Annotated in this window: 104 protein-coding genes, 1 tRNA gene and 2 pseudogenes (1 of these 107 only partly in view); 52 read left to right on the top strand and 55 right to left on the bottom strand. The window is 72.0% G+C overall.

The features are described 5' to 3' along the window. A protein-coding gene (locus ACZ67Q_RS23030; RefSeq protein ID WP_471185104.1) for an isopenicillin N synthase family dioxygenase crosses the window boundary here: on the bottom strand, window positions 1–437 show its beginning. The gene continues 571 nt to the left of window position 1, outside the view; 437 of the gene's 1,008 nt are visible here — the first part of the coding sequence; it begins with the start codon at window positions 435–437; the stop codon falls past the left edge of the window. A gap of 962 nt (window positions 438–1,399) precedes the next feature. On the opposite strand from ACZ67Q_RS23030, the gene ACZ67Q_RS23025 reads away from it, so the two are divergent. Then, the gene (locus ACZ67Q_RS23025; RefSeq protein WP_471185102.1) at window positions 1,400–2,152 is read left to right on the top strand and encodes an SIS domain-containing protein; all 753 of its coding nucleotides are present in this window, start codon (window positions 1,400–1,402) and stop codon (window positions 2,150–2,152) included. Window positions 2,153–2,157: 5 nt separating this feature from the next. Here ACZ67Q_RS23025 and ACZ67Q_RS23020 read toward each other — a convergent pair whose 3' ends face one another. Together ACZ67Q_RS23020 and ACZ67Q_RS23015 are read right to left on the bottom strand one after the other, a co-directional pair. After that, window positions 2,158–3,555 carry a PAS domain-containing protein gene (locus tag ACZ67Q_RS23020; RefSeq protein ID WP_471185099.1) on the bottom strand — a complete coding sequence of 466 codons (1,398 nt, stop codon included), beginning with the start codon at window positions 3,553–3,555 and terminating at the stop codon, window positions 2,158–2,160. Window positions 3,556–3,735: 180 nt separating this feature from the next. Continuing rightward, entirely contained in the window at window positions 3,736–4,197 is a 462-nt protein-coding gene (locus ACZ67Q_RS23015; RefSeq protein WP_471185097.1) for a GNAT family N-acetyltransferase, read from the bottom strand. Between the two features lie 176 nt (window positions 4,198–4,373). Between ACZ67Q_RS23015 and ACZ67Q_RS23010 the strand changes: the two genes are divergently transcribed. Together ACZ67Q_RS23010 and ACZ67Q_RS23005 are read left to right on the top strand one after the other, a co-directional pair. Continuing rightward, on the top strand, window positions 4,374–5,066 hold the full coding sequence (locus tag ACZ67Q_RS23010; RefSeq protein ID WP_103786168.1) for a metal-dependent transcriptional regulator: 693 nt from the start codon (window positions 4,374–4,376) through the stop codon (window positions 5,064–5,066). A gap of 538 nt (window positions 5,067–5,604) precedes the next feature. After that, the gene (locus ACZ67Q_RS23005) at window positions 5,605–6,546 is read left to right on the top strand and encodes an alpha/beta fold hydrolase (RefSeq protein WP_471185503.1); all 942 of its coding nucleotides are present in this window, start codon (window positions 5,605–5,607) and stop codon (window positions 6,544–6,546) included. Between the two features lie 44 nt (window positions 6,547–6,590). Here the strand turns inward: ACZ67Q_RS23005 and ACZ67Q_RS23000 are convergent, their stop codons facing one another. From ACZ67Q_RS23000 to ACZ67Q_RS22990, 3 genes are read right to left on the bottom strand one after another with little or no spacing between them, the layout of a single operon-like run. Beyond that, entirely contained in the window at window positions 6,591–8,180 is a 1,590-nt protein-coding gene (locus ACZ67Q_RS23000; RefSeq protein WP_471185095.1) for a transporter, read from the bottom strand. Next, on the bottom strand, window positions 8,177–8,971 hold the full coding sequence (locus ACZ67Q_RS22995) for an ABC transporter ATP-binding protein (RefSeq protein WP_471185093.1): 795 nt from the start codon (window positions 8,969–8,971) through the stop codon (window positions 8,177–8,179). The genes ACZ67Q_RS23000 and ACZ67Q_RS22995 overlap by 4 nt, the downstream gene beginning before the upstream one ends. A gap of 27 nt (window positions 8,972–8,998) precedes the next feature. Next, window positions 8,999–9,652, bottom strand: coding sequence for a bifunctional DNA primase/polymerase (locus ACZ67Q_RS22990; RefSeq protein WP_471185091.1), 654 nt, complete (start codon window positions 9,650–9,652; stop codon window positions 8,999–9,001). Window positions 9,653–9,980: 328 nt separating this feature from the next. Here ACZ67Q_RS22990 and ACZ67Q_RS22985 point away from each other — a divergent pair, with 328 nt between their 5' ends. Further along, complete coding sequence (locus ACZ67Q_RS22985; RefSeq protein WP_471185089.1) at window positions 9,981–11,366, top strand: transcriptional regulator; 1,386 nt, start codon at window positions 9,981–9,983, stop codon at window positions 11,364–11,366. A gap of 169 nt (window positions 11,367–11,535) precedes the next feature. Next, window positions 11,536–13,443: a hypothetical protein gene (locus tag ACZ67Q_RS22980; RefSeq protein ID WP_471185087.1), complete on the top strand. Its 1,908-nt coding sequence runs from the start codon at window positions 11,536–11,538 to the stop codon at window positions 13,441–13,443. A gap of 61 nt (window positions 13,444–13,504) precedes the next feature. Here the strand turns inward: ACZ67Q_RS22980 and ACZ67Q_RS22975 are convergent, their stop codons facing one another. Further along, window positions 13,505–14,812, bottom strand: a complete 1,308-nt coding sequence (locus ACZ67Q_RS22975) for an ABC transporter substrate-binding protein (protein ID WP_471185084.1) — start codon at window positions 14,810–14,812, stop codon at window positions 13,505–13,507. Window positions 14,813–14,930: 118 nt separating this feature from the next. On the opposite strand from ACZ67Q_RS22975, the gene ACZ67Q_RS22970 reads away from it, so the two are divergent. Both ACZ67Q_RS22970 and purU read left to right on the top strand, forming a co-directional pair. Next, window positions 14,931–15,431 carry an SCO4402 family protein gene (locus ACZ67Q_RS22970; protein ID WP_471185082.1) on the top strand — a complete coding sequence of 167 codons (501 nt, stop codon included), beginning with the start codon at window positions 14,931–14,933 and terminating at the stop codon, window positions 15,429–15,431. Between the two features lie 47 nt (window positions 15,432–15,478). Next, window positions 15,479–16,360, top strand: a complete 882-nt coding sequence (gene purU, locus ACZ67Q_RS22965; RefSeq protein WP_471185079.1) for a formyltetrahydrofolate deformylase — start codon at window positions 15,479–15,481, stop codon at window positions 16,358–16,360. A gap of 180 nt (window positions 16,361–16,540) precedes the next feature. On the opposite strand, the gene ACZ67Q_RS22960 is transcribed toward purU, so the two are convergent. Together ACZ67Q_RS22960 and ACZ67Q_RS22955 are read right to left on the bottom strand one after the other, a co-directional pair. Beyond that, complete coding sequence (locus ACZ67Q_RS22960) at window positions 16,541–17,932, bottom strand: maleylpyruvate isomerase N-terminal domain-containing protein (RefSeq protein ID WP_471185500.1); 1,392 nt, start codon at window positions 17,930–17,932, stop codon at window positions 16,541–16,543. Window positions 17,933–18,171: 239 nt separating this feature from the next. Then, window positions 18,172–18,753: a sigma-70 family RNA polymerase sigma factor gene (locus tag ACZ67Q_RS22955; RefSeq protein WP_471185076.1), complete on the bottom strand. Its 582-nt coding sequence runs from the start codon at window positions 18,751–18,753 to the stop codon at window positions 18,172–18,174. A gap of 324 nt (window positions 18,754–19,077) precedes the next feature. On the opposite strand from ACZ67Q_RS22955, the gene ACZ67Q_RS22950 reads away from it, so the two are divergent. The 3 genes from ACZ67Q_RS22950 to ACZ67Q_RS22940 all read left to right on the top strand — a co-directional run bounded on the left by ACZ67Q_RS22950 (window position 19,078) and on the right by ACZ67Q_RS22940 (window position 21,057). After that, window positions 19,078–19,452 (top strand): STAS domain-containing protein, encoded by a 375-nt coding sequence (locus ACZ67Q_RS22950; protein WP_471185073.1) that lies wholly within the window; start codon window positions 19,078–19,080, stop codon window positions 19,450–19,452. Between the two features lie 156 nt (window positions 19,453–19,608). Next, complete coding sequence (locus tag ACZ67Q_RS22945; RefSeq protein WP_471185070.1) at window positions 19,609–20,121, top strand: EF-hand domain-containing protein; 513 nt, start codon at window positions 19,609–19,611, stop codon at window positions 20,119–20,121. A 474-nt stretch (window positions 20,122–20,595) separates the two neighbouring features. Then, a complete protein-coding gene (locus ACZ67Q_RS22940) occupies window positions 20,596–21,057 on the top strand; it encodes an ATP-binding protein (RefSeq protein ID WP_471185498.1) in 462 nt (153 codons plus the stop codon). A gap of 512 nt (window positions 21,058–21,569) precedes the next feature. Here the strand turns inward: ACZ67Q_RS22940 and ACZ67Q_RS22935 are convergent. After that, window positions 21,570–22,604 (bottom strand): GlxA family transcriptional regulator, encoded by a 1,035-nt coding sequence (locus ACZ67Q_RS22935; RefSeq protein WP_471185067.1) that lies wholly within the window; start codon window positions 22,602–22,604, stop codon window positions 21,570–21,572. Window positions 22,605–22,674: 70 nt separating this feature from the next. Here ACZ67Q_RS22935 and ACZ67Q_RS22930 point away from each other — a divergent pair, with 70 nt between their 5' ends. Beyond that, window positions 22,675–23,973, top strand: a complete 1,299-nt coding sequence (locus ACZ67Q_RS22930; RefSeq protein ID WP_471185064.1) for an MFS transporter — start codon at window positions 22,675–22,677, stop codon at window positions 23,971–23,973. Between the two features lie 185 nt (window positions 23,974–24,158). Here ACZ67Q_RS22930 and ACZ67Q_RS22925 read toward each other — a convergent pair whose 3' ends face one another. Continuing rightward, window positions 24,159–25,373 (bottom strand): flavin-containing monooxygenase, encoded by a 1,215-nt coding sequence (locus ACZ67Q_RS22925; protein ID WP_471185061.1) that lies wholly within the window; start codon window positions 25,371–25,373, stop codon window positions 24,159–24,161. A 303-nt stretch (window positions 25,374–25,676) separates the two neighbouring features. On the opposite strand from ACZ67Q_RS22925, the gene ACZ67Q_RS22920 reads away from it, so the two are divergent. Both ACZ67Q_RS22920 and ACZ67Q_RS22915 read left to right on the top strand, forming a co-directional pair. After that, complete coding sequence (locus tag ACZ67Q_RS22920) at window positions 25,677–26,288, top strand: GNAT family N-acetyltransferase (protein ID WP_471185058.1); 612 nt, start codon at window positions 25,677–25,679, stop codon at window positions 26,286–26,288. Next, the gene (locus ACZ67Q_RS22915) at window positions 26,285–27,205 is read left to right on the top strand and encodes a GNAT family N-acetyltransferase (protein ID WP_471185055.1); all 921 of its coding nucleotides are present in this window, start codon (window positions 26,285–26,287) and stop codon (window positions 27,203–27,205) included. Before ACZ67Q_RS22920 ends, ACZ67Q_RS22915 begins: the two co-directional genes overlap by 4 nt. On the opposite strand, the gene ACZ67Q_RS22910 is transcribed toward ACZ67Q_RS22915, so the two are convergent. Further along, a complete protein-coding gene (locus tag ACZ67Q_RS22910) occupies window positions 27,183–27,851 on the bottom strand; it encodes a pyridoxine/pyridoxamine 5'-phosphate oxidase (RefSeq protein WP_471185052.1) in 669 nt (222 codons plus the stop codon). The genes ACZ67Q_RS22915 and ACZ67Q_RS22910 overlap by 23 nt on opposite strands. A 52-nt stretch (window positions 27,852–27,903) precedes the next feature. Here ACZ67Q_RS22910 and ACZ67Q_RS22905 point away from each other — a divergent pair, with 52 nt between their 5' ends. Next, on the top strand, window positions 27,904–29,481 hold the full coding sequence (locus ACZ67Q_RS22905) for a hypothetical protein (protein WP_471185049.1): 1,578 nt from the start codon (window positions 27,904–27,906) through the stop codon (window positions 29,479–29,481). Between the two features lie 22 nt (window positions 29,482–29,503). Here ACZ67Q_RS22905 and ACZ67Q_RS22900 read toward each other — a convergent pair whose 3' ends face one another. Beyond that, complete coding sequence (locus ACZ67Q_RS22900; RefSeq protein WP_471185046.1) at window positions 29,504–30,127, bottom strand: LysE family translocator; 624 nt, start codon at window positions 30,125–30,127, stop codon at window positions 29,504–29,506. Between the two features lie 82 nt (window positions 30,128–30,209). On the opposite strand from ACZ67Q_RS22900, the gene ACZ67Q_RS22895 reads away from it, so the two are divergent. Next, entirely contained in the window at window positions 30,210–30,659 is a 450-nt protein-coding gene (locus ACZ67Q_RS22895; RefSeq protein WP_471185043.1) for an Lrp/AsnC family transcriptional regulator, read from the top strand. A gap of 285 nt (window positions 30,660–30,944) precedes the next feature. Here ACZ67Q_RS22895 and ACZ67Q_RS22890 read toward each other — a convergent pair whose 3' ends face one another. Continuing rightward, a complete protein-coding gene (locus ACZ67Q_RS22890) occupies window positions 30,945–31,580 on the bottom strand; it encodes a TetR family transcriptional regulator (protein ID WP_471185495.1) in 636 nt (211 codons plus the stop codon). Between the two features lie 134 nt (window positions 31,581–31,714). Here ACZ67Q_RS22890 and kbpA point away from each other — a divergent pair, with 134 nt between their 5' ends. The 3 genes from kbpA to ACZ67Q_RS22875 all read left to right on the top strand — a co-directional run bounded on the left by kbpA (window position 31,715) and on the right by ACZ67Q_RS22875 (window position 35,782). Continuing rightward, window positions 31,715–32,470, top strand: a complete 756-nt coding sequence (gene kbpA / locus ACZ67Q_RS22885) for an AfsK-binding protein KbpA (RefSeq protein WP_471185041.1) — start codon at window positions 31,715–31,717, stop codon at window positions 32,468–32,470. Between the two features lie 190 nt (window positions 32,471–32,660). After that, window positions 32,661–35,027, top strand: coding sequence for a protein serine/threonine kinase AfsK (afsK, locus tag ACZ67Q_RS22880; protein ID WP_471185038.1), 2,367 nt, complete (start codon window positions 32,661–32,663; stop codon window positions 35,025–35,027). A 176-nt stretch (window positions 35,028–35,203) separates the two neighbouring features. Beyond that, the gene (locus ACZ67Q_RS22875; protein WP_471185036.1) at window positions 35,204–35,782 is read left to right on the top strand and encodes a hypothetical protein; all 579 of its coding nucleotides are present in this window, start codon (window positions 35,204–35,206) and stop codon (window positions 35,780–35,782) included. Between the two features lie 90 nt (window positions 35,783–35,872). Here ACZ67Q_RS22875 and ACZ67Q_RS22870 read toward each other — a convergent pair whose 3' ends face one another. The 4 genes from ACZ67Q_RS22870 to ACZ67Q_RS22855 all read right to left on the bottom strand — a co-directional run bounded on the left by ACZ67Q_RS22870 (window position 35,873) and on the right by ACZ67Q_RS22855 (window position 41,274). After that, entirely contained in the window at window positions 35,873–36,043 is a 171-nt protein-coding gene (locus tag ACZ67Q_RS22870; RefSeq protein ID WP_471185033.1) for a hypothetical protein, read from the bottom strand. A gap of 191 nt (window positions 36,044–36,234) precedes the next feature. Continuing rightward, window positions 36,235–39,180 (bottom strand): SARP-family global regulator AfsR, encoded by a 2,946-nt coding sequence (gene afsR, locus ACZ67Q_RS22865; RefSeq protein WP_471185031.1) that lies wholly within the window; start codon window positions 39,178–39,180, stop codon window positions 36,235–36,237. Between the two features lie 162 nt (window positions 39,181–39,342). Next, on the bottom strand, window positions 39,343–39,732 hold the full coding sequence (locus ACZ67Q_RS22860; RefSeq protein WP_471185029.1) for a nitroreductase/quinone reductase family protein: 390 nt from the start codon (window positions 39,730–39,732) through the stop codon (window positions 39,343–39,345). An 18-nt stretch (window positions 39,733–39,750) separates the two neighbouring features. Beyond that, a complete protein-coding gene (locus tag ACZ67Q_RS22855) occupies window positions 39,751–41,274 on the bottom strand; it encodes a CehA/McbA family metallohydrolase (protein WP_471185027.1) in 1,524 nt (507 codons plus the stop codon). A 144-nt stretch (window positions 41,275–41,418) separates the two neighbouring features. On the opposite strand from ACZ67Q_RS22855, the gene ACZ67Q_RS22850 reads away from it, so the two are divergent. The 3 genes from ACZ67Q_RS22850 to ACZ67Q_RS22840 all read left to right on the top strand — a co-directional run bounded on the left by ACZ67Q_RS22850 (window position 41,419) and on the right by ACZ67Q_RS22840 (window position 45,512). Then, window positions 41,419–42,267: a TIGR03619 family F420-dependent LLM class oxidoreductase gene (locus tag ACZ67Q_RS22850; RefSeq protein ID WP_471185024.1), complete on the top strand. Its 849-nt coding sequence runs from the start codon at window positions 41,419–41,421 to the stop codon at window positions 42,265–42,267. 21 nt (window positions 42,268–42,288) lie between these two features. Beyond that, window positions 42,289–44,874 (top strand): bifunctional FO biosynthesis protein CofGH, encoded by a 2,586-nt coding sequence (locus ACZ67Q_RS22845; RefSeq protein WP_471185022.1) that lies wholly within the window; start codon window positions 42,289–42,291, stop codon window positions 44,872–44,874. Window positions 44,875–44,954: 80 nt separating this feature from the next. Then, on the top strand, window positions 44,955–45,512 hold the full coding sequence (locus ACZ67Q_RS22840; RefSeq protein ID WP_471185021.1) for a hypothetical protein: 558 nt from the start codon (window positions 44,955–44,957) through the stop codon (window positions 45,510–45,512). On the opposite strand, the gene ACZ67Q_RS22835 is transcribed toward ACZ67Q_RS22840, so the two are convergent. After that, complete coding sequence (locus tag ACZ67Q_RS22835; RefSeq protein WP_471185019.1) at window positions 45,505–46,041, bottom strand: DUF2165 domain-containing protein; 537 nt, start codon at window positions 46,039–46,041, stop codon at window positions 45,505–45,507. The two genes, ACZ67Q_RS22840 and ACZ67Q_RS22835, sit on opposite strands and share 8 nt — an antisense overlap. Window positions 46,042–46,224: 183 nt before the next feature. Between ACZ67Q_RS22835 and ACZ67Q_RS22830 the strand changes: the two genes are divergently transcribed. Continuing rightward, window positions 46,225–47,340: an ADP-ribosylglycohydrolase family protein gene (locus ACZ67Q_RS22830; protein ID WP_471185016.1), complete on the top strand. Its 1,116-nt coding sequence runs from the start codon at window positions 46,225–46,227 to the stop codon at window positions 47,338–47,340. Here ACZ67Q_RS22830 and ACZ67Q_RS22825 read toward each other — a convergent pair. The 3 genes from ACZ67Q_RS22825 to ACZ67Q_RS22815 all read right to left on the bottom strand — a co-directional run bounded on the left by ACZ67Q_RS22825 (window position 47,325) and on the right by ACZ67Q_RS22815 (window position 53,819). Continuing rightward, a complete protein-coding gene (locus ACZ67Q_RS22825) occupies window positions 47,325–48,893 on the bottom strand; it encodes a sodium:solute symporter family protein (RefSeq protein WP_471185013.1) in 1,569 nt (522 codons plus the stop codon). The genes ACZ67Q_RS22830 and ACZ67Q_RS22825 overlap by 16 nt on opposite strands. A 172-nt stretch (window positions 48,894–49,065) precedes the next feature. After that, window positions 49,066–50,928, bottom strand: a complete 1,863-nt coding sequence (locus ACZ67Q_RS22820) for an MFS transporter (RefSeq protein ID WP_471185011.1) — start codon at window positions 50,926–50,928, stop codon at window positions 49,066–49,068. 281 nt (window positions 50,929–51,209) lie between these two features. Then, window positions 51,210–53,819 carry a D-alanyl-D-alanine carboxypeptidase gene (locus tag ACZ67Q_RS22815; RefSeq protein WP_471185008.1) on the bottom strand — a complete coding sequence of 870 codons (2,610 nt, stop codon included), beginning with the start codon at window positions 53,817–53,819 and terminating at the stop codon, window positions 51,210–51,212. Window positions 53,820–54,059: 240 nt separating this feature from the next. Between ACZ67Q_RS22815 and ACZ67Q_RS22810 the strand changes: the two genes are divergently transcribed. The 3 genes from ACZ67Q_RS22810 (at window position 54,060) to ACZ67Q_RS22800 (ending at window position 56,507) form a co-directional block, all read left to right on the top strand. After that, window positions 54,060–54,809 (top strand): GOLPH3/VPS74 family protein, encoded by a 750-nt coding sequence (locus ACZ67Q_RS22810; protein ID WP_471185005.1) that lies wholly within the window; start codon window positions 54,060–54,062, stop codon window positions 54,807–54,809. Window positions 54,810–55,252: 443 nt separating this feature from the next. After that, window positions 55,253–56,110, top strand: coding sequence for a helix-turn-helix domain-containing protein (locus ACZ67Q_RS22805; protein WP_361628108.1), 858 nt, complete (start codon window positions 55,253–55,255; stop codon window positions 56,108–56,110). Between the two features lie 205 nt (window positions 56,111–56,315). Then, entirely contained in the window at window positions 56,316–56,507 is a 192-nt protein-coding gene (locus tag ACZ67Q_RS22800; RefSeq protein ID WP_469812263.1) for a DUF397 domain-containing protein, read from the top strand. 111 nt (window positions 56,508–56,618) lie between these two features. Here ACZ67Q_RS22800 and ACZ67Q_RS22795 read toward each other — a convergent pair whose 3' ends face one another. The 3 genes from ACZ67Q_RS22795 to ACZ67Q_RS22785 all read right to left on the bottom strand — a co-directional run bounded on the left by ACZ67Q_RS22795 (window position 56,619) and on the right by ACZ67Q_RS22785 (window position 59,291). Beyond that, window positions 56,619–57,494, bottom strand: coding sequence for a MerR family transcriptional regulator (locus ACZ67Q_RS22795; protein WP_471185002.1), 876 nt, complete (start codon window positions 57,492–57,494; stop codon window positions 56,619–56,621). A 67-nt stretch (window positions 57,495–57,561) separates the two neighbouring features. Beyond that, on the bottom strand, window positions 57,562–58,062 hold the full coding sequence (locus tag ACZ67Q_RS22790) for a glutathione peroxidase (RefSeq protein ID WP_471184999.1): 501 nt from the start codon (window positions 58,060–58,062) through the stop codon (window positions 57,562–57,564). 173 nt (window positions 58,063–58,235) lie between these two features. Continuing rightward, on the bottom strand, window positions 58,236–59,291 hold the full coding sequence (locus ACZ67Q_RS22785) for an ArsR/SmtB family transcription factor (RefSeq protein WP_471184997.1): 1,056 nt from the start codon (window positions 59,289–59,291) through the stop codon (window positions 58,236–58,238). Between the two features lie 70 nt (window positions 59,292–59,361). Here ACZ67Q_RS22785 and ACZ67Q_RS22780 point away from each other — a divergent pair, with 70 nt between their 5' ends. Further along, complete coding sequence (locus ACZ67Q_RS22780) at window positions 59,362–60,576, top strand: MFS transporter (protein ID WP_471184993.1); 1,215 nt, start codon at window positions 59,362–59,364, stop codon at window positions 60,574–60,576. 101 nt (window positions 60,577–60,677) lie between these two features. On the opposite strand, the gene ACZ67Q_RS22775 is transcribed toward ACZ67Q_RS22780, so the two are convergent. Next, window positions 60,678–61,559, bottom strand: a complete 882-nt coding sequence (locus ACZ67Q_RS22775; protein ID WP_471184990.1) for a prohibitin family protein — start codon at window positions 61,557–61,559, stop codon at window positions 60,678–60,680. Window positions 61,560–61,777: 218 nt separating this feature from the next. Here ACZ67Q_RS22775 and ACZ67Q_RS22770 point away from each other — a divergent pair, with 218 nt between their 5' ends. Continuing rightward, window positions 61,778–62,965, top strand: coding sequence for a serine hydrolase domain-containing protein (locus ACZ67Q_RS22770; RefSeq protein ID WP_471184988.1), 1,188 nt, complete (start codon window positions 61,778–61,780; stop codon window positions 62,963–62,965). A 9-nt stretch (window positions 62,966–62,974) separates the two neighbouring features. On the opposite strand, the gene ACZ67Q_RS22765 is transcribed toward ACZ67Q_RS22770, so the two are convergent. The 3 genes and pseudogenes from ACZ67Q_RS22765 to ACZ67Q_RS22755 all read right to left on the bottom strand — a co-directional run. Continuing rightward, window positions 62,975–64,621, bottom strand: coding sequence for a serine hydrolase (locus tag ACZ67Q_RS22765; protein ID WP_471184985.1), 1,647 nt, complete (start codon window positions 64,619–64,621; stop codon window positions 62,975–62,977). 128 nt (window positions 64,622–64,749) lie between these two features. Then, on the bottom strand, window positions 64,750–65,175 hold the full coding sequence (locus tag ACZ67Q_RS22760) for an ASCH domain-containing protein (protein ID WP_471185493.1): 426 nt from the start codon (window positions 65,173–65,175) through the stop codon (window positions 64,750–64,752). Further along, a pseudogene (locus ACZ67Q_RS22755) lies at window positions 65,161–65,565 on the bottom strand (cytidine deaminase family protein); the annotation flags it as partial. The gene ACZ67Q_RS22760 and the pseudogene ACZ67Q_RS22755, both read right to left, overlap by 15 nt. An 88-nt stretch (window positions 65,566–65,653) precedes the next feature. Between ACZ67Q_RS22755 and ACZ67Q_RS22750 the strand changes: the two are divergent. The 3 genes from ACZ67Q_RS22750 (at window position 65,654) to ACZ67Q_RS22740 (ending at window position 68,269) form a co-directional block, all read left to right on the top strand. Further along, complete coding sequence (locus ACZ67Q_RS22750; RefSeq protein ID WP_471184982.1) at window positions 65,654–66,580, top strand: hypothetical protein; 927 nt, start codon at window positions 65,654–65,656, stop codon at window positions 66,578–66,580. Between the two features lie 120 nt (window positions 66,581–66,700). Beyond that, on the top strand, window positions 66,701–67,456 hold the full coding sequence (locus ACZ67Q_RS22745) for a hypothetical protein (RefSeq protein ID WP_471184980.1): 756 nt from the start codon (window positions 66,701–66,703) through the stop codon (window positions 67,454–67,456). A gap of 336 nt (window positions 67,457–67,792) precedes the next feature. Continuing rightward, the gene (locus ACZ67Q_RS22740) at window positions 67,793–68,269 is read left to right on the top strand and encodes a DUF5994 family protein (RefSeq protein ID WP_471184978.1); all 477 of its coding nucleotides are present in this window, start codon (window positions 67,793–67,795) and stop codon (window positions 68,267–68,269) included. Between the two features lie 114 nt (window positions 68,270–68,383). Here the strand turns inward: ACZ67Q_RS22740 and ACZ67Q_RS22735 are convergent, their stop codons facing one another. Then, complete coding sequence (locus ACZ67Q_RS22735) at window positions 68,384–69,475, bottom strand: fatty acid desaturase family protein (protein WP_471184975.1); 1,092 nt, start codon at window positions 69,473–69,475, stop codon at window positions 68,384–68,386. Window positions 69,476–69,791: 316 nt separating this feature from the next. After that, window positions 69,792–70,565, bottom strand: coding sequence for a hypothetical protein (locus tag ACZ67Q_RS22730; RefSeq protein WP_471184972.1), 774 nt, complete (start codon window positions 70,563–70,565; stop codon window positions 69,792–69,794). 133 nt (window positions 70,566–70,698) lie between these two features. Between ACZ67Q_RS22730 and ACZ67Q_RS22725 the strand changes: the two genes are divergently transcribed. From ACZ67Q_RS22725 to ACZ67Q_RS22700, 6 genes are all read left to right on the top strand, one after another. Next, on the top strand, window positions 70,699–71,130 hold the full coding sequence (locus ACZ67Q_RS22725) for an Asp23/Gls24 family envelope stress response protein (RefSeq protein WP_471184970.1): 432 nt from the start codon (window positions 70,699–70,701) through the stop codon (window positions 71,128–71,130). 38 nt (window positions 71,131–71,168) lie between these two features. Further along, window positions 71,169–71,396 (top strand): hypothetical protein, encoded by a 228-nt coding sequence (locus ACZ67Q_RS22720; RefSeq protein WP_471184967.1) that lies wholly within the window; start codon window positions 71,169–71,171, stop codon window positions 71,394–71,396. Further along, the gene (locus tag ACZ67Q_RS22715; RefSeq protein WP_471184965.1) at window positions 71,393–71,839 is read left to right on the top strand and encodes an Asp23/Gls24 family envelope stress response protein; all 447 of its coding nucleotides are present in this window, start codon (window positions 71,393–71,395) and stop codon (window positions 71,837–71,839) included. Before ACZ67Q_RS22720 ends, ACZ67Q_RS22715 begins: the two co-directional genes overlap by 4 nt. Further along, window positions 71,836–72,528 (top strand): DUF6286 domain-containing protein, encoded by a 693-nt coding sequence (locus ACZ67Q_RS22710; protein WP_471184963.1) that lies wholly within the window; start codon window positions 71,836–71,838, stop codon window positions 72,526–72,528. Before ACZ67Q_RS22715 ends, ACZ67Q_RS22710 begins: the two co-directional genes overlap by 4 nt. A gap of 10 nt (window positions 72,529–72,538) precedes the next feature. Continuing rightward, on the top strand, window positions 72,539–73,132 hold the full coding sequence (amaP, locus tag ACZ67Q_RS22705; protein ID WP_471185491.1) for an alkaline shock response membrane anchor protein AmaP: 594 nt from the start codon (window positions 72,539–72,541) through the stop codon (window positions 73,130–73,132). Between the two features lie 184 nt (window positions 73,133–73,316). Beyond that, window positions 73,317–73,487, top strand: coding sequence for a hypothetical protein (locus ACZ67Q_RS22700; protein WP_471184962.1), 171 nt, complete (start codon window positions 73,317–73,319; stop codon window positions 73,485–73,487). On the opposite strand, the gene ACZ67Q_RS22695 is transcribed toward ACZ67Q_RS22700, so the two are convergent. From ACZ67Q_RS22695 to ACZ67Q_RS22670, 6 genes are all read right to left on the bottom strand, one after another. Beyond that, the gene (locus ACZ67Q_RS22695; RefSeq protein ID WP_471184959.1) at window positions 73,436–73,822 is read right to left on the bottom strand and encodes an STAS domain-containing protein; all 387 of its coding nucleotides are present in this window, start codon (window positions 73,820–73,822) and stop codon (window positions 73,436–73,438) included. The two genes, ACZ67Q_RS22700 and ACZ67Q_RS22695, sit on opposite strands and share 52 nt — an antisense overlap. Further along, window positions 73,819–74,154, bottom strand: coding sequence for a hypothetical protein (locus tag ACZ67Q_RS22690; protein ID WP_471184956.1), 336 nt, complete (start codon window positions 74,152–74,154; stop codon window positions 73,819–73,821). Before ACZ67Q_RS22690 ends, ACZ67Q_RS22695 begins: the two co-directional genes overlap by 4 nt. Window positions 74,155–74,164: 10 nt before the next feature. Then, entirely contained in the window at window positions 74,165–74,869 is a 705-nt protein-coding gene (locus tag ACZ67Q_RS22685; RefSeq protein WP_471185488.1) for a DUF5994 family protein, read from the bottom strand. A gap of 169 nt (window positions 74,870–75,038) precedes the next feature. Beyond that, a complete protein-coding gene (locus ACZ67Q_RS22680; RefSeq protein ID WP_471184954.1) occupies window positions 75,039–76,295 on the bottom strand; it encodes an HTTM domain-containing protein in 1,257 nt (418 codons plus the stop codon). Further along, window positions 76,285–76,839, bottom strand: a complete 555-nt coding sequence (locus ACZ67Q_RS22675; protein ID WP_471184952.1) for a DUF5819 family protein — start codon at window positions 76,837–76,839, stop codon at window positions 76,285–76,287. Before ACZ67Q_RS22675 ends, ACZ67Q_RS22680 begins: the two co-directional genes overlap by 11 nt. 298 nt (window positions 76,840–77,137) lie before the next feature. After that, a complete protein-coding gene (locus ACZ67Q_RS22670) occupies window positions 77,138–78,499 on the bottom strand; it encodes an ice-binding family protein (protein WP_471184949.1) in 1,362 nt (453 codons plus the stop codon). Window positions 78,500–78,888: 389 nt separating this feature from the next. On the opposite strand from ACZ67Q_RS22670, the gene ACZ67Q_RS22665 reads away from it, so the two are divergent. Continuing rightward, window positions 78,889–79,761: a helix-turn-helix domain-containing protein gene (locus ACZ67Q_RS22665; protein WP_471184947.1), complete on the top strand. Its 873-nt coding sequence runs from the start codon at window positions 78,889–78,891 to the stop codon at window positions 79,759–79,761. A 174-nt stretch (window positions 79,762–79,935) separates the two neighbouring features. Here ACZ67Q_RS22665 and ACZ67Q_RS22660 read toward each other — a convergent pair. Then, a pseudogene (locus ACZ67Q_RS22660) lies at window positions 79,936–80,028 on the bottom strand (protein-tyrosine phosphatase family protein); the annotation flags it as partial. 264 nt (window positions 80,029–80,292) lie between these two features. Between ACZ67Q_RS22660 and ACZ67Q_RS22655 the strand changes: the two are divergent. Both ACZ67Q_RS22655 and ACZ67Q_RS22650 read left to right on the top strand, forming a co-directional pair. Then, window positions 80,293–81,267, top strand: a complete 975-nt coding sequence (locus ACZ67Q_RS22655) for a magnesium transporter CorA family protein (RefSeq protein WP_471184944.1) — start codon at window positions 80,293–80,295, stop codon at window positions 81,265–81,267. A gap of 492 nt (window positions 81,268–81,759) precedes the next feature. Further along, entirely contained in the window at window positions 81,760–82,242 is a 483-nt protein-coding gene (locus tag ACZ67Q_RS22650; protein WP_471184942.1) for a DUF5994 family protein, read from the top strand. 93 nt (window positions 82,243–82,335) lie between these two features. On the opposite strand, the gene ACZ67Q_RS22645 is transcribed toward ACZ67Q_RS22650, so the two are convergent. The 10 genes from ACZ67Q_RS22645 to ACZ67Q_RS22600 form a co-directional block, all read right to left on the bottom strand. Beyond that, window positions 82,336–82,683: an STAS domain-containing protein gene (locus ACZ67Q_RS22645; protein ID WP_471184940.1), complete on the bottom strand. Its 348-nt coding sequence runs from the start codon at window positions 82,681–82,683 to the stop codon at window positions 82,336–82,338. An 11-nt stretch (window positions 82,684–82,694) separates the two neighbouring features. Next, complete coding sequence (locus tag ACZ67Q_RS22640) at window positions 82,695–82,970, bottom strand: hypothetical protein (RefSeq protein WP_471184937.1); 276 nt, start codon at window positions 82,968–82,970, stop codon at window positions 82,695–82,697. Between the two features lie 10 nt (window positions 82,971–82,980). After that, window positions 82,981–83,685, bottom strand: a complete 705-nt coding sequence (locus ACZ67Q_RS22635) for a DUF5994 family protein (protein ID WP_471184935.1) — start codon at window positions 83,683–83,685, stop codon at window positions 82,981–82,983. Window positions 83,686–83,779: 94 nt separating this feature from the next. After that, window positions 83,780–84,973, bottom strand: coding sequence for a PP2C family protein-serine/threonine phosphatase (locus ACZ67Q_RS22630; RefSeq protein ID WP_471184933.1), 1,194 nt, complete (start codon window positions 84,971–84,973; stop codon window positions 83,780–83,782). Between the two features lie 76 nt (window positions 84,974–85,049). Next, the gene (locus ACZ67Q_RS22625; RefSeq protein ID WP_471185486.1) at window positions 85,050–85,553 is read right to left on the bottom strand and encodes a DUF5994 family protein; all 504 of its coding nucleotides are present in this window, start codon (window positions 85,551–85,553) and stop codon (window positions 85,050–85,052) included. 219 nt (window positions 85,554–85,772) lie between these two features. Further along, the gene (locus tag ACZ67Q_RS22620; RefSeq protein ID WP_471184930.1) at window positions 85,773–86,219 is read right to left on the bottom strand and encodes a hypothetical protein; all 447 of its coding nucleotides are present in this window, start codon (window positions 86,217–86,219) and stop codon (window positions 85,773–85,775) included. A gap of 46 nt (window positions 86,220–86,265) precedes the next feature. Further along, on the bottom strand, window positions 86,266–86,616 hold the full coding sequence (locus tag ACZ67Q_RS22615) for a hypothetical protein (protein ID WP_471184928.1): 351 nt from the start codon (window positions 86,614–86,616) through the stop codon (window positions 86,266–86,268). A gap of 106 nt (window positions 86,617–86,722) precedes the next feature. Next, window positions 86,723–86,795: transfer RNA gene (locus ACZ67Q_RS22610), tRNA-Arg, on the bottom strand. Window positions 86,796–86,867: 72 nt separating this feature from the next. Then, complete coding sequence (locus ACZ67Q_RS22605) at window positions 86,868–87,125, bottom strand: GntR family transcriptional regulator (RefSeq protein ID WP_471184925.1); 258 nt, start codon at window positions 87,123–87,125, stop codon at window positions 86,868–86,870. Then, complete coding sequence (locus ACZ67Q_RS22600) at window positions 87,122–87,370, bottom strand: GntR family transcriptional regulator (protein WP_471184923.1); 249 nt, start codon at window positions 87,368–87,370, stop codon at window positions 87,122–87,124. The genes ACZ67Q_RS22605 and ACZ67Q_RS22600 overlap by 4 nt, the downstream gene beginning before the upstream one ends. A 147-nt stretch (window positions 87,371–87,517) precedes the next feature. On the opposite strand from ACZ67Q_RS22600, the gene ACZ67Q_RS22595 reads away from it, so the two are divergent. Both ACZ67Q_RS22595 and ACZ67Q_RS22590 read left to right on the top strand, forming a co-directional pair. Further along, window positions 87,518–87,805 carry a hypothetical protein gene (locus ACZ67Q_RS22595; protein WP_471184920.1) on the top strand — a complete coding sequence of 96 codons (288 nt, stop codon included), beginning with the start codon at window positions 87,518–87,520 and terminating at the stop codon, window positions 87,803–87,805. Then, a complete protein-coding gene (locus ACZ67Q_RS22590) occupies window positions 87,802–88,065 on the top strand; it encodes a hypothetical protein (protein WP_471184918.1) in 264 nt (87 codons plus the stop codon). Before ACZ67Q_RS22595 ends, ACZ67Q_RS22590 begins: the two co-directional genes overlap by 4 nt. A gap of 7 nt (window positions 88,066–88,072) precedes the next feature. Here the strand turns inward: ACZ67Q_RS22590 and ACZ67Q_RS22585 are convergent, their stop codons facing one another. Continuing rightward, window positions 88,073–89,659 carry an IclR family transcriptional regulator domain-containing protein gene (locus ACZ67Q_RS22585; RefSeq protein ID WP_471184916.1) on the bottom strand — a complete coding sequence of 529 codons (1,587 nt, stop codon included), beginning with the start codon at window positions 89,657–89,659 and terminating at the stop codon, window positions 88,073–88,075. Between the two features lie 110 nt (window positions 89,660–89,769). Then, window positions 89,770–91,203, bottom strand: coding sequence for a cellulose binding domain-containing protein (locus ACZ67Q_RS22580; protein ID WP_471184914.1), 1,434 nt, complete (start codon window positions 91,201–91,203; stop codon window positions 89,770–89,772). Window positions 91,204–91,573: 370 nt separating this feature from the next. Between ACZ67Q_RS22580 and ACZ67Q_RS22575 the strand changes: the two genes are divergently transcribed. Next, window positions 91,574–92,734, top strand: coding sequence for a glycosyltransferase family 2 protein (locus tag ACZ67Q_RS22575; protein WP_471184912.1), 1,161 nt, complete (start codon window positions 91,574–91,576; stop codon window positions 92,732–92,734). A gap of 33 nt (window positions 92,735–92,767) precedes the next feature. Further along, the gene (locus ACZ67Q_RS22570) at window positions 92,768–92,977 is read left to right on the top strand and encodes a hypothetical protein (protein ID WP_471184909.1); all 210 of its coding nucleotides are present in this window, start codon (window positions 92,768–92,770) and stop codon (window positions 92,975–92,977) included. Between the two features lie 98 nt (window positions 92,978–93,075). Here ACZ67Q_RS22570 and ACZ67Q_RS22565 read toward each other — a convergent pair whose 3' ends face one another. Beyond that, entirely contained in the window at window positions 93,076–94,389 is a 1,314-nt protein-coding gene (locus tag ACZ67Q_RS22565) for a M6 family metalloprotease domain-containing protein (protein WP_471184907.1), read from the bottom strand. Window positions 94,390–94,690: 301 nt separating this feature from the next. Here ACZ67Q_RS22565 and ACZ67Q_RS22560 point away from each other — a divergent pair, with 301 nt between their 5' ends. Next, on the top strand, window positions 94,691–95,335 hold the full coding sequence (locus ACZ67Q_RS22560; protein WP_471184905.1) for a TetR/AcrR family transcriptional regulator: 645 nt from the start codon (window positions 94,691–94,693) through the stop codon (window positions 95,333–95,335). Between the two features lie 171 nt (window positions 95,336–95,506). Further along, window positions 95,507–97,051 (top strand): MFS transporter, encoded by a 1,545-nt coding sequence (locus tag ACZ67Q_RS22555; protein ID WP_471184902.1) that lies wholly within the window; start codon window positions 95,507–95,509, stop codon window positions 97,049–97,051. Window positions 97,052–97,064: 13 nt separating this feature from the next. Here the strand turns inward: ACZ67Q_RS22555 and ACZ67Q_RS22550 are convergent, their stop codons facing one another. Then, window positions 97,065–97,592 carry a MarR family winged helix-turn-helix transcriptional regulator gene (locus ACZ67Q_RS22550; RefSeq protein WP_471184900.1) on the bottom strand — a complete coding sequence of 176 codons (528 nt, stop codon included), beginning with the start codon at window positions 97,590–97,592 and terminating at the stop codon, window positions 97,065–97,067. Between the two features lie 152 nt (window positions 97,593–97,744). Here ACZ67Q_RS22550 and ACZ67Q_RS22545 point away from each other — a divergent pair, with 152 nt between their 5' ends. Together ACZ67Q_RS22545 and ACZ67Q_RS22540 are read left to right on the top strand one after the other, a co-directional pair. After that, on the top strand, window positions 97,745–98,533 hold the full coding sequence (locus ACZ67Q_RS22545; protein ID WP_471184898.1) for a dioxygenase family protein: 789 nt from the start codon (window positions 97,745–97,747) through the stop codon (window positions 98,531–98,533). A 975-nt stretch (window positions 98,534–99,508) separates the two neighbouring features. Beyond that, window positions 99,509–100,504 carry a sigma-70 family RNA polymerase sigma factor gene (locus tag ACZ67Q_RS22540; RefSeq protein ID WP_471184895.1) on the top strand — a complete coding sequence of 332 codons (996 nt, stop codon included), beginning with the start codon at window positions 99,509–99,511 and terminating at the stop codon, window positions 100,502–100,504. A 546-nt stretch (window positions 100,505–101,050) separates the two neighbouring features. On the opposite strand, the gene ACZ67Q_RS22535 is transcribed toward ACZ67Q_RS22540, so the two are convergent. Further along, window positions 101,051–102,019 (bottom strand): helix-turn-helix transcriptional regulator, encoded by a 969-nt coding sequence (locus ACZ67Q_RS22535; protein ID WP_471184892.1) that lies wholly within the window; start codon window positions 102,017–102,019, stop codon window positions 101,051–101,053. 62 nt (window positions 102,020–102,081) lie between these two features. On the opposite strand from ACZ67Q_RS22535, the gene ACZ67Q_RS22530 reads away from it, so the two are divergent. From ACZ67Q_RS22530 to ACZ67Q_RS22510, 5 genes are all read left to right on the top strand, one after another. Beyond that, the gene (locus tag ACZ67Q_RS22530) at window positions 102,082–103,605 is read left to right on the top strand and encodes an MFS transporter (protein ID WP_471184890.1); all 1,524 of its coding nucleotides are present in this window, start codon (window positions 102,082–102,084) and stop codon (window positions 103,603–103,605) included. Between the two features lie 306 nt (window positions 103,606–103,911). Beyond that, window positions 103,912–104,673 carry a DeoR/GlpR family DNA-binding transcription regulator gene (locus ACZ67Q_RS22525; protein WP_361628191.1) on the top strand — a complete coding sequence of 254 codons (762 nt, stop codon included), beginning with the start codon at window positions 103,912–103,914 and terminating at the stop codon, window positions 104,671–104,673. Beyond that, window positions 104,670–105,617 carry a 1-phosphofructokinase gene (gene pfkB, locus ACZ67Q_RS22520; RefSeq protein ID WP_471184887.1) on the top strand — a complete coding sequence of 316 codons (948 nt, stop codon included), beginning with the start codon at window positions 104,670–104,672 and terminating at the stop codon, window positions 105,615–105,617. Before ACZ67Q_RS22525 ends, pfkB begins: the two co-directional genes overlap by 4 nt. Window positions 105,618–105,764: 147 nt before the next feature. Then, window positions 105,765–107,816 carry a PTS fructose transporter subunit IIABC gene (locus tag ACZ67Q_RS22515; protein ID WP_471184885.1) on the top strand — a complete coding sequence of 684 codons (2,052 nt, stop codon included), beginning with the start codon at window positions 105,765–105,767 and terminating at the stop codon, window positions 107,814–107,816. A gap of 130 nt (window positions 107,817–107,946) precedes the next feature. Beyond that, window positions 107,947–108,207 carry a hypothetical protein gene (locus ACZ67Q_RS22510; protein ID WP_471184882.1) on the top strand — a complete coding sequence of 87 codons (261 nt, stop codon included), beginning with the start codon at window positions 107,947–107,949 and terminating at the stop codon, window positions 108,205–108,207. Window positions 108,208–108,218: 11 nt separating this feature from the next. Here the strand turns inward: ACZ67Q_RS22510 and ACZ67Q_RS22505 are convergent, their stop codons facing one another. Both ACZ67Q_RS22505 and ACZ67Q_RS22500 read right to left on the bottom strand, forming a co-directional pair. After that, complete coding sequence (locus ACZ67Q_RS22505) at window positions 108,219–108,959, bottom strand: DUF6227 family protein (RefSeq protein WP_471184880.1); 741 nt, start codon at window positions 108,957–108,959, stop codon at window positions 108,219–108,221. A 177-nt stretch (window positions 108,960–109,136) separates the two neighbouring features. Then, window positions 109,137–110,360 carry a L,D-transpeptidase gene (locus tag ACZ67Q_RS22500; protein WP_471184877.1) on the bottom strand — a complete coding sequence of 408 codons (1,224 nt, stop codon included), beginning with the start codon at window positions 110,358–110,360 and terminating at the stop codon, window positions 109,137–109,139. Window positions 110,361–110,673: the final 313 nt, after the last annotated feature.

Here is a 110,673-nt window from a genome sequence, read left to right as displayed (position 1 = left end):
CTGAGCCGCTCGATCCACGCCAGCGCCGCCTCCCGCAGCTCCGGCAACCCCGCCGGCCACTGATTGGGCCCCTGCAGCCACCAGTACGGCGGCTCACCCGGCCCCGGCACCCGCGCCGGCCGCTCCGCCCCGATGTCCAGCTGGTCCCGCCAGTCCTGCCGCCCACCGGTCAGCTCGTCCCCGGTGCGCGTGTAACCGCGGAAGTGCGGCGACTTCACGTTGTCGATGGCCAGCCGCTCGGCCTCCGGCAGGGCGAAGAACCGCCGCATGGCCCCCACCAGCCGATCCGTCTCCTCTTGCGTCACCCCATGCCCCACCAGCTGGAAGAACCCCACATCATGGGCGGCACTGTGCAGCTGTGCGTGCAGCAGCGCCCGCGCCTGGGGCCCGCGGTCGGCGGCGGAGAGATCGATGATCGGCAGTTGCTGGTACGTCATTTGACACGTCCGTGGGTGTACGGAGCCCGCGCGAACCGCTGAGGGTGGGCGAAGACGCACGGGTGCCTGGGCGAAGAGAGGAAACGCAGAAAGCGGAAGAAACGCGGCTGGACGACTCAGAGGGAGCGTCGACAGCCCATGCTCGTGACGCGGACGTAGTCCACGTGGCGGCGTCGAACGAGCGAAAGCATGCGCCCAGAGTACTGCGAGGTGAAAAAACCCACGGCAAAGCCGCCGTAAAACGCAGACGACCCGCGAGTCTGGTTCCTCCAAGGAGGAGCCGGCCGGACGTACCGGCGACTCGCGGGTCGGGTGACTGCTCGGGATTGGGCCGGCTGCACGCATCTGTCACGTGCCGGCCAGGCACCGCACTGAATGTGGTGACGGGCCGCTAGCCCGCAGCCACCTCACGCGTCCGGGATTCACACATGTACCGGATCACCTCCTTTCGGTGTGCGCACCACCCTAGGAAGCCCTGTCCGGCACATCAACTGTTTTTTCGCGACGTTCATCGCGACGCTTCCAGGCGTGTGCTGTCTGCGTAGCCGTCGCCGCGCTGGAGAAGCCTCAGATGCAAGTGAGAGACGTTGATCCGGCCCTCCGGCGTCATGAGCCTGTGCTGCCCCCCGGCGCGGGCCGAGATCCTTCCGGTCCACGTGCCGGCCCACTTGCCGGTCGGCATGACTTTCGGTCGGAGAGCGAGTGACCTCCCTTCATGTGTATGCGGGGCGCGCTGGTGGCGCGGATTGCTTGTGTGTGCCGAACGCCCGGGGACCCGTCATTTCGTGAGAACTGTCGCCATCTTTCGAACGACTGGCCGATCGAGCTGCTAGGTCGTGCCGGCAAGGCGATGGCACGGAGTCATCGGCCGAGCGATCGCGAGTCGGCCGTATTGACACCGCACTGGTCCAGACCGCACCGTGATCCGCGGTAGGGGTCGTGGATGCGAAGGAGCCGCGCGGATGAGCGACAAACTGGCCGGTCAGTTCTTCGACGCCGCGATCGGGCTGCTGCAGCGTGTCCGTGACGAGGAGGCGGAGGGGATCCGGGCGGCCGGCGTGCTGCTGGCGGACACCGTGGCCGCCGGGGGGAACCTGTTCGCGTTCGGAGCGGGGCATTCCTCGCTGGCCGCGCAGGACGTCGTCTACCGGGCCGGTGGGCTGGCGCTGATGAATCTGCTGGCGGTGCCCGGTGTGGTCGGCGTCGACGTCATGCCGGCGACGCTCGGTTCGGCGCTGGAGCGGGTGGACGGGCTGGCGAGCGCGGTGCTGGACAGTTCGCCGGTCCGGGCGGGCGACGCGCTGGTGATCATCTCGCTGTCCGGGCGCAACGCGCTGCCCGTGGAGATGGCGATGAACGCCCGCGCGCTCGGTGTGAAGGTCATCGGTGTCACGTCGGTGGCGTACGCGGCGCAGACCAGGTCACGGCACGTGTCGGGGACGTATCTGAAGGACCACTGCGACATCGTGCTGGACTCGAAGATCGCGGTCGGGGACGCGGAGTTGTCCGTGGAGACGATCCCGGCGCCGTTCGCGCCCGCCTCCACGGTCGTCACGAGCGCGCTGGTGCAGGCCGTGATGGCGACGGCGGCGGGTGCGCTCGCCGACCGCGGTGTCGAGCCGCCGCTGCTGCGCTCGGGCAACGTCGACGGCGGCCACGAGTGGAACGGGCGGATCCTCGACGAGTACCGGGACCGGATCTTCTACCGGCGCTGAGCGGCTCAGCCGTTCTTCGTGACCTCCGCCAGGTCCAGGGCCATCGCGATGTGCGCGGCCACGTCCTCGGCGAAGGCGATGTCGAAGCGTTCGAAGGCGGTGCGGCCGCTGCCGCGCAGGAACGTCACCACGCCGAGCGTGCGGCCCCGGCTGCGCAGGACGGTGCACAGGGCGTGGACGGTGTCCGCCGGCCACTGCCGTTCCTGCGCCCACGCGGCCGCTTTCTCGGCTGCCACGGCGCCGGCGGCGGCCCGCACCGAGCCGGCGCGGTCCACGCTCTGCAGGGCCGGGTGGCCTTCGCCGTAGCGCACGGGCAGGCCGGCCGGTGTGTCGAGCCGGCTGGGGCCGGGCGCGCCGGAGGGGGTGGCGGCGACGCGGATGAGCCGGACGGGTGCGGCGGCCTCGGCGTCGGCGACGGGGCCGCCGGCGAGGCGGTCGATGAGGGCGTGGTCGGCGAAGCCGGCGAGGGCGAAGTCGAGGTGGACGGTGGCGGCCTCGGCGGGGTCCTCGCACTCGGCGGCGGCGCGGGCGGCGCGGTGCAGCTGGTTGGTGCGGAAGCGCAGCAGTGACGCTTCCTGTTCGGTCTGTCTGGCCTCGGTGACGTCCTGGAAGAGCCAGCCGACTCCGAGCGGTACGGGTTCTTCCGCGAGGGGGCTGGCGAGCCGGACGAAGCCGCTGCGCCAGCAGCGTCGCCGGTCGCCCTCGGGGGTGCGCACACCGACCCAGATCTCGGCGGGGGCGGGTGGGGTGCCTTCGGCCAGGACGTGGGTGAGCGCGCTCTCGAGTTCTTCCACACCCTGGGAGAGCAGGTCGCCGAGGGGCCGGCCGAGCACGGAGGTGCGGCCGGTGCCGAGGGCCCGCGCGGCGTGCGCGTTGACGACGGCGGGCCGCAGGTCGGCGTCGACGAGGACGACGCCCCAGGAGGCGTCCTCGAACAGGGCCTCGCTGAGCGCGATGGAGCGCTCCAGGTCGATCTGGGCGTGCACCTCGCTGAAGGCGCAGTACACGCCGGCGGGTTTGCCGTCGGGGCCGCGCACGGCCGCGGACTGGGTGCGGACGAGGACGCGTCCGCCGTCCTTGGTCAGCAGCGCGAACTCGTGTACCTGCCGCCCCGGCGCGTTCATCGCCGACAGCAGGCGCGTCTCGACCTCTTCCGCGTCGGCGCTGCGCACCGCCCAGCCGGCGAAGCCCTGCCGGCCGACGGCTTCGGCGGCGCTCCAGCCGAGGATGCGCTCGGCCTCGCGGTTCCAGTGCGTGACGACGCCGTGCGCGTCGAAGGCGCACAGGGCGGCGTCCATGCCGTCGAGCAGCGCGGCGAGCAGATCCGCGCCGTCGCGCTCGGGCGGCTCGGGCTCGCCGGGCCCGAGTTCGTCGGTGGCCCCACTACGCCGGGAAGCACTCACCTGGACCCCCTGCTGCAGGCTGCGTCCGCACGTACCGAGCGACGGTTCGCTCAGTGCAATCATTCAACTTGAACGTGACGCAGCACACACCGGGTTCCCACAAGATTGAAGGAATCGTTGTACGGCGGAAAACCGACGGCGAACGGCTGCTGAGCGGAGTCCGCGGCGGAGGGGCGGAGCCTAGGCGCGCGTGGCGAGCCGCAGGTCGATCCAGAGGTCGCTCTCGCCGTCCAGGGTGTAGCGGTCGGTCTCGACGAAACCGCGGGCCCGCGCGAACCGCAGTCCGTCGGTGTTGGCGGCGAGCACGCACGTCTCGACGGTCCGGGCGCCCCGCATGCGCGCGTGCCGGAGTGCGTCCTCGTACAGCGCGGTGCCGATGCCCTGTCCGCGGTGCGGGGGCAGCACGCGCGCGATGACCGTCGCCGCCCCGTCCTGCGGCGGCCGTACGGTGGAGCAGCCGACGAGGACGCCGTCGAGGTAGGCGTTCGCGAGCCGGTGGCGTTCCAGCCGGTCGCGGGCCTCGTCGGGGGTCATCGCGGCGGGCGGGACGATCACGTTGTGCACGTGGCGCCACTCGTGAAGCATGTCGCCGTCGGTCACCGTCTCGATCCGCAGTCCGGTGTGCCCCGTGTCCCTGGTCATGGCGGCAAACGCTAGGCGACGGGCATGGACACGTCCATCGGATACCGGCATCGGAGGCGGGGCCGTCCCGGCGACGCGGCACGGTTGTCAGTGGGATCCGGCAGAATTGACACCAGGGCCAGCGCACGCGCCGAAAGTGCCGTCGAGCCTTCGGCAGATCTCATCGAGGGGCACGTATGTCCGGACTGATCGACACCACGGAGATGTATCTCCGCACCATCCTCGAGCTGGAGGAGGAAGGTGTGGTCCCCATGCGCGCCCGGATCGCCGAGCGGCTCGACCAGAGCGGGCCGACGGTCAGCCAGACGGTGGCCCGGATGGAGCGGGACGGCCTGGTGTCCGTCGCCAGCGACCGGCATCTGGAGCTCACCGACGAGGGTCGCCGGCTGGCCACGCGCGTGATGCGCAAGCACCGCCTCGCCGAGTGTCTGCTCGTCGACGTGATCGGCCTGGAGTGGGAGCAGGTCCACGCCGAGGCGTGCCGCTGGGAGCACGTGATGAGCGAGGCCGTGGAGCGCCGGGTGCTGGAGCTGCTGCGGCACCCGACCGAGTCGCCGTACGGCAACCCGATTCCGGGCCTGGAGGAGCTGGGCGAGAAGGACGGCGCCGACCCGTTCCTGGACGAGGGCATGGTGTCCCTGGCCGACCTGGACCCGGGGACGGAGGGCAAGACGGTCGTCGTGCGCCGTATCGGCGAGCCGATCCAGACGGACGCGCAGCTGATGTACACGCTGCGCCGGGCGGGCGTGCAGCCCGGTTCGGTCGTGAGCGTGACGGAGTCGGCGGGCGGGGTGCTGGTGGGCAGCGGCGGCGAGGCGGCCGAGCTGGCGGCCGACGTGGCCTCGCACGTCTTCGTCGCCAAGCGCTGACTCCGGCGGCGCCGGGCGCCGGCCGGCAGCGCCGGGGCTGAGCTCCTCGGGCGCGCGTGGGACCGAGCCCCGTTAGCTCCAGGAGTGCCGGTGGCGCCGAGCGTCGAGTGCTGTGCTGAGATTCGCCAATCGCAGCGCGGCGCCGCCCTCGCGTGCGAGGCTGTCGCGGGGAGGTCCGCAGCCGAGGGGGCGGGAAGATGCGCCGCATTCATGGGGAGGGCCCCGGCGCCCATGGGCGCCGGGGCCTGTCCTCCCCTGTTCTGACCCGGAGCCCCGAGCTCTCAGGGTCATTCCCCTCGGACCGGTTTCCCCGAGCGGTCCGCCTCCCGTTGAAGATCTCCCCTTGGCAGCGCCGATCATTCCTTGAGCGAGGTCACTCGAAGGAGGGGTGTTGCCCGCGGAGAAGCCTATTTTCGAATACCCATTCGATAGTCTGCGGATGAACGGGTGACGGAGGCCGAACCGGGGCTGACGGGGCAGCGACACGGTGCGGCGGCAACGGCAGCGACAGCGCGGAGCGTGGGGGGTGCCAGATCCAATGGTGCGGCGTATCGACGTGACCGGCGCGGGCGGCGTACGCCTCGCGGCCTGGGAGTTCGGCGATCCTCCCAAGGGTGATTCCCCCAAGGGTGATCCCCCGAAGGCCGACCCGCCCCAGGGTGATGCTCCCAAGGGCGACCCGCCCCGCCAGGAGCCGAGCGGGCCGGCCTCCGCGCCCGGCGTGCTGTTACTGCACGGCCTGATGGGCCGTGCCGCGCACTGGGCGTCCACCGCCCGCTGGCTCTCCGAGCGGCACCGCGCCGTCGCCCTCGACCAGCGCGGGCACGGCCGGAGCGAGAAGCCCCCGCAGGCCGCCTTCACCCGCGAGGCGTACGTCGAGGACGCCGAGGCGGCACTGGAGCAGTTGGGCCTCGGGCCCGCCGTCATCGTCGGCCACGCCATGGGCGCGCTGACCGGCTGGCAGCTCGCCGCCAAGCGCCCCGACCTGGTGAGCGGCCTCGTCATCTGCGACATGCGGGCCTCCGCGCTGGGCGCGGCCTCGCAGCGCGAGTGGGGCGACTGGTTCCGCTCCTGGCCCCTGCCCTTCGCCACGCTCGCCGACGTCCGCAAGTGGTTCGGCGAGGACGATCCCTGGGTGGAGCGCCCCAACCCGGCGCGCGGCGCGTTCTACGCCGAGGTCATGCAGGAGACCCCCGACGGCTGGCGCCCCGTCTTCGACCCGGAGCAGATGCTCAAGTCCCGCGAGACCTGGGTGTACGACGCGCACTGGGAGGAGCTCACTCAGGTGCGGTGCCCCACGCTCGTCGTGCGCGGGCTGGACGGTGAACTGGGGCGGGCCGAGGCGCAGGAGATGGTGCGGGTCCTGCCGCGCGGCGAGTACGCGGAGGTGGCCGACGCCGGCCACCTCGTCCACTACGACCAGCCGCAGGCCTGGCGCTCGGCGATCGAGCCGTTCCTCGAATCGGTGCTCGGCGTGTAGGCCCGCCGGCGGAGAAGGCGGTGCGTCCCCCCCCCCCCCCGGGGCTACCCCTTGCTCACCGCCGTCAGGATCTCCGGCAGGCGCGCCGCCGTGCGCGGCGCCGCCAGCCGCAGGCCCAGCCAGGTGATCAGCGCGCCGTACACCGCGCCCAGCGGCAGCAGCAGCCAGCCGGCGTCGCCCGCCTCGCCGGTGACGTTCAGCCAGATCGTGGCCGCGATGACGGGCGCGCACAGCAGGGCCGCCGCCACCATGCCGCCGAAGATCGCGATCCAGGCCAGGCCGGTCTGCCCCGGGACCACGTTCTTGTGGCCCTCCTGCGGAATGGAGTAGGGGAAGCGGGCCGACGTCCACGCGCCCGTGGCCAGCATTGCGCCGAGCAGCGCCAGCGACAGCCCCAGCGCCTCGGGCAGCCGGCCCCAGTCGCCGAGCAGGGCCGTCGTCACCACGGTCACCAGCGTCGCGTACGGCAGGGTCACCGTCAGCAGTGCCAGCGCCCGCCCGCGCAGCTCGACATAGGCGTCGCGCGGGGAGGAGATGGTCATGGCGACCATCCAGAAGGCGGAGGTGTCCTGCCCGAACTGGTTGTACATCTGGATGCCGAGCATGCCGGCCGCGAAGCACGCGAAGTAGATCGAGCCGGTGCCCTGCACCGCGTTGAACACCGGCACGATCAGCCCGATCGCCAGCGAGGTCACCCAGGCCGCCTTGGTCTTCGGATCGCGCCAGATGTAGCGCAGGCTGCGTCCCATGACCGTCCCGGTGCGCCCGGCGGGCAGCAGCCGCGCGAGCCCCCGCGAGGAGCCGCGCTCCCGCCCGGCGGGCTCGCCGGCCTGCAGGGTGGACGCGTCGGGTGCGGTCATCAGCTTGGTCAGGGTGCGCGCCCACACCGCGACCAGCGCCGCCAGCCCGCCCGCGCTGACCAGCAGCTGCCCGGCCGCGACGCCGTACGCGCCGGTGCCGGCGGAGTGCACCGCGCCGAGCGCCGACGCCCCGGGCAGCCAGCGCACCACGGCCGCCGCCGGGTCCAGCTGCCCCAGCCCGGCCCTGCCCAGCCGCTGCGCGCCGAAGTTGACCACCTGCGCCCCGACGGCGATCACCAGGCCGCTCAGTACCGCGAGATCGCGGCCCTTGCGGCTGGTCAGCAGCCGGACGTTGGCGGCCGCGACCGCCCGCGCCAGCGCCACGCACACCAGCAGCGCGAGCGGTACGGCGACGACGGCGACGGCGTACGCGGCCGCCCCGTGCGCCACCGCGATCGCCGACCCGACGAGCAGCAGCAGCGTGAACAGCGGCCCGATGCCCACCAGTGAGGCCGCGAGCAGCGCCCGCACCAGCGGCCGCGGCCGCAGCGGCAGCATCACCAGCCGGGTCGGGTCCAGCGTCTCGTCCCCGCTGGGGAAGAACAGGGGCATCACCGCCCACCCCAGGGTCAGCACCGCGACCAGCAGCACCACCAGGGAGACGGCGTGGGCGTGGCCGCGCAGCATGATCAGGCCGAGCAGTTGCAGCGTGGCGAACAGCAGGGCGAGAACGGCCGAGGCGATGTACGCGGCCCGCCGCCCCCCGGACTGCCGCAGCCCGTTGCGCAGCAGCGACAGCTTCAGCCGTACGACGGTGGCGGTCACGTTCGTCATCGTCCGCCGCCGCCCAGCCAGTCGAGGTCGCTCCCGGTGTCCCGGCCGCTCGCGCCGACCAGTTCCAGGAACGCCTTCTGCAGGGTGGGCGCCGCGCCGCGCACCTCGGCGAGCGGGCCCTGCGCCCGGATCCGGCCGGCGGCCATCACGGCCACCCAGTCGCACAGCGACTCCACCAGTTCCATGACGTGGGAGGAGAAGACGACGGTCGCGCCGGAGGCGGTGTAGCGCTCCAGGACGCCCCGGATGGTCTGCGCGGACACCGGGTCGACGCCCTCGAACGGCTCGTCCAGGAAGAGGACTTCGGGATTGTGCAGCAGTGCCGCCGCGAGTCCGATCTTCTTGCGCATACCGGTCGAGTAGTCGACGACCAGCTTGTGCCGGCTGCCCGCCAGATCGAGTACGTCGAGCAGTTGCCCCGCCCGTTTGTCGACCTCGGCGCCGGGCAGTCCGCGCAGCCTGCCCGTGTACGCCAGCAACTCCTGCCCCGACAGCCGCTCGAAGAGCCTCAAGCCCTCCGGCAGCACCCCGATCCGCGCCTTCACCTGCACGGGGTCGCGCCACACGTCGTGTCCGACGACCTCGACGGTTCCCTGATCCGGCCGCAGCAGCCCGGTGACCATGGACAGCGTGGTGGTCTTCCCCGCCCCGTTCGGCCCGACGAGCCCGATGAACCGCCCCGCGGGCAGCTCCAGATCGATGCCGCCGACGGCGACCTGCTGCCCGAACCGCTTCCAGAGCCCCTGCACGCGAACAGCGGCCGGCCGGTCCCCTTCTGTTCCCTCCGTCATGAGAGAACCGTAAGGGGAGGGGTGGGATCAGCGGTCCCGCCCGCACGCATACGCAAGCGGTGACACCAGTTCCTCCACATCCGGCAGCCACCGATTGGCCGGGGTGGGCCGCCGGGCCCACTGAACGGCACCCCGCGTGCCGTGGCGCGTGGGCGGCGCGGCGACCCAGGAGCCCTCACCGAGCGCCACCAGGTCCAGCGAGGACACCGACCAGCCCAGCTTCCGCACCAGCTCCGGAAGCTTCGCCACCGCGCCCGGCAGCACGAAGAAGTGCATCCGCCGGTCCGGGGTCAGCGTCACCGGGCCGAGCGTCAGCTCCATCCGCTCCATCCGCGCCAGCGCCAGGAACCCGGCCGTCTCCGGGACGGACAGCGCGTCGAACGTGCGTCCCGTCGGCAGCAGAATGGACGCGGCCGGCTGCTTCTGCCACATCCGGCGCGCGACCGTCGCGCTGCCCGTCGCCTGCGTCGCCCAGTCCTCGCGCGCCGGGTGTGCGCCGGGTGCGGCGCACACCGGGTCGCCGCAGGAGCAGACCTGCACCCCGTCGGCGGCCTCCAGCCAGGCGCCGGGGAACACGTCCCAGTGGCGCTCCTCGGCGTAGCGAACTGCGGCTTCCAGCAGGGTTTCCCCGCGCTGCTCGGGGATCTGCGCGGCTTCGGTGCCCGGGATCGTCTCTTCCACGTGGAACTCAACTCCCGCACCCATCTCCGGTTACGGGATGCATCGCGCGCGGGGGAGGAGCATCGATTCGGCGTCCGGGGCGCATGGGTGCACAGGCGGGGGCGCGCGGAAGGTTCGACGTGGTGAGCGGGTAACCACGTGGGGGCGGCATCCGCCGTTACCCCGGCAATCCGCCCATGCCTCGCATTTTCGGTATGTCCGCTGGGCATTGATCTTCACGGCCGGATCTTCACGCCGCCCGGCGACTCGCTCGACGAGTGGAGAAGGCCATGGAAGACACGTCAACTCGGTGCACGGGCAGGCACCGCAGCCACAGGGGGTAGTGCCAATGGCCGCAAGGCCTCTCGTCGCGCGGCAGCCGAACGAACGGCTGCAGGCGCTCATCCAGGAAGCGGGCTGCTCGAACGCCGGGCTCGCCCGCCGGGTCAACATGTGCGGCGCCGAGCACGGACTCGATCTGCGGTACGACAAGACGTCGGTGGCGCGCTGGCTGCGCGGACAGCAGCCCCGGGGACGGGCGCCGGCGATCATCGCGGAGGCGCTGGGGCGCAAACTCGGCCGTACGGTCACGATCGACGAGATCGGCATGGCCAACGGCAAGAACCTCGCCTCGGGCGTCGGCCTCCAGTTCTCGCCGACGGTCCTCGGAGCCATCGAGCAGGTCTGCGAGTTGTGGCGCAGCGACGTGGGGCGGCGCGACTTCCTCTCGGGCTCGTCCGTCGCCGCCTCGGCGCTGGTCGAGCCGAGCCGCGACTGGCTGATCTCGGCGCCCGACGCCCAGGTGGCACGGCAGGCCGGCCCGCGGGTGGGCCTGTCCGACGTGGACGCGGTGCGCGCGATGACGCAGGCGCTGGTGGAGCTGGATCACCAGTACGGCAGCGGGCATGTGCGGCCGGTCGTCGTGCACTACCTCAACAGTGTCGTCTCCGGGCTGCTGGCGGGGTCGTACCGCGAGGCGGTCGGCCGTGAACTCTTCGCCGCGGTGGCCCGCTTGACGGAACTCGCCGGGTACATGGCCGTCGACACCGGTCAACCCGGGCTCGCCCAGCGGTACTACATCCAGGCGCTGCGCCTCGCGCAGGCGGCGGGCGATCGCGGTTACGGCGGATACGTGCTGGCCGCCTCCATGAGCCACCTGGCCGCACAGCTCGGAAACCCGCGGGAGATCGCGCAGTTGGCGCGGGCAGCGCAGGAGGGGGCGCGCGGTCGCGTCACCCCGCGCGCGGAGGCGATGTTCTTCGCGGCGGAGGCGCGCGGGCACGCCCTGCTGGGCGATGTGCGTGCCGCGCACGCGGCGAGCGGTCGCGCGGTGAGCGCCATGGAGGCGGCCGACCCGGCCTCCGGTGACGATCCGGCGTGGATCGCGCACTTCGACGAGGCCTATCTCGCCGACGAGTTGGCGCACTGTCACCGTGATCTGGGCCAGCCGGAGGCGGCCGCGCGGTACGCGGAGCAGTCGCTGGCCGGGCATCCCGTCAGCAGGGCACGGCGCCGGGCCATCGGATACGTCCTGCTGGCCACGGCACAGGTGCAGCAGCGGGAGATCGAACAGGCCTGCGCGACCGGGCTGAAGGCCGTCGAACTGCTGGAGTCGCTGAGATCCAACCGGGGCGCGGAGTACCTGGAGGACTTCTCGCAACGGCTGGAGCCGTTCCGGGAGGAGTCGGTGGTAAGGGAGTTCGGCGCCCGGCTGGACCTGCAGACGGCGGCGTGAACGGGCCGCGCGGGCGCGTGGCGGACCTTGTACAGCGTGCGGGAGCGCGGGTTTGTTACGGGAATCACAGGGAAGGAGGTGCCTCCCTCAGACTGCGTGGCATGGGCATCCGGGGACCCGGTAGCGTGAGCCGACGATTGACCAAGGTCCCCCATTCGTAGGAGTCCCGGTGACGCAGAGTGGACAGGGCGAGGAGCCCTCGGCGCAGCCCGCGCGCGAAGGCATCGTGCTGCCCTCCGACGGCGGCGAGCCCGTGCTGCCGGGCATGAGCGGCCCGGCGCAGGGCCCTTACGCCGGGAATCCCGCCGGGGGACCGTACGCGGGAGGTCCCTACGGCGGCGGCCCGTACGCCGGCGGGCAGCAGGGCGCGGGTGCGCAGCCGGGGCCGTATCAGGGTGCCCCGCAGCCCGGCGCCGCACCCGGCGCGCAGTACGGCGGCCAGGGCGCGGCGGCACCTGCGGGCGGGCAGGCCTGGGGTGGCCCGTGGGGCCCCGAGCAGCAGCCCGGCCCCGCCCCGCAGCAGCCCGGCCCTGCCCCGGCGCCGGACCAGGGATGGTCCGGCGCTCAGCAGTGGCCCCCGGCCGGTCAGAGCGGCGCGGGCCCGCTGCCCGCCGAGGGCACCCCGGCGCCGTACACCCCGGCGCCGTACACCCCGGCGCCCGCCCCGCACGACGCCTACGGCACCCCGCAGACCCACGCCGGCGGCTACGCCCCCGGGACGCCCGGGCAGCAGGCCGGCCCAGGCATGGGCGGCCAGCCGGCGGGGCCCGGGACGACCGGGCAGCTCCCCTCGGGCGGAGCGGCGGTCTCCGCTCATGGTCAGGGCGCGCCGCTGCCTCCTGCCGGGGCTCCCGCTGAGGGTTACGGCGACACCCTCCCGCCCGCGCACAACGCCCCTCTGCCTCCCGCCGCGGGCCCCCTCCCGCCAGCCGACGACGGCGCGACCCAGTACCTGCCGCCGGTGGCCGCTGGTGGCGGCGACGCGGCGACGCAGTACATCCCGCCCGTCGCCGCCCGGTCCGGGGACGACGCGGCGACCCGCCACATCCCTCCCGTCGGCCCCGGCGCGCTGCCGCCCGAGACGTCGGCGGAGGCCACCCGGTTCCTCGGCCGCGCCCCGCAGCACGCGGGCCCGCAGCCCGGCTCCGGCCCGCTGCCGCCCGCCGCCGACCCCGACGCGCAGGCCACCCAGTACATCCCGCCGGTCACGGCGCAGCCCGGCGCGCGACCCGGATACGGCGACCGGCAGCCGCCGGCCGAGTTCGCGGGGCTGTTCCGCGACGAGCCCGCCGTCGCCCCCGCGGCGGCCACCCAGCAGCTGCCCCAGGTGGGCAACCGGCCGGGCGCGCCCCAGCCCGGGTACGTCCCGCCGGCCGGCGGGCGGCGCGGTGCGCGGGACGACGACGGCGGCGCCGGCCGCGGCGGCGGGCGCGGTACCGGTTCGCGGGTGCCGCTGTTCGCCGCGATCGGCGTCGGCATAGCCGTCGTCGGCATCGGCGCGGGCGCGCTGCTCGGTGCGGGCGGCGGCTCCGACGACGCCAAGGACGACGCCCCGGCGAACGTCTCCGCGACGGCCCCCACGAGCGCCGCCCCCTCCTCCGCCGCGCCGGCCGCCGACCCGGCGAAGGAGCAGGCGGTGGCCCTGGACAAGCTGCTCGCCGACAGCGGCAGCAGCCGTGCCGCGGTGATCGCGGCGGTCGCCGACGTCAAGAGCTGCCGCAACCTGGGCCCGGCGGCGAAGAACCTGCGTGACGCCGCCCAGCAGCGCACCGGCCTGGTGACCCGGCTGGCGGCGGTGCCGGTGGACAAGCTGCCGAACAACGCCGCCCTGACCGGCGCCCTGAAGAGCGCCTGGCAGGCGTCGGCGTCGGCCGACACCCACTACGCGGCGTGGGCCGACCAGGTCGCCGGCAACAAGAAGCTGTGTCACAAGGGCAAGGCCGCCGGCACCCCCCAGACCCAGGCCGGCAACCGGGCCAGCGGCACCGCCAGCGTGCAGAAGCAGAAGGCCGCCCAGCTGTGGAACGCGATCGCGCAGCAGTACGGGCTGACCCAGCGGCAGGCCGGCCAGCTGTGAGCCGTCGGCTGTGAGCGGGCAGCGGTGAACCGTCCCGGGGCCGTGGCCGCCGCGGGACGGTTCAGTTCAGGTGCGCGTTCTTCAGGGTGTCCGTCACGTCGACGAAGCCCTGGCGGGCCGCGACGAGCCGGCCGTCCCGGGCGACCTGCAGGGTGACGTCGGTGTTGACCAGGCGCGGGAAGCCGACGGGGGCGAGCTTGCCCGCGAAGGGCCAGCTCAGGGCCGGCGTCAGCCCGCCCGTCGTGACCGACACACCGTCGTCCAGGGCGTGCCGGACGGTGTCGGCGGTCACCTCGCCGCCGCCCAGCGACTCCACGACCTTGCGGAACGCCGTGTAGGCGATGTACGTCGTCTGCACCCCGGCGTCGGCCGGATCGATGCGGTTGTCGGTGAACGCCTGCTCGCTGATCACCTGCTTCATCCCGTCCCAGCGCGGATCGGTGGACACCGGGTACCAGCCGGTGATGTACGACCCCTCGTACGGCCCCGACTTCCCGCCGGAGGCGTCGACGGCGGTCTGGTCGACGCTGCCCATCACCGTGGCCGCGCCCACCTCGGGGTACTGCGCCCGGGTCCGGCGGAAGGAGTCCATGAAGGTGCCCGTGCGGTCACCGAGCGCGGGCACCACGCACCCCTTCTTCCCGGAGTGCCGGGCGGCGTTTTCCAGGGCCTGCTCGGACTGCGCCTCGTACTCGGTGGCGTCCTCGTCGGCCACCAGGTCCCCGGCGTCCGCGTGGCCGCCCGCCTTCAGCCCGGCGTCGAGCAGCGAGGGCAGTTCGTCGCCCGCGATGGTGTCGGGGCGCACCAGCGCCACGCGGCCGCAGCGGGCGGCGAGTTCCCGGCCGAGGCCGGCGAGCAGCACGGGCTGGCCCCCGTTGACCGGGTACGACAGGGGGCTGGTGAACTCGGCGGTGGTGACGCCGTAGCCCCCGATGTAGGGGATGCCGGCGCTCTCCAGCGGCGGGAAGTAGGAGTCGGAGTACTGGCTGTAGGATCCGACGACCGCGACGGCGTGTTCGTTGACCGCGCGCCGGGCGCACTTGGCGGCGGCCACGGTGTCGTTGTGCTCGTTGCAGGTCAGCACCTTGAGCTTGCGGCCGTTGATGCCGCCGTGGGCGTTGACCCAGCGTGCGTAGGCCTCGGCGAAGGCGGGCATACCGGGCTTGTTGGTCGCGGTGGTCTCCATCGGCGCCCAGGTCATGACGGTGACGGGATCGCCCCCGGAGCCCCCCGTGGCACCGGGGATGATCCCGCAACCGGCGGTCAGCGACGCGCACGCCACCGTGGCCGCCGCCGCTGTGGCGGCTCTGGTCAGAGGCCGGGTGGTGAAGGGGAGGACGGTGCTTCGCGTGCGTCGCCTGCCGGTCATGCACACGCACGATTCCGCCACATCACCAACCGGGGAGTGACTCATGGTCAACGGGGGGTGACGGGCAGGTGAATTACGGGGGGCCGGAAGGGCGGCCCGGAAAGGGAACGTACGATCGATGACCGTGCAAGGTTCGGAGAAGTCTTCCCGTCGCGGCCGTCGCTCCAGCACCATGGGCGGCATGCCACACAACGACATGCCGTGGTGGCGCTGGCGCAGCAATGTGCGCTCCGCGCTGCACATGCTCTCCGACCCCGCCTTCCAGCGCGACGTCTGGCTGGCCGGCGTGGACGGCTACGGCGACGTCACGGACGCCGTGTACCGCCTGGTCGAGGACACCTGGCTGGACCACTGGTCCGCCGAGAAGTACGTCGGGACGATCTTCCGTGACTCGCAGGAGGCAGCCCTCGTCGACACCGCTGTGCTGCGCGTGCTGCGGATCATGCACCAGGTCGGCCCGGACGCCCCGGTCGCGACCTACATGCAGCACCCGGAGTGGCCCGAGGCGGTGCGTGCGGCACGGGACGCGCATGTGCGGATGGCGACGAGCGACGGCGACGAACCCGACGCGCCGCCCCGCACCCTGGAGGTGCTGCACCTTCTGACCCGGTCCGCGTGACGGACAGCCCCGCCGCGCGCGGGGCCGGGCATGAGATCCTGTGGTGCATGACCGATCAGTCCGTGCCCGCCGCCGCCGAGGCCGACCAGTACGTCCTCACCCTCTCCTCCCCGGACAAGAAGGGCATCGTGCACGCGGTGTCCAGCTACCTGTTCATGACCGGGTGCAACATCGAGGACAGCCAGCAGTTCGGCGACCACGACACGGGTCTGTTCTTCATGCGTGTCCACTTCTCGGCGGAGGCGCCGGTGACGGTGGACAAGCTGCGGGCCAGCTTCGCGGCGATCGGTGACTCCTTCCACATGGACTGGCAGATCAACCGGGCCGACGAGAAGATGCGCATCGTCCTCATGGTCAGCAAGTTCGGCCACTGTCTGAACGACCTGCTCTTCCGCGCCCGGATCGGGGCGCTGCCGGTGGACATCGTGGCGGTGGTCTCCAACCACACCGACTTCGCCGAGCTGGTGGGCTCCTACAACATCCCCTTCCACCACATCCCGGTGACGAAGGACACCAAGGCGGAGGCCGAGGCCAGGCTGCTGGAGATCGTTCGCGAGCAGAAGGTGGAGCTGGTCGTCCTCGCCCGCTACATGCAGGTGCTCTCCGACGACCTGTGCAAGCAGCTCTCCGGGCGGATCATCAACATCCACCACTCCTTCCTGCCGAGCTTCAAGGGCGCCAAGCCGTACCACCAGGCGCACGCCCGCGGCGTGAAGCTCATCGGCGCGACCGCGCACTACGTCACGGCGGACCTCGACGAGGGTCCGATCATCGAGCAGGAAGTCGAGCGCGTCGGCCACGGCGTCACGCCGGACCAGCTGGTGGCGATCGGCCGGGACGTGGAATGCCAGGCGCTGGCGCGCGCCGTGAAGTGGCATGCGGAACGCAGGATCCTGCTCAACGGTCGACGGACGGTCGTTTTCGCCTAGGCAGGCGGGGCTGCCGCGCCTGCGGGCAGCGGTGGGCCGGCCACGCAGTTCCCCGCGCCCCTGAGGCCTAACGCAGCCCGGCCGGCCGAGGGGGCGCGGGGCTGTGTCGATATGCGGCTCCGCCGCGTGGGCGCGACAGCCCCCGCGATCCGCAGCCGCCGACGAATCCGCACCCACCCCCTACATCCGGCTCAGCCCCGCGACGGCGAGCAGCACATCTCTGATCGCCTCGCGGTCACCCACCTGTCCCGCCGCAGCCTCCGCAGGAGAAACGTGGCCCGCCGCCAACTGGCAGAACTCCACGTCGTCCAGGGCGACATGGGCCACCTCGTGCTCCGCGGAGGCGACCGCCGCCGGTGAGTCCAGCGGGATCAGCCACTCACCCCCGCCCGAGCCCTCGATCTCCAGCCGCAGGCTCCGGCCCGGCCGCCCCGCGGGCACGAGGTGGCGGGTCGCGCCGGACGTGGTCAGCCCCGCCTGCCGCCGCGCCGCCAGCGCCTTCGGCAGCATCCGCGCCGCCAGGTCGATCATGCCGTTCAAGTGCCGGGGTGCGGGCGGGTCGTAGGGGTAGTCCACCGCGTCGGCGATGTCACCGGCGTGCACCCAGCACTCGAAGGCGCGGTCCAGCATCGCGTCCCGCAGCGGCAGTTCGCCCACCCCGTACGGCACTTGGAGCAGGCCGGCGGTGCTGCCGGTGAACGACACGGTGCGCACCAGTTCATGGCTCTGCTCCCGCCAGGGTCCGCGCACCGAGCGGGTGGGCGGGAAGCGCGAGGCGCGCCAGTACGCCTCGGTCCGCTCCGCGGGCGTCGGAGCCTGCGGGGACACGTCCGCGAGCGGGTCGTCGAGGCCGAGCGCCACCGCGACCAGTCCGTCGACGGCCAGCAGATGCGCGATCACCCCGGCGACGGTGGTACGGCGAGTGGTGGTCGCGTCGGCCTCGAACCAGCGCAACCGCACGGGCGCGTGCCACTCGGCGTCCCCGAAGTCCTGCAGCAGCGCGTCCAGCCGCGCCGTCTCGGCGTCGTACGCCCTCGCCCACTCCGGTACCGGGATGCGCGGCGGGCGCCGGTCGAGGCAGCCCTGGAGCACCCGGGTGCGCAGGCCGGGGTCGAGGTCGAGGCTCTCGGGGCGCTGGAGCAGGCCGACGGCCTCGCGCAGCCGGCGTGCCTCGACGGCGCAGGTGCCGCAGCTGCCGAGGTGGTCCTCGACGGCCGCGGTCTCCTCCGGGGAGCAGGCGGCCAGCGCCCACGCCCCGAGCAGCGACTTCAGTACCGGGTGCGGCAGGGCGGGCGGCTGAGCTGCCGGCGGCGGGTCGGGCAGCGGCTGACCGCTGTCCTCGACGGCCGCCCGGGGCAGGGGTATCCGCGGCGGCTGCCCGGGACCGGGCACCCCGAAGCCGCCGTCCCCGCCCCCCGGCCGACCGGGACCCCCGGGGCCGCCGTGGCCGCCAAGACCCCCGGAGTCATCCTTGCCGCCGCCACCGGACCCGCACGCTTCCCCGGAATCCCCTTGCCGGGACTCCCCGGAACCCGTGGGCTCCCAGGGCTGCCCGGCCTCCCCGGCCTCCATGGATTCCCCGGCCTCCATGGATTCCCCTGTCTCCATGGATCCCCCGGACCCCATGAACTCCCCACCGCTTCCGCCTTGCACCGGAATGTCCCCCCAGGCGTCCGTGCCACGCAGCTCCGGTCCGATCCGGGCGCCGGTCATCGCGCCCGTGCCGTGTGCCGTGACCCGGCCCTCCTCGTCGTCGGCGGTGCCGGGCGGGTCCCGGTCGTCGTCGCAGAACGCGAAGCCCTCCGCGTCGCTCACGCGGCACCCCCGTACTCCGGTGGTGCGCCGGGCGTGCCGGCGTCGTGGGCCGTGGACAGCAGTTGCAGGCCGAGGCGGAGCCGGCGGCGGGCCTCGTCCTCGGTGACGCCGAGGTCGGCCGCGGTCTGGCGGTAGTCGCGGCGCTGGAAGTAGGCCAGTTCCAGGGCGGCGCGCAGCGGGGCCGGCATGGCCTGAACGATGTAGTCGGCGCGGGCGGCCACCGAGGCGTGTCGCACCTTGCGCTCCAGCTCGTCGGGGGAGCCGGGCGCCCCTTGGGCGAGCGCCGCGGTCTCGGTGGCCCGCAGCCGCTGCACGGCCATCCGGCGGGTGAGGTCGGCCACCCAGGTGCGCAGCGGGCCGCGCTTCGGGTCGTAACTGTCCGGGTGTTCCCAGACGTGCGCGAAGACCTCGCGGGTGACGCCGTCGGCGGCCCCCTCGTCGCCCAGTACGCGGTGCGCGAGCCCGTGCACGAGGGAGGCGAAGCGGTCGTAGAGCTCGCCGAGGGCTGCCGCCTCGCCGCGTGCCAGCCGCTGCTGCATCTTGCGGTCCCAGCGGGGCGGTGCGTCCTTCTTCGCCATACGGCCCCCTCACCCTGCCCGTGCCCGTCCTCAGCGTGCGCCCACCGACTCCTCGAATGTAGTCGGCACGTCTGACAACGCACGCCCCTTTGTGCCAATGTGCGCCCCCCTCGGGGTCGTGCGTGCTAGGGGCGCCTACCCGGGGGAGCACCCGCGGAACACTGCCGGGCGCGATCGAACAGTATCGAAATGAGATTGAATCCGACTGAAACAAGCCGATATTGATCGGAGCCCGTTTTCAAGGGGGAGTTTCAGGGAAACGCCCGCTGGGCAGCCGCGCTGCGAGGAAGCGTAAGAATTCCTTCCGTTTGGCGAGCGAGGGGCGTGGTGGTGACGTTCAAAGTGACCGACTCGGAGCAAGGGGCGTGGGCCGTGCTCCAGGTGTCGGGCGAGCTGGACCTGATGACGTCGCCGGTGCTGCGCCAGCGGGTGCACGACGTGGTGGCCGAGGGCCGGCACAGCCTCGTCCTCGACCTGTCCCGGGTGCACTTCTGCGACTCCAGTGGCGTGGGTGTCCTCATCGCCGCCCGCCGCCTCCTGCGCTCGTGTCAGGGCCGGCTGCGGCTGGTGCTGCCCGCGCAGGGTGCCGTGGACGGCTCCCACGTCAACCGGGTCCTCGGCGCGCTCGGCGTGCGGCGTCTGTTCGACGTGCGCGCCGACCTCGAGGACGCCGTCGGAGAGGAGCCGCTGTCGGCCTGAGTTGTGAGTCGTTTCACGCCGATTGCCACAGTGTTGTCCCGGTTCTCCGCCGGTCTCGGCACAACCGCCGCCGCCTCCCCGCCGCGCTCGTTCGTGCGTCGTACGCTCGCATGCCGGATGCACCACCCACCCCGACGTAAGGCGGCCGAAGAAGAGATGGTCAGCAGCGAGTACGAGCGTGAGATCGCCGCCCGGTTCGCCACCTTCGACCAGGACGGCAACGGCTGGATCGACCGCGAGGACTTCAGTGTCGCCGCGAAGGCGCTGCTCGCGGAGTTCGGCGTCGCGGCCCGCTCCGACCAGGGGCAGACGCTGTACGCCGGCGCCGAGGCGTTCTGGCAGGGCATGGCCGGGATGGCCGACCGGGACGGCGACCAGCGCATCACCCGCGAGGAGTTCGTCACCTGCGCGGTCAAGCGGCTGCGCGACAACCCGGAGCGGTTCGCCGAGATCGCCCGCCCCTTCCTGCACGCGGCCCTCGCCGTGGCCGACACCGACGGCGACGGCTTCGCCACCGTCGCCGACGCCGCGCGCGTGCTGCGTGCCCTGGGTGTCGCGCCGGAGCGGGCCGAGGTTGCGGCCGCCGCGCTGGACGCGGATGGCGACGGCAAGGTCGGCGAGGCGGAGAGCGTGCCCGCGTTCGCCCGCTGGTTCACGGTGCCGGAATAGCACCGGCGTTCCGGCACAGGGGAGTTGTGTGGCCGGGAAGGCGCCGAGCCATGGCCAAAGATGTCGCGGATCGTGGCAATCCGGTGTCACTGAGCGTCGATACCGGGTTGTGTCCTCGGAGGGGGTCGTCACGGCCCGGAGTCGGCGGTCTGCTCCGGTACCTTGTGTGAGATGCGAGTGGTTCCCGGTACGAGCCATGCCGGTGGTGCCTGTTCGACTCCCCCTGGCGAGCGTCGCACAGTATGCCGCACGGGTACTCCTTCGCGCTGGAATATGCCCGAAGCGCTTGTTGGGGTGACGGTACGTCAACCAAGCTGTGGCATAAGGGTTTCACGTTCCGTGATCCAGGCTCCGGCCATTGTCCTGGCCATGCAGAAAATGGCTACGATCGTGGCTCTCGTCGTCGTGGTGCTCATGTGGCGCGCGGCCATGTGTCCGCCGGTTCGGATGGTGTGAGCGGTGCAGGTGCTTCAAGTGCAGCTGGAGATCCGGCCCGACCCGGCGGAGGTCGGGCGGGCCAGGCGGTGGGCCCGCTCCCGGCTTGCCGGTTCGGGGATAGCGGCCGACGAACCCCTCGCCGAGACGCTGATCCTGCTCGTGTCGGAACTGGTCACCAACGCCGTGGTGCACACCGGCCATCCGGCCGTACTGCGGCTGTCCCTGCCGGGTGTCGCGGCCGAGTCGGCCACGGTGCGTCTCGAGGTGGCCGACTCCAGTGAGCGCGCACCCGTGCCGCGCTGTGTGGACGGCGACGCCACCGGCGGCCGGGGTCTCGCCCTCGTCGACGGACTCGCCGACCGGTGGGGCTGGAGCCGTGAGGGCGCGGGCAAGCGCATCTGGTGCGAACTGGACCGGTGCAGCGCGACACGGGACTCCAGGAGCGTCTGCGGGGGACTTGCGGCGCCGTACGAGGGGCTGGCCTTCGAGGCGGTGTGACCGGCGGGCCCGTGCATCGTGAGCCGCGCGCCGTGATGCCACCCCGCCCCGCCGTGTGATCCCGGGGGAGTTGCTGTGCGCCCGGGACGTGCTTCCGTGTGCGCCCGTGACAAAAAGGGCGTAAGTAATATTTCTCCCTCGTGGTGTTGACGCCGGGTGTCCGTTTGATCACGCTTGTGGGCAGCGATCCGCCGCGAGGGGACGGCGAGGGCGCCGGTGACGGGCGTCCTCGGCGAGTGCGGGTCGTCCGGTTCGGCGGCGGTTCCCCCGAGGGACTCAGGGCGAGGGGGCCGGGGCGGGTACGCCGGAGCCGGCCGACGGCGCGCGGTGCCGTGCTCGGGGCGGGCAGCCGCGCGCCGTCGGCCGTACGAAGCGGCCACTTCTGTCCACAGGCTGTGGACAACTTTTCGGATTCCCGTCCCCGCGCTGACGCGCGACGTCGGCGCGGGCCGTCACCGCGCCGGGCTTGCGCAGGCCCGCCGAACCCATGACGCGCCGTCAGTGCTGACCGGTCAGCGCAGGGCGCCGACCTCGCCCCCGTCGACGCGGGCGCCCGCGGTGCGGAACGTGCGGCGATAGGCGGTGGGGGTGACGCCGACCGCCGCCTGCAGGTGCTGCCGCATCGACTGGGCGGTGCCGAAGCCGGCGTCCCGGGCGACCTGGTCGACGGACAGATCGGTGGACTCCAGCAGGTGCCGGGCCCGTTCCACGCGCTGCTGGGTCAGCCACTGGCCGGGGCTGACACCGGTCTCCTCGCGGAAGCGGCGGGTGAAGGTGCGTACCGACATCGCCTGCTGCGCGGCCATGTCCCGCAGCTGGATCGGCTCGTGCAGCCGCCCCAGCGCCCAGGCCCGCGCCGCGGTCGTGGTCGCCTGCTGCGGATCGGGCACCGGCCGGTCGATGTACTGCGCCTGCCCGCCGTCGCGGTGCGGCGGTACGACCGTGCGGCGGGCCACCTCGTTGGCGACGGCCGTGCCGTGGTCGCGGCGCACCATGTGCAGGCACAGATCGATCCCGGCGGCCACCCCGGCCGAGGTGAGCACGTCACCGTCGTCGATGAACAGCACGTCCGCGTCCACCTCGATCTGCGGGAACAGCCGCTGCAAGCGCTCGGCATCGGCCCAGTGCGTGGTCGCCGGGCGGCCGTCCAGGTAGCCAGCGGCGGCCAGGACGTACACGCCGGTGCAGATGGAGGCGAGCCGGGTGCCGGGGCGGATCAGCGCGAGCGCGGTGGCCAGCTCGTCGGTGAGCACGCCCTCGTCGTACAGCGGGCCCAGTTCGTACGACGCCGGGACGATCACCGTGTCGGCCAGCGCCAGAGCCTCGGGGCCGTGGGGGACGTGCACGCTGAAGTCGGCGTCCGTCTGCACCGGGCCCGGCGGGCGCACCGAGCACGTCACCACCTCGTACAGGGGCCGGCCCAGGGCGTCCTTGGGGCGGCCGAAGATACGGTGCGGGATGCCGAGTTCGAAGGGGAGCAGGCCGTCCAGAGCGAGGACGACGATGCGGTGGGGGTGGAACCCGTCGGCGGAGTCGGCTGAATCCATGGCCCGATCCTAGCGAATGCTGTCCTTCGGGCCACTCGTTCGGTGGTCGCGCACCCAGGAAGCTCTAGACGTGACGCAGACGACCGAAGCACTCACCGCCCAGCAGGAGCCCGTACGGCGGCCACGCATCCACCGCGCGTGGTTCGTCGCCGCGGTCACCTTCGTGACGATCGTCGGAGCGGCCGCGTTCCGCTCCCTGCCCGGCCTGCTGATCGACCCGCTGCACGCGGAGTTCGGCTGGTCGCGCGGCACGATCGGCGCCGCCGTCTCCCTCAACCTCGCCCTGTACGGCCTCACCGCGCCGTTCGCCGCCGCGCTGATGGACCGTTTCGGCATCCGCCGCGTGGTCGCCGCCGCGCTGACCGTGATCGCGATCGGCTCGGGCCTGACCGTGTGGATGACGGCGGCCTGGCAGCTGTGGCTGTGCTGGGGCCTGCTCGTCGGCCTCGGCTCCGGCTCGATGGCGCTTGCGTTCGCCGCGACCGTCACCAACCGCTGGTTCACCGAGCGGCGTGGCCTGGTCAGCGGCATCCTCACGGCCGGGTCCGCCTCCGGACAGCTGATCTTCCTGCCGCTGCTGTCCTGGATGCTGGAGCGCGACCACGACTGGCGGCCCGCCGCCGTCACGGTCTCCCTCGCCGCGCTCGCCGTCGTCCCGCTCGTCTGGCTGCTGCTGCGCGACCACCCGGCCGACGTGGGCGCGAAGCCGTACGGCGCGTCCGCGTTCGTGCCCAAGCCCGCACCCGTGACGGGGGCGGCGCGGCGGGCACTGACCGTGCTGTTCTCGGCGGTGCGCACCGGGCCGTTCTGGCTGCTGGCCGGGACGTTCGCGATCTGCGGCGCGTCCACGAACGGGCTCGTCCAGACCCACTTCGTGCCTGCGGCGCACGACCATGGGATGCCGGTGACGGCTGCGGCGTCGTTGCTGGCGGTGATCGGGGTGTTCGACGTCGTCGGCACGATTGCCTCCGGCTGGTTCACGGATCGGTTCTCGCCGCGGAGGCTGCTGGCCGTCTATTACGCGCTGCGGGGGGTTTCGCTGCTGTTCCTGCCGATGCTGCTGGCGCCGAGTGTGCACCCGCCGATGATCTTTTTCATCGTCTTCTACGGGCTGGACTGGGTGGCCACGGTGCCGCCGACTCTGGCGCTGTGCCGGGAGCAGTACGGGGAGGACAGCGCGATCGTCTTCGGGTGGGTGCTCGCGTCCCACCAGGTGGGGGCCGCGGTGGTCGCCGGGCTGGGGGGAGTTGCCCGGGATGTCTTCGGCAGCTACGACATGGTCTGGTATGCGTCGGGCGCGTTGTGTGCGGTGGCGGCGTTGATGGCGTTGGTGATTCGTCGCGGTGGGGCGGCGCCGGTTGCCGTGTGACGGTTGCCTGCGGCGCCTGGTCGTGTTCCGGCTGCGGGCCGGTGGGGGCTGGTCGCGCCGTTCCCCGCGCCCCTTTTTTGCCTGCGGCGGCCCGTTGCGGTCGCGTCGTGGCGTGCCTGGCGCGCCTACGGCCGGTTTCCACCCCGGCCTCTTCCCGCCGTACGCGGGTGCGGGTCGCCATCGGCTCAGGTGCGGGGTGCCGCGCCGGGGTCGGAGGGGAGACGGGAGACGGTGGTGCCGTCGGCCCGCACGATGGCCTTGGCTATCTTCTCGGCGTCCAGGGACAGTTCGCGGAGCATGCCGCTGATGGGGTTCGTGAAGCCCGTGAAGTACAGGCCCGGGGCGTTGTGCGGGGTGCCGGCGCCGTGGGTGGTCGGGCGGCCGTGGTCGTTCAGTACGCCGAGGTGGCCGACGAGTCCCTCCAGACCGCGGGTGTAGCCGGTGGCGGCGACCACGGTGTCCGGTTCGATCCGGGTGCCGTCGGCGAGCAGGACCTTGCCGTCCTCGAAGCCTTCTACGGCCGCGACGACCTCCACCCTCTTGGTGCGTACGGCGTCGATGAGGCCGACGTCCTGGACCGGGATGGCGCCCTCGGTGACCCTGCTGTACAGGCCGGTGCCGGGGCGGGGCAGGCCGTGGGCGGACAGGTCCGGCACGCTGAGCCGGGCCAGGGGACGGGCGAGCGCGTCCACCAGCGGCACCGGCAGACGCCGTACCAGGACGCCGGTGTACTGGGCGGCCCAGCCGGCCGTCGAGCGGCGCACGATGTGCGGGACGGTGCGCACCGCGAGCCGTACCCGCGCGGCGCCGCCCTCCACCAGGTCGACGGCGATCTCCGCACCGGTGTTGCCGGCGCCGACGACCAGGACGTCGCGGCCGGCGTACGGTTCGGCGTTGCGGTAGCCGGAGGCGTGCAGGAACTCGCCGGTGTAGGTGGCGCGTCCGGGCCAGTCGGGGACGTACGGCGTGTGGTTGAAGCCGGTGGCGACGACCACGGCGGCGCCGGTCAGTTCCCGGCCGCCGGTGGCGTGCAGCAGCCAGCCGTCGGACGTGCGGTCGATGCGCGACACCTCGACGCCGGTGACGATCTCCAACTCGTGGTGCTCGGCGTACTTCTCCAGGTACCGCACCACGTCGTCCCGGGCCACCCAGCGCCCGAACCGGCGGGGTATCGGCAGCCCCGGCAGGGCGGACAGACGGCGGGTGGTGTGCAGGTGCAGCCGGTCGTAGTGGCCGCGCCAGGACGCGCCGACCTGGTCAGTCCTCTCCAGCACGACCGCCCGCACGCCCCGGGCCCGCAGCGCGTACGCGACGGACAGGCCACCGGGGCCACCGCCGATGACGTAGACGGGGTGATCCGCCGGGGATGCGGGGCGCGGGGACGTGGGGGAGTCGGCCATGAGCGCGAGCGTAATCACGCCCGCGTTTGATGGGTCTCGGTCAAGAGGGGAATTGGTTGCGGATTGATCACGCCTGTGAAGATCCGCCCCCCGGGTGTGGTGGCGCCCACCCCGGCCCCGACTCACAGTCGGCCGCAGGCGAGGCCGCAACCGGCCACCGGACGGAAACGGGCCGCCGCAGGCACAAAGAGGGGCGCAGGGAACTGCGCGAGCAACCACAACGAAACCCGTACGGGCCGCCGCAGGCGAACGACCCCCGAAAATCCCAACCCCCCACCCCGCCCCCTCCTGTTCAATGACCGGATGACCCCCGCTCCAGCCCTCCGCACGCACGACCTCCGCCTCCGACGCTGGAACCCCGCCTCGGACGCCGACGTCGAGACATTCCTGCGCGGCTGCTCCGACCCGGAGTTCCAGCGCTGGAACACCCCCCTGCGCCCCATCGCCACCCTCGCCGACGCCCGTGCCACCCTCCGTGCGAAGGCCGACGCGGCCGACGCCGGCACCGGCGTGGCGTTCTGCGTGGAGGACGCCGACAGCGCCACCCCGCTCGGTCACATCGGCGTGAGCCGGATCGACCGCGCCATGCGCTCCGCCACCGTCGGCTACTGGGTCCTCCCCGAGGCCCGCGGCCACGGCATCGCCACCCGCGCCCTGGCCGTCGCCACCCGCTGGGCGTTCACCGACCTCGCCCTGCACCGCCTCGAACTCGACCACGCCGTAGGCCACGACGTCTCCTGCAGGGTCGCCGAACGCTGTGGTTTCCGTTACGAGGGAACGCTGCGCGGCGCGATGTGGGAGGCGGGCCGCCGCGACGCCTTCCGCGACTGCCACCTGCACGCGCGCCTCGCCACCGACCCCGAGCCGCACGCCACCCCCAAGGCCGACCCCGACCCCCGGAAGGAACCCGCATGAGCGACTGGTGGAGCACCCCCGACCTCGACGCCTTCCTCGCCCGCGCCGGCGCCTTCCTGCACTCCCGTCCCGCCGCCCACACCCTCCCCCTCTCCGTGACCGACGCGCTGCGCCATCGCGGCCTGCATGCGTTCGGTGACGGCGAGCCCGTCTTCGGCGCCCTGGAGCGCGCCGGCACCGTCGAGGCGGTCTACGTCCGCACACCCCCGTGGCCCCTGAACGTGACCGCTCTCCCCGAGCCCGACACGGACGCCGACGCACTCGCCGCGCACTTGGCCGTCGAGGGCCTCGACCCGTCCGGCGTCATCGCCGACCAGGCCACGGCGGCGGCGTTCGCCAAGGCATGGCAGCACCACACCGGCGCGACGGGCAAGGTCGACAAGCGGCAACGTCTGTACCGCCTGGCCGAGTTGGCGGCACCCGACCCGGCACCGGCAGGAGGCCCCCGCGTCGCCACCGCCGGCGACCGCGCCCTGCTGGCCCGCTGGTTCACCGAGTTCGCGGAGGCCGTCGGAGAGTCCGTGCCGACCGATGCCGGGGCCTGGGCCGACGCACGGATCGCCTACGGCGGCGTCACCCTCTGGGAGACCCCGGACGGCACTCCGGTCGCCATGGCCGGCGTGACCCGTCTGGTCGCCGGACAGGTCCGGGTGGCCCCGGTCTACACCCCGGCCGACCTGCGCGGCCGCGGCTACGGGGGCGCCGCCACCGCCGAGGTCAGCCGTGCCGCGCTCGCCGCCGGCGCCGACGAGGTGCTCCTGTTCACCGACCTGGCCAATCCCACCAGCAACGCCCTCTACCAGCGGATCGGCTACCGCCCGGTGGCCGACTTCACGGTGTGGGAGTTCGCAACGGCGGCCGATGCCGCGGCCGAAGACGCCGCCGCCGGTGCAGTCACGGCCACAGCAACCCCCTGACCCACTCGCCCCCGCCCTCCCGCCGGTACACCACGCGCACGTGCCGCCGAGCCTCGTCCCCCTGGAAGAACTCCACTTCCTCGGGCCGCAGCCGGTACAGCGTCCACGTCGGAGCCTGGGCGTCCGGCTCCCGCCGGGCCCGGTCCCACGCGGCCTGCGAAACGCGCCGCAGTTCCTCGACGGACTCCAGCGGCGCGCTCTGCCGCCCGGTGAGCGCGGCCGCCAGCGCGCCGGTGGAGCGGGCGTGCAGGTCCGCCTGCGCCTGCGCCGGCGGTGCCACGGTCACCGGTCCACGCACCCGCACCTGCCGGCCCAGCACCGGCCAGTAGAAACAGAGGGCGGCATACGGCCGTACGGCGAGCTGGCGGCCCTTGCGGCTGACGGCGTGGGAGGCGAAGGCCCAGCCGTCGGCGTCGGCGCCGTGCAGCATGACGATCCGTACGTCCGGGCGGCCCTCCGCGTCCGCGGTGGCCAGCGACATGGTGTGCGGCTCCGGCTGCCCGGCCGCCACCGCGTCCGCGAACCACTCCTCGAAGAGGGCGAGCGGCTCGGCGGGGGCGATGTCCGGGTCGAGGTGCGGCAGCCGCGTCACCTCCGGGTCCCATACCCGAAGTGACCTCAGCAGCTCGTGCAGGTGGGTTGCCATGAGCGGAAGTATCGCCGGGGCGCGAAGATCACCGGACGGTAACCTCGGCCCGGTGCGCCTGATACCCGACGACCCGTTCCCCGAGATCGGTCACCCCTTCACCACCGCCGTCAGCGCCGACGGCCGCTGGCTGGCGGTCAGTTGCCTGGTGTTCGATCGCGCCGACCGCGCCGGGCACGGCCGTGTCGCGGTGTACCGGACCGCCGATCTGGCCCTGTGGGACCAGCTCCGGGTGGACGGAGGCATCGAGACGCTCGCCTTCCATCCGCGGCTGCCCGTCCTCGCCGTCGGCACGGAGTACGGGGACGAGTTCGAGCGCCGGGGCGCGCTGTATGTGTACGAGGCCGACTCGCGCCGCCGGACCGGCATGGCCGTCGCCGGTGCCGGGGTCGTCCATGTGCGCTGGCGGGACGCCCGGCGGCTGGAGGTGACGTTCGCCGAACCCGTCGTCGACTTCGAGGACCCCGGCCGGGACACCCACACCCGCTCCACCGTCGTACGCGAGGACTGGTCCGGCGTGCGTGCCGAGGACCTCGCCGCGCCGCTCGGCCGGCCGCGTACGCAGGCCGTGATCGACTGGAGCCGGATGAAGGGCCCCGAGATCAGGCATCCGCAGCAGTACCTCGCCTCGCTCGCCGCCGAGCACGAACGGGCCTGGAGCCACCGCTCCGGCGTGACCGTCGTGGAGTCGCTGCGCGACGGCCGGGTGCTCGCCGCCCTGAGCAGCGGGACCCTGCTGGAGTGCTGGTCGCCGGAGGGCACCCTGCTGTGGTCGGTGCCGGAGCCGGAGGAGTCCTTCCACCGCAACGGAGGCCACCTCTACGTCTCCCCGGATCAGGAGAGCGCCTGGGTGACCGTCCGCTACGGCGACAGCGCCAACCCGACCACCTTCCTGCGCCGCCTCGCGCTCACCGACGGCAGCCGGCTGGCCGAGCACAAGCTCGACTTCCCCGTCGCCCTCGCATGGCGAGCCGACGGCGCCTGGGTCGCCCGCGACTCCCGCGACATCTTCCCCGGCCCGCGCTGGCCGCCGTACGACAGCGTCGTGTACACCCCGAGCGGGCGGCGCCTGGCGGAGCTGCCGCTGGGGGAGAGCGACGGTTCGTTCGACCTGCGGGTGCGCCGCTCGCCGCACCTGCTGGTCCTGCGGGGTCACGGCGCGGCGGGAACCCGCACGGAACACCTGGACAAGTGGGTCGTCCGCCTCTCCCCGGCCGGCGCCGAGCGGCTCTTCCCGTTGTCCTGGGACGGCACGCTCGGCCCGTACCTGCGCGCGGGGGCCGCCGTGTACGTCGACGACGCGGCCGGACCGGGGCTCGTGCACGCCTGTACGGTCCGCGACCACGGACACCTCGTGCGCCGCGCCTTCCCGGGAGGCGACCTGCTGTGGGCGCACCGCTTCGACGCCCGGGTCACCGGCGTCGACGTGCACGACGGCCACCTGTACGTGGTCACGGGCGCCTGTGAGCTGCTCACCCTGCGCGCCGTGGACGGCACCGTCGTACGGCGTACGCCCCTCACCCTCGGCGGGCACACCTACGCCCCGACCTGCCTGACCGCCGCCGGGAACGGTCTGCTGGTGATCGGGACGGTGGAGGGCCGGCTGCTGACGGTGCCTGGCCGGCCCTGACGGCGGCCCGACGGGGCCGTCCTCACAGCGTGGCCAGGCGCTCCACCAGCAGGAACGCGCCGATGCCCAGCATCGCCGCGCCCGACGTCCGGGTGACCGCGCGGGCGGCGGCGGGCCGGGCGCCCAGCACGGCACGGGCCAGCACGCCGACCGCCAGGTAGACGGCGGCGCAGCACGCCATGTGCAGCACGCCCAGGACCGCGGTCTGCGCCGGTACGGGCAGGCGGGCGCCGTGGACGGTGAGGAACTGGGGCAGGACGGAGAGGTAGAGCAGCAGTCCCTTGGGGTTCAGGCCGCTGATCGCGGCGCCTCGGCCGAAGACCCGCAGGCCGCCCTGCGCGTCCACCGACTCCCCGGCGTCCGGTGTCGCGGGCCGCCGCAGCACGTTCCAGCCCAGCCACACCAGGTACCCCGCGCCCACCACGGTCAGCGCGGTCAGCAGCGCCGGAGACCCCGCGACGAGCACCGCGAGCCCCGCCGCCGCCAGCGCCGTGTGCAGCGCGTACCCCGCCACCAGACCGGCCACGGCGAGCGTCACCTTGCGGCCGCCGAGGCCCGCGGCGATCGCGTACGCCCAGTCGGCGCCCGGTACGCAGACCAGCAGGAAGTCCAGGGCGAGAAAGGAGAGGAGGGTTGCGGAGTCCATACCGGGGACATTAGGCGCGATCCGCCCGAAGGTGTTCCCGAAATTTGCCCACCCTCTCGTACGTCAGGGGAAGATTTCCCTCATGGACGACGTGGACCGGAAAATCCTTGCAGAGCTCCAGCAGGACGGGCGGCTGACCGTGACCGAGCTGGCCGCGCGGGTGCGGCTGAGCGTCTCGCCCTGCCATCGGCGGCTGCGCGAGCTGGAGCGGTCGGGGGCGATCAGCGGGTACCGGGCGATGGTGGACCCGGCGGCGGTGGGGCTGACCTTCGAGGCGCTGGTCTTCGTCTCGATGCGGCAGGAGGACCGGGAGACGGTCGCCGGCTTCGAGCGGGCCCTCCAGGAGGTGCCGGAGGTGGTGGAGGCGCAGCGGCTGTTCGGCGAACCGGACTACCTGCTCCGTGTGGTCGCCGCGGACCTCGCGGCCTACCAGCGCCTCTACGACGACCGCCTGGCCACCCTCCCGGGCGTCCAGCGCCTGACGTCCACGCTGGTGATGAAACACGTGGTCAAGGACCGTCCCCTGCCGTGACGCTGCGCTGGCTTTGGCGGGGCGGCGCTGCCCGCCCCGGGTTGCACCGCCCCCCCGTGCCGGGTGCGGTGTCGGACGTGGTGTGATGCGCCGTGTTCCGTCCGCGGCGCCGTCGTGGCTGGTCGTGCCCGCGCGGCGGAGCCTGGACCGCCCGCTGTCAGCGGCCCGGGACAGGGCAGACCCCGGGGCGCCGCGGGGGCGGATACGCGGCAGGCGGTGGTCCACCTGGGTGGACCACCGCCTGGCAGACAGGACTTGGGGGGTGAGGGAAGGGGCCGGGCGGGGCTACCGGGTCGGCTTCTTGCCGGTGACGCCCAGGTGTACCAACAGTGCGAGGTTCGGCCTCAGTTCGGCCTGCTTCACACCCCACGCGGTGAAACCCTTCTGGTGGGAGGCGACCGCCGCGAGCATCGCGACGAGCGCGCCGGCGATCGCCGCGGGGTTCACGTCCTTGTCGATCCTGCCCTTGGCCTGCAGCTCGGAGATCGACTCCGCGAGGGAGCCGTTCACCGCGGTGAGGATCTTCGTGCGGATCTTGTTGAACCGCTTGTCGCCCTCGGCGGCGCCGAGATCGATCACGCGCAGGATCGCGTCGTTCTGGCGCCAGAACTCGAGGAAGCCGTCGACGAGTTCCTGCGCGCTCTGCCAGCCGGCCTTGCCGGCCCAGGACCGGCCCTTCACCAGCTCGGCCAAGACGGCGCCCTCGGCGGTCATTTGGTCGGCGAGCTCCAGGACGGCGCCTTCGACGTCCGGGAAGTACTGGTAGAACGTCGCGGGCGAAGTGCCCGCCTTCCGGGCCACGTCGATGACCTTGACGTCCCGGTACGGAGAGGAGCTGAGCATCTCGCTGAGGCAGTCGAGCAGCTTCTGGCGGGTCGCCTGCCCTCGCCGGCCGGCCACACGGCCGTCGACGGTACGCACTTGTCCTGTCATGCCGTCAGCTTACCGAGGGGGTGTCGGAGCGCGATTTGGCCGACTGCAAATGGGGTGCACGGGGGTGCGGAGGCTGGTGTGCCTGGTCTGCGCGGTGCGCGCGGTCCCGTTACTTTGGCGGCATGGCCGAAAACAGCGCATCCGCGTACCCCGAGGGCGCCCCTTGCTGGGTGGACGCCCAGCTGCCGGACGTGGAGGCGGGCAAGCGGTTCTACGGTGAGCTTTTCGGGTGGACCTTCGAGTCCGCCCACGGCGACTCGGTGTGGGCCCGGCTGGACGGGGAACCGGTTGCCGCGCTGGCCCGCAAGACCGACGGGCGGCTGCCCACCGTGTGGACCGTCCACTTCGCCACCCCCGACGCCGGGGCGCTCTGCCGCCGTATCCGGGAGGCCGGCGGGCAGGTGGTCACCGCGCCCATGGAGGTCGGCGAGCTGGGCGTCGCGGCCCTGGCGGTCGATCCCGAGGGTGCCGTCTTCGGTCTGTGGCAGCCGGGCAGCCACTCCGGCTTCGGTGGCGGCCGGGCCGAGGCCGAGGGCAGCTTCGCCTGGGTGGAGCTGTACGCCCGGGACACCGCCGCAGCCAACGCCTTCTACGGCGACCTCTTCCACGACGCCCTGTTCGGACCCGGCGCCGAGCCCCGCTTCGGCCGCGCCCCGGTCTCCGACGTCTTCCCCGCCGAGATGCCGCCGCACTTCCTGGTCCACTTCCGCGTGCAGGACTGCGCGGAGGCGCTCGGCCGGGTGCAGCGGCTCGGCGGCCGGGTGCAGGCGGATCCGTTCACGACGTCCTACGGCACGGTGGCGGTGGTCATCGACGACCAGGGAGCGTCGTTCGCGCTGCTGGAGCGGCCGCGAAGCGATGCCGGGCAGCGGCCGTGAGCACGTCCGGAGTGCCGATTTAGTCCTGAAATGATACGAGACACCCCTCCTGTCACCTGGTTCGCAACCGGTGCCCGGGCCAGGAAGAATCGGGGTGCGTGCCGCCACGGCGGTGCGGTGGTGAGACGCTGCACTTCGGCCGTGTCCACAAGCAGGTGGTACGCGGCTCGTACGGGGAGGTGGCAGGCAAGTGGTGGATCAGCTGACGCAGCACGATCCGCGGCGGATCGGGCCGTTCGAGGTGCTGGGACGGCTGGGTGCCGGCGGCATGGGGCTGGTCTATCTGGCACGCTCGGCGTCCGGCCGGCGCGTGGCGATCAAGACGGTACGCACCGAACTGGCCGAGGACCAGCTGTTCCGGGTCCGCTTCACGCGCGAGGTGGAGGCGGCCCGCGCGGTCTCCGGCTTCTACACGGCGGCCGTCGTCGACGCCGACCCGCGCGCCGCGGTGCCGTGGCTGGCCACCGCGTACGTGCCCGCGCCCTCCCTCGAGGAGATAGTGAACGAGTGCGGGCCGCTGCCGGCCCAGGCGGTGCGCTGGCTGGCGGCCGGTGTCGCCGAGGCGCTGCAGTCCATCCACGGGGCGGGCCTGGTCCACCGCGACCTGAAGCCCTCCAACGTCCTCGTCGTCGAGGACGGCCCCCGGGTGATCGACTTCGGCATCGCCTCCGGTGTGTCGAACACCCGTTTGACGATGACGAACGTCGCCGTCGGCACCCCCGCCTACATGTCCCCCGAGCAGGCCAAGGACTCCCGCAGCGTCACCGGCGCCAGCGACGTGTTCTCCCTCGGCTCCACCCTGGTCTTCGCCGCCACCGGTCACCCGCCCTTCCACGGCGCCAACCCGGTCGAGACCGTCTTCATGCTGCTGCGCGAAGGCCCCGACCTGGAGGGCCTCCCCGACGAGCTGCGTCCGCTGATCGAGTCCTGCATGCAGATGGAGGCCACGGCCCGCCCCACCCCGGCCGATCTCCAGGCCCAGCTCGCCCCGCACCTGTTCGGCTCCGGCTCCGACGACAGCGGTACGGCCTCGGCGTGGCTGCCCGAGAAGGCCGTCGCCCTGATCGAGACCCGCCGCGGCGGCCGCCCCGCCGCCAAGCCGGCCCCGGCCGGCCCGCGCAGCGGCGGCCGGGGCGGCTCCGCCGGCGGCCAGGGCGCGGCCGCCATCCCGCCGCCGCCTCCGCACGCCCCCGTCGTCCCCGCACCGCCGGTCTCCGTGGGCGCGCCCGACACCGGCCCGGTCCGGCTGGCCGGCGCCGCCGTGCCGATCGGCCCGGGTCCCCGCGTCGCCGACCTGCGTGCCGCCGCGGTCAAGGCGCCGGCGCCCGAGGCCGCCCTCGCCGCCTCCTGGTCCAGGCCGCGCCCCGGCGTGGGCGGTGCCGACCCGGCCGTACCGAATCCGCCGCCGGCGCCGCCGGAGCCGCAGACGGGCTGGCGGCCGTGGCGTTTCCGCATGTCGAACGACGTCTGGGGCACCCCGGCCGTCGCCGACGACCTGGTCTACGTCACCTCCTTCGAGGTGCACGCCCTCGACGTGGCCACCGGCCGGCGCCGCTTCAAGACCCGCGACGTCGCCTGGTCCATGGCGGTGGCCGACGGCCGGGTCCACGCCTCCGACGGCCCCACCCTCTTCGCCCTCGACGCCCGCACGGGCAGCGACCTGTGGCGGTTGCAGACCGACGCGTGGGTGTACTCCCTCAAGGCCGGGCGCGGCACGGTCGTCACCGGCACCCGAGGCGGCGGTGTCCAGGCCTGGGAGGCGTCGAGCGGGCAGAAGCTGTGGGAGGTCACCGGCGTCCAGACCGACTTCGAGTCGCCCGAGGCCGGCCCCGCCCTGCACGAGGGCACCGTCTACGTCTGGCAGGACGCCCGCCTGCGCGCTCTCGACGCCCGCACCGGCGACGAGCGCTGGTCGTACCCCATCGGTGACGCGGCCTCCTGCGGCGGCGTCCCGCTGCGCCTCACCCAGGCCCCCGACGGTTACGTCTACGTCAGCGCCGGCACCCGCGTGGTCGCCGTGGACGTGGCGAGCGGCATGGTGCGCTGGCACTTCGAGGCGCCCGCGGTGTTCCTCTCCCCGCCGGCCTTCGTACCGGGCCCGGCGGTGACCGGCGGCGGGGTGTACCTGGCGGACTACCTCGGCACGGTGTACGCCCTCGACGCCACCGACGGCCGCGACCGCTGGCGCATCGCGACCGAGTCCCGTGCCTCCGTCGAACCGGTCCTGGTCGTCGCCGGTCACGTCCACGTCGGCAGCGGCAAGGGGCTGTACACGCTGGACGCGGTGACCGGTACGCCCAAGTGGCGCTTCCAGGCGGGCGGCGACATCGTGGGCGCGCCCGCGGTGGCCGAGGGCCGCATCCACTTCGGCTCCACGGACCACTTGCTGTACACGCTGAAGGCCGACGACGGCCGGCTGCGCTGGAAGCTCGCCACGGGCGGGGAGATCACCGGCTCGCCCCTGGTGCGGGACGGCGTGGTGTACGCGTGCAGCAAGGACCGCTGCGTGTACGCGCTGGACGCGGAGAAGGGAACGGGGACGGCGCGGACGGCGTGAGGCACGCCCCGTGACCGGGGACGGCCGTCGTGCGGGCGCACGGAAGGGGTTCCGGACGGCGGCCGTCGCATCGGGGAGCAGCCCTGTTCACCGCTCTCACGGCAGACGCTACGCCGGGTGCGGGACGGTCGCCACGCGGTGACATGTCCGTGACCAGCTGCCCCTAGGGTGACCCCATGAGCAGATGGGGTCGCGAGTTCAGGTTCCTGACCGTGTCGGCGCTGATGGTCCTGTCGCTGACCGGCTTCTCCACGGGCAGCCACAGCAGCAGCGGCGGCAGCAGTGGTGGCAGCAAGGTCAGCAAGTCCAAGTCCGGCTCCAGCAGGAGCGGCAAGAGCGGGAGCGGCAGGCACAGTTCGGGCGGTGGCGGCTGCAGCAGCTCGCACCAGGACCACGACGCCTACGACGACGAAGACGACACGTCGGGCGACGACACGTACGACGACACCACGGACGCGACCGAAGCCACCACGATGCCTCCGCAGGGCGCGATCGTGAGGCTGGTGAGCTGCGCGACGAGGAAACAGCCGTACGCCATGGTGGAGTTGCGCAACCCCAACGCCCAGGACGGCACCTTCGAGCTGCGGATCAGCTTCCTGGACGCCAAGGGCAAGCTGGTCGACTCCGAACTGGACCACGTCGAGGTTCCCGCCAACGGAACGGTCGCCACGAAGGAGTACGTCGTCGGCAACGTCTCGGCGGTCCGCCGCTGCCAGGTCCCCGACCTGGCGGACCCGGTGACGTCGACTCCGTGAACCCGGAGAGCCGACGTCGCCGGACATGCCTCGGCCGCGGCGGCTCCCCCTCCGTGCCGCCGCGGCCGTACCCCCGCGGGTGGTGGTCTGTCAGGCCTCTTCGCTCGTGATGTGAGTGTCGAGCGGCTTGATGACCGTGCCGCCGTCGGCCTTCGCGTCCGTGATGTGCGTGTCGAGCGGCTTGACGGTGCCCGCGTCGGCGTCGGTGATGTGGGTGTCGAGCGGCGTGACGGTGCCGTCGGTCTTCTTGTCTGCGGCCATGTTCAACTCCTGTGGCTGGGGACGAGACCCGCCCGGCGACTCCCCCGAGGACGCCGGGCGGGCAGGTCAGGGCCGTTCACCCTAGCGGTGGGCCCTCGGCGGCGATCCGTCTGCCCCCCGACGCGACGCATCGACCACCATCAGGGTGCAGGGCGGCGATAAACGAACGATGAACGCCGGCGGTTGCGGCCCTAGGCGGCGGCCACCGGGGCGAGGAGGCCTCGTACCTCGGCCAGCTCCGGCGAGTCCAGGGTCTCGTAGATGGCCAGCGCCTCGCGCCAGCAGGCCTGGGCGCGGTCGATCTGGCCGACCCCGTGCAGGGCCCGGCCCAGGACGGTGAGGACGTTCCCGCGACGCCATTCCCCTCCGATGCCGCGCAGGACGGCGAGAGACTGTTCCGCGAGGGCGGCGGCTTGCGCCGGCTTTTGTTCGCTGAGGCGTACTTCGGCGATCCGGAAGATGCTCATGCCCTCCCAGAGGCGCTGACGGCTGTCCCGGAAGACCTCGAGAGCCTCGCTCAGCTGCTCTGCCGCGTCGGCCAGTTCACCGGCCTGGGCGAGCGCCAGTCCCAGGGCGTACCGGCCGTTGGCGCCGCGCAGGGTGTGCCCGAGGTGGTCGTAGATCTCGACGCCCTGGCGCGCGAGTTCGATCGCGCTCTGGGTCTGGCCCATGGCGAGGTGGGAACGGGAGAGGTTGCACAGGGCGCTGGCCTGGCCGGCCAGGTTGCCGTCCGACCGGAAGTTGGTGATGGCCTCCTGCAGATAGGTGGCCCCTTCGGCGTGCTGGCCACGGTAGACCGCGATGACGCCCCGGTGGTTCGGCACCCAGCTGTTCAGGGCCGGATCGGTCACCGTGCGGGCCAGCGCCGCCGCTCGGCTCACTTCCTCGTCGGCCTGGGCGAACCGTCCTGCCGCCAGGTGGGACTCGGTCAGGGTGGTCCGCGCCCGTCCTTCGGCCTGGGCGTCGCCCGCCGCCCGGGCGGCGTCGCGCGCGGCCGTGGCGACCACCTCGTAGCCACGGGAGTTGGCCCCGGACTCCGCCAGGTCCTTCACCGCCCACAGCAGATCCACCGCCCGCCGCAGCATCGGCCCCCGCGCGCACTGCTGCACCAGCGCCAGCACGGTGTGTGCCTCCGCGTACAGCCAGTCCTGTGCCGCGTGCCGGTCCTCGAAGGTCAGGCCCGGGTACTCCGTGCCCGCCAAGTGGTCCACCAGCCGGTCGCCGGGCCGTTCGATCGCGTACACGCCTGCCGCCGTGGACAGGTAGAAGTCCAGGAGGCGGGAGACGGCCGCCTCCCGTTCCCGTGGCGGCCACTCGTCGCGTTCCGCGCAGGCGCGGGCGTAGAGGCGGACCAGGTCGTGGAAGCGGTAGCGGCCGGGGGCCGCGGATTCCAGCAGGGACGTGTCGACCAGGGACTCCAGGAGGTCTTCCGTCTCCTCGACCGGCAGGTCCAGGACCGCCGCGGCCGCCGCGAGCGAGATGTCGGGGCCGTCGGCCAGGCCCAGCAGGCGGAAGGCGCGGGCCTGGGCCGGTTCCAGCTGGCCGTAGCCCAGTTCGAACGTCGCCTTCACCGCCAGGTCTCCGGCCTGGAGCTCGTCCAGGCGCCGGCGTTCGTCGGCGAGCTTGGCCGCCAGGACCGAGACGGTCCAGGTGCGGCGGGCCGCCAGACGGGACGCCGCGATGCGGATCGCCAGCGGCAGGAAGCCGCACGCCGCGACCACGTCCAGCGCCGCATCGCGCTCCGACCCCACCCGCTCCTCGCCCACGATCCTCGTGAACAGGGCCAGCGCCTCGTCGGGCGCCATCACGTCGAGGTCGACCAGGTGCGCCCCGGCCAGGTCCAGCATGCGCACCCGGGAGGTCACCAGCGCCGCGCACCCCTCGGTGCCCGGCAGCAGCGGACGCACCTGGGCCGCGTCGCGGGCGTTGTCCAGCAGGACCAGGACACGGCGGCCGTCGAGCACCGAGCGGTACAGCGCCGCCCGTTCCTCCAGGGAGTCCGGGATCGCGGAGTCCGCCGTGCCGAGGGCGCGCAGGAAGGAGCCGAGGACCGTCTCGGGTTCGGCGGCCCGCGGACCGGCGCCCTGCAGGTCGACGTACAACTGGCCGTCGGGGAAGGCCGCGCGGGCCTGGTGGGCGACGTGCACCGCCAGCGTCGTCTTGCCGACGCCGCCGATGCCGGCCAGCGCCGACACGGCCATCACCCGGCCCTCGGCGGACGCGAGGATCTCGCCCAGTTCGCGCACGAAGGCGCTGCGGCCCGTGAAGTCCGGGACGGTGGCAGGCAGTTGGGCGGGCCTGGGCCGCGGCGTCACCGGCTCGGTGGGGGCCGAGGCAGGCTCCGCCAGCGCCGGGTCGGCGCGCAGGATCCGCTGCTGCAGCTCCCGCAGGCCGGGGCGCGGGTCCACGCCCAGCTCCTCGGCGAGCAGCCGGCGGGTGTCTGCGTACACCGCGAGGGCCTCCGCCTGACGGCCGCTGCGGTAGAGGGCCAGCATCAGCAGTTCGCGCAGCCGCTCGCGCAGGGGGTGGGCGGCCGTGAGAGCCGTCAGCTCCGAAACCGCCTCGGCGTGGCAGCCCTGCTCCAGATCCATGTCCAGCCGGGATTCGAGCAGTTGCAGCCGCCACTCCTCCAGGCGGACCCGCTGCGCCTCCGCGTACGGGCCCGGTACTCCCGCCAGCGCCTCCCCGTCCCACAGAGCGAGCGCCCGGCGCAGTACCTCACGGGCGTGGCGCAGGTCCCCGGCCGCCCGGGCCTTGTCCGCCTCGGCCGTCAGGTCCCGCGCGACCGCCAGGTCGAGCGTGCGCGGGCCGCGGATGGCGTAGCCGCCGGACTCGCTGACCAGCACGCCCGCGTCCAGGACCTTGCGCAGCCGGGAGGCGTAGGTGCGCAGCGCCGCCAGCGCCTGCGAGGGCGGCTCCTCGCCCCACACGGCGTCGATCAGCTCGGCGGCCGTGGCGGTGCGGCCCTCGCGCAGCAGCAGCGCGGCGAGCAGGGCGCGCTGCTGGGGGGAACCGGTCGCCAGCGGGTCCTCGCCGCGCCAGGCCCGCACCGGGCCGAGCACGCCGAAACGCAAGGCCGCCGACTCCGCCGCGGAGTCAGGGCGCCTCTGCTCCGGCACCCGCGGAACACCGTCCATCGCCGTCCCCCCTGGAGATCCCGAGCAACCCCGTCAGTTTGCCTTGTTCATGGCGGATGCGTCAGCCGTGGGAGACGCCGATCACAGGGCGCCGGGCGGGCGGTCACAGGACCCACACAAACGGCCCCGCACGAGCAGCGGCCCCAAACGGCCCGGGAGCGGTCAGTCCAGGTCGACCCGGACCGTGAGCAGATCGGTCCCGAAGACCCGCACCCCGACGCTGTTGACGCGCGGCAGGCCGCGCAGCCGGGCGAGGGGGTCGTCGTCGGGCATGAGGTGGGCGGTGCCGGTGTACCAGCGGCCGCGCAGGCGGACCCGTACCCGCGGGTCCGCCTGGATGTTGCGCACGTACTGGGAGCGCGTGCCGAACTCGGACACCAGCCAGAAGGAGTCGCCGGTCCGCCGCCCGCCCACCGGCGTCTGCCGGGGCAGCCCGGAGACCCGCCCCCTCGTCTCCAGCACCGTCTGCGTGGGCAGCCGGCGCAGCACCGGGTTGAGGCGGCGCTGGAACGCCGTGGTGTACCGGTGGCGGAGATCGGCGAGGCGGGACACGGACACTCCAGTCGCAGGTCAGCGGTGGCCGAGGAAGACGGGGTTGGTGAACGCGGCGAGCGCGCCGGGCAGCGGACCCGCGGCCGTCTCGTGCCGCACCTCGGCGCGGACGTAGGCAGCGTACGACGGGGTGGTCCGCCACTCCACGGTGCCCGCGCCCGACAGCGGCAGCGGGGCGCTGGTGAACAGCACGCCCTGGTCGGTGACGAACCGGACGGTACAGCGCGGGGCGCCCGAGACCTCCAGGCGCACGGTCACCGGGGTGTCCCGGTCCACTTCCAGCCGTTCACCGATGCCGGCGTGCTTCCCGCGTCCGCCGCTCGCCCCGAAGGACAGCGTGACCTGCGCGGACTCGGCGACGTAGGAGCGGCCGGCGCGGATGCCCGCCTGGATCGCCTCCCGGGTCAGGTCGTCGGCGAGGACGACGGTCTGCGGCATGCCCACGGGGTCCGGGTCGCGGTGGGCGTCGCTGTTGCCCATCGCCGGGATCCACTCGCGTCCCTCGCGCACGGAGGCGACGAGCATGCTGTCCCAGTCGGCGAGTGCCACCTCGTCGTCCGGGGTGTACGCCCCGTTCCACACCTCGATCGCGTCGGCGTCACCGAAGCCGAACTTCCAGTTGCAGCCGACGCAGGTGGCGTGCGGATGCGCGGGGACGACGAGACCGCCGGCCTGGCGGACGCGGCGGGCGAACCTCCCGAACCGGTTGTCGCGGGCCCGGTAGCGCCAGTCGACGAAGGTGCCCGGGTCGGTGCCGAGGGCCACGACGTGACCGTTGCGGGTGGTGATCTCCTCGCCGAGCATCACCAGCAGGTCGTCGCCGGCCACGTCCGCCCAGTGCGGGTGGGAGGAGTTCGTGTTGTGGTCGGAGGTGTTGATGAAGTCCAGGCCGGCGGCCCGGGCGAGGGCGCCGATCTCGGCGGGGGTGCGGCGGCCGTCGGAGTGCCAGGAGTGCAGGTGGCAGTCGCCGCGGTACCAGGCCCGGCCCCGCCCCTTGGCGCGCTCGGGCGGGTGGACGGGCTCCGGCGTCTCGCCGGGCTCGCCGTAGGTGAGCGTGATGGTCAGCTCGTATGTCAGACCCTGCGGGGCCACCGTGTAGGGGCCGAGCGCGACGTGCCAGGTGCCCGCGCGCACCGGGCCGGGCAGGTAGCCGGGGGTGGCGTCGTCGGCGCGCACGAAGAACTCCGTGCGGGCGCCGCCCGACCAGCCGCGGAAGCCCTTGCCGCCGAGGTCGGTGCCGCGTTCGTCGAAGACACCGATGTCGAGCGCGTTGCCCGCCGTGCCGGCCGGCACCGCGGGCTTGTCGTAGGTGTAGGAGACCCTGATCTCCCGTACGCCGGGCGGCACTTCGACCGGGACGTACACGAAGTCGGGGGCGCCCGGGGGCAGCGTGCCGCGCACGGTCCGCGTCACCTGGCCGCCCGGGCCTCCGTCGGCCGCTGAAGCGAAGGTCACGCTTCCCAACGTAAGCGCGGCGGCCGCTCCCGTCACGAACAGGGCGCGTCTGCCGAAGGCGTTTCCGTCTGCTCTGTCGTCACACATGGCCGCCACTGTGCCGGGCGGGCGTGAACTCCGGTAGACCGCAAGGGAATCGGGGGACGGCGGCCCCTGTGCGTGATCACCGTACGGACCTGGACCGACCGGACGGTATGGACTACCGCCGACCGGCACGGTACAGATGCCGTCATGCGCATCTCCGTCACGGTCTTCCTCACCGACGAGACCATCACGCCCACCCGCCTCGCCCGCGAGCTGGAGCAGCGCGGCTTCGCCGGGCTCTACCTGCCCGAGCACACCCACATCCCCGTCGAACGCACCACCCCCTACCCGGCCGGCGGCGACCTGCCGCGCGAGTACGGCCGTACCCTCGACCCCTTCGTGGCCCTCGCACAGGCCGCCGCCGTCACCGCACGGCTGGGCCTGGGCACCGGCATCACGCTCGTCGCCCAGCACGACCCGATCGACCTGGCCAAGCAGATCGCGACCCTCGACCACCTCTCCGACGGCCGTGTCACGCTCGGCGTCGGCTTCGGCTGGAACGTCGAGGAGGCCGCCGACCACGGAGTGCAGTGGCGCACCCGGCGGGCCCTCGTCCGGGACCGGATGGCGCTGATGCGGGCCCTGTGGGCGCCGGAACCGACCGGCCACGACGGCGAGTTCGCCGGCGTACGCCCGAGCCTCGCCCACCCCAAGCCCGTGCAGAAGCCGCGCGGCCCGGTCCTCGGCCCGCGCACCCTCGTCGGCGGGGCGGCCGGCCCGAAGCTGTTCGCGGACATCTGCGCGTACGCCGACGGCTGGCTCCCGATCGGCGGCCGGGGCCTGACGGAGTCGCTGCCGCTGCTGCGCACGGCCTGGACGGACGCGGGCCGGGACCCCTCCGCGCTCCAGGTCGTCCCGTACGCGGTGCACCCGACCCCGGGCAAGCTCGCCCACTACGCCGACCTCGGCATCGAGGAGGTGGTACTGCAACTGCCTCCGGCCGGGGAGAGCGAGGTGCTGCGGGCGCTGGACGCATACGCCCCGTACCTTTCCTGATCACGCTCGTATCCTCGAAGGATGACGACCTCCGCGACCCCCGGACCCGGCCCCACCGAGAACTCCATGCGTCGCGCGCTCAAACGCGCCCGGGACGGTGTCGCCCTCGACGTCGCCGAGGCGGCGGTGCTGCTCCAGGCCCGCGGCGGGGACCTGACCGGCCTCGCCGCCTGCGCCGCCCGGGTCCGCGACGCGGGCCTGGAACAGGCGGGCCGCGCCGGCGTCATCACGTACTCCAAGAGCGTCTTCATCCCGCTCACCCGGCTGTGCCGGGACAAGTGCCACTACTGCACCTTCGTCACCGTGCCCGGCAAGCTGCGGCGCGCCGGGCACGGGATGTTCATGTCGCCCGACGAGGTCCTCGACATCGCGCGCAAGGGCGCTGCCCTCGGCTGCAAGGAAGCCCTCATCACGCTCGGTGACAAGCCGGAGGACCGCTGGCCCGAGGCGCGCGAGTGGCTCGACGCGCACGGCTACGACGACACCATCGCCTACGTCCGGGCCGTCTCGATCCGCATCCTGGAGGAGACGGGCCTGCTCCCGCACCTCAACCCGGGCGTCATGACGTGGACGGACTTCCAGCGGCTGAAGCCGGTCGCCCCCTCGATGGGCATGATGCTGGAGACGACGGCGACCCGGCTGTGGTCGGAACCGGGCGGCCCGCACCACGGCTCCCCGGACAAGGAACCGGCCGTGCGGCTGCGGGTGCTCGAGGACGCGGGCCGTTCCTCCGTGCCCTTCACCTCCGGCCTGCTGATCGGCATCGGCGAGACGTACGAGGAGCGCGCGGAGTCCCTGTTCGCACTGCGCAAGGTCTCCCGCGCCTACCACGGCATCCAGGAACTGATCATCCAGAACTTCCGCGCCAAGCCGGACACCGCGATGCGCGGCATGCCGGATGCCGAACTGGACGATCTGGTCGCCACGGTGGCCGTGGCCCGGCTCATCATGGGCCCGAGCGCCTGCCTCCAGGCACCGCCGAACCTCGTCGACGCCGAGTACGAGCGTCTCATCGGCGCCGGCATCGACGACTGGGGCGGGGTGTCCCCGCTGACCATCGACCACGTCAACCCCGAACGCCCCTGGCCGCAGATCGAGGAACTGGCCGAGAAGTCCCGCGCGGCCGGTTTCGAGCTGCGCGAACGGCTCTGCGTGTACCCGGAGTTCGTGCGGCGCGGTGAGCCCTGGCTCGACCCGCGGCTGCTGCCGCACGTGCGCGCGCTCGCCGACCCGGAGACGGGTCTCGCACTGCCCGGCGCCCTGCCGAAGGGACTCCCGTGGCAGGAACCGGAGGAGGTCTTCACCGCCTCCGGCCGCACCGACCTGCACGCCTCGATCGACACCGAGGGCCGCACGTCCGACCGCCGCGACGACTTCGACGAGGTGTACGGCGACTGGGCCGCCCTGCGCGAGGCGGCCGCCCCCGGCATGGTCCCCGAGCGGATCGACACCGACGTCCGCCAGGCCCTGCGCACCGCCGCCGACGACCCGACGAGGCTCACGGACGCCGAGGCGCTTGCGCTGCTGCACGCGGACGGCGCGGCGCTGGACGCCCTGTGCAAGGTGGCCGACGACGTGCGCCGGTCGGCGGTCGGCGACGACGTGACGTACATCGTCACCCGGAACATCAACTTCACCAACGTCTGCTACACCGGCTGCCGCTTCTGCGCCTTCGCCCAGCGCCGCACGGACGCCGACGCCTACACGCTCTCCCTTGACCAGGTCGCCGACCGGGCGCAGCAGGCGTGGGACGTCGGCGCGGTCGAGGTGTGCATGCAGGGCGGCATCCACCCGGACCTGCCCGGCACGGCGTACTTCGACATCGCGAAGGCGGTGAAGGAGCGCGTCCCCGGCATGCATGTGCACGCCTTCTCGCCGATGGAGGTCGTCAACGGCGCGACCCGCACCGGGATGTCGATCCGGGAGTGGCTGACGGCGGCCAAGGAGGCCGGCCTGGACACGATCCCGGGCACGGCCGCGGAGATCCTGGACGACGAGGTCCGCTGGGTGCTGACCAAGGGCAAGCTGCCCGCGGCCACCTGGATCGAGGTGATCACGACGGCCCACGAGCTGGGCATCCGCTCGTCCTCGACGATGATGTACGGCCACGTCGACCAGCCCCGCCACTGGCTGGGCCACCTGCGCACGCTCGCCGGGATCCAGCAGCGCACCGGCGGCTTCACGGAGTTCGTGACCCTGCCCTTCGTCCACACCAACGCACCCGTCTACCTCGCGGGCATCGCCCGCCCGGGCCCGACGATGCGCGACAACCGCGCGGTCACCGCGATGGCCCGGCTGCTGCTGCACCCGTACATCCCGAACATCCAGACCAGCTGGGTCAAGCTCGGCGCCGAGGGCGCCGCCGAGATGCTCCGCTCGGGCGCCAACGACCTGGGCGGCACCCTGATGGAGGAGACGATCTCCCGCATGGCGGGCTCCTCCTACGGCTCCTACAAGTCGGTCAAGGACCTGATCGCCGTCGCACAGGCGGCGGGCCGCCCGGCCAGGGCCCGCACGACGCTCTACGGCGAGGTCCCGCAGGAGCGGCAGCGGGCGGCCGAGGCCTCCGACGGCCACCTGCCGGACCTGCTGCCGGTGCTGGACTGACCGGCCGGAGCCCCGCCGCAGCGCAGTACGATGATCCGGCCCCCGGGCTGCCGGGGGCCGGAGACTGAGGAGATGCGCAGGTGCCTGCCCGACGGCTGCCCTCGTGGGCCTGGACCACCGCGCTGACCGTGGGCGCGGTCGCCGCGGTCGCGGCGCTGACGGTGCAGGCCGACCAGGGGGCGAAGCCCACGGCGTCGGCGGCCCGGCCGGGCGCGTCGGCGTCGGCGCACCCGCACCCGGCGCCCGCGGTGCCGCCCGCGGTGCCGGACGGCTCGGGCACCGGGCGCCGGATCGTGTACTCGATCGGTCGGCACCGGCTGTGGCTGGTGGACGCGAGCGACTCCCCGCGCCGCACGTTCGCGGTGTGGGCGGGCACGGTCAGCCCCGATCCGGGGACGTACAAGGTGTCGACGCGGCGCGAGACCACGACCGGCTCCGACGGCGTGCAGATCGAGCACATCGTCTACTTCGCGGCGAAGTCGGGGGTGTCGATCGCGTTCTCCAACGCGGTCGACGGCTCCTCCCCGCCGCCGCCCGCCGCGGGAAGCCGTACGGGAGGCATCCGGATGCGGGCGGCCGACGGGGCGGCACTGTGGACGTTCGCGACGTCGGGGACGACGGTCGCGGTGGTCAGCTAGCGGTCTCGGTCTTCTCCGCCACCGGCGCCCGGGCGGGCTTCGTGTCCCCGGCCGCCAGGTGGTTGACGATCAGCACGATGCCGCTGATCAGGAAGATGCGGGTCGCGGCGTCGAGGCCGTTCCAGTTCTTCGACTGCCACATGGCGAACCACTCGCCGCCGATCGCGATGAACCCGGCGCCGAACAGCAGCATGAGCATCAGCAGGCCGTAGGTGGACAGCTGGCGGGCGAGGACGTGGTCGCGGCGCGCCCAGCAGACGGTCCCGGCGGTCAGCACCAGCGCGGCGAGGGTCTCCCAGACGATGATCGCGACGTAGGCGGCGTTCTGCAGGCCCTTGCCGGTGATGGCCCGCCACATCAGTTCGTCGTCCTTGAACGTGGTGTCCATGGCCAGGACGTGCTGGACGAACGCCTGGTTCGTCCCGAAATCGGTGATGTTCCCGAAGGCGACGAGAGCTATGTAGAGCGCGAGCACACCGGTGAGCAGCCCGGCGGCGAGCGGAAGCACGCGTGAGGTGGGGGTGGTCATGCCGATCATTCTGCACATCCGTCCCTTCCGGCGGTGCAGTGCTCAACTTCCCACCCGCGCACGGCAGCTGACCGGTCCGGTCCGGCCGCGCACATTTCCCCCTCTTTTCCACCCCTGAACCAGCCGTCCCCGTTCGATTACAGTGCTCGCGTCGTACGTACGGACGGTCCCGGGGAGGTCTGGGTGGGCGCGACGTCCGGTGCCGTCTGGGGACGAGCCGAGCAGCAGGACTTCCGCAGCCGGGTGCGCGGCACGCTCCTCGGGGCGGCCGTCGGCGACGCCCTCGGCTCGCCCGTGGACGGGCTGGACCTGGCCGCGATCCGGGAGGCGTACGGCCCGGAGGGCATCGCCGACCTGGCGCCCGCCCACGGCCGGCGCGGCGCCGTCAGCCACCGCACGCAGCTCACCCTGTTCACCGTGGACGGTCTGATCCGCGCCCAGGTGCGCCGCGACACCGGCGCCTGGCATCCGCCGACCGATCTGCACCGGGCGTACCGGCGCTGGCTGGCCACCCAGCGGGACTGGGGGCCCGACGAGCGCCGCAAGGACGACGGCTGGCTGGCCCGCGAGGAGTGGCTGTACGCCCGCCGCGAGCCGCCCCGCGCACTGCTGCTCGGGCTCGGCGACGAGACGATGGGCACCCTGGAGGTGCCCAGGAACCCCGGCGAGGACGGTCCCGAGGCCGCCGCCCGCTCCGCCCCCTTCGGGCTGCTCGTCGGCTGGGAGCCGCAACTGGTCGTCCAGCTGGCCGTGGAGTGCGCCGCGCAGACCCACGGACACCCGGTCGCGGGCCTGGCGGCGGGGGCGTACGCGGCGATCGTGCACGGTCTCGCCCGCGGTCAGAGCCTGGACGGCGCGGTACAGCAGGCGCTCGCGCTGCTCTCCGCCCGCCCCGGCCACCAGCCGGTCTCCGACGCCCTCCAGCACGCCCTCGGCGCGGTGCGGCAGGGGCTGCCGACCCCGGCCCGTGTCACCGAGCTGCTCGGGGACGGCACCGCGGCCGGCGTGCTCGGCGCCGCCGTCTACTGCGCCCTGGTCGGCGAGGACGTCCGCCACGGCCTGCGCCTGGCCGTGAACCACGACGGCCCCTCCGGCCCGGCGGGCGCCCTCACCGGCGGCCTCCTCGGCGCCCTGCACGGCGAGACGGCCCTCCCCCCGGCCTGGCTGGCCGAACTGGAAGGCCGCCCCACCCTCCTGGAACTGTCCGACGACTTCGCGATGGAAATGACCCAGGGCCCGTCGCTGCACGGCCCCGCGGGCGCGTCCCCGGCGTGGCTGGCGCGCTATCCGCGGGCCTGACCGGCGCCCAGCGTGTCGTCCGCCCCGTCCGCCGGGGACGGGATCGCCACCGCGTCGTCGTCGCCGTTGACGCGGGCGATGATCGCCAGACGATCCGGGGTGTCCTCCGGCTTCACCCAGCCGATGGCGATGTACAGGACCAGGGACACCGCCAGCGGGATCGACACCTGGTACTGCAACGGCACGCCGCCCTCGATCTGCCAGCTGATCGGGTAGTTGACCAGCCAGAAGGCCAGCAGGCCCAGCGCCCAGCTGGTCAGCGCCGCGGTGGGGCCGGAGCGGCGGAAGGGGCGCAGCAGGCCCAGCATCATCGGGATGGCGATCGGACCCATCAGACCCGCCACCCACTTGATGACGACGGTGATGATGTCCTTGAACGCGGGGGAGTTGACCTGCGTCGCCACCGCCATGGACAGGCCCAGGAAGACCACGGTGGTCACCCGCGCGGCGACCAGACCCGAGCGCTGCCCCCACTCCCGCGCCCGCCGCGACAGCACCGGCGCCACGTCCCGCGTGAACACCGCGGCGATCGCGTTCGCGTCGGAGGAGCACATGGCCATGGTGTGCGAGAAGAAGCCGACGATCACCAGGCCCAGCACACCGTGCGGCAGCAGCTGTTCGGTCATCAGGGCGTAGGAGTCCGAGCCGTCCGGCTTCTGCGCGTGGACCAGGAGCGGGGCCATCCACATCGGGAAGAACAGCACCACCGGCCAGACCAGCCACAGCACCGCCGACAGCCGTGCCGAGCGCTCCGCCGCGTGCGCGCTGCCCGTGGCCATGTAGCGCTGGGCCTGGTTGAGCATGCCGCCGTTGTACTCGAACAGCTTGATGAACAGGAACGCGAGCAGGAACACCGTGCCGTAGGGGCCGACGAGCGGCTTGCCGTGCCCGTGCAGGGCGGGTTCGTCCCAGGCGCCGAGGAAGCCGATGCCCTTGTCGTTCAGCTTCAGCACCACCGCCACGAACATGGCGACCCCGGCCAGCAACTGGATGACGAACTGCCCGAGTTCGGTCAGCGCGTCCGCCCACAGCCCGCCGATCGTGCAGTAGACGGCCGTGATCGCGCCCGTGACGATGATGCCCTGGTTGAGCGAGATCCCGGTGAACACCGACAGCAGGGTCGCGATGGCAGCCCACTTCGCGCCCACGTCGACGATCTTCAGCAGCATCCCGGACCAGGCCAGCGCCTGCTGGGTGGGCAGGTTGTAGCGGTTCTTCAGATACTCCAGCGGGGAGGCCACGTGGAGCCGGGAGCGCAGCCGGTTGATGCGGGGCGCGAACAGCTTCGAGCCGATGGCGATGCCGAGGGCGATCGGGAAGGACCAGGTGATGAACGAGGTGACGCCGTAGGTGTAGGCGATGCCCGCGTACCCGGTGAACATCACCGCGCTGTAGCCCGACATGTGGTGCGAGATGCCGGACAGCCACCAGGGCATCTTCCCGCCGGCAGTGAAGAAGTCGCTGACGTCGTCCACCCGCTTGTGCGACCAGACGCCGATCGCGACCATCACACCGAAGTAGCCGATGAGCACGGCCCAGTCGAGACTGTTCATGGGGCCGATCGTGGGGTCGGTCACATGAACACGACAAGCGAGCGTAAGGTCAAGTCACAGTAAAAACGTTCGCCTTGATGGCTGACGTTCACTGACATGAACAGACTGGCGGTGCGAGAAAACCCCTGCCGGCACCACCGCCGACAGGGGTTCCGTCCCGCTCGACCCCTCGCTACGGCGTCTGCACGGTCTGCTTCAACTCGTCCGGGCAGGGCGTGCCGCGCGGCAGCTGATAGGGCGCGGCCAGCCGGTAGGTGCCCGCCTTCGGTGCCAGCAGCACCGTCCACTTGTCGCCGTCGGCGTCCTCTTCCGTCTGCATCAGACAGCCGTTGACGTTGGCGTACGACTTCGGCGCGCCCTCGGCGCGGTGCTTGGAGGCGTCCGTTTCCTGCGGGGCCTTCAGGCTCTTGCCCTTGGCGTCCACGATGCTCAGCCACGGCGAGTAGGGGATCCGCACCAGGATCCGGCCCGGCCGGCTGACCTGGATCGTCATCTCGCCCTGCTCGGCGCGCAGCACGACCGCATTCGGCTCGGCCAGCGGCGCCGGGTCGGTGACCCGGAACAGCTGCCACTGGTCGTCGCCCCAGATCTGCTGCAGATACGGCAGCCCGCGCTGCACCAGCGCCCGCTCGCGCTGCCCGCCGTCGCCGTCCGGCTCGTCCTTCGGCACGACCACGTAGTGCACCGCCCAGCGCTGGAGCCACTCGTGGTAGTTCGCCGAGTTGAGGGTGTCGTCGTAGAAGAGCGGGTTGCGCTCCATGTCGGCCTGGCGGTTCCAGCCGCGGGCCAGGTTCACGTACGGCGCGAGCGCGGAGGCCTCGCGGTGCGAGCGCGCCGGTACGACCTCCACCCGGCCCTTCTCCGCGCCGACCTGCTGCAACTCGTTCACCAGCGGGGCCAGCTCACGCGACCAGTTGGCCGCCGGAGCGGTGTGGACGATGTCGTCGACCGTCTTGTAGCCGATCCACCCGACGAAACCGACGAAGGCCACCACCACCGCGTACCACTTGCGGGACTTCGGCACGGTGAACGGCAGCGCCGCCACCAGCGCCACTCCTGCGAACAGCATCGCGAGCCGGGTGATGTTCGAGCCGATCTGCGAGTTGATCAGCCACACCAGCAGCACGGCGAGCCCGTACACGGCCGCCGTCAGCCGGACCGTCTTCCACGCGCGCGGGACGGCGGCGTAGACGATCCCCGAGAACAGCAGCGGCAGGGACGCGGAACCGAACGACATCGGCTGCGTACCGGAGAACGGGAACAGCCACGCCGAGACCGCCACCACCGCCGACGGCGCGAGACCCAGCGCCCACGCGCCCGGCCGCCGCTTCTGCAGGAACAGCGCGACCGCCACCAGACCGACGAACAGCCCCGCCACCGGCGAGGCCATCGTCGCGAGCGCGGCGAGCGGCGCCGCGCACAGCGCCTTCGCCCAGCGTTTGTGGCGCCAGCGGTACGGCCAGCAGAAGACCGCCGCGACCGCGCCGAGCGCGAACATCGTGCCCAGACCGAAGGTGACCCGCCCCGAGATGGCGTTGCAGATCAGGGCGAACACGCCGGCCATCGTCGCCCACAGCGGATTGCGCACCGCGCGGCTGCGGATCAGGATCAGCGTCAGCAGTCCCGCCGAGACCGTGCCGGCGATCATCATCGTCGTACGGACGCCGAGCACCGACATCAGATACGGCGACACCACGCTGTAGGACACCGGGTGCATACCGCCGTACCAGGCAAGGTTGTACGCCGAGTCCGGGTGCCGGCCGACGAACTCCGCCCACGCGTCCTGCGCCGCGAGATCGCCGCCGCTGTTGGCGAAGGTGAAGAACCAGACGATGTGCAGGACGCCCGCGAGGGCGGTGACCCACAGCACCGGGTGGCGCAGCATCCGCTCCCGCAGGGCGAGGAAAGCGGACCGGAAACGCTCGCGGCGGTCGTCGCCGCCGCCGGAGGGGCCTGTTTCAGGCAGCGCTATTCGAGGGCCGGTACTCGATCCCGTACCGGTTTCGTCGGCGCGTGTCGGCTCCGCTGTGGCCACCTGTCGGCACTCCCAGTTCCCGTCTTCTGTTCTCGGCCGCGACCGGCGACCTGTCCCGTTTCGCGACGCTAGCACGCACCCCGGCGGGGGGCTCAGCCGTGGGGCTGACGCCCCCGGCGTGCGCGGGCGCGAAGGCGGCGCGGCCGCGGAGCCGTGGGGGGGGGGGGGGGCCCCCCCCCCCCCCCGGGGGGGGGGGCCCCCCCGGGGGGGGGGGGGCCGGGGGGGGGGGGGGCCGGGGCGCGGGGGGGGGGGGGCCCCCCCCCCCCCCCACGGAGGGGGCGTCAGCCCAGGCGGGTGAGCTTGTCCGCGAAGCCCGGCTCGGTCAGATCCTTCTGCAGGGCGACCGGGACCTTCACCGCGTCGCCCGAACCGTCACCGACGGTGAGCGTGCCGACCTTGGTACCGGCCTTCGCCGTGTGCGGCAGGGAGTCCGCCGCGAACGACAGCTTCACCTTCAGCCCGGCCCAGCCGACCGCCGTGACGTCCTGCGTGACGACGACCGGCGTACGGCCGCCCACACCGTCGTCCACGTAACCGACGACGTCGCCCTTCTTCACGATCGTCTTCGACTGCAAGGCCGCCTGTGCGGCACGGATCAGCTTGTCACCGCCGTCCAGGGCGGCGCTGAGGATGGTGTTCTCCGGGCCGCCGGCGGGCTGGCGCACCACCGCACCGACGATCCGGTGGGTCACGCCGTCGACGTCCTTCTTGGCCGCGAAGACCAGGTTGCCGAGCGCCGACGTGGTGGTGCCGGTCTTGATGCCGACGACGTGGTTGTGGCCGACCAGGCCGTTCCAGTTCGGGTGCTTGACGCCCTTGTAGTCGACGTACTCCATCATCGCCGCGACCTCGCGGAACGCGGGCTGCTCCATCGCCTGCTTGGCCAGCTTCACCTGGTCCACGGCCGTGCTGACCGTCGTGTTGTTCAGACCCGACGGGTCGGTGTACGTCGTGTCGGCCATGCCGAGGCCCTTGGCGGTGGCGTTCATCTTCGCCACGAACGCCTGCTCGGAACCGGAGTCCCAGCGGGCCAGCAGACGCGCCACGTTGTTGGCGGACGCGATGAGGATGCTCTCCAGCGCCTCCCGCTCGGTGATCGAGTCACCGGCGGTCACATGCACGGTCGACTCCTGACCGGCGTCGGACTGGGCCTGGGCGGTCTGGTCGATGCCGATCTTCGGCCCGTCCTCGCCGCTCTTGAGCGGGTGGTCGCGCAGGATGATGTACGCCGTCATCACCTTGGCGACACTGGCGATCGGCACGGGCTTGCGGTCACCCGACGAGCCGAACGTGCCGATGCCCTGCACATCCAGGGCGGCCTGCCCGGAGGACGGCCACGGGATGTCGACCTTGCCGCCGTCGAAGGTGTAGCTGTCCTCGGCGGTCAGGTCGAGCGTCGGCGTCGGCAGCGGGCGCACGGCCTGCACGATCGCAAAGACGATCACCAGCAGAAGGACCAGCGGCGTCCAGATCTTGACCCGGCGCACCGCCGTCCGCAGCGGGGTCTGCGGGGGCGGCGGGGTGTTCGTCAGCTCGGCCAGCAGATCCAGCGGCGGCTTCGGCGGCAGCGGCTGCTGCGTGGTGCGCTCGGGGCCGACCTGGGGGATGGCCGCGGTGGCCTCGGCGGGGGGTGCCGGGGGAGCCGCCTCGGGTGCCGCGTTCCGGGGCGCGGGGGCGGCCTTCGCCCCCGCCGCCTTCGCGTCGGCGGGCTTGGCGTCGGCCGGCCTGGCGTCCGTCGGCTTGGTCCCCGGAGTGACCCGGCGCAGTGCGGTCGTCGCCTCGTTCGCGGGCGGCTGCGCGGGGCGCGCGGGCTTACGGGTCGAGGGGTCGTCGAGCGGCTTCAGCGCGACGAACTTGCTGGTCCGCTCGGCCTCGGACTCGCCGGGCCGGGCGTCCTCGGGGGCCTTGGAGCCCTTGGTGGACCGAGCGGACCTGTCGGCCTCGGCGTCCTTGGCGTCCTTGGACTGCTGGGCGGGCTTCGGCCTGGCGTCGCCGAGCTTCAGCATGGTCGTCGGCTGGTCGACGTTGCCCTTGCCGGCGCGCGCCTTGGGGGCGTCGCCGATCTTGAGCATGGTGGTGGGCTGATCGCCGCCCTTGCCGGCCGGGGTGTCCTCGGGGGTCTCGTCGTCGGCGGGGGCGTCTTCCGCGGCGTCCTCGGGAGCGTCGGAGGAGTCGGCGCCCGCGGCGCCCGCGGCGCTCCGGGAGGCGTCGGCCGTGTCCGCCGTACGAGCGTCGGCCTTCTCGTCCTCGTCGGCCGCCTCCGGGGCCTCGGCGGCCTTCTCGGCCTTCCTCGGGACCTCGGCGTCCGCGGAGGGGCCCTTCTCGGGGGCCTCTGCGGCCTCCTTCGGCTCCTGCGAGCCCTCCGCCGTCGCCGGACCACCGTCGGAGTCCGCCGACCGCACCCAGGCCGCCACGGCCTCCCGCAGCCGCTTGTCACCCTCGGCGGTCGGTGCGTCACCGTCCGCGCCCGAGGTGTCGTCGTCCGAGGACTCGTCCTCCGGCGCGTCGTCGTCAGAGGCGTCGCCCTCCGGCGTCCCGCCGTCAGTCCTGTCCTCGGTCCTGCTCTCGGCCCCGCCCGCGGCTGCCGGCGTCTCCTCGCCGTCCGCACCGCCCTCGGAGCCGCCCTCGGACTCGCCCTCGGAAGCGCTCTCGGCCTCGGCCTCCCCGGCGTCCTCCGCCAGGTCCCGCACCGACAGCACCCGGGTCGCCGTGTCCACGCCCCCGTGGGGCGTGTCGGCCTCGCGCGCCACCGCCAGCCGAGGGTCGGAGGCCCCCGCGGCGGAGTCGCCGGAACGTTCAATCCGGGCCTCGGGAACCGGTGCCGTACTCCCCGGCGTCGGTTCTGCCGACGACTCGCGCTGCTTCGACTTGTCGGGGGACTCGCCCGCCACCGATGCCTCCTCCTACGCCGCCGCACGCCCACCGTGCGTCTGCCGTAACCGTGAACCGCCGCCCGGAACACCGCCCCACGGCACTGTCCGAACCATGTACCAGTGTCCTGTCTGCGGGCCCGACTCCTGCGTAGGACGAGAACGACATACCTGCCGGTTCCCTTACAAACAGGTCACGCACCCTCGACAGACCAATGTGAGAGGGGTCACCCTGTCATTCATCCACGCGGGGAGGCATGGATGGGCAGGAGCCGCAGAACACTTCCGGAGGAGCTTCTGCTGCTGGCACTGGACCCGGCCACGGGTACCACTGCACAGCCGCAGTCGCTCGACCTGGGTCTGGCCGGAGCACAGCTAGTGGAGCTGGCGCTGGCCGGACGGATAGCCCCAGACGGGGATCGTATCGCCGTGGTCGTACCACGGCCGACAGGAGATCCGACTCTGGACTGCGCGTTGGAGTTGCTGCGAAGGCGCGGCGCTCCGGTACGGGCCGTCCACTGGATCGGCGGGCCGCGTCTCGGGCTCCGCCAGACCTACCTCTCGCATCTGGAACGGTGCGGCATGGTGCATGCCGTCGAGGGCCAGATGTGCGGAGTGCTGCCGACGACGCGCTATCAGGCGACGGACAACGAGATCAGCCGGGAGATCAGGGCCCGGCTGGATTCGGCGATCCGCACCGGCGTACCGCCGGACCCGCGGACCGCGGCGCTCGCCGCCCTGGCCCACGCGGTCGGTCTCGGCAAGCACCTGTACCCGGGCAACGAGGGCCGTTCGTCCCGTTCCCGGTTGCGGGACCTGATCCGGCACGACCCCATGGGCGGGCTGGTCGCGCACGCCGTCATGGACGTGCAGAACGGCGTGGGCGCACAGCCGCGCCGCGGGGCGCCCCCCGGCCGGCAGGCCGGCGGCGCCCGATCGGCGACGGAACCCGCTCGCGGGGTTCCGGTGCAGCCGCACCGAAGCAGCATGGCGCGCGCCGTGGCCCACTGAGCCGCGCCACGGCACCGCACCACCGGCGCTCCGGCGCCACCACAGGACCCGTTCGGGAGCCGCGCGTCCGCGCGGGGCGGCCCGGCCGTACGCCCTCCGGGGGCCCGGCCGCGCCGCCCCGCGCGCACGCATGCGCGCAACGGCCCCCGGCTGAACGTCCCTGCGCATTCACCCGGCTGAACGCGCGCCCGCACGCACTCAGCCGGGTCGGCGCGCCCGCCCGCGCCCCGCCGAACGCGCCCGTAACGACCCGGCAGAACGCGCCTCCGCACCACGCCGCCGAGGCCCGTCCGTACGCGCGTGCGAGGTGCCGTACGTGTCTTCGCCGCATATCCACCGTTCGGCAGCGGTAGGAAGCCGCTTGGTGGCAGTCTGCTCAACAGCAGATACGCAAAGTGGCAAGCAACGCAAGCAACAGGCACGCAGCCGGAGGTGCACGTCCCGTGGCGTCCAATGTCAATCCCACTGTCAGGCGGCGCCGGCTGGGCCAGGAGCTGCGCAGGCTCCGTGAGCTCAAGGGCATGACGGCCGAGGAGGTCGCCGAGCGGCTCCTCGTCTCCCAGTCGAAGATCAGCCGTCTGGAGAACGGCCGTCGCAGCATCAGCCAGCGCGACGTCCGCGACCTGTGCAGTGTCTACGAGGTCGAGGACCAGCGGGTCGTCGACTCCCTGATGCAGATGGCCAAGGACTCCCGCCAGCAGGGCTGGTGGCACACCTTCGGCGACATCCCGTACAGCGTCTACATCGGTCTGGAGACGGACGCGGCCAGCCTGCGGGTGTACGACCCGCAGGTGGTGCCCGGTCTGCTGCAGACCCGGCAGTACGCGGAGGCGCTCATCGCGGGCGCGCTGCCGGAGACCGCGCAGGCCGACATCGAGAAGCGTGTGCAGGTGCGCATGCGCCGCCAGGAGCGCATCACCGCGCCGGAGAACCCGCTGCGGCTGTGGGCGGTGCTGGACGAGGCGGCGCTGCGCAGAGTGGTCGGCAACGAGTCCGTGATGCGCGACCAACTCGAGTACCTGGTCGAGCAGTCGCAGCTGCCGCACGTCACCGTGCAGGTCATCCCGTTCGAGATGGGCGCCCACCCCGGCCTCAACGGCCAGTACGCGATCCTGGAGTTCCCGGACGCCGCGGACTCCAGCGTCGTCTACATCGAGGGCGTGACCAGCGACCTCTACCTGGAGAAGCCGAACGACGTCCACAAGTACGCGATGATGTACGAGCACTTGCGGGCGCAGGCGCTGAACGTGGACCAGTCGCTGCAGTACATCTCGCGGATCGCCAAGGAGTACGCCCGCTGACGGGCGCTTCCGCGTACCCGGCCGTTGGAAAGTGCCGCACGGTACACCAGTCAACGGCCGGGATGGAAGTCTCCTCTGGAATATGCCATCCAACGAGTGAATAGCCGCTTCGCGAGCCGAGGGGGGCGAGTAGCGTCGATCACGCCAAGCAAGCAACAAGGTTGGCGTGAACCGAGCAACCTTCCTCAGGCAATACGGAGCAGAAATGGCAATTCGTCAGGGTGCCACGGACTCGTGGACCAAGTCCTCGTACTCCACGGGCAACGGTGCGTGCGTCGAGATCAAGTCGCCGGTCGTGGCCGCCATGGCCGTACGGGACTCCAAGGTCCCCGAGGGGCCCATCCTGTCCTTCCCGGCCGAGGCGTGGAGCGCCTTCGTCGCCTCGGTCAAGTCCTGAGGGGAGGGTCTTCCTGAGACCCGCGTACCCCCCACGACACCAGCGCCACGAAGAGGGCCCTCTCGACGAGCTCGCCGTCCTTGCCGAGAGGGCTCGGCCTTCCCCGCAGCGCTACGCGACGGGGAAAGCCACGTCACACACCGGGTCCTCGGGCCCTGCGGCGTCCCAGTCGGCGAAGTAGATCTCCCGGCATGGGCCGTCGTACTCCAGCCCCCGCTCCTTCATCCACGCCTCCACCGCCTCGAAGGCGGCGAGGATCTGCGGGTGCGCGACCTGCGCCTTGGTGATCCGCGTGTACGCCAGCCGGCGTGCCGGCTCCACCCGCACCACCGTCTCCCGGGCCCGCCCCTGCCCGGCCGCCCACGCCCGGGCCGCGTCCTCGTCGGCGACGGGAACGCAGGACTCGGCAGGACCGTCGCTCTCCATGGACACCTCGGAGTGGTAGACGACGAACGGCGACCCCACGACCCCGCCGCACTCCCGGGCCGCTGCCTCGAGCCGCCCCATGGACGCCCCGATCCACGCGGGCAGTTCGTCCGCCAGCGTGTGCCGCTTCTCGGCGAGCACCACCTGCGCGGGCACCTCGACCGTCTCCACTGTGAACGTGCCGTACATCTCGTAGCCCCTTCCGGACAGTCGTCCACGGAGGAACCCGGCGAGTGTGCGCTGCCGCGCGATCCGCTCCTCGACGCCGGTCCAGTACGCGCCGAGCCGGTCGGCCGCCGCGCCGCCGTCGTGCTCGGCGGCCTCGACCACCTCGGCGATCACGGCGAGCGGCATGTCCAGCTGCCGCAGCAGCGCGACCGTGCGGGCGCGGTCGATCTGACCGGCGCGGTAGTAGCGGTAACCGCTGACCTCGTCGACGTGCGCCGGACGCAGCAGGCCGAGGCGGTCGTACAGCCGCAGGGCCTTCGGCGAGAGCCGGGCCCGCGCGGCGAACGCGCCGATCGTCAGCAGGTCGTCGTCCACGACGCCATCCTCCGTCACCGGGCGCACCTCGCCCGGTGACGGGAACGCTTGTCCTTGCCCCAGGGGCAAGGTCAACCCGGACCGGCTAGCCGAGCGCCTTCTCGACGGCCTCGACGAGCGCCGCGTCCTCCGGCTCGGTCTGCGGCGAGAAGCGGGCGACGACCGTGCCGTCCCGCCCGATCAGGAACTTCTCGAAGTTCCAGCGGATGTCGCCGCTGTGCCCCTCGGCGTCCGCGACACCGACGAGGCGCTCGTACAGCGGGTGCCGGCCCTCTCCGTTGACCTCGACCTTCTCGGTCATCGGGAAGGTCACGCCGTACGTCGCCGAGCAGAACTCGGCGATCTCCTCGGCGCTGCCCGGCTCCTGCCCGAGGAACTGGTTGCACGGCACACCGAGCACCGTGAAGCCGCGCTCGGCGTACCGCTCGTGCAGCTTCTCCAGACCGGTGTACTGCGGGGTCAGCCCGCACTTGGAGGCGACGTTCACGACGAGCACGACCTGGCCGGCGTAGCTCTTCAGCTCGGCGGAGCCACCGGTGAGCGCGCCGATCTCGACGTCGAGGGGGGAGGAGGCGTCAGTAGTCATGAGCGGAGCCTAGCGGGGCGGGGTGACGTGACGGATCGGGCCTCGGAGTGAGCCGGGGGGCGGTTGTCGCAGGAGGCGCGGGGATGGACCGGGGGCGGTCGTCGGAGGGGGCTTCGGGGGCGGGACCAGGGCGGTCGTCGGAGGGGGCTTTGGGGCGGACCGGGGGCGGGTCGTCAGAGGGGGCTTCGGGGGCGGGACGAGGGCGGTCGTCGCAGGGGGGCTTCGCGGCGGGCCGGAGGGCGTTCGTCGTGGGGGGCCTCGGGGCGGGCGCCCGACGACGCCTCGACGAGTACGTCCCCCGCCGCCGTCCGCGAGTACAGCACCGACCGCCCCGCCCGCCGCCGCCGCACCAGACCGGCGTCCCGCAGCAGTCGCAGATGCCGCCCCACCGACCCGAGCCCCTGCCCGGTGACGGCGACCAGCTGGGTCGTACTCATCGGCGAGCCGAGCAGCACCAGCACCGCGGCCCGCCCCGCCCCCAGCAGCGCGCCGAGACCCGCCGGCACCCGAGGCCCGCCGTCCCCGGCCAGCGCACCCACGCACGGATACACCACGGCGTACCGCCGCCCGTTCTCCCAGCTCACCCACCCGGTCCGCGGCGTGACCGGCACGAACACCAGCTCCGCGCCGGCGATCTCGCGCGGCGGGTACTCCTGAAGGTTCACCTGGAACCTGCTCTCGCCCAGCCACCGCGTCCCCGGCCTGAGCGAGTCCAGTACGGCTGCCCAGCCACCCCGGCTGACCTGCGCCGTCCGCGCGACCACATCGGCCTCCAGCACCCGCCGGCGCCGCTCCCAGTACGGCAGGACGGTCTCCTCCCACACCCACTCCAGCAGCGCCCCGGCCCGAGCGGGCAGATCGTCCCGGCGCAGCTCGCCGGGCAGTTCCCCGGCGAGGGACAGGCGCAGATGCGCGCGTGCCTGCGCGCCGCCGACCTGCCGTACCCGGGCGACGGCGTCGGCGAAGTCCTCCCCGTCGTACGGGGTCGGGGTGAGGAAGTCGGCGATCCACTCCCGGCCGAGCCCCGCCCGCACCAGCGACGCGGTCACGGGGTCGCGGGCCAGCACGGCCCGGTAGGCGGGCAGGTGCGTGCGCAGCCACTCCTGCTCTCCGGGGTGCGACCCGCTCGCCGAGTGCAGCAGCTTGAGCGAGGCGAAGACCTCCGCGAGTGGCGAGATCACGAACCGGCTCCCGGCCAGCGTGTCCGCGTTGACCTGCCACCAGCCCATGCCCCCACCCACCTTTCGCGCCTGCGCGAAAGAGTACGGCTGCCACGCGGCGTGCCGGACGGTGTGGGACATGCGCAGTTACGGCGGCCTGTTCCGCACCCCGGAGTTCACCCCTCTCTTCCTCTCCTCGGCGGTCCTGACCGCGGCCCAGACGACGGGCGGTCTGGCGCTGGCGACGCTGGTGTACCGGGCGACGGACTCACCGCTGCTTTCGGCGGTGAGCATGTTCGGCCCGTCCCTGGCCCAGGTCCTGGGCGCGACGCTGCTCCTGTCGGGCGCGGACCGCCTGCCGCCCCGGCGGGCCCTGACGGCGATCTCCCTGACCTTCGCGGCGGGCACGGCGGTGCTCGCGGTCCCCGCCCTGCCGATGTGGTCGGTGTTCCTGGTCATCCTCACGCAGGGCCTCGTCGCGTCGCTCGGCGGCGGAGTCCGCTGGGGTCTGCTGAATCAGATCCTCACCAAGGACGGCTATCTGCTGGGCCGTTCGGTGTTCACGATGCTGAGCGGCCTGATGCAGATCACCGGTTACGGCCTGGGCGGCGCCCTGCTGGCCTGCCTGAGCCCGCACACGACCCTGCTGCTGTCGGCGGCGCTGTACCTCGTGTCGGCGGCGGCCACCCGCTGGGGCCTGACCCGACGCGCACCCCGCGCCGAGGGCCGCCCGTCGATCCGCGCGACCTGGCAGACGAACGCCACACTGTGGAAGTCCCGCCCCCGCCGGCTGACCTACCTGGGCCTGTGGCTCCCGAACGGCCTGATCGTCGGCTGCGAGTCCCTGTACGTCCCGTACACCCCCGCCTCCGCGGGCACGTTGTTCGCGTGCGCGGCGCTGGGGATGCTGCTCGGTGACCTGGCGGTGGGCCGTTTCCTGCCGCCCGCGCTCCGCCCGCGCCTGATCACACCCTTGCTGGTCCTGCTGGCGGCCCCCTACGCCGTGTTCGCCCTGCACCCCCCGCTGTGGCTCGCGGCCGTACTGGTCACGACGGCGTCGACGGGCTTCGGTGCGAGCCTGCTGCAACAGGAACGCCTGATGCGGCTCACCCCGGAAGACCTCAGCGGCCACGCCCTCGGCCTCCACTCGGCCGGCATGCTCACCCTCCAGGGAGCAAGCGCCACCCTGGCAGGCACCCTGGCCCAACTCACGTCCACCCCAACAGCGATGACCCTGCTGTCGGCGTCCTCCCTGACGGTCACACTGCTGCTGGCTCGCGCGTCGCAGCCACCCAGCGAACCCGAAACCGTCACTCCCTCCCCTTCACCCAGACCTGAGCACTCCACCGGCTGAGGACCGCCACCCCCGCAGAAACGAGAATCGCCCCCGGACTGCAGGCCGTCGTCCCGAGGGGGCGGGGGCCTGTCACGTCCGTGTGGTGTCCTGCGGTGGCGTTACTTCTTGCTGCCGTCCACGATGACCGGTGTGCCGTTCGCGTCCGTGCCGCAGGGGACCGCGTACACCGGGTTGGACTTCGCGGCCTCCTTGTAGGCCTCCAGGCACTGGTTGTACAGCACCTTGTCGCTCAGCGAGCGCTCGATGATCTTGTTGGCGGCGGCGATGCCCTCCGCCTCGATCCGCTTGCGCTCCGCCTCCGCCTTCGCCGTGCGGGCCGCCTCCGTGGCCCGCTCGGTGGCCTGCTCCTGCTGGATCTTCTTGTCGATCTGGTCCTGCAGCTTGTCCGACGGCCGCACATTGCGCAGATTGACGGTGGTGACGTCGATCCCGCGCGGCGCGAGACGCTCCTTGACCAGGCCGGCGATCTCGGCGCCGATCTGCTCGCGCGCGGAGGCGTACCCCTCCTCGCTGGTGTGCTTCGCGAAGACGTTGCGGATGATCTCGCGGCTGTCGGGCAGCACCAGCCGCTGCTCGACGGCCTCCTCGCTGCCCGCCAGCCGGTACAGCTCGACCGCCTTCGCCGGCACCACGGCCCACTTGATGGTGACGTCGGCGTACAGCACACCCCCCTGCGAGGAGCGGACCTCGACGACGTCCTTGCCGTTGAGGTCGAGGTCGACCGGGCGGGTGGAGAAGGACGTGACGTCGGTGAACGGCGACTTGAAGTGGACGCCGGACATCAGCGGCGTACCGATCTTCCCGAAGGTCACCGGGACGCCGACCTCATAGGCACTCACGACATGGACACAGGCGAACGTCGCCGCCAGCAGCCCCGCCACGGCGCTGAGCGCCGCCCCGAGCTTCCAGCTCGTCACCTCGCGGCGGCGGCCGACGAGGAAGAGTACGACGGCCGCTATGAGCAGCATGATGGACAGCACGAACACAGGTGATCCCCCTCCGGAAACGTTTCCGCGCCTCTGGGGCGCGACCCCGCGCGCATCGTAGCGATCGAGGGTGACGCCGGAACCCCACCGCGATGCACGCGTGGACCCGAACGAGTGGACTCGCGAGGACGGCGCGCCACAGGACGAGCCGCGTCCGGTTCCCGGGTGGTGCCGTTGCCCCGTCAGCCCCCTCCCGCAGAAGGCGCCCCGACATGCGACGTATCCCCTCCAGACGCCTGTTCACCACCGCGCTCGTGGCGTCGGCGCTGGCCCCGATGACGGTGACTCCCGCCGCCGCCCACCCCGCGTGCGGCGACGACCACGACCACGGCCGGCCGCACGGCCTCGGCCAGGAGCTGACCACCCGGCTCGACAAGGCGGTCGAGGACGTCCGCCGGGAGGCCGGCATCCCTGGTGTCGTCGTCGGACTGTGGATGCCGTGCAAGGGGACGTACGTCCGGGCGACCGGGGTCGCCGACCTCACCACGCACCGCCCGATGCGGACCGACTTCTTCATCCGGATCGGCAGCGTGACGAAGACCTTCACGGTCACCGCGCTCCTCAAGCTGGTCGACGACCGGCGGATCCACCTGGACGACCCGATCGCCGCCTACGTCGACGGCGTGCCGGACGGCCACCGGATCACGCTGCGCCACCTCGCCGAGATGCGCAGCGGCCTGTTCCCGTACACCTCCGACCCGGACTTCATCCACGACCTGCTGAGCGACCCGTACCGCCACTTCACGCCGCGGCAGGTACTCGCTTACGGCTTCAAGCACGCCAACACCGCCGCGCCGGGCACGCAGTTCCAGTACTCCAACACCAACCTGGTGCTGCTGGGCCTGGTGATCGAGAAGGTCAGCGGCATGCGCGCGGCCGACTTCATCCGCACCCGGGTGCTGCTTCCCGCCCGCCTGCTCGACACGCTGTTCCCCGACGGCCCGGAGTTCCCCGAGCCGCACGCCCGCGGCTACACCGATCAGACGCTGAGCGGCGCGGTCACGGACTCCACCGACTGGAACCCCAGCTGGGCCTGGACGGCCGGCGCGATGATCTCGAACCTGCACGACCTGCACCGGTGGGCGAAGATCCTCGCCACCGGGACGCTGCTCACCCCGCAGACCCAGCGGGAGCGCCTGAAGATGCTCCCGACCGGCTACCCCGGCACGAGCTACGGCCTCGGCATCTTCGACAGCGGCGGCTGGATCGGCCACAACGGCTCCATCCCCGGCTACGAGAACGTGACGGTCCACCTGCCTTCGCAGGACGCGACGCTGGTCGTCCTGCTCAACACGGACATCACCGTCGCCGGCGTGGAACCGTCGTCCCTGGTCGCCCGTGCGATCACCCAGATCGTCACCCCGGACCACGTCTACGACCGCCCGGTACCGCCGCGCTAGGCCCCCGCGTCAGCGGGTGAAGGTGCCCAGTTTGTTGGCGTCGAGGTGTTCGACGGTGACGCTCGTGGCCTTGCCGGAGTCGACGTGGAACGTGACGCCGGACAGGCCCACCGCGTTCTCGCCCTGGGTCCGGTAGCTGAACGTGTCACCGGTGTAGTGCGTGAGAGGGAACGCCATCTTGCGCGGGCCCAGGGTCATGTTCAGGTTGCCCTTGGCGTCACGGCTCACGGTCAGCGGTCCGTAGTAGTCGTTCGCGTAGGTGCCCGTGTACACGTCGTCGGCCTTGGCCGCCTTGGCGTCGGAGGGCGGCTTGGCGTAGTCGGTGGGAGAGGCGCCCGTGTACGCGGCCCCCTCCACGATCTTGCGATAGAAGGGCAGCCAGTCGACGGTCTGCCGGCCATGCCGGGCGATGTCGAGGAACGCCGCGGACACCGCCTCGGGCATCCCGATGGGCTGCCCGTTCGTCAGTGCGACGATGCCGAGCCGTTCGCCGGGCAGCAGGGTGACCGTGGTCGCGGCGCCCAGCTCGAAGGCACCGGAATGACTCAGGCGCAGCGCGCCGCCGTCGTCGTAACCGACGTTCCAGCCGAGGCCGTAGAAGCTCGGCGCACCGGCGGGGGCCCGCGGGGGATTGGGCACGGAGTGCGGGATGCGGGTCTGGACCAGCGCATCCGCGTCGACGAGTTTCTTCCCGCCGAAGACGCCGTCGTCCAGTTGCAGCCGCATCCACTTGGTGAGGTCGTCGACGCTCGAACTCGCCCCGCCGGCCGGCGCCTGACTGTCCGCGTTCTCGGTGACGGAAGGCTTCCAGTGCCCGTTCACCAGGACGTGGGCCGAGGCCTTGTCGGCGGCCTTGTCGTAGTCGGCGCGGCGATAGCTGGTGTGATCCATCCCGAGCGGCTTGAACAGTGTGTCGTTCGCGAGCTGCGGCCAGCTGGTCTTCGCCGCGGTGGCCACCGCCTCACCGGCCGCGGTGAGGCCGTAGTTGGTGTAGGCGTAGCTGGCGCGGAACGGGGTGAGCGGCTCCAGCCGCAGGTGCTGAACGATGTAGTCCCGCTGGTACCCGAGGTCCTGCAGCAGATCACCGGCGTGGTCGGGCAGCCCGCTGCGGTGCGAGAACAGGTCGGCGAGAGTCACGTTCGCGCTGACGTAGGGATTCTTGAGCGCGAAGCCCGGAACGTGCTTGACGATGGGATCGTCCCAGCCGACGACCTTGCGCCCCACGGCGCCGGACACGACGGTGGAGGCCAGCGGCTTGGACACGGACGCCAGCTGGAAGACGGTCCTGCCGTCGACCTTCCCGCTCTTGCCCAGCTCCCGGACGCCGAAGCCCTTCTCGTACACGACCTTGTCCCGGTAGACGACCGCCACGGCGACGCCCGGCACGCCGGTCTGCCGCATGGCGTTCTGCACGAGCCCGTCGAGCTGCCCCACCGCCGCCTTGACCCGCTCCGGCGTCAACTGGGGCGGCGGCTGCTTCGGCGGGGTGGGCGCGAGTGAGGCGGTGGAGGACGGGTCGTCGCTGGCGGCGGCGGTCAGGCCGCTGCACCCGGACAGCACGGCGCCGAGCGCCCCCAACTGCACGACGGCCACACCGACCCGCACGGGCCGGCACCACGTGCGCGCACCCGCTCTCCTGCGATTCTGCTTCGGCATGCTCCGCGTTCCTCACGCTCAAGTGGCCCTCAGGGGCAACGGCCGGCGCCGCTTCCATGCTTGCGGCAGCGGCGCCGGGCGGCACTCGGGGGTCGCCAAGTGGGTGAGGGAAGGGGGCCGCGTGAGGCTCAGGCGTCGGCCAGGCGGAAGTGGACGACGGCGACGTCGTCATCGGGACGGATGCCGGGGTAGTGGTACCGCAGCCGGTCGTGCAGCGTGGCGAGATCGCGGAACCCGTCGGCGACGGCATCCTCCTCGGTCAGCTCACCGGCCTTCTTGTGACGGAGCGCCGTCACGACACCCGGGAGCACCACTTCCTCGTCCAGCTCGAAGACGAGGTCGACCGGACCGGTGGTGACGGAAGCCCTCCGCCGCACCGTGGTCGTCTTGCGCCCCGAGCGGACGGCGTCCAGATAGTCCCGGTGGAAGGGCAGGAACTGCGGGGCCGACGCGGGCCGGCCGGCCTCCTCGGAGGCGGAGGCGGAAGTGGACGTGGAGGCGGCGGTGGAGGTGGAGGCGGCGGTGGAGGCGGCGGCCAGGTGATCCGCCCACACGTAGCTGTGCGGCAGGAGATCTGCGACAGCGATACCGCGGACCCCGTCGTCCGTGGGCACGAGGACACGGATGCCCGGATGACGGTCGAGAAGGACCTGCCGGTCCCGCCCGCACGGCGCGAGCACACCGCGCCCGTTGTCGCCGACGGCGACGATGGCCGCCAGCTCACGCGCCCCCGCGGCACGGGCATGCCCCAGGGCCACGAGCTCCGCACAGGGCCCACCGGTGAAGTGATAGAGGTTGATCCCCCCGAACACGCGCCCCCGCACATCCCGCACAGCGGCCCCGACGGTGTGCACCTCCCCGTCCCCGTGCTCCTCCACAATCCGCCGAGCGAACTCGACCAACTCCAGGTCGTCTTGGGGGAGATGCTGCAAGTTCTGGATCATGGACAGCAGCCTAGGGCCGTGCCTCCGGGTGGTCAGCTGAGTATCCGTACTCATGTGGCGCCGCAGCGGCGCCTGACAGGCTCCCGGTATGAAGGACGGCAGTGGGACGCTGACGGTCCTGCATCTCCTCCTGGTCTGGGCGATGACGGCGGCCGCGGTGCCGACGCTCGGTGCGGGGCTGCTGGCGTTCGGCTGGGCCGGCGGTCTCGGTGCGGCGGCCTTGGTCCTGGCGTTCGGCGTGCCGCTGGTCGTGGGCCTGCTGGCCATCGCGGCCCTGCCGATGAGGACCGTCCTGCCGTTGTACGGCTCCTTGCCCCGGCGGCTGGGCTGGGCCGTCCTGGTCTTCGCCCTCGGCACGCCCGGCGTCCTGGCAGGCCTGGCCGCCTACGGCAGGGACGTCGACCTGGGCAGCGCCGGCACCCGGATCGCACTGACCGGGGTGCCCTACGCCGTGGCGGCGGCGTTCTTCGTGCCGAGCAGATGGGTGCGGCTCGGGGCCGTGGCCGCACTGGCGGGCGCGGTGGCCTACGGGGGTTTCATCGGCCCGGCGCAGGCGCGGCAGGACCGGCACGAGGCGGAGGTCGCGCGGTACCGCGAGCATCCGCAGCTCCTGTATCTGGGCGACGCACCGCCGGGCCTGCACGTCTCCCACGCGGTACTCGCCCCCGCCACGTTCGTCGTCGACTACCGCCCCGTCCGGGAGGGCTACGAGACGGGCTACGTCGGCCTCGTCGTACGCGCGCCGTCCGCCGAGACCCCCCGATGCCCCGAACCCCTGGAGAAGAACGTGACCTGCAAGGTGGACGCCCACGGCGAGATGGTGAGGATCCGCGACTTCCCCGGCGGAACCCGCGAGATCACGCTCACCCGCCGCCGCGGGAAGGCGGAGGTCGAGGTCGCCAGCCAGACGGTCGCCGAGCCGGGCCTGCGGCGTCTTCTCGACACTCTGCACCCGCTCTCGGAGAGGGAGTTGGAGGATCTGATGCGGGAGAAGCGGATCGACCAGCAGCTCTGACCCCCGACGGCCCCCCTCACTGCGCCCCGGGCCGGCCGGAAGAAGGCCCCGCCTCACCCGGTAAGGTGCCGATCTTCGGCCGGCGAAAGCCGTACGGAGTCCTCGAAGGCCGGGTCACTCATGCATCCCGCACGCCGCCGCCTCACCGCTGCCCTGGACGACCTCTCCGCCACCTTCGGCGGCATGACCGCGCATCCGGACGAGCGCAACTGCGAATGCCACTGGGGCAGTGCGGAGGAACTCGCCCTCCTGAAGACACCGGACGTGGAACTGGAGCCGGACCTCCTGCGCCGGACCTGGCAGGCCGTCGACTGGACGGACCACGCGGCCGTACTGCGCCGCATCCTGCCGCAGTTCGCCAGGGCCCTGGTCGCCGGTCGCGTGGAGCCCCTTTCCGGACTGGAAGAGGCCGGATACTCCTTCGCCCGCGGCCGCTGGCAGCAGTGGCCCGACGAACAGGCCGAGCCGGTACGGGAGTTCCTGCACGCCTGGTGGGTGCAGAGCCTCACGGATCCGGATGCGCCCGTTCGGGCGCACCAGGTCTTCGCGATGTGCGCCGAGGCATCCGGAACGCTCGGCCCCTGGCTTGCCGACTGGGAGACGCAGACCGGGCACCTCAGCGACCGACGCCTCGCAGAGGCGGCCGCGGCGTGGGAGTACGAGCTCCTGGGAGACCGCCTGCCGTGGCACGTCGACTGGTACGAGCACGACGAGGAGCAGACGCGCACGGAACTGGTCGCCTGGCTCCTCGACCACGCCGCGGCACGCCTCCGCGAGCCGGCCGCTCCGCAGGCTCTGCAACACCGGATACGCCTGCTCGCCCTCACCGACGAGGCCCGCTGGACGGACCCACACTGGCCGGGCCACGGCTACTGACCGCGGACATCACCGCCGCGTCGATCTCATCGATCTCGCCCCCGCGATGACCGGCTGGGCCACCTGCTGAATGACGACACCCGCTTCAGGAGTTTTCTCCGAAGGGGCCTGCGACCTGCGGAAACGCTCGCTCCCGGTCGCCTGGCCTGGGAAAACACTCCGCTGTAGTCCTCGTGTGTTCCCTGGGTTTCCGGCCTCATGTGTGCTGGATCCGTTCCGGCTGGGGCGGTCGGCAGAGGGCGATCTCAGAGACGCCGGCGCGCGTGGCACCAGGAGTAGCGTGGCAGGTGCGAGGCGGTCCCGTTGTCGCACCTGCCCTACAGACGGGTGGTCCCCATGACCAGCTCGGATACACCTCCTGTTCCCCGGCGTCTGCCCAGCGGTGTCCACGAGGCCGTTCGGCCGGGCTGTGCGCTTCTCCGGCTGGAGACGACCGCATCACGTGAAGGTGTCCTCGATGGTGCGTGGTGGCCGCGCTCGCGCGACATGGGCGCCGAGCTGCCCGCGCTGCTGAGTGCGCTCATCGCCCACCTCGGCCCCGTGACCCGCGTGGGGCTGGACACCGCGGCTTGGGAAGGTCTCCCGACGCGCGTCCTCGTGGACGACCGCGTGGTGCGCGTCGATTCCTTCCCGGTCGGTGACGACACGGTCTTGATCACTCGGGGCGACAGGGACATCTTCTCGCTCCTCGTGGTCCCGCCGGATGCGGCACCGGACGCCGCCCGCGCCGCGATGGCCCAGGCGGTCCGGGCGGCCAACACCAGCCAGGCGGAACAGATCCTCATCGACACCGGGAGCGGGCGCGGGGGCTGACGGATCGACACTGGGCGTGACTGGCGCAACGGTGCCGGACGGCGGGGGCGAGAGGTCCCCGGCGTCAACTCGACCATGAGGAGGTTCGCGTCACCGCCCGGATGGCAAGGTTGGTCACCTACGGTGAACCACATCCCGGCCTCCGACGGCCCCGGCAGGTCTCTCAGGTAGGACACGCGCGTGCCGGAGCGGTGCTCCGGCACGGTGGAGGCTGGCGAGGGCCAGCCGGTAGGAGGCGATCAGCCCGGTCTCCACGTACTCCAGCCCCAGTTCCTGGCAGTGGCGCCGCACGATGGTCCGGGCCCTCCGCAGATTGGGGCTGGGCATGCTGGGGAACAGGTGGTGCTCGATCTGGTGGTTCAGCCCGCCCAGTGCGATGTCGGTGAGCCTGCCGCCGCGCACGTTGCGTGAGGTGAGCACCTGGCGACGGAGGAAGTCCGGGCGGTCCTCGCCTGTCAGGATCGGCATGCCCTTGTGGTTGGGCGCGAAGACGGAACCCAGGTAGACACCGAAAAGACACTGGTGGACGGCGAGGAAGGCGATCGCCATGCCGGGCGGCAGCAGCCACAGCAGCACGGTCAGGTAGAGCACGAAGTGCGCGAACAGCAGGACGCCGTCGAGCGTGCGGTGCTTGAGCGAACGATTGGCCAGTGCCTTCACGCTCGACACGTGCAGGTTGAAGCCCTCAAGGGTGAGGAGCGGGAAGAACAGGTACGCTTGCCGGCGGCCGATCAGGCGGGGGAGCCCCTTGGCGGCCCGCGCCTGCTCCTGGGACCAGACCAGCAGGTCGGGGTCGAGGTCGGGGTCGAGATCCTCGTGGTTGGGGTTGGCGTGGTGGCGGGTGTGCTTGTCCTGCCACCAGCCGTAGCCCATCCCGATCCCGGCACCGGCGATCCGTCCGGACACCTCACTGGCCCGGCGTCGGCGGAACACCTGGCGGTGCGCCGCGTCATGGGCGAGCAGGGCGACCTGGCCGAAGACGACGGCAAGGAAGGCGGCGACCGCCAGAGTCCACCAACTGTCGCCGATGAGTGCGACGGCGGCCCACCCACCGACGTAGAGCCCGGCCACCACCGTGGTCCGCAGCGCGTAGTAGGCGGGACGGCGCCCCAGCAGCCCGGCGGCGGCGATCTTTCTCGACAGTCGGGCGAAATCGCTGCCGGACGCCTCCGAGGGCGGGGGGCGGACCGTGGTGTTACTGCTCATGATGGTGAAATCTCTCCGAAGAAGGCCGGTTGGCTCGGCGCCGCCCCGGGAGCCGCTGGGACCGGGGCGCAGGCGAGCCTTTCGTCCTCCGTGGTTGCGGACACATCACGCGACCACGGAGCTGGGAGCGTCTGCTTCCGTCCGTCAGCGGCTGCTGCGCAGGCCCTCTGTTTCCGGCGGGTACCCCGCCGCGGGGGTCTCACACCGTGTCAGACGGGCGGCCGGAGCGGGTCTGGCCGCATTCGGCAGAACAAACAGGCTCGGGCCGGTGAAACGGGTCCCGCTGATCGCTGATGAGCGTTCGCCGCCCGGCCGGTCAAGCCGCGGTCTCGGTGACGAGAACGGCAACGGTGACCGGACCCGGGGCGTCGGTGGCCGCCGCGTAGGCCACGGCGGCCCGGACGGCGCGCGCGACTTCCAGGGGATGGTGTCCGGGGGCGACCGCGAGGTGGACCTCGACACGCCGGCCGGGTGGGTCCGCATGGTCCTCCGTCTTGACCGGGCGGCTCCCCAGCACCGTGGTCAGGCCGGCGACGCCCGGAACCCCCGTTGCGACGCCTGCCAGGCCCCCGACGGGCCCTCGCGGGAACCCGGCTCCGGTCACCGCGAGCCGGCTCCGTGCGTCTGCGGCCGCGGCCGCGGCTGTGCTGTGCGGCGTGGGCGTCAGGGGTCGCGTCTCGGTGCCTGTCCGGGGGACCTCGTGGAGGTCCGTGACGCGCAGGTCGGCTGTCACGGTTGTCAGACCGAGCCGTCGAGCGGCCGCGTCCAGCAGCCTGCTCCTCAACCGGTCGGCGGTATCCGGCAGTGGCCGCCCGAGTGATGCCGAGAACGCGGCTTCGATCCTGAGCGGACCCGGCGGCATGGCGCTGGCCGGCGGACGGACGGCCGGCTCGGACACGGACTCGAGCGGCGCCGGTCCGATGCGCAGAGACTCCAGCCGCACCCCGGGAATCTCGCTCGCGGCCCGACCGAGGGCCTGGACGGCCGCTTGCTCGGTGATCCATGTCCCGTCGTCGGGCCCGCCGAGCGGGAGCAGTCGGCCCAGGCCGAACTGGTGCCGTACCGCCTGCGTCCACGCTTCGGTCTTCACCGGCCTCTCACCCTCTCTCAGGCGACTCGTCGGACCCTCGCGCCTCGCAGCGTTCCATTCCTGCAGTCCTCGATAAAGAGAATATAATTGGAAATATGCGGGCCAGGTGGGCCTTTGAGGGAGGAATATCCCGATGACTGAGAACACCGGCGCAAGGCATGGTGGCGCTCCCGCCGATCGTGGCCGGACGACGGTCGCCGATGTGGTGGTGGAGAAGATCGCCGGAATGGCGGCACGGGACGTGCCCGGCGTCCACGCCCTGGGCAGCGGTTTCGCCCGCTCGATGGGATCCATGAGGGAGCGGATGCCCGGCGCCGGCAGCGGCAAGTCCGTCACACGCGGAGTCAGCGTCGAGGTCGGAGAGCTCCAGGCGGCCATCGACCTGGAGATCGTCGTCGACTACGGCGTCTCGATCACGGACGTCGCCGGTGAGGTGAGGGAGAGCGTGATCTCCGCGGTGGAGCGGATGGCGGGACGCGAAGTCGTCGAAGTCAACATCACGGTCAGCGATGTGAAGCTCCCCGACGAGGAGGACGAAGGGGAGGAACGGCAGCGGATCCAGTAGCCGGGGCACAACAGCCCGAGTGAGCGAAGGGGCGCGTGATGAGCAGAGCCATGGTGGGCCTGATGGCCGGAATGGCGCTGGGTTTCGCCGCGTATTTCGGTGACTTCTGGGCGTTCTTGCTGGTGCTCGCCCTGGGCGTCGTCGGTCTCGTGGTCGGACGGTTCATGGAAGGTGATCTCGAACTGGGTGACTTCGTCCGCCGCCGGGACCGGCAGGAGCGGATCCGCGACGACCGGCGACGGGCTCGGGGAGACTGGCGTCAGTGACCGGTGAAGCGGAGCGGCGTCCGGCCATCCCCCGCAGGGAGCGCGGGGCGACCACCGTCGCCGACCGTGTCGTCGCGAAGATCGCTTCCCGCGTGGCGCGCGAGGCGCTGAGCCGCTTCACCGAGTCGGTCGGCCACGTACCGCCGGGCGTCCGGACGCCCCACGTGACCACTTCCGTGCGGCGGGCACCGGAGCGGCAGACCGCAGGGCCTGACGGCGAGTCCGCCGCAGGACGACGGGCGGTGCTCGGCGAGGCACGGCTGCACATCACCGTCGAGCTCGGCTATCCGTCCGACATCGGGGCACAGTGCGCCGCCGTGCGCAGGGAGGTCACCGAACGGCTCAGGACATGGTCCGGTATGGACGTGTCACATCTCGTGGTGTCGGTCGGGCGGCTGCACTCGGCGCATACGCGGCACGCGGGCGAGGAGAGGGTGAGATGAGCGCGGACACCCGGGGGCGGCCGGCCGGTGACAGCGACCCTCCCCCCGGACTCGGAAAGGCGGACCCCTCCGCGGACGGCAGTCGGGGCAAGGACCCGGCCACGGCCGGCTCGACACCGGCGGTCGAGGCATCGGACCGGCGGGTGCGCCGTTTCTGGTCGACGCGGCGGGTGCCCGCCGTCTTGGTGGCGTTGTTGTCCGCCGCGGCCACCGGACTGCTCCTGTACGACGTGGTCTCGGTCCGGGCGGGCCGGTCCGGGATGCGCTGGCGGCGGCGGCTCGCCGAGGAACTGGCCGCCCGACCGCTGGACGACGTCTGGATGATCATCGGGGCCGCGGTCGCGATGGTCCTTGGCCTGTGGCTTTTCCTGCTGGCGGTGACGCCGGGGCTGCGCAGGCTGCTGCCCATGCGGCAGCCCGCCGGCAGCCCCGGGAAGGTCCGCGCCGGGCTCGACCGCCGCGCAGCCGGCCTGGTTCTGCGCGACCGGGCCGTGCGGGTGCCCGGTGTCCAGTCGGTACAGGTCGCCGTCGGCCGCCGGAAGGTCAAGGCCCGGGCGCGCGTCCATTTCCGCGATCTCGAGGAGGTCCGCGCGGACCTGGACGCCACGCTGGGCGAAGCCGTGGCGTTCCTGGGTCTCGCCCGGCAACCCACGCTGGCCGTGCGCGTCCGGCGCCCGAAGAAGGGCTGAGGTGATCCCGGTGCTCAAGGCGGTGAACCGGGTGCTGCTGGGGCTTCTCGGCCTCGCACTGTTCGCCCTGGGCGGCGGTGTGCTGCTGGGCGGGCTGGACATGCCGCGCCACTGGGGCTTCGGCCTGCCGGGCTGGTGGCCCTTCCGCGGGCCCCACGACGTGGTGCTGGGCACCGAGGGACGCACCCGGTGGCGGGAGGAAGGCTGGTGGTGGCCGACCGTCATCGCGGTGCTCGCCGTGCTGCTGGTCCTGCTGCTGTGGTGGCTCCTCGCGCAGCGCAGGCACCGCCCGGGCGGCGTCGTCGTCGACAGCGGGGACGGGGCGCCGGCCCGGCTCGACGGCGGCACGCTGGAGGACGCGATCGAGGCGGAGGCGCGGGACCTGGACGGGGTCGCACGGGCTCATGTACGGCTGACGGGCCGAAGCACCTATCCGGCCGCGCGCGTACGGCTGTTGCTGGAGCCGCACGCCGATCCTGCGGGGACGCTGGGGCGACTGAGCCGGGAAACCCTCTCCCACGCACGGGACTCGGCCGGCCTGGAGACCCTCCCCTCGAAGGTCCGGCTCAAAGAGGTCCGCCACCACGCACGACGCGCCGACTGATCCCCGGGGCCGGACGCCCGACGGGGGGACCCGTTCAGCCCCTCCGGGGGAGAGGGAGACCCGGCTCCGGGGGAGAGGGAGACCCGGCCCTACGAGGGAGGAGGAGACCTGGCCCGCGGCGCGGGTCTTCACGACCGCCCGGGAGCCATCCACGCCGCGGTTCCCTCAAGGGAGGCATCCCGCCATGGCCCTCTTCCTGACCCTGCTCGTCGCCGGAGTCGCTCTGATCGCCGTCGGGGCGAGCGTCGGCGGCATGCTCTATCTGACCTCCGCCGGTGTATTGCTCCTGATCGCCGATCTGCTCTACGTGGCGACCCGTTCCGTGTGGCGATCTGGTCGGCGCCCGGCCCGTTGAGGCCGCGCCCCTCCCGGCCTCGTCGCACGGAGCAGACGGTCGGAGCCCGTGTCCGTGAGCAGTTGTTCGGTCTGCGGCGAGGGGTGGTGCAGCAGCAGGGACGCGTGGGTCTCGGCGGCGTGCCGTGACACGTCGAGGAAGACGCGCAGGCCGCTGCTGTCACAGCGGTCGACGGTGGTCAGATCGACGTCGATGAGGGTGATGCCGTCCCGCAGGCACCGCTCCAGAGCTGCGCGCACCTGGGGCGCGGTGGCGGGGTCGATCACACCGGCCAGGGTGACCAGTGCCCGCCTGTCCCGGTCGTGCCGGTAGATGTTCAGCTGTGGAAGAGTCATGACGCCTCGGTTCGGCTGCTGCTCAGATGCCCCCGGTCCGCGGGTCCCGGCCGCGTCCCGCCCGGTTCGGGGCCCGGGGGTACGCCGGCGCGCTCCGCCGTGGAGTGAGCCGACGGTTCCGAGGCGCGGCCGGGCGGCCGGCGGGGAGCCCGGATGATCACCTGTGGTGCGTGGTACGGCTGGGGGACGCTGGGGCCGCGGCGGCCGGGCCGGGGGGTGCTGTACCGGTACGCGGCGATCCTGTCGGCGTGCTGGATGTCGAGCCGGTGGATCACGTACGCCGCCACTGCGGCGAGGACCAGGAAAGCGATGGCTGTCAGGAAGGTGTTCATGGCGGCCACCTCACATACCGATGACCAGCCGGCTGCCCGGCCCCGGCCTACTGGTCTGTCCGGGGACGACCGCGGACACCGCCGCGGCGCCGCCCTCGTACTCCCACGCCTCCTCCGGCTCCAGTGGCCGGTCGGTGGCCGGGACGCCGTGCCGGGCCTCCTCCGTCGCGATCAGCGCGCTAGCGGTCAGGGGTGGGCCGTCGTACTCGGACGCGGCTGCCATCAGCCGGGCCGCCGAGTCCGCTCCGGTCTCGGGCGGGACGACGAGGAGATCGAAGCGGCCGGTGCCGTAGGAGAGCAGCAGCAGCTTGTGCGGGTCGATCTCCGGGGTGAACCAGCCGACCTTGACGATGTGCCCGCCCACGGGAATCCTGCCGGGGATGACCGGCCAGTGCTCCGGGTTGACGGCGATGCGGGTGATGCGGCCCCACAGGGGGTCCAGCACGTCCGTGAGTGCCGGCAGTTCGCTCAGCAGATCCCGTGACCGGGGCCACCAGGCTCCGTCCAGGAGTCCCCGGGAGGTGCCGTCGGTCTTCAGTGCGAGACGCGCGGCCGGGGCTGCGACGGGCTCGGCGTGCGGCAGGGTGGGAAACAAGGTCGCCGACATGATGCGGACCCGTCTCCGGGCCGCCTCCGCGGCGGCCCGGGTTTCATCTTTCGCCGGGGACGACCCGGCGTGGAAGCCGGTGTGCGAGATGCCCTCGGTACTGCCCAGACTACTCCGCGTTTCCCGGCGGCGAGCAGCGGCGGCCGCATGGAGTGGAGTACCGGCCTGGTGATCTCCCGGCAGTGCCTCAGCGCGTGCCGGAGTCCCTCGGACTGTGTTCCGGGGCCTGGTGCTGCCACCCGGCGCGCGGGAGACGTCGCCGTTCCGCGAGGAGTGTTCACGAGTGGGGCGGTTGCTTCTTGGTTACGAGTCCGCGCGGCTTCTGCTGCGCCACCGTCGGGCCGGACGGTGGCGCACCGGCGTGACCGCTCGCCGGGCCTGACACCGGCCTGTACTCCTCCCGGCCGGCCGGGTGGCCGCTCTGCTGGGGGACGGACCCGAGCCCTGTTCCCTGCCCCGGCGTCGGCACATCGCGTCGACTGGCACCGCGCCGAAGGAGGTGAGGCAGGAACGTGTAGAAGCGGTCGGGAAGGAACACGGCGTCCGCGACGATCATCGTGCCCGAGAAGAGCGGCAGTCCGAGAACCACGGCGATGGCGACGTGCATGCCCAGCAGCACGGCCAGGACGGGGTACTTGAGCCGGCCGAAGAGCACGAACGGAAAGGCGACCTGGGTGAGAACGGTCAGGTAACCGACGACCGCCATCGCGAGCTGATACCGGTCCATGACGTGGGAGAGCGCGGGCCACGGCTGGAAGAGCTCCAGGTTCAGCACATAGTGCAGGGCGGTGCCGTCGTCCCAGAACGAGCCCTGGACCTTGTACAGACCGGCCGATCCGTACAGGAAGCAGACCTGCGCCGCGATCACGAGGACGCCGCAGTTGTGCACGACGGTGACCAACGTCCGGCGGGCCGCACGCAGGTCCTGCGTGACAAGGCTCCGCGTCCGCGCACCGTCCGTGCGCCCCGCCTTGATCCGCTCTCGGCGTGCGTCCAGCGACCAGCGCCGACCGCACGCGGTGAGCACGAGGTAGAGGGCCATCAGGAGCAGGAGATTGTCACCCCCGTCCGTCATGAAGATCGCCCTGGCGTGGAAGGAGACCACCACGGCGGCGAACAGCACGGACGTGGCCCGGGTCCGCCAGCCCAGCATGAAGAGCACGGACGTCAAGAGGGCCAGCACGTAGCAGAGCTCGAAGTAGGCACGGCTGTCCGACAGGATCAGGAAGCTCCACCAGCCTGTCTGGTCGAAGAGCTGTGCCGCCAGCGCGGGTGTCCACGGGGAGTCGGGACCCCAGATTTCGTACCGGTGGGGGAACTCCCGCAGGAGGAAGGCCAGGTAGAGCAGCCCATAACCGATCCGCAGAACCGACGTGGCGTACAGGGACACCGGTCGGCCGGTGAGAAGGTCCCAGACGCCCTCGGTCCGTGCGAGGAGCAGACGGTGGACGGCGGCGGGGACCGGTGCCCCGCCCACGGACCCGCCTGGTACGGCCGTGGTGGCCGGGAGTTCGCGGACCTGCTCATTTCCCATGGGGGGTCACCTTCCACCAGGGCAGGAGCCGGTTCTCCACCGGCGTGGGCGGCCGCCGCCCGGCCGCCGTGCCGGGCGCGGCGACGGGTGCTGTGACGACCCGGAGCTGGATGAACTCGAACGTGCCTCCGCGGTGACCTGCGACGCGGTCCGCGGCGATATTGGTCAGGTACTTCTGCATCATCACGGCCCGCGGCGAGCGTGCCGTGTCGTCAGCGCCGTGTGTGTCGACGTAGGAGGTCCAGGCACGGCGCAGGAGGTTCTGAGCCGTGTGGCTGGGAAACGGATCGTGTTCGACGGCGGCACGATCCAGGGCGGTCAGGTCGGTCCAGGGGCTGACCCGCGTCGAGCCGTCGCGCCCGGTGTGCGCGGTCCTCGCCCACACCCTGCGGTTGACGGAGTCGGGATTGGGGGCGAAGAGCCGCCAGTTCTGTTCGAAAAGGGGGTACACCCACGCATCGACCTGCCGGCTGTACCGCTGCGAGACGGGATTGGGAGGCGCCACATGGAGGAAGACGGCACCGAGATGAACCAGGGTCGCCATCAGGCACATGAGGACGGCGGTGTGCAGTCCGGCTCTCACGGCCCTGGCACGGAGGGGCTGCTTGCCGGGTGAGGCAGTGTCTTCCTGCCACTCTGCCGGGAGCGGGGCGACGGCATGGCGCCGCCGGCTTTCCCTCGCGCGCGCTGAATCAATTCCGCTCGACACCGCCCACCTTGCTTTCTCGTGTCCGTTTGCCCGGTCTCGGAGGTTCGCGTGACCGGCGCCGCCGGCGCGCGGCGGAATCCGAGGGACCCGCCGCGCGCCGCATCCGGTGTACGGACCTCTCGCGCCTGGCCGACTAGCCTTCGTGGCCTTCCTGGTCGTCGGACTTCGGTGCGTTGCCGTAGCCGTAGTTGCCGTACTCGCTGAAGTCGCCGTAGCCGTGGCCGTTGTTCTCGTCGGGGCGGTCACCGTGGCCGTGGCCGTTGTTCTCGTCGGGGCGGTCACCGTGGCCGTGGTCAGGCTTTCCGGGCCCACCCTGGTGCTCATGGCCCGGCTTGCCGTTGTCGTCAGGCCCGCCGCCGTGGCCCGGTCCGCCGTGCTCGCCCGGCTTGCCGTCGTGTTCATCGGGCCGGCCGCCGTGCTGACCTGCGGTGTTTCCGGAGGTGACGTTGTTGCCCGCGGTGTTGCCCGAGGTGTTCCCGGCAGTGTTGCCCGAGGTGTTCCCGGCGGTGTTGCCCGAGGTGTTCCCCGCAGTGTCGCCGGCCGTGACGTTGACGATGGGCCCGCCCAGGAGACCACCGGTGACCAGGCCGCCGCTGACCAGGCCGCCACCGATCACACCGGCGGTGGTGCCGGTCGTGGTGCCGGTTGTCGTGCCGGTCGTGGTGCCGGTTGTCGTGCCGGTTGTCGTGCCGGTCGTGGTGCCCGTCGTGGTGCCGGTCGTGGTGCCGGTCGTGGTGCCACCGGTCGTGCCGGTCGAGCAGGAGTTGAGGAAGATGCGGTTGGTGTCGAGCGTCACCGCACCGTTGCGGGCCAGCGCCCTGCCCTCGATGTTCGTTCCCGTCGTCACGTGGATGTCCGTCAGCGCCATGATGGTGCCCACGAAGGTGGAGTGCGTCCCGAGGGTGGCTGAACTCCCGACCTGCCAGTACACGTTGCAGGGCGAGGCGCCGTTCGTCAGGAGCACGCGGCTGGAGGAGGCCGTCGTCAGGGCCTCCGGAATTTGGAACACCCAGACGGAGTTCGGGTTTCCTCCGGCGTCCAGGATCAGATCGCCGGTGAGCCCAACACCGGAGGAAGCGGTGTAGACGCCCGGAAGCAGCGTGGTGCCATTGCCGATTCCCGCCGCGAGGGCGAAGTCCGTGGCCTGGCCTGCCGCGTTGTTGTACGCCGTCACCAGGTCGGACTTGGCCTGCAGCGCCACGGCGTCGGCGGCGTGCACGGCACCGAGTACTTCACCGGGCGGAAAACCGGTGATGGCCGGGTTCGGGTGCGTTCCGAGGTCGTGGCTGATCACCGTGGGGCCGGTGTTGGTGACGCCCGCGCCCGCGAGAACGGAGAAGCTCGCCGCCGTGGCCAGCGGTACAGGCGTGGCGATGGCGACTGCCTGAGTAGGTGACAGGACGACCAGGGCGGCGGCGACCGTCGCGGCGAGGGCCGAGGCCAGCATGCCGGAGACAGTGCGGCGGCGAGCCATTTCAGGGATCTTCAGCTTCATCAGGAGGCCATTTTCTGTGGGGGCCGTGGCATGCCGGGCCCTAATCAAACGCCCGGGGAGCCTTGATCTGGTCGTGCATATTACGGAGGAATCTCCCGGGTTTCGCAGAAAAGGTGCGAGAGTCGTGATTTCGGGCATTGAGTCACCGAATGCAGGGCAATTCCTGGGGTCTTCATATATCCGATCATCCGCTGTGTTGGCCTGGTCCGGTCCCGGTCTCCGGGCGCCTCCCGGCCCACTGCTCGGACCGGTCGGGCGAGGAAAATGACAACGTCACAGTCCGTTTTCCTGCCCTGCGCACACGGGGGCGTGGCACGTGATCGACAGGCGACTTCCTGTGACAGCCTTCGGACCCGGCAGTGATGTGAGGTCGGAGGTACACACCGCTCATGGCGGCGAACACCACTCCCACGGTGAGGAGACGACGGCTGGGGGCCGAACTGCGCCGGCTCCGTCAGGAAAGCGGGCTGACCAGTGTGGAAGTGGCCAAGCGGCTCATGGTTTCACAGCCCAAGATCAGCCATATCGAGAACGGCCGCCGCGCCATCAAACCCCGCGATGTACGCGACCTCTGCGCCCTCTACGGGGTGACGGACCAGCAGGCGCTCGAGTCTCTGCTGCGCATGGCCCAGGAGTCCGGACTACGGGGCTGGTGGAACGTCTACGGTGACCACCCCCAGAGCGTCTACATCGGGCTGGAGACGGACGCCGCCTCGATCCACATCTTCGAGCCCGTGGCGATCCCCGGCCTGCTGCAAACCCCCGCCTATGCCCAGGCCGTCATCGAAGAATCGTTCCCCCCGGTTGCCGTCGAACAGGCCGCCCGGCGCCTCAACGTACGGCTGCGCCGCCAGCACCGGATCTACGACCCCGTCTCCCCGCTGCGCCTGTGGGTGGTCCTGGAGGAAGCGGCACTGCGCCGTCTTGTCGGCAGCCCCGAGATCATGCGCGAGCAACTGGAGCACCTGAACGCACTGGGGACCGAGCCCCACATCACCCTGCAGGTACTCCCGCACGTGGTGGGAGCCCACCCCGGTCTGTGCGGACAGTTCTCCGTCCTGCACTTCGCCGACGGTCCCCAGGCGGGGGTGGTGTACCTGGAACGCTTCACCAGCGACCTCTACCTGGAGAAACAGTCGGACGTACAGCACTACGGCATGTTGTACGACCACCTCCAGGCCCAGGCCCTCAGCCCCGACGACACGCGTGACTTCATCCGCGGCGTCATCAAGTCCTGCGTGGCGACCCGACACCACTGCTGATCGCCGGGACCCGGTGAGACGGAAGCCAAGACGGACAAACGCCCGAGGGCCGGGCCGCTTCCGCGGTCGGGCCCTTGCCCGTCGCACGACCGCGCGGTGGCCGCGGCTCAGGAACCGGTGCCCACGGCGGTGGCTGGGCGCTCGTGCCCACGGCTGCCGTAAGCCGGCCCGGCCGGCGGCGGCCACCCGGCGGACGAAACGCCGCTGCCACGGCACCTCCACGGCACGCGGGTGGTGGTTCCGCCGCACCCAAGCGACCGCCCCCTCGGGATTCATCTGCTCGTAGACGCACATCGCGCCGAGCACCCGTCAGGCGCACCCGGTCCCCGCGGAGAGCCCTCGGACCGGCGAGGGACGCCACGAGCCCGAGGAATGACCCCAGGGAACCACCTGGAGGGCTGACGCCCGGAGGGTTGTCCCTGCTGAGCTGGCGCCCCGCCTTCAAGGCGGTCGGGGCGGTGCCGCCCGTCGGGGTGCATCTCCGGCAGTGGTGTCCGCCGATTCTCCGCTGGCGCCGTTAGGGTGCGCGGCATGGCCCGTACCCGGCTGTACCGCGACGGTTCCCTGGTTGAGGAGGACTTCCCGGTCCGGGACATCTCCCGGCACCTGGCGGACTCTTCTGCGACCGTGTGGTTGGATCTGTACCGCCCGGACCGCGCCGCGTTCACGGCGGTCGGCGAGGAACTCGGTCTCCATGAGCTGGCTCTCGAGGGCGCGCTGCACGAGGGGCAGCGGGCGAAACTCGACAACTACCGCACCCATCACTTCCTCAGCGTCTACGCGGTCGCCGTCGACCCGGACAGTGCGGGACTGACGATGAGCGAGCTCGCGGTCATCCTCACGCCGCAGGCACTGATCACGGTCCGCAAGGACGCCGCGTTCGCCCTCGACGAGCTGGTCGCCCGCTGGGACCGCACCCCGGCTCTGACAGCGCACGGGGTGGCGTTTCTGCTCCACGGTCTGCTCGACCATGTCGTCGACGGGCACTTCGCCGCGGTACGGCAACTCGACGACCGTATCGAGGAGCTGGACGATCTGCTCTTCGCCGAAGGCGGCCGGCAGGTCCAGACCGTACAGCGCCAGTCCTACGCTCTGCGGAAATCACTGGTCCGGCTCCGCCGCGTGGTCCTGCCCATGCGGGAGGTCGTCAACGCCCTCATGCGCCCCGATCTCGACATCGTTGATGATTCCTTGCTGCCGTACTACCGAGATGTGTACGACCACGTGCTGCGTGCCGGCGAGTGGACGGAGTCGCTGCGCGACCTAGTGGCTTCGGTGATGGAGACCAACTTGTCCGTGCAGGCGAACCGGATGAATCTGATCATGAAGAAGGTGACGAGCTGGGCCGCGATCATCGCCGTGCCCACGGCGATCACTGGCTTCTACGGACAGAACCTTCCCTACCCCGGCTTCGCACACCAGTCGGGCTTCATCGTTTCCAGCGCCGTCATCGTCGGTGTTTCTCTGACGCTGTACTTCGTTTTCAAGCGCTGGGAGTGGCTCTGACCGCATACTCTGCCGCGTGCTCGTCGGCAACGTCCGCTCGACACGTACGGGCACGTCTTCCCTGACCGCCTCGACGAGGTGTCGAAGGAGATGCACACATATCGCACAGCTCCCCACCTCCGCCCGCAGCCCGTGTGTGCTGCGAGTGCGAAAGCCCTCCCGTCCGCCGGACGGGAGGGCCTCTGACCAGGTGTTTATCTGTGCCCCCGGCAGGATTCGAACCTGCGACACCCGCTTTAGGAGTTTTCCCGGGGCAGGGCTGTGACCTGGGGAAACGTCGGGGATAGGGTGCCTCGCCCAGGAAAACACCACTCTGTAGTTCTCACGGGTTTACGGGGCTTCCCGGCCTCATGTGTGCTCTATCCGTTCCCTCGGGGGCGGCCGAGGGAGCGGGTGATCTTGCAGACCTTGATGCGTGTGGCGCCAGGAGTAGCGTGGGAGCTGCGGGGCGGAGTCCCGTCGTCGCACCGGCCCTACAGGCGGGTGGTCATCATGACCAGCTCGGATACACCACCTGTTCCCCGGCGTCTGCCCAGTGGCGTCCACGAGGCCGTGCGGCCGGGATATGCGCTTCTCCGGCTGGAGACGACCGAATCACGCAAAGGCGTGCTCGACGGCGCGTGGTGGCCGCGCTCGCGCGACATCGGCGCCGAGCTGCCCGCCCTGTTGAGTGCCCTCGGCGCCCACCTCGGCCCCGTGGCCCGTGTGGGGTTGGATGCCGCCGCCTGGGAGGGTCTCCCGACGCGTATCGTCGTGGACGACCACGTGGTGCACGTCGATTCCTTCCCGGTCGGTGACGAGACGGTCCTGATCACCCGGGGCGACCGGGACATCTTCTCGCTGCTGGTCGTCCCGCCCGACACGGCACCGGATGCCGCCCGTGCCGCGATGGCCCAGGCGGTCCGGGCGGACAACGTCAGCGACGCGGAACAGATCCTCATCGAAACGGGGAGCGGGCGTGGTCCTGTGGGCTGACGGGGCGGCGCGGGGCGCGACCGGCGTACGGCTCGACCGGCGCACCGGCGCCCTCCGTCCGGCGGGCCGTTCCCTGGGGCGCTTCTGCCGACGTCAAGCCCGCTGAGGGCGCGCCCCTCCCGGCCTCATCGGATAGAACAGACCATCGCAGCCCGTGTCCATGAGCAGTCGTTCGGTCTGCGGGGAGGGGTGGTGCAGCAGGAGGAATGCCTGGGCCTCGGCGGCTTGCTCTGACACGTCGAGGAAGACGCTCAGGCCGCTGTCGTCACAGCGGTCGACGGTGGTCAGAGCGACGTCGATGAGGGTGATGCCGTCCCGCAGACACTGCTCCAGAGCGGCGCGCACCCGTGGCGCGGTGACGGGGTCGATCACACCGGCCAGGGTGACCAGCGCCCGCGCGCCCCGGTCGTGCCGGTAGATGTTCAGCCGTGGAAGAGTCATGACACCTCCGTTCAGATGCTCGGATCCTCGGGTGTTCCAGAGCCTGCGTCCACGCCCCGGGCTCGCGTCGCCGCGGGCCGGGTGGGTGGTGGGGCTGGGCGGTCGGACGCCCGGACCCATGGTGCGGGGTGCGGCTGGGGCGCGCCACGGCCACGGCGATCGGGCCGGGGGGTGCTGTACCGGTACGCCGCGATCCTGTCGGCGTGCTGGATGTCGAACCGGTGGATCACGTACGCCGCCATTGCGACGAGGACCAGGAAGGCGATGGCCGTCAGGAAGGCGTTCATGGCGGCCACCTCACGTACCGATGATCAGCCGGCTGGCCGGCCCTGGCGGACCGGTCTGTCCGGTGACGGACGCGGACACCGCCGGGGCGCCGCCCTCGTACTCCCATGCCTCGTCCGGGTCCAGTGCCTGGACGGTGGGGGAGACGGCGTGCCGGGCCGCTTCCGCGGCGATGAGCGCGCTCGCGGTCAGGAGCGGGTCGTCGTGGGCGGATACGGCTGCCATCAGACGGGCCGCCGACTGCGCCCCGGTCTCGGGCGGAACGACGAGGAGATCCCAGCGGCTGGTGCCGTAGGAGAGCAGCAGCAGCTCGTGCGGGTCGATCTCCGACGTGAACCAGCCGACCTTGACGATGTGCCCGCTCACGGGGATCTTGCGGGGGATGACCGGCCAGTGTTCCGGGTTGACGGCGATACGGGTGATGCGGCCCCACAGGGGGTCGAACAGGCCGGTGAGCGCCGGCAGTTCACTCAGCAGGTCCCGGGACCGTGGCCACCAGGCTCCGTCCAGCAGCCCGCGGGATGCGCCGTCGGTCTTCAGCGCGAGACGCGCGGCCGGGGCTGCGACGGGCTCGCGGTGCGGCAGGGTGGGGTACAAGGTCGCCGACATGGCGCGGACCTGTCTCCGGGCCACCTGTGCGGCGGCCCGGGTGTCATCCTTCGCCGGGGACGACCCGGCGTGGAAGCCGGTGTGCGAGATGCCCTCGGTACTGCCCACACCACTCCGCGTTCACTGGCGGCGAGGGGCGGTGGCCGCACGGATGTGCGGTACCTGCCGCCGTGCAACGGTGACGGACGGCGGGGACGAGAGGTCAGCCTCGCCACTCCACCATGAGCAGCGTCGCGTCGTCGCTGGTCTGTCCGCCCCGCGCCCGTTTGAGTGTGTGGGACAGGGAGCGCGTCACCGCCCGGATGCCGCGGCCGGTCCTCTCCATCTGGTTCACACAGTCGATCAGCTGGTCCTCGCCGAACTCCTTCCCGCCGCTCTCGTGTTCCTCGACCACGCCGTCGGTGAAGCAGAGAACTCGGTCCCCGGGCACCAGCCCCAGTTCGCTCACCCGAGGCTCCGAACCGCCCAGGCCGACGGGAAGGGTCGTCGGGGCGACCAGACGCTGTGCGACGCGGTGGTCGCGGACGAGGATCGGCGGCGGGTGTCCGGCGTTGACCCATTGCACCCGTCCCGTCGTCGTGTTCAGCTGCAGCATCTGCGCGGTGACGAACTGCTCGGGACCGAACTGCTCGGCCACGGCGCGGTCCATGAACGCGTAGATCTCCGACAGTCCGATGCCGGCGCGGCGGGCGTGGCGGTAGGCGCCGATGGCCACGGTGGCCATCGTGGCCGCGTCCAGCCCGTGCCCCATCGCGTCGATCATGACCACGTGGAGGACGTCGCCGTTCAGCGCGTAGTCGAAGCTGTCGCCGCCCACGTCGTAGGCGGGTTCCAGGATCCCGGCGACGGCGACCCGGGGCATGATCATGGCCAGCGGTGGCAGCAGGGACCACTGGATCTCCGCGGCGACGCTCATCCCCTCATCGCGTCGGACGTCGAAGAACAGGTCGGAATAGCCGTGCTTGGTCACCAGAAGGTCGGCCACCAGGCCGGAGATTCTGAGCAGCAGGCGGCGGTCGTCGTCATCGACGCTGTCCAGCGTCACCGCCATGACCCCCACCTGGTCACCGCCGTCCAGCAGGGGCAGATGGACCCGGACGCCGTCCTCCTGGGGCACCTCGACAGGGACGGCGTCGAGAAAGCAGCGGCCTGCCTCGGAGTCGTCGATCAGCTGGGGTTCCCCGCCGGTGAGTCCCTCACCGGGCAGCGGTACGAGCACCAACTGGCCGTAGTCCTGCAACAGCACCTGCGGACGGCGGCCACTGAGCCGCTCTGTCACGTCGGCGACCAGGGGCCCGATGAGATGGGGCGGGAGTTCGTGCGCGCTGTCCAGGATCGTTCCGAGGAGCGCTTCCCCGAAGCTTTCGGACCGGTCCGGGCGCCGTCCTGCCGCCATCCCCTCCCCTTCCGCGGTCACGCTTCGGGAGGGGGCGGGCCGGGATGACAACGGATCTGTCGGTGCCATGGCTCCATCATGCGGTCGTGGATGCCCGGCCCGCCGGTCGGGCGGAGCCGGCCGGGCTGCTCACCTGGGTCCGGCTCCTCCTTCCGACTCCCATGCATCCTGTCCGTCGAGGCCGCTCTCGGCGAGTGCCAGCAGGCGCGAAGCCGGCAGTGGGTTCGCCGGGCCGGCAGCAGCGGTCAGCAGCCAGGTGGCCACTCGGGCGGGCTCGTCCGGGGGGCACCAGCAGTTCCCAGCGCCCCACGGTGCCGCAGTCCACGGTGACGGCATGCGCTTCGGCGGCGGAATCGGTCAGTACCACCTCGATCACGTGGCCGGGTGCCATCACCTCCTGCGGGGCATCGGGCCAAGCGGCCGTCCCGACGGTCACGCGGGTGATGGTGCCGATGCCCGGATCCAAGGAGCCGACCAGTACGGGCAGCTCCAGTTCCAGTGCGTCGCAGCGCGGCCACCATGCGCCGTCCAGCGGGCCGTGGCTGACGTCCGGCGTGAGGCGCAGCCGGGGCAAGGGCATGCGGTAGGAGTGTCCGTCACCTGGCGCCGTAGCCTCGGCGGGCTTTGTGGTGGCGTTCATCGTGCGATCCCGTTCCGGGCCGTGCGGTTTCCGGCTGCCCGTGTCGTGTCACTCGCCGGGAACGGCGCCGCCGTCATTGTGCGCCCGGAAGTTCTCGGTATGGCCAGATTACTCCCGGCTGTGGCAGGCGGTGTGGCGCGCAGCCATCGCACTGCCGCATCATCGGCGTGCCAAGGGCTGTCCTTCGGCGGACAAGGTCAGCACGCAGGGGGCCACGGTGCCGAGCAGCCCGACGACCTCGCCCATGTTCTGCCAGCCCCAGGAGGAGAAGGCGGCTCGTGCTCCCCGGTCGGCAGGGTGAAGCAGGGTGACTCCGAGGGAGGAGTGCAGGTCTGTGAGGAGACGCTGTTGCAGGCGGTGGGCGATGTCGCGGTGCTGAACGTGCGGATGGGCCACGACCTGGGTCAGGACGACGAACCGCGCGCAGGAGGGGAGCCGCTGGATGATCTCCTGGAGCGTTCCGCCGCCCTGCCGGCCGTCGGAGCCGTGAGAGCCCACCGGAAAACCGAAGGCGCAACCGACCAGCACCGTCGTCTCGACGACCAGCAGGGCGAAGCCGCCGCCTGGTCCGTGCCGGGGGGAGGGGAGCCGAAGAGGCCTCCCCATCGCCACAGCGCGGTGGGGAGGCCCCTTGCGTTTCCCTCGGCTCAGATCAGCCGCGCGGCCGGAGGCTCTCCTGCCGGGCTCGGTCGACCGCAGCAGCGGCCGCATCACCGGCCAGCCGCCCGATCTCCTCGGGTACCTCCCGCTCGTCGAGCACGAAGAGCCGGTCACCGACGAGGCGGGTAGTGGTCTTCCAGCCCAGACGACGACCCGCTTCCCGAGCGGCATGCCGGACGTCCTTGAGGTCACCCGGTTCGGCAAGATCGTCATGGCTCAGGACCAACTGCCCGTAGTAGCCCGCGTACTGCGGCTTCAAGGCGGCCCGCATCAGCGACTCAAGCCGGTCGATCAGCTTCTCGTATCGGCGCCTGGCCGGCTCACCTTGACGGGCATCCTGCACAGCTCCCCACCATCCGCGCGCACGGCATGTGTGCCATATGTGTGCTGCAAGCGCAGGGGCCCTCCCGTCCGCTGGACGGAAGGGCCCCTGACCTGGTGTTTCTCTGTGCCCCCGGCAGGATTCGAACCTGCGACACCCGCTTTAGGAGAGCGGTGCTCTATCCCCTGAGCTACGAAGGCGGCGCCGCCGGGAGCCCGGTCGGCTGATGACAGGGTAGCGGATGCGTCTGCTCGGGGGAGGGAGCAAGGTCGTCAGTCCGCCGGCAGGGGATCCGAGACGAACCAGCCCCGCTGGGGTACCGCGTACACCCAGCCCTCGTCGGCGAGCAGGCCGAGGCCCCGGCGTACCGTCGTTCGGGCGATCCCGTATCGCTGCACGAGCTGCGCTTCGCTCGGCAGCATCCGCCCCGGTTGCCAGTCGCCGCGTCGGATCTGTGCCCGCAGGATCTCCGCCGGCTGCCGGTACGGCGTGAGGGGTGCGCCGTGGTCGGTCTCAGCGTCAGGGCTCATGCGGACGGGTCCGGGGGCAGCGGGTCGGAGACGAAGGTGCCCAGGCCGACCTCGCCGCGTGTCCAGCCCTCTTCCCGTACGTGCCGCATGGCCTTCGCCGCCGTCGCGTTCACCACGCCGAACTCCTGGGCGATCTCCAGGGTGGACGGCACCCGGCTGCCCGGAGGGTAGGTGCCGTCCTTGATGCGCCGGATGATCTCCGCTGCGATCTGCCGCCAGAGCGGGCGTGTGCGATCAAGGTCCATGAACTTCAGCGTGGGGGACCATGGATTTCCGCGCATCCGTGGTTATCTGCGGTTATCCACGCTATCTTCTGGCGCAAACGCAGCAGCCCCGGCAGGAAGCGGCAACTTCCTCACCGGGGCCTCAGCCGACTGACCAGGAGTCGACCTATGCGCAGCCTACTGGCCGCCCTTCTCCACTTACTGCTGCCTCCGCGCGGGCTTCATCGGGCCGTCACGGCGGCACCGGAACGTCACCTGCCACCGTTCCCCACGCTGCTGCCCGCCGAGGTTGTCCTCGTCGACGCGCTGCCTCTCGTCCGGCCTTATGTCGTACTCGCCGAGCGGGAGCGGGATCGGGTCGAGCGTGAACAGCGGCGGGTTCGGCGGGAGCGGCGTCGCGCTGCCGTGCTCGCCACGCTCGGGCAGGACGCCCTCACCCGGGAGGTCGCCGTATGAGCGGGTGGCAGCGACCGCGGAGCATCGGGGTCGATCCCGGCACCGGCAAGGAGGCCTTCGTCGTCGCGGAGCCCGGGGGGTTTCTCGAGGGCATCGCCGATCGGTATGCCCTGGAGGCCGGCGCCGTGCTCGTCGCCGTCGTCGGGGCCGTACTGGACGAGGGGCGCGCCTGCGATGTCGAGCTTGCCGCCTTCGTGAGCCCGCTGCATGCCGCCCTCGAAGAGTGCGTCGGCATCATCGCGCGACGGGAGGGCCGGTAAACGGCCCTCACATAAGGGGGACCCGCGTGAAGCGGGACGCTGTGTGGTGGTCCTTTTCGATGCGGGACGCCGTCGTCCGCAGTTCCGGGAGGAGGGTTTCCACGCAGTCCTGCGGGGTGCGGCGGGCCGCGTGCGTGGCTGTCGTCAGGGACGCGATCACCTCACCCCCGGCGTCGTGGACCGGGACTGCCAACGTGCGCAGGCCCGCTTCCAGTTCCGCGTTCAGGAGGACGTAGGGGGCCGCCTTGCCGGTGGGGTGCAGGATGCGGCCCGCCGATGTCCGGGACGCGGGCAGGGCGGTGCCCAGGGGAATGTCCGCGCTCATGACCCTGTGGTGCGTCGCGCGCGCCATGTACCGGATCTGCTGCGGGGACTCCGTGCGGATCGCCAGGGCCGTCGATTCCTGGATGCGGGTCGTCAGGTCCCTCAGGTGGGGCTCCGCGATGTCCGCCAGCGTGGTGCGGGAGAGGGGCGGGAAGCCGAGGGACAGCACGCGCGGGGTCAGGGAGAACGTGCGGTCCTCCGCCGGCTCCACCAGGCCCAGGTACTCGTACGTGATCAGTGCCCTGCGTGCCGTCGCCCTCGCCAGGCCCGTCGCCTGAGCCACCTCGGTGAGGGTCAGGCTTCCTCTGCCCTCGCCGAACGCCGTCAGCACCGTCAGGCCCCGTGCCAGGGATTCGACGAAGGTGCGGCCCAGTTCGTTCTTCGACGCCGTCGTCCACGTTGCCAGGCCGGCGGGGGGTGGCGCGGGTTCCCCGGTGGGGCCCGTGGCCAGGGCCTTCTCCATCGTCCCTACCGCCCTGCGCAGGCGCGGGAGCAGGCTTGCCGCCAGGTCGTCCGCCGTGTGGCGGCTCGTGTGGCTCACCACGCTGGCCACGCAGGCGATGCGGCCGCTCCCCGGGTCCCGCACCGGCGCCGAGATCGCCACCAGGCCCGGCTCGATCAGCTGGTCGTCGAGGGACCAGCCGTCGCGCGCCGCCTGCCGGGCACGCTGGACGAACTCCTCGTCGGGGTACGGCCGTTCCCGCGGGGGCACGGCCGTGAAGGCGGCGTCGCGCGGGTCCGCCGCCCGGCGGTCGCGCCAGCGGCTCCAGTCGGCGTCCGTCCACTCGGTGGCGAAGAGCGGGCCGGGGGCCGTGCGCTCGGCCGGGAGCAGGTCGCCGATGCGGAAGCTCAGCGACATCGCGCGGCGGCGGGTCGCCTGGTGGATGAAGCGGATGCCGTCGCGGTCGGCGACCGCCAGCGACACCGACTCGTCCAGTTCGTCCGCCAGCGCGTCCGCACGCGCCGACAGCAGCGCCGGCAGGCGCAGGGCCGCCAGGTAGGCGTTGCCCAGTTCCATCACGCGAGGGGTCAGCATCACGTCGCGGCCGTCCAGGCGGACGTATCCCGTGCGGGCCAGGGTCGAGGTGATGCGGTCCACCGTGGAGCGGGCCAGGCCCGTGGTCCGCTCCAGCGCGCTCAGGCTGAGCGTGCCGCCCGCCTCCGTCAGCCGGTGCAGTACGGCGACACCGCGGATCAGCGGGGTGACGGACTCCTCCGGGGGCGGCGCGGTGGCCCCGGAGGTGGGGCGAGCGGCGTCGGGCGGGTGCATGGGCCGTACGGTCTCCGGGCTGGCGGGGGAGCGGGACGATCTCGCTCACACCGTATCCGGAGCGCCGGTGATCGGCCCCCGCCCGTCTGCCCCCCGCGCCGCGGGAAGCCTCAGCGCTTCGGCAACGTGTTCACGTAATGCGTCCCGCCCCCCGTCAGACCCCGTACCGTCTCTTGTACGTCCTTCGCCGGTACGGCCTTGCCGGACTGGTAGTACAGCCAGTCCACCTGCATGTCCCAGGAGCGCCGGCCCTTGAACGGCAGGTCGATGAACCAGGCGCTGAAGTTGATGGTCATCGGCTCGCGCGGGGAGTAGGCGCTGCCGTTGCCGAACATCGTCTCGTCGTCCAGGGAGTACGTCGTCCTGCCGTCCACCGCGGTGATCACCAGCGTGTGCCAGCCGCCGAGCTTCTTCGTACGGGAACGGGTCACCCGGTCGTTGCGCTCGCTGCTGCGCCAGCTGGTGGTGTCCATGGCGGGGCCGTACCGGTCCCAGCCGCCGTTGGGCATGTACTCGTAGTCCAGCTCGCTGTACTTCGGTGAGGCGTGGTCGGGCGAGATGGTGAAGAAGGACTGGGCGATGTGGTCGCCGTCCTTCCCGCTCGCCGGCTGGTCGCTCAGGCGGACCCGGGCGACCAGGGTGCCGGTGGTGAAGACCGGCCGGGTGGAGTGGATCTCCGACTGCCGGGTGCCCTTCTGGGTGCCGTCGGTCGAGGCCGTCAGGCGCAGCGCCTGGCCGTCCTCCCCGGAGGCCGCCGCCGGGAAGCTCACCGCGTCCGCCGACCAGCTGTCCTTGATGCCGGGGCCGCCCTCCCCGCCGCGGGCCTCCCAGCCGTTCGCGGCCAGCGCGGGATCGTGCGGGCCGGTGTAGTCGAAGTCGTCGAAGAGGACGCCCTCGGGCAGTGAGGCCCCGCCGGGCGGCGGCGCGGCGGCGGTCGTCGCCCGCGGCCCCGGCTCGCGGCCGTCCGGTTCCTCGCCCCACACCAGGGCGCCGCGCAGATAGCCGGTCACCAGGTCGGACGTCTCGTAGTGGGTGACCTCGGCCTGGAAGGAGCGGTCGTCGGACTGGTCCGCCTTCCGGCCGTCGGTGCGGTACAGCTGGAGGCCGATGGCCTGCGTCGACGCGCCCGGTGAGAGCGTCCCCGCGCCGGCGGTGAAGCCGATCTGGAGGTAGTGGTCGGCCCCCTTCGACGGGGTGGCCGCGGCGGCCGTCTTCTGGGTGATGTGAGAGCAACCGAGCGACGTCTGCACGCAGTTGGCCGCGTACGCCGCCTGCCCTTCGGCCGTGTACCAGTAGCGCAGTGTGACGTCGCTGAGGTCCACCGGACGGCCGGAGGAGTTGACGACTTCCAGCCATGGCTGTGCCACGCCGCTGGAGGCGGGGACGCCGGTGCGGTAGCGCACCGTCAGCGCGGTGTCCTCGTCGGCTCCGGAGCGCCACTTGGTGTAGCCCAGCACGCCGCCGGTGGCCAGCAGGCTCACGGCGAGGACCGACAGGACGGTGTTGCGGGCGCGGTGGGACTGCCGGCGGCGACTGCGGCTCACGACGGTGCTCCCTCGCCCGGCGCGGGTCTATGGGTGATCATCGCGGCATATCGTATGCGCGATTTCAACAAACCCACCAGGGTGGGTTTTTTTCGTAACCTCCCCTGTGCTTTCCCTCACAGGCCCTGCGTGGCTCCACGCCACCCAAGTGTCCGAATTGGAGTGCCTTTATCGCGCGTCCCCGACTTCTGTTGTTCATCTGCGACTCCCGTTGTTCATCCGTGCTTCATTCAGGATTCCGTTCCGGCACGTGGGGGCCGTGATTCCGTATGGGCCGTTCGGATCCGCGTGCGGTACTTTCCGATCACATTCACAGCATGGACACAACGCGGGGGGCGTTGTGTGGAAAACCCGGTGGGGGGATTCGCGAGTGTCCGCGACTACGGCGCGCAGCCGGCATCGAAGAGGCAGGCTCGTCCACGGCCAGGCGGCCGAGGTCCAGGCCAGCATGGTGTACGAGACCGTCGTCCTGGTGCCCGCGCGCAACGAGGAGGCCGGCGTCCTCACCTCGCTGGAGTCCCTGGCGGGGCAGAGCCGGCGGCCCGACCTCATCGTCGTGGTCGTCAACAACTCCACCGACCGCACCGAGGAATACGCGCGGACCTTCGCCGAGGACGAGCGCACCCCGCCCACGGTCGTGCTGACCCTGGACGACAACCCGCACAAGAAGGCGGGCGCCCTCAACTACGGTCTGCGCTGGCTGCGTGAGGCCGTCGGAGGGCGGCTGACCGGGCGGGTCGGGCACATCCTCGTGATGGACGCCGACACCGAACTGCACTCCCGCTTCATCGAGCGGGCCGGCAACGTCATCGCCTCCGACCCCGGACTCGGCGGCGTCAGCGCCGCCTGCCTCGGCCGCACCGACCTGTGGCGCAACCCCTGGCAGCGGTTCCTGCTCGGCATGCAGATCATCGAGTACGGCCGGGCCGCCAACGCGCGCTACCGCAGGGACGTCCACACCATGTCCGGGGCCGGCTCCTTCTACCGGGCCGAAGCCCTGCAGAACCTGATCGACTGGCGCGGCGAGGTCTTCTGGGAGGACCACCGCAACCTGGTCGAGGACTACGAGACCACGCTCGCGCTGAAGGAGTCCGGCTGGAAGGTGACGGCGAACCAGCTCTGCATCGCCTACACCGACCTCATGCCGACGCTGCGCGAGCTCATCCAGCAGCGCGAGCGGTGGAGCCGGGGAACCGTCGACACACTGCGCCGCCGCGGCTGGACGAAATTCACCTGGCACTCGATCAGCACGATGATCCTCGGCCTGCTCGGCATCGTGTACATCTTCGGATGGGGCGCCCCGCAGCTCGTCGCGCTGGCGAAGTACGGCTTTTATCATCACCCGCTGCTGTGGGCGCTGTTCGCGTTCTGGATCGTCTATCCCGCGCTGCGGGTGCGCAATCTCGGCTGGAAGGCGATGTTCGTGGAAGCCGTGCTGCTTCCCGAGCTCGTCTACACGGTCGTGCGGGCCTACTGGCTCCTTTCGTCCATCGTGAAGTCCTACGTCACGCGCGTGTCCGCCTGGAAATAGCGCGTCCTTCTGGAAGCGGGTCGGGAAAAAGAGATGAACACCCTCAGGGGTTTGGGGGTCTGCGTCGTGCTGGCCGGTATCGCCTATGCGGTGACCCAGGTCGCGACGCTGGACCAGATCGCTCTCGTGATCACCATCGGCGTCGTCACCGTCAGCCTCGCGACGTACGCGGCCTCCGTCCGGCGGCGCCGGCACGACCGGCGGGCGGCGCGGGGGCGGGTCAGGTCGCGGGCGGTGTCGTAGCCGCCGTCACGGGGCTTTGCAGCGGGGGTGGTTCGGCGTCCGTCACCCCAGGCCGCCGGTGGTTCCGCTTCCGCGTCACCGGAAGGCCGCCGACGGTTCTACTTCCGCGTCACCCGGACCACCACCCCGCCCTCCGCTTCGCCCTCGCCGTCCGGTTCCGTCACCGTGATGCGGATGCCGTGGTGGAGGTCCTCGAAGGTCTGGCCCGGGACGAAGGTGGCGTCGGACAGTTCGGCGTGGACGTTCGGGCTGCGGGTGCAACCGCCGCTGTCGCGCCGCGAGTCGTACACCTGCACCGGGCCCATGCCCGTGTCGACCCCGGCGTTGACGCGGTAGATCAGTACGCCCGGCCGGCACACCGCCTCGTCGTTGCCCTCCCGGGTGCGCAGCTCCAGCGCGTATCCGGTACGGGCGTCGAGCGGCACGAAGACCAGCTTGGGGCCGCCGGACCGGGCGAGCGGGGTGAGGGGGAACTCCGCCGTGCCGGGGGAGGCGGCGCAGCGGATCTGGGCGGCGTCCAGCCAGCCCAGCTTCCACTTGTGCCAGCCGAGCAGGTCGTTGTCGGCGCCCCAGTCCTCGCTCATGATGTCCCAGTGCCCGACCGCGCCTCCGCCGTCCGCGGTGTACAGATCGGGCAGCCCGAAGACATGGCCGTTCTCGTGCGGCAGGACCCGGTAGCCGGTGCGGGCGTAGGAGCCGGAGCCGTCGTCCTGGCGGGAGTAGACGAACGAGGCATTGGCGACCGGGACGCCGTCGGCGACGGGGGCCTCCGCGTTGCCGGCGAACGTCACCGACAGCACGGTGTCCAGGGCGGAGGGGCCCGCGTTCGGCGTGACCAGCACGTTGAGCAGGTCGTAGGCGCTGAAGTCGACCTGCGCGTCCGCGGTGGCCACGATGTCCTGGACCAGCGCGCGGTAGCCCGGGTCGAAGGGGGCGCCGCGCTCTATCCCGTACGCCTTGAACGGCTTCGGCATGTGCAGCCAGTCGGGGATCGGGGTGAACGGGCGGTAGTCCAGGCGGCCGTAGGAGCCGGTGCGGAACCATCGCTGGGTCTGGGGGAAGAACTCGTGGAAGCGGTCCATCGCCTTGCCCTGACCCCGTGCGTCCGGGAAGTCGATCATCAGGGTCAGCGCGCGCACGGTCCCCGTGGAGTGCGCGTAGCCGCCGGCGGTGGGCACCCCCTCGGACATCTGGACGGACGGGCCGCCGCTGATCATGCACGGGCCCAGCGCGGTGGAGCGGGACAGCGCCGCGACGGGGCCCGCACCGGCCGGGGAGGCGCCCGGGATCAGGTGCCCGCTGCCGGCGGAGGTGCTGACGGCGAGGGTCAGCAGCGTGACGGAGGCGAGGGCGGCCGTGCGGCGCGGGCGTATCCGGCGGTGCGTTCCCCTCCGGGGTCGCTGCGGCTGCATGCAGGGCCCTTCGCTCCAGGCAGCCGCCGACTCCCGGCTGCACCCATGCGATCACCCTCTGTCGCACGGGGGGCGCTCGCGCGCTGGAGCGGGCCGATCGGGGGGTGGGGTGGTGGGGCGGCGACTCCCCCGTTCGGCCTGTGACCCAGGTCACGGGAAAACTCTCCGGTGCCGGGAAATAACCGGGGACCGTCTCCCCGTTTAGTCAGGTGTTCGCGCGAAACGGGGACCGGCTCCCCGGATCCGTGAGCCACCCGGACACCAAGACAGTCACCAGGACAGACAGCCCGAGGAGTACGCCGTGACGATCACCGCAACCGCGCCGCGCAAGGTGCCCCGGCCCCGCGCCGACGCCCTGCGCAACCGCGAGCGCATCGTCACCGCCGCGCGGGAGATGTTCGTCGAGCACGGCCCCGACGTGCCTCTCGACGAGATCGCCCGCCGGGCCGGCGTCGGCAACGCCACGGTGTACCGCAACTTCCCCGACCGCGACGCCCTCGTCCGCGAGGTCGTCTGCTCCGTCATGGACCGTACGGCGCGGGCGGCCGAGGAGGCACTCGCCGAGACCGGGGACGCCTTCGAGGCACTCGAGCGCTTCGCGCACACGGCTGCCGACGAGCGGATCAGCGCGCTGTGCCCGATGGTCTCCACCACCTTCGACAAGAACCACCCCGACCTGGAGGCGGCACGGCAGCGGGCCGAGCACCTCATCGCGGAGATCATGGACCGCGCCAAGGCGGCCGGCCAGCTCCGCACCGACGTCGAGGTCGGCGATCTGGTGATCGCCGTCGCGCAGCTCAGCCGGCCCCCGGCCGGCACCGGTTGCGGCAGCCTCGACCGCTTCGTCCACCGCCATCTTCAGCTCTTCCTTGACGGGCTGCGGGCCCCGGCCCGCTCGACCCTGCCCGGTACGGCGGCGACCGTGGAGGACCTCCGCACCACCTGAGCCCGACATCTGAGCCCGACATCTGAGCGATTAGTTCCGCACCCGCCGGCCGTCCGCACAACGGACGGTGACCGCAACGGCCCCCGCCCGGGGCGAGCCGTTCTCTCAGCTACCGATTTTTCCGTTCACCGCACGCTTTTTCCGTCACGAAGTCCCGAAGTGGGTACCCCCATGTCCGAAACAGCCCTCAAGGCTCCCGGCGCCGTCCGCAGCAGCGGCGACGCCAACCGCTGGAAGGCGCTCGTGTTCATCGCGCTCGCCCAGCTGATGGTCGTCCTCGACGCCACCATCGTGAACATCGCCCTTCCCTCCGCCCAGACCGACCTCGGCATCTCCGACGGCAACCGGCAGTGGGTCGTCACCGCCTACGCCCTCGCCTTCGGCGGACTGCTGCTCTTCGGCGGCCGCATCGCCGACCTGTGGGGCCGCAAGCGCGCCTTCGTCCTCGGCCTCGGCGGTTTCGCCGCCGCGTCCGCGCTCGGCGGCGCAGCGACCACCGGCGCCATGATGTTCGGCGCCCGCGCGCTGCAGGGTGCCTTCGGCGCGCTGCTCGCGCCCGCCGCCCTGTCCCTGCTCGCGGTGATGTTCACCGACGCCAAGGAGCGCGCCAAGGCGTTCGGCATCTACGGCGCCATCGCCGGCGGTGGCGGCGCGGTCGGCCTGATCCTCGGCGGCTTCCTCACCGAGTACCTGGACTGGCGCTGGACGTTCTTCGTGAACATCCCGTTCGCCATCGTCGCCGCGCTGGGCGCCTACTTCGTCATCCGTGAGCCGGAGGGCGGCCGCAACCGCTCCCCGCTCGACATCCCCGGCGTGATCCTGTCCACCCTCGGCCTGGTCGCGCTGGTCTACGGCTTCACCCGCGCCGAGTCCGACGGCTGGAGCGACACCGTGACCGTGGCGATGTTCGTCATCTCCGCCGTCTCGCTGATCGCCTTCGCGCTCGTCGAGTCCCGGGTGAAGGCCCCGCTGCTGCCGCTGCGCGTGGTGACCGACCGCAACCGCGGCGGTATCTACCTCTCGCTCGGTCTCGCGATCATCGGCATGTTCGGCCTGTTCCTCTTCCTGACCTACTACCTGCAGGTCGTGAAGGGCTACTCGCCGGTCAAGACCGGCTTCGCGTTCCTGCCGATGGTGGCCGGCATGATCACCGGCTCCACCCAGATCGGCACCCGGCTGATGACCCGGATCCCGGCCCGCTTCCTGATGGGCCCCGGCTTCCTGGTCGCCGCGCTCGGCATGCTGGTGCTGACCCAGCTGAAGATCGACTCCTCGTACGGCACGCAGCTGCTGCCCGCGATGGTGCTGCTCGGCCTCGGCATGGGTACGGCGTTCATGCCGGCGATGTCCCTGGCCACCCAGGGTGTGCAGCCCCGGGACGCCGGTGTCGCCTCCGCGATGGTCAACACCTCGCAGCAGGTGGGCGGCGCGATCGGCACCGCCCTGCTGAACACCATCGCCGCGTCCGCGACCACGTCGTACGTCAAGGACCACATCGCGTCCGCCGCCGGCAAGCCGCAGCAGCAGCTGGTCGCGCTGCAGGGCATGGTGCACGGCTACAGCACCGCGATCTGGTTCGCCGTCGGCATCCTGGCGGCCGCCGCGCTGATCGCCTTCACCTTCGTCAACGCCGGCCGTCCGGGCTCCACCACGGTGGCCTCCGGCGACGGCGAGCGCATCGAGGACGAGGTGCCGGTGCCGGTGGTGGCCCACTGAGCGCGCGCGCGAATTAGCGGAGCCAGGGCAGGTCCGCACCCGCTTCGTTGGGCTGGAGGCCCTCGGCGACGATCTCCATGATCTCGCCGAGGGCCTTCTGCTGTGCCGGGCTGAGCCGCTCGAACAGCGCCTGGCGTACGGCGGCGACGTGGCCGGGCGCGGTGCGCTCGAGCACCTTCAGACCGTCGTCGGTGAGGACGGCGAACTGACCGCGCTTGTCGGAGGGGCAGTCCTCGCGGCGTACCCAGCCGTTCTTCTCCAGCCGTGCGATGGCGTGCGAGAGCCGGGAGCGGGTGATCTTCGCCTGCATCGCCAGCTCGGTCATCCGCAGCCGGCGGCGCGGGGCCTCGGCCAGGCCCACGAGCAGGCCGTAATAGATGTGCGGCATGCCCGCGTCGCGCTGCAGCTGCCGGTCGAGGTGGTCCTCGAGCAGGGTGGTGGCGTGCAGGTACGCGCGCCAGACGCGCTGTTCCTCCGTGGTGAGCCAGCGGGGCGGTTCCGCGGCGGGAGAGGAGGCGGAGGATGGGGGTGCCGTGGTCATGCCTCCACTGTACGGCGCCTGTTCTTGAAACTTAAACAAGTCGGGCGTACGCTGAGGAAAAGGAAAGCTTGAGAGTTAAAGCGAATGATCGCCTGAGCGGCGAATGACCGCGAAGCAGCGAGTGATCGCGTAAGCGAGGGGAAGTGCCGCCGATGTCCGCCGCCGCCCAGGAGCGCATGCCCGCCCTGTACCTCAGTCACGGCGCCCCGCCGCTCGCGGACGACCCCGTCTGGCCCGGCGAGCTGGCCGACTGGTCCGCGGGGCTGCCCCGGCCGAAGGCGATCCTCATGGTCTCCGCGCACTGGGAGGAGGCCCCGCTCGCCCTCGGCGCCACCACGACCGTGCCGCTCGTCTACGACTTCTGGGGCTTCCCCGAGCACTACTACCGCGTCCGCTACGACGCGCCGGGCGCCCCGGAGCTGGCCGAGAGCGTGCGCAAGCTGCTGCGCGCCCCCGGTATGCCGGTGCAGGACATCCCTGACCGGGGCCTGGACCACGGCGCGTACGTGCCGCTCGTCGAGATGTACCCGGGCGCCGACATCCCCGTCCTTCAGGTGTCCATGCCGACGCTGGACCCGGTGCGGCTGATGGAGATCGGCCGCCGGCTCGCGCCGCTGCGTGACGAAGGCGTGCTGATCGTCGGCTCCGGCTTCTTCACCCACAACCTGGCCGCGCTGCGGCACGCCGGAGGCACGCCGGCCTGGTCGGCTGAGTTCGACGACTGGGGGCGGCTGGCCCTGGAGGGCGGCGACGTGGACGCCCTGCTGGACTTCCTGCACCGCTCCCCGGCCGGCCGGCTCGCCCACCCCCGCACGGAGCACTTCGCCCCGCTGTTCGTGACCATGGGCGCGGCCGACGCCGCCGGTGAACTCGGTGACCAGAAGTCGGTGATCGACGGCTTCTGGATGGGCCTGGCCAAGCGCTCGGTCCAGTTCGGCTGAACCAGCCCTCGCCGGCCCGGCCCCGGGGCTCCCGCGGGCTCGGGGCCGCCCTCCCGGCCGACCGCCCCGCGGCCCCCCGGGCTCCCGCGGGTCCCCGGCCCCCGGCCGCCTGCCGGCTCGGCCCGGCCCGGGGCGCCACCGGCTCGTCCCCCGGTCCTCCGGATACGGCCCACCCCCCGGTCCTCCGGGTTCGGCCACCCCCCGGTCCTCCGGGTTCGGCCCGGCCCCCGGTCCTCCGGGTTCGGCCCGGCCCCGGCCCCCGCCCGCTGCCGCCGGTTCAGCCCGGCCTCGACCCCCCACCGGCTCGCCCCCCAGCCTCCCGGGTTCGGCCCGGCCCCCGGCCGCCCGCCGGCTTGCGGCGTCGGCATGGCCCCCCGGCTCGGCGCGGCCCGTCGGCTCGGCGCGGCCCCCCGCCCGGCCCGGCTCCGAGCCCCCACCGGCTCGCCCCCCGGCCGCCCGTCGCCTCGGCTCCGCCCCATGGGCCCCCGGCTCCGCCCCGCCCCCGCATAAAGGCCGGATGTGGTCCGCCCCTGAAAACCCTGTGAGTCCGGGCCGTCGGCAACCTTCGGCGGGTCTCGGTCGTCTTCCGGGGTGGGAGAGCGGGTGAGCAAGGCGCTCTCCCGGGGTAGGTGAGGGCGGTCGCGCCGCATGTGACGGGCGTCTCACCCGCGCAGGGAGCGGAGCGGTCCGCGAGGGGCGCGAGGGTGGCCTTCATCCCCGCCCTGACCTGCACCTCTCGGTGCTCGTCGGCACCGCACAGCGGCGTGCGGCCCGACAGGGTACTGCATGATCAGAAAAATCGGGGGTCGGGTTGGGAATTCTGTCCGGATTCCAGTCGTTGTTTCCATCGGATGCAGGGCACCCGAGGAGAGTCCGAGGAGTCCGGAGGAGGGTCCGGAAGACCTCGGCGGCGCCTCCCGCCGTGCCGAGTGTCCGACGGACCACCCGCTGACCCACCATCGCAAGGGAGCACGCATGGCAACCCGTGCCGTCGCCCGTCGTAAGTCCGCCAATGGCGAGACGGCCGACGCGGCAAGCAGTGTTCGCGCCACCGGCGACATCGCCGACCGCGATCTGGTCGGCATGTACCTCGACGAGATCGCGCGGACACCGCTGCTCGACGCCGCCAAGGAGGTCGAGCTGTCCCAGCAGATCGAGGCGGGTGTCTTCGCACGGCAGATCCTCGACGGGTACGAGGAGTCCCCGGCGGACGCGAGCCGTGAGGAGCTGGAGGCCCTGGTCGCCCAGGGAGAGCGGGCCAAGGACGTCTTCATCCGCTCCAACCTCCGGCTGGTCGTCGCCGTGGCCCGCCGCTACCCGCGCAGCGGCCTGCCCCTGCTGGACCTGATCCAGGAGGGCAACGCCGGTCTGGTGCGCGCCGTCGAGAAGTTCGACTACCGCAAGGGCTTCAAGTTCTCCACGTACGCCACGTGGTGGATCCGCCAGGCGATCACCCGCTCGATAGCGGACCAGTCGCGCACGATCCGGCTGCCCGTCCACCTGGTGGAGGAGCTGGGCCGCATCCGCCGTGTGCAGCGCGAGTTCAACCGTGAGCACGGCCGCGACCCTGAGCCCACGGAGATCGCCGCCGAGCTCGCCTCCACGCCGGAGCGCGTCATCGACGTACTGGACTGGGCCCGCGACCCCGTCTCGCTGAACATGGCGGTGGACGACGAGGGCGAGACCCAGTTCGGCGACCTGCTGGAGGACACCTCCGCGGTGAGCCCCGAGCAGTCGGTGCTCACGCTGCTGCGCAGCGAGGAGCTGGACGACCTGATCGGCCGCCTCGACCAGCGCACGGCGTCCATCATCAAGATGCGGTACGGCATCGAGGACGGCCGTGAGCGCACGCTGACCGAGGTCGGCAAGGAGCATGGCCTGACGCGCGAGCGGATCCGCCAGATCGAGAAGCACGCCCTGCTGGAGCTGAAGAAGCTGGCCCGCGACACGGGCTTCGACGCGGCGGCCTGACGCGGTCCCTGTGCGGCGTGTTCACGTCGGCCGGTGCGCGCGGGCGCGTGCGCCGGGTGGCGAAACACCGCGCAAACATGGCTCTGTTCCGCCGCTTCAACCCTCCGGGCCGGGGGAACAACACCTCAGGGCACGGGAGTTCGGATCCAGAGCCCGGAACTCCCGCCCTGGGCAAACCGTTTCAGCGGCCGGCCCACGAGCCAACCGAACCACGTCCCGACGCACATCCCCCCCGGCGCCGGGACTGCCCCCGAGCCGGACTTCGGCGCCCTCCCCCCCCCCGGGTGCCGGAGTCCGGCTCCTTTTGCGCCCCGAGGGAGCCACGCCCTGTGCGACGGCGAGGGCGCCGTGCGACGGGCCACGAGGGCAGTGCGGTGCGCCAGGAGGGCCGTGCGGTGCGCCACGGGAGAGTCGTGCGGTGCGCGACGAGAGCCACGAAAGGACGGGCCACCCCGTACCTGAACCACGGGGTGACCCGCCCGGACGGCAGATTCTGTCATACGGCCGATCACCGTCCGACCACGGGCCGTCACGCCCTCGCGGCCGTCACCGTGTCCGCGCCGCACGGCTCAGCCGCTCGCCCATCTCCCGTACCCCGTCCACCAGTTCCGCCGGTTCCCGCACCGTGAACTCGAAGCCCAGCATCGCCAGGCGGGCCGCCAGCCACTCCACCGGGCCGCTGCCCCGCCCGCGCAGCACGCATCCGCCGCCCTCGTCCGGCTCCGGCGCTCCGAGCCACCCCGGCAGCCGCGCCGCGACCGCGTCCGCCGGCTCGGCGAACGCGACGACATAGTCGTACGACTCCTGTCCGCGCTGCATCGAGCGCCGCAGGTACTCCGCCGCGCTGCCCTCCGGCAGCTCCCGCGGCACGAACCGCGCGCCCGTCGCGAACGGCTCGCTCACCCGGTCCACACGGAAGGTCCGCCAGTCCTCGCGCTCGAGGTCGTAGGCGACGAGGTACCACCGCCGTCCCGTCGACACCAGCCGGTACGGCTCGGTCAGCCGCCGTGACGGGGTGCCGTCGGCGGCTCGGTAGGCGAACCGCAGCCGCTCCCGCCCGGCCACCGTGGACGCCATCACGGTGAGCGTCTCGGGCGCGATGCTCGGCCCGTCCCCGCTGGTCAACGGCGTGGTCGCGGCCTGCAGCGTGGTCACCCGGTGGCGCAGCCGCGACGGCAGCACCTGCTCCAGCTTGGCCAGCGCGCGCACGGACGCCTCCTCCAGGCCCTCGACCGCGTGCCCGGCGCCGGCCCGCAGTCCCACCGCGATGGCCACCGCCTCCTCGTCGTCGAGCACGAGCGGTGGCAGGGCCTTGCCCGCGACGAGCCGGTAGCCGCCGTCCGCGCCCATGCTCGCCTGCACGGGATAGCCGAGTTCACGCAGCCGGTCGACGTCCCGGCGGATCGTGCGGCGTGAGACGCCGAGCCGCTCGGCGAGCTCGCCACCGGGCCATTCGCGAGGCGTCTGGAGGAGGGAGAGGAGCTGCAGGAGCCGGGCCGGCGTATCGGTCGTCATGCAGTCGAGGATGCCGCAGAATTAGGACACGATCTGACCTACTGGCGCTCTACCTTCGGTGCATGACCTCCACCGAGTCCGAAACGCACCTCACCGCACCACCCTCCGCCGGTGACCGTCGCCGCTGGTTCGCCCTGGCGATCGTGATGACGGCGGCCTTCATGGACCTCGTCGACGTGACGATCGTCAACATCGCGATCCCGTCCATCCAGCGGGACGCGGGCGCCTCGTTCAGCCAGATCCAGTGGATCACCGCCGGCTACGCGCTCGCCTTCGCGGCCGGTCTCATCACCGGCGGCCGGCTCGGTGACATCCACGGCCGCAAACGGGTCTTCCTGATCGGCATCGGCGGCTTCACGCTGGCCTCCGCCCTGTGCGGTTTCGCCACGAATCCGGAGATGCTCGTCGCCTCCCGCGTCCTCCAGGGCGGCATGGCGGCGCTGATGGTGCCCCAGGTGCTGTCGATCGTGCACGCCACCTTCCCGGCGCACGAACGCGGCAAGGTCTTCGGCCTGTTCGGCGCCATCATCGGTCTGGGCGCGGTGTCGGGCCCGCTGCTGGGTGCTCTGCTGACGGAGTGGAACCTCTTCGGTCTCGAATGGCGGCCCATCTTCCTGATCAACCTGCCGGTCGGACTGGCCGCCTGGTTCCTCGGCCGCCGTTTCATCACCGAATCGCGCGCCCCGCGCGCACTCAAGCTCGACCTGGTGGGTGTGGCCCTGGTGACGCTCGGCCTGCTGATGCTGCTCTACCCGCTCACCCGCGGCCGTGAGCTGGGCTGGCCGCTGTGGGGGTACGGCTCGATGGCCGGCGCGCTCGTCGTCTTCGGGGCCCTGGTCGGCTACGAGCGGCGCAAGGCGGCGCGGGACGGCTCCCCGCTGGTGGAGCTGTCGCTGTTCCGGATCAAGAGCTTCGCGGCCGGCATCGCCGTGCAGACGGTGTTCGGGATCGCGCTCGGTGTGTTCTTCCTGGTGTGGACGCTGTACATGCAGATGGGGCTGGGCTGGAGCCCGCTCAAGGCCGGTCTGACCGGTGTGCCGTTCTCGATCGCGGTGTCGCTGGCGGCGGGGCTGAGCGTGCAGAAGCTGGTCCCGCGGTTCGGGCGCGGGGTGCTCCAGGCGGGTGCGCTGATCATGGCGCTGGGCGTGCTGCTGTATCTCGCGGAGGCCGGGCACTACGGCCTGTCCATCGCCCCCTGGCAGATGGCGCTGCCGCTGGTGGTGATGGGCCTCGGCATGGGCCTGATCGTCGCGCCGCTGACCGACGCGGTGCTGTCCCAGGTGCCGCGCGAGCACGCCGGTTCGGCGTCCGGGCTGATCAACACCGTGCAGCAGATGGGCAACGCGCTGGGTCTCGGTCTTGTCTCGGTGGTCTTCTTCGGCGAGATCGGCGACCGGCTCGCCCAGGCCGAGGTGGGCCCGGCCTTCGTGCACGCGTTCCAGCACGCGCTGGGCTGGGTGGCGGCGGTGATGGCCGTGATCTTCCTGCTGATGTCCGCGCTGCCGAAGCGCCCGGCGCAGCACGTGGAGGGAGCGCCGGCGGACGAGCCTGCGGCGGGGGAGCAGGAGCGCGAGCTGGTGCACTGAGCAGCACCTGTCCAAGGGCCCGGCACCTGGGGTGTCGGGCCCTTGGCATGTCCGGGGGCCGGGGAGCGGGGCCCTCGCCGTTTCCGGGTCCCGGAGGGCAGTGCCCGTTGTCGTGTCCGGGATCTGGAGGGCGGGGCGCGCTTGTCGCGTCCGTGATCTGAGGCGTCTGCGCCTGGTCGTGCCCGATCCGTTTCCGATCATGCCTGTTCACTTCTGATTACGCCCGAACCTGTTTACTTTCCGGAAATGCGGGCGTAGCCTCGCAGCGAAACCACACGTTCGGGTATGAGTCGGAGGCGAACGGACATGTACGCACCGGAGCGGCAGCAGGAGATCCTCCGGCTCGCCCGGGACGGCGGCCGGGTGGACGTCGTGTCGCTCGCCGAGGAGTTCCAGGTGACGGCGGAGACCATCCGCCGTGACCTGAAGGCCCTGGACCGGGCCGGTCTGGTGCGCCGCGTGCACGGCGGGGCCATCCCCGTGGGGCGCCTCGACTTCGAGCCGGACCTCACCGAGCGCGAGTCCACCGCCGCCGACGAGAAGGACCGCGTCGCCAAGGCCGCCCTCGCCGAACTGCCCACCGAGGGCACGGTGATCCTCGACGCCGGCACGACGGTCGCCCGCCTGGCCGCAGCGCTGCCGCTGGAGTCCTCGCTCACCGTCGTCACGCACTCGCTGCCCATCGCGGCCCGCCTCGCCGACCACCCGGGCATCCAGCTCCATCTCGTCGGAGGGCGGGTACGGCACCGTACGCGTGCCGCCGTGGACGCCTGGGCGCTGCGGGCGTACGGCGAGATCCGCGCGGACGTGCTGTTCGTGGCCGCCAACGGCTTCTCCGCCGAGCACGGTCTGACCACCCCCGACCTCGCCGAGGCGGCGGTCAAGCGCGCGGCCGTCGCCGCCGCCCGTCGGGTGGTCCTGCTCGCCGACTCCTCCAAGCACGGCCAGGAGCACTTCGCCCGCTTCGGCGACCTGAGCGACGTGGACCTGCTGATCACCGACAGCGGGCTGAGCCCCGAAGACACCGCCGTCATCGAGCGCGGCGGCACGGAAGTAGTACGCGCATGATCCTCACCGTCACCCCCAACCCCTCCCTCGACCGCACCTACGAGGTCCAGGCGCTCAAGCGCGGCGATGTCATCCGCGCCGAGACCGAGCGCACGGACCCCGGCGGCAAGGGCGTGAACGTCTCCCGCGCGGTCGCGGCCGCCGGGCGGCGCACGGTCGCCGTACTCCCCCTGGGCGGTGCGCCGGGCTCGCTCGTCGCCGAGCTGCTCGACGCGCAGGGCATCGAGGTCGCGCCGGTCCCGATCGCCGGGGCCACCCGCTCCAACATCGCGCTCGCCGAGGCGGACGGCGTCCTCACGAAGATCAACGCGCCCGGTCCGTACCTGACCGCCGCCGAGCAGGAACTGCTGCTGGAGACCGTGCGCGAGGCCTCGCGCGGCGCCGACTGGATCGCCTGCTGCGGCAGCCTGCCGCGGGGACTCGCCCCGGCCTGGTACGCCGATGTCGTCAGCCGGGCGCACGCCGGGGGCGCGCGGATCGCCCTGGACACCTCGGGGCGCGCCCTGCTGGAGGCCCTGCGCGCCCGGCCCGACGTGGTGAAGCCCAACGCCGAGGAGCTCGCCGAAGCGGTCGGGCGCCCCCTCGCGACGGTGGGCGACGCGCTCAAGGCAGCGGAGGAACTGCGCGAGATGGGCGCGGGCGCGGTGCTCGCGAGCCTGGGTGCCGACGGACAGCTGCTGGTGGACGGCTCGGGCGCCTGGTTCGGCAGCGCCCGCGTGGACGCCGTACGCAGCAATGTGGGCGCCGGCGACTCCTCCCTGGCCGGCTTCCTCATCGCCGGCGGCAACGGCCCCGACGCCCTCGCCTCCGCGGTCGCCCACGGCGCCGCCGCCGTACAACTGCCCGGCAGTGTGATGCCGGCCCCGGCCGACCTGGACCCGGCGGCCGTGACGGTCACGGACCGGGTGCCGGTGGACCGCCCGCTTCAGGAGCCGGTGCCATGACAGCCCACGCCACCGCTGCCGTGCGGCGCGGCTCCTCCTTACTCCAGGTGACACCGGCCGCACGCACCCCCCTCTCCCCCCTCCCCACCCCCGTCCCCTTCCCGCCCATCCCACCGACCGGGCGATACGCGAGCTAAGGAGCCCGCGATGAGCGACATGATCACCGCGGAACTGGTCGATCTCGACCTGTCCGCCACGACCAAGGAAGCGGCGGCCCGGGCCCTCGCCGAGCGCATGGTGGCGTTGGGCCGGGTGACCGACCTGGACGGCTTCCTCGCCGACGTGGCCGCACGTGAGGCGCAGATGCCGACCGGCCTCGACGGCGGCATCGGCATCCCGCACTGCCGCAGCGCCCATGTCACCGAGCCGACGCTGGCCTTCGGGCGCAGCGCCGACGGGATCGACTTCGGCGCCGCGGACGGCCCGGCCGACCTGATCTTCCTGATCGCCGCGCCGGCCGGCGCCGACGACGCCCATCTGACGATCCTGTCGTCGCTGGCCCGGCAGCTGATGAACGCCGAGTTCACGGGCGCGCTGCGGTCGGTGGGCGGAGCGGGCACGGCGGCGGCGCTGATCCGCGGGGACCTCAACCCCGCGGACGCCGAGGCCGCGCAGGCCTCCCAGAACTCCGTGGCGGCGCCGGTGGCGGCCTCCGCCGGCACCGCCACGGACACCAGGACCCCGGACGCCGGCGAGCGCCCGTTCCGGATCGTCGCCGTGACCTCCTGCCCGACCGGCATCGCCCATACCTACATGGCCGCCGAGTCGCTGGAGAACGCGGGCCGTGAGGCGGGCGTCGAACTCACCGTCGAGACCCAGGGCTCGGCCGGCTTCACCCGGCTCGACCCGGCGGTGATCGCGGACGCGGACGGCGTGATCTTCGCCCACGACGTGCCGGTGCGCGACAAGGACCGCTTCGCGGGCAAGCCCACCGTCGACGTCGGCGTGAAGGCGGGCATCAACCGTCCGGCCGAGCTGATCGGCGAGGTCCGGGAGAAGGCGGCGCGCGGCGAGGTGAGTGCCGCGGCTCCCGCCTCGGGCTCCACCCCGGTCGAGCGCACCGGCGACACGGGCGAGGGTTACGGCACCAAGCTCCGCAAGTGGCTGATGTCCGGCGTCAGTTACATGGTGCCGTTCGTCGCCGCGGGCGGTCTGCTCATCGCGCTCGGCTTCGCGATCGGCGGCTACAAGATCAACAAGGCGCCGTCGGTGATGGACCACTTCATCTGGACCCAGGCCGACAGCTGGGGCGCCCTGCTGTTCCAGATCGGCGGTGTGGCCTTCGGCTTCCTCGTCCCGGTCCTCGCCGGGTACATCGCCTACGGCATGGCGGACCGGCCCGGCCTGGTGCCCGGGTTCGTCGGCGGCGCGATCTCCCTCACCATCAACGCGGGCTTCCTCGGCGGCCTGGCCGCGGGTCTGATCGCCGGCGGGGTGGTGATGGGCATCCAGAAGGTGCGGATCCCGGCAGCCCTGCGCGGCATCATGCCGGTGGTGGTGATCCCGCTGATCTCCGCGGCGATCGTCGGGTTCCTGATGTTCGTCGTGATCGGCAAACCCATCGCCTCGGCCCAGAAGGGCATGACGGACTGGCTGAACAGCCTCACCGGCACCAACGCTGTCCTGCTCGGAGCGCTGCTCGGCCTGATGATGTGCTTCGACCTCGGCGGTCCGGTCAACAAGGTCGCCTACACCTTCGCCACCGCCGGTATCGCCGTCGCGAGCCCCAGCGACTCCGCGATGAAGATCATGGCAGCGGTGATGGCCGCCGGCATGGTCCCGCCGCTGGCGATGGCCCTGGCCACGACCGTGCGCGGCAAGCTCTTCACCCAGACCGAGCGGGAGAACGGCAAGGCCGCCTGGGTCCTCGGCATCTCCTTCATCTCCGAGGGCGCCATCCCGTTCGCGGCGGCCGACCCGCTGCGGGTCATCCCCTCCGCCATGGTCGGCGGTGCGATCACCGGCTCCCTGTCGATGGCGTTCGACGCGACCCTGCGCGCTCCGCACGGCGGCATCTTCGTCGTCCCGCTGATCGGCAACCCGCTGCTCTACCTGGTCGCCATCGCCGCGGGCGTCTGCGTCAGCACCGCCCTGGTCATCGTCCTCAAGGGGCTGCGCAAGCCGGCCCCCGGCACCCCGGAGGCGGGGACGGGCGGGAGCACGGCGACCACGGGCGCCAAGCAGCCGGTGGCGGCGTAAGAAGGAGACGCCCATATATCCCTTTCAGGCGCTGTGAGTTGTTCACGGCGCCTGTCAGGTTAGAGAACACAATGCGAGATGCGTCACGGTCCGGGGTCAAAGTCCCGGACCGTGGTGTTCACTGGAACGCATGCCCGAGCCTTCCTCGATCCTCCAGGCGGCAGGGATGGCCGTCCTCGCTCTGGCCGGCATCGCCTGGCTGATCGGCATCACCCGCATGCTGCGCCGCTTCCGCCAAGAGGCGATCATCCGGAACTTCGCCCCGGACGTCGCCCTGTCCGCCCTCCCGGGCCCGCGCGAGACCGGCCCCCACCTGGAAGCCGTGGAACTCACCCCGGCGGAACGGGACGCCTTCGCCAGCCTGGCGCGCCGCTTCCGCGACGCCGGCTGAAGGGCTCCCCGCTACGGGGAGACCCGCTCGGCGCGCCGCTCCATCGCATCCCGGGCCGCCTCCTCGCTCGTGTACACCTCGCACATGTGCCGCCCGTCCGGGGTCGCCGTGTGCTCCACCTCCCACAGGGCCACCTCGCGGCCGTCGCGCAGCAGGAAGGCGTGCTCGTAGAGCGAGAAGCACAGTCCGATACGGCCCGCCCGGCACGGACGGCCGAACGCCTGCGTGATCCGGTGCCCCTGCGCCGTGGCCAACAGGGCCGCGACCTCCCCGTCCGGGCGGTCGGCGTTCTCCGCACGGCGCAGCAGCCGGCGCGCGTGGTCGGCCGAGCCGTCGGTGAGGTACACCTGCCGCGGCCGGGGAACGGGGGCGGGGTGCGCCGGCACCGGCAGCTCGAACTCCGTCCCGTCCGGCGGCAGCGGCAGCCGGGCCGTGGCCGCGCGCAGCTCCTCCTCGTCGACGTACACCTCGTGCTGCGGGTCGCTGCCCGGGGCCGTGTTGTGGACCAGCTCCCACAGAGTGAGCGCCTGGCCGTCGGCGAGGAGCCAGGTGTGCCGGTACGTCTCCCGGTGCAGCCCCGCGCTGTGGTGCGCGGAGTGCAGCGAGCCGTCGTAGGCCAGCGCGCAGTCCAGTCGCCCTATCACGTCGTCGGGCAGCTCGAAGGAGTTCAGGGCGCGGCCGAGAATCCGCGCAAGGTGGTCCTCCGGCGACGCAGGTGGTTCGTACGCCGCGGTCTCGTACGGAACGCTCAAGGTGTCTCCCGGCGCTTGCTGCATGTCACCCAGTGGGTGCATACCGTAGCCCCTCGGTCGGACATCGTGTCCAGGAACCGAGAAAACGTGTGCCCGGAAAACGCACGGGCCGTGCGGGAAGTTCCCACACGGCCCGGCGGAGCGTCAACGCCCCCTAACCACAGGGCGCTTGCCGCATCACACGGCACTCCCGGCGACCCACTCGCTCCAGCCCATGTTCCAGCCGTTGAGCCCGTTGTCGGGGGAGACCGTCTTGTCCGGCGAGTTCTTGACGATCACCACGTCACCGATCAGCGAGTGGTCGTAGAACCACTTCGCCGGGGTGTCCCCCTGCGCGCCCCGCTCGTCGGCCAGGCCGACGCAGCCGTGGCTGGTCCCCTGGCTGCCGAAGGGCGGATTGCCCTTGTTGTACCAGTAGTTGCCGTGGATGAACGTCCCCGACTGCGTCAGCCGCATCGCGTGCGGCACGTCCGGGATGTCGTACTCGCCGCCCAGCCCGACCGTCTGGCTGTTCATCCGGGTCTGCGTGAACTTCTCGGAGATCACCATCGCGCCGTTGTACGTGGTGTGCTGCGGGCTGCCCGAGGAGATCGGGATGGTCTTCACGGTCTGACCGTCCCGCACGACCGTCATGGTCTGCGTGTTGACGTCCACGGTGGAGACCTGAGACCGGCCGACGGTGAAGGTGACGACCTTCTTCTGCACCCCGAAGACCCCGTTGGCCCCCTGGACCCCATCGAGGTCGATCTTCATGGTGACCTTGGAGCCGGCCTTCCAGTAGTCCTGGGGCCGGAAGTCCAGGCGCTGCTCGCCGAACCAGTGGCCGACCACCTGCTGGCCGCTGCTGGAGGTGACCGTGATGTGCGACTGCACGGCCTTCTTGTCGCCGATCGCCTTGTCGAAGGTGAACGACACGGGCATCCCGACGCCGACGGTCGTGCCGTTGTCCGGCGAGTACGTCCCGATGAAGCTGTTCGACGACGAGACGGTGGTGAAGATGGAGTTCGCGGCCGCCGTACGGCCGCCGGAGTCCTTCGCCGTCGCGGAGATCTGGTACTTCGTGCCGCGTTCCAGCTGCTCTTTGGGCTTCCAGGTGCTGCCGTCGGCGGATATCTCACCGGCCACGGTCTGCCCGGTGCCGGCCACCGTCATCTTCACATCCGTCAGCTTGCCGTCGCTGACCTTCACTCCGGTGCTGTTGATCGAGGCGCCGGTCGAACCGTCCTTGGCCGAGATGGCGATCTTCGCGACGGAGGTCTTGGTGTCGCCGCCACCGCCGCCGCCCTTGTCGTCGTTGGTCGCGCTGGCGTTCCCGCCGCACGCGGTGAGGGTCAGGGCGCCGACCATCAGGGCGGCACAGGCCCCCAGTACGCGCCGCGCTGCTGTGTCCGGCGTTGTCACGGGCTGCTCCCAATTTTCGTCGATCACTCCAAGGCGTGAAGAAAGAGCGATCAAACGACTGCTCCGGTTCCCACGTGACAGAACTGCGACAATTCCCTGTCGGAGGCAGGGACATTGGGCGACTGATCCGGGGTGCACGGGTACCGCCCGGACGGACTGCCCGCAGCTGAGCTGGTCGAGCCGCGCGCCATGGCGTCGGTGCAGTCGCCGTCGGCGGTGAGGGGCCGGGGTGGGGGGTGTCCGCCCGCAGCGTCCGGCACCGGGCAACAGCACCGGCGTCGGAAGCGGGCGGCCGGACCGAGGACGGACACCC

This window comes from Streptomyces sp. NPDC036813, from assembly GCF_055609245.1.
Note: the sequence above shows the minus strand (reverse complement) of the source record. Positions and strands in the feature narration are given on the sequence as shown.

Excerpts from the sequence above, each read along its gene's own strand:
- ACZ67Q_RS23025 (WP_471185102.1), top strand. The coding sequence starts at position 1,400 with ATGAGCGACAAACTGGCCGGTCAGTTCTTCGACGCCGCGATCGGGCTG.
- ACZ67Q_RS23015 (WP_471185097.1), bottom strand. The coding sequence starts at position 4,197 with ATGACCAGGGACACGGGGCACACCGGACTGCGGATCGAGACGGTGACC.
- ACZ67Q_RS23010 (WP_103786168.1), top strand. The coding sequence starts at position 4,374 with ATGTCCGGACTGATCGACACCACGGAGATGTATCTCCGCACCATCCTC.
- ACZ67Q_RS23005 (WP_471185503.1), top strand. The coding sequence starts at position 5,605 with ATGGTGCGGCGTATCGACGTGACCGGCGCGGGCGGCGTACGCCTCGCG.
- ACZ67Q_RS23000 (WP_471185095.1), bottom strand. The coding sequence starts at position 8,180 with ATGACGAACGTGACCGCCACCGTCGTACGGCTGAAGCTGTCGCTGCTG.
- ACZ67Q_RS22995 (WP_471185093.1), bottom strand. The coding sequence starts at position 8,971 with ATGACGGAGGGAACAGAAGGGGACCGGCCGGCCGCTGTTCGCGTGCAG.
- ACZ67Q_RS22985 (WP_471185089.1), top strand. The coding sequence starts at position 9,981 with ATGGCCGCAAGGCCTCTCGTCGCGCGGCAGCCGAACGAACGGCTGCAG.
- ACZ67Q_RS22975 (WP_471185084.1), bottom strand. The coding sequence starts at position 14,812 with ATGACCGGCAGGCGACGCACGCGAAGCACCGTCCTCCCCTTCACCACC.
- ACZ67Q_RS22970 (WP_471185082.1), top strand. The coding sequence starts at position 14,931 with ATGACCGTGCAAGGTTCGGAGAAGTCTTCCCGTCGCGGCCGTCGCTCC.
- purU (WP_471185079.1), top strand. The coding sequence starts at position 15,479 with ATGACCGATCAGTCCGTGCCCGCCGCCGCCGAGGCCGACCAGTACGTC.
- ACZ67Q_RS22960 (WP_471185500.1), bottom strand. The coding sequence starts at position 17,932 with ATGGAGGCCGGGGAGGCCGGGCAGCCCTGGGAGCCCACGGGTTCCGGG.
- ACZ67Q_RS22955 (WP_471185076.1), bottom strand. The coding sequence starts at position 18,753 with ATGGCGAAGAAGGACGCACCGCCCCGCTGGGACCGCAAGATGCAGCAG.
- ACZ67Q_RS22945 (WP_471185070.1), top strand. The coding sequence starts at position 19,609 with ATGGTCAGCAGCGAGTACGAGCGTGAGATCGCCGCCCGGTTCGCCACC.
- ACZ67Q_RS22935 (WP_471185067.1), bottom strand. The coding sequence starts at position 22,604 with ATGGATTCAGCCGACTCCGCCGACGGGTTCCACCCCCACCGCATCGTC.
- ACZ67Q_RS22925 (WP_471185061.1), bottom strand. The coding sequence starts at position 25,373 with ATGGCCGACTCCCCCACGTCCCCGCGCCCCGCATCCCCGGCGGATCAC.
- ACZ67Q_RS22920 (WP_471185058.1), top strand. The coding sequence starts at position 25,677 with ATGACCCCCGCTCCAGCCCTCCGCACGCACGACCTCCGCCTCCGACGC.
- ACZ67Q_RS22915 (WP_471185055.1), top strand. The coding sequence starts at position 26,285 with ATGAGCGACTGGTGGAGCACCCCCGACCTCGACGCCTTCCTCGCCCGC.
- ACZ67Q_RS22910 (WP_471185052.1), bottom strand. The coding sequence starts at position 27,851 with ATGGCAACCCACCTGCACGAGCTGCTGAGGTCACTTCGGGTATGGGAC.
- ACZ67Q_RS22900 (WP_471185046.1), bottom strand. The coding sequence starts at position 30,127 with ATGGACTCCGCAACCCTCCTCTCCTTTCTCGCCCTGGACTTCCTGCTG.
- ACZ67Q_RS22895 (WP_471185043.1), top strand. The coding sequence starts at position 30,210 with ATGGACGACGTGGACCGGAAAATCCTTGCAGAGCTCCAGCAGGACGGG.
- kbpA (WP_471185041.1), top strand. The coding sequence starts at position 31,715 with ATGGCCGAAAACAGCGCATCCGCGTACCCCGAGGGCGCCCCTTGCTGG.
- ACZ67Q_RS22875 (WP_471185036.1), top strand. The coding sequence starts at position 35,204 with ATGAGCAGATGGGGTCGCGAGTTCAGGTTCCTGACCGTGTCGGCGCTG.
- ACZ67Q_RS22870 (WP_471185033.1), bottom strand. The coding sequence starts at position 36,043 with ATGGCCGCAGACAAGAAGACCGACGGCACCGTCACGCCGCTCGACACC.
- afsR (WP_471185031.1), bottom strand. The coding sequence starts at position 39,180 with ATGGACGGTGTTCCGCGGGTGCCGGAGCAGAGGCGCCCTGACTCCGCG.
- ACZ67Q_RS22855 (WP_471185027.1), bottom strand. The coding sequence starts at position 41,274 with ATGTGTGACGACAGAGCAGACGGAAACGCCTTCGGCAGACGCGCCCTG.
- ACZ67Q_RS22850 (WP_471185024.1), top strand. The coding sequence starts at position 41,419 with ATGCGCATCTCCGTCACGGTCTTCCTCACCGACGAGACCATCACGCCC.
- ACZ67Q_RS22845 (WP_471185022.1), top strand. The coding sequence starts at position 42,289 with ATGACGACCTCCGCGACCCCCGGACCCGGCCCCACCGAGAACTCCATG.
- ACZ67Q_RS22835 (WP_471185019.1), bottom strand. The coding sequence starts at position 46,041 with ATGACCACCCCCACCTCACGCGTGCTTCCGCTCGCCGCCGGGCTGCTC.
- ACZ67Q_RS22825 (WP_471185013.1), bottom strand. The coding sequence starts at position 48,893 with ATGAACAGTCTCGACTGGGCCGTGCTCATCGGCTACTTCGGTGTGATG.
- ACZ67Q_RS22810 (WP_471185005.1), top strand. The coding sequence starts at position 54,060 with ATGGGCAGGAGCCGCAGAACACTTCCGGAGGAGCTTCTGCTGCTGGCA.
- ACZ67Q_RS22800 (WP_469812263.1), top strand. The coding sequence starts at position 56,316 with ATGGCAATTCGTCAGGGTGCCACGGACTCGTGGACCAAGTCCTCGTAC.
- ACZ67Q_RS22790 (WP_471184999.1), bottom strand. The coding sequence starts at position 58,062 with ATGACTACTGACGCCTCCTCCCCCCTCGACGTCGAGATCGGCGCGCTC.
- ACZ67Q_RS22785 (WP_471184997.1), bottom strand. The coding sequence starts at position 59,291 with ATGGGCTGGTGGCAGGTCAACGCGGACACGCTGGCCGGGAGCCGGTTC.
- ACZ67Q_RS22780 (WP_471184993.1), top strand. The coding sequence starts at position 59,362 with ATGCGCAGTTACGGCGGCCTGTTCCGCACCCCGGAGTTCACCCCTCTC.
- ACZ67Q_RS22770 (WP_471184988.1), top strand. The coding sequence starts at position 61,778 with ATGCGACGTATCCCCTCCAGACGCCTGTTCACCACCGCGCTCGTGGCG.
- ACZ67Q_RS22765 (WP_471184985.1), bottom strand. The coding sequence starts at position 64,621 with ATGCCGAAGCAGAATCGCAGGAGAGCGGGTGCGCGCACGTGGTGCCGG.
- ACZ67Q_RS22750 (WP_471184982.1), top strand. The coding sequence starts at position 65,654 with ATGAAGGACGGCAGTGGGACGCTGACGGTCCTGCATCTCCTCCTGGTC.
- ACZ67Q_RS22745 (WP_471184980.1), top strand. The coding sequence starts at position 66,701 with ATGCATCCCGCACGCCGCCGCCTCACCGCTGCCCTGGACGACCTCTCC.
- ACZ67Q_RS22740 (WP_471184978.1), top strand. The coding sequence starts at position 67,793 with ATGACCAGCTCGGATACACCTCCTGTTCCCCGGCGTCTGCCCAGCGGT.
- ACZ67Q_RS22735 (WP_471184975.1), bottom strand. The coding sequence starts at position 69,475 with ATGAGCAGTAACACCACGGTCCGCCCCCCGCCCTCGGAGGCGTCCGGC.
- ACZ67Q_RS22725 (WP_471184970.1), top strand. The coding sequence starts at position 70,699 with ATGACTGAGAACACCGGCGCAAGGCATGGTGGCGCTCCCGCCGATCGT.
- ACZ67Q_RS22720 (WP_471184967.1), top strand. The coding sequence starts at position 71,169 with ATGAGCAGAGCCATGGTGGGCCTGATGGCCGGAATGGCGCTGGGTTTC.
- ACZ67Q_RS22710 (WP_471184963.1), top strand. The coding sequence starts at position 71,836 with ATGAGCGCGGACACCCGGGGGCGGCCGGCCGGTGACAGCGACCCTCCC.
- ACZ67Q_RS22700 (WP_471184962.1), top strand. The coding sequence starts at position 73,317 with ATGGCCCTCTTCCTGACCCTGCTCGTCGCCGGAGTCGCTCTGATCGCC.
- ACZ67Q_RS22695 (WP_471184959.1), bottom strand. The coding sequence starts at position 73,822 with ATGACTCTTCCACAGCTGAACATCTACCGGCACGACCGGGACAGGCGG.
- ACZ67Q_RS22690 (WP_471184956.1), bottom strand. The coding sequence starts at position 74,154 with ATGAACACCTTCCTGACAGCCATCGCTTTCCTGGTCCTCGCCGCAGTG.
- ACZ67Q_RS22680 (WP_471184954.1), bottom strand. The coding sequence starts at position 76,295 with ATGGGAAATGAGCAGGTCCGCGAACTCCCGGCCACCACGGCCGTACCA.
- ACZ67Q_RS22675 (WP_471184952.1), bottom strand. The coding sequence starts at position 76,839 with ATGGCGACCCTGGTTCATCTCGGTGCCGTCTTCCTCCATGTGGCGCCT.
- ACZ67Q_RS22670 (WP_471184949.1), bottom strand. The coding sequence starts at position 78,499 with ATGAAGCTGAAGATCCCTGAAATGGCTCGCCGCCGCACTGTCTCCGGC.
- ACZ67Q_RS22665 (WP_471184947.1), top strand. The coding sequence starts at position 78,889 with ATGGCGGCGAACACCACTCCCACGGTGAGGAGACGACGGCTGGGGGCC.
- ACZ67Q_RS22655 (WP_471184944.1), top strand. The coding sequence starts at position 80,293 with ATGGCCCGTACCCGGCTGTACCGCGACGGTTCCCTGGTTGAGGAGGAC.
- ACZ67Q_RS22650 (WP_471184942.1), top strand. The coding sequence starts at position 81,760 with ATGACCAGCTCGGATACACCACCTGTTCCCCGGCGTCTGCCCAGTGGC.
- ACZ67Q_RS22645 (WP_471184940.1), bottom strand. The coding sequence starts at position 82,683 with ATGACTCTTCCACGGCTGAACATCTACCGGCACGACCGGGGCGCGCGG.
- ACZ67Q_RS22640 (WP_471184937.1), bottom strand. The coding sequence starts at position 82,970 with ATGAACGCCTTCCTGACGGCCATCGCCTTCCTGGTCCTCGTCGCAATG.
- ACZ67Q_RS22630 (WP_471184933.1), bottom strand. The coding sequence starts at position 84,973 with ATGGCGGCAGGACGGCGCCCGGACCGGTCCGAAAGCTTCGGGGAAGCG.
- ACZ67Q_RS22625 (WP_471185486.1), bottom strand. The coding sequence starts at position 85,553 with ATGCCCTTGCCCCGGCTGCGCCTCACGCCGGACGTCAGCCACGGCCCG.
- ACZ67Q_RS22620 (WP_471184930.1), bottom strand. The coding sequence starts at position 86,219 with ATGGGGAGGCCTCTTCGGCTCCCCTCCCCCCGGCACGGACCAGGCGGC.
- ACZ67Q_RS22605 (WP_471184925.1), bottom strand. The coding sequence starts at position 87,125 with ATGAGCCCTGACGCTGAGACCGACCACGGCGCACCCCTCACGCCGTAC.
- ACZ67Q_RS22600 (WP_471184923.1), bottom strand. The coding sequence starts at position 87,370 with ATGGACCTTGATCGCACACGCCCGCTCTGGCGGCAGATCGCAGCGGAG.
- ACZ67Q_RS22595 (WP_471184920.1), top strand. The coding sequence starts at position 87,518 with ATGCGCAGCCTACTGGCCGCCCTTCTCCACTTACTGCTGCCTCCGCGC.
- ACZ67Q_RS22590 (WP_471184918.1), top strand. The coding sequence starts at position 87,802 with ATGAGCGGGTGGCAGCGACCGCGGAGCATCGGGGTCGATCCCGGCACC.
- ACZ67Q_RS22585 (WP_471184916.1), bottom strand. The coding sequence starts at position 89,659 with ATGCACCCGCCCGACGCCGCTCGCCCCACCTCCGGGGCCACCGCGCCG.
- ACZ67Q_RS22570 (WP_471184909.1), top strand. The coding sequence starts at position 92,768 with ATGAACACCCTCAGGGGTTTGGGGGTCTGCGTCGTGCTGGCCGGTATC.
- ACZ67Q_RS22565 (WP_471184907.1), bottom strand. The coding sequence starts at position 94,389 with ATGCAGCCGCAGCGACCCCGGAGGGGAACGCACCGCCGGATACGCCCG.
- ACZ67Q_RS22555 (WP_471184902.1), top strand. The coding sequence starts at position 95,507 with ATGTCCGAAACAGCCCTCAAGGCTCCCGGCGCCGTCCGCAGCAGCGGC.
- ACZ67Q_RS22550 (WP_471184900.1), bottom strand. The coding sequence starts at position 97,592 with ATGACCACGGCACCCCCATCCTCCGCCTCCTCTCCCGCCGCGGAACCG.
- ACZ67Q_RS22545 (WP_471184898.1), top strand. The coding sequence starts at position 97,745 with ATGTCCGCCGCCGCCCAGGAGCGCATGCCCGCCCTGTACCTCAGTCAC.
- ACZ67Q_RS22540 (WP_471184895.1), top strand. The coding sequence starts at position 99,509 with ATGGCAACCCGTGCCGTCGCCCGTCGTAAGTCCGCCAATGGCGAGACG.
- ACZ67Q_RS22535 (WP_471184892.1), bottom strand. The coding sequence starts at position 102,019 with ATGACGACCGATACGCCGGCCCGGCTCCTGCAGCTCCTCTCCCTCCTC.
- ACZ67Q_RS22530 (WP_471184890.1), top strand. The coding sequence starts at position 102,082 with ATGACCTCCACCGAGTCCGAAACGCACCTCACCGCACCACCCTCCGCC.
- ACZ67Q_RS22525 (WP_361628191.1), top strand. The coding sequence starts at position 103,912 with ATGTACGCACCGGAGCGGCAGCAGGAGATCCTCCGGCTCGCCCGGGAC.
- pfkB (WP_471184887.1), top strand. The coding sequence starts at position 104,670 with ATGATCCTCACCGTCACCCCCAACCCCTCCCTCGACCGCACCTACGAG.
- ACZ67Q_RS22515 (WP_471184885.1), top strand. The coding sequence starts at position 105,765 with ATGAGCGACATGATCACCGCGGAACTGGTCGATCTCGACCTGTCCGCC.
- ACZ67Q_RS22510 (WP_471184882.1), top strand. The coding sequence starts at position 107,947 with ATGCCCGAGCCTTCCTCGATCCTCCAGGCGGCAGGGATGGCCGTCCTC.